Genomic DNA, 115,343 nt, shown 5'->3' on the forward strand with positions numbered 1-115,343 from the left:
AAATGATCCCACTTGCCGCACTTGTTGGGGTTATGTTTATGGTTGTGCTTGGTACATTTGAATGGGCAAGTTTTAAAATGATGAAGCGCGTTCCATTGTCAGATGCCTTTGTAATCGTGTTGGTTTCAGGTGTAACGGTGATTACCGATTTAGCGATTGCAGTGTGTGTAGGTGTCATCGTGTCTGCACTTGTTTTTGCATGGCAACATGCTAAACATATTTACACAACAAACTACATTGATGAAGAAGGCTCAAAAGTATATGAGTTACATGGGCCATTATTTTTTGGTTCAGTTAAAAACTTTTCTGAATTATTTGATGTTAAAAATGACCCAGAGAACGTTATTGTAGAGTTTAAGCATAGCCGTGTATCAGATCACAGTGCAATAGAGGCTATTGATGCATTAGCTGATAAATATACTAAAGCAGGTAAACAGCTTCATTTGCGTCATTTAAGTAAAGACTGTACTCAGTTACTGCACAAAGCGCGTGATTTAGTTGAGGTCAATGTAATAGAAGATCCTACTTATAAAGTTGCGTCAGATAAGCTAGCTTAAATACTAACTATCAACGTATCAACGTATCAACGTATGAACGAAAGCGAAAGGGTAACACCTTTCGCTTTTTTATTGCGTGTGAGTAGAGTTTGCGTTGATTGTATTAAAAACTAAGATAGGCGGTAGTGCTAAACAGCCTCGTAAATCTATATAATAGGCGATGATATGAATTAGTTTATTTATAAAATTAATTAGTTATTAATAAATACAAGCTAAAAATAGATTTTAAAGTAGTTACTATTTTGGGGACAGTGTAAATTTTGAATTGGCAATCTTTAATTGATAACCGTCAGCGCTTTTTTTGGCTTTTGCAGATTGCGGGCTGGATAGGGTATGCGCTTGTCAATTACATTGGTTCTAAAGTATTTGAAATGCGTGATATTTACGTATTCGTTATATTATTAAATGCTTATGCTGGCTGTCTTATGACAGTACCTCTTCGCTATATTTACCGTACAGTTTGGAATGCTTCACCTATAGTGCTGATGTTAGTGGTGTTTGGTTCATCTTATGTAACGGGTACATTATGGGCTGTTGTACAAAAATTTAATCTATGGGAAATATATCGCCATGGTTACAGGCCAGAAGAGTGGTTTTATTACCTGCAACAAGGATTGGATTCTGTTTACATTATTTTGTGTTGGAGTGGTTTGTACTTTGGCGTTAAATATTATCAGCTATTGCAAAGTGAACGTCAAAAAGCATTAAAAGCTACCACAATGGCCCACGAAGCCCAATTAAAAATGCTTAGGTATCAGCTTAACCCGCATTTTTTATTTAATACGCTAAATGCAATTTCAACATTAGTTTTGGTAAAAGAAAATAAAGATGCTAACTTAATGGTCTCTAAATTGAGTGACTTTTTAAGATACACATTAAATACTGATCCCATAAAAAAAGTACCACTTGAGCAAGAGTTACATGCATTAAAGCTATACCTTGATATTGAGAGAGTACGTTTTGATGAACGTTTAAAGGTAAACATAGACGTAAGTGAACAAGCAAAACAAGCGCTTGTGCCTAGTCTTATATTGCAACCTATTATTGAGAACGCAATTAAATATGCGATTGCCCACTTATCTGAAGGTGGTGTAATTGATATTAAAGCCCAAGTGTTTGCTAACGAGTTACTCCTTGAAGTGGGAGATAACGGGCCTGGCACAGAATTAGAAAATGGCAAGCTTGTTAACGCACAAGGTGTTGGCATTGCAAATACCAAAGATAGATTAAAAACGCTCTACGAAAATAATTATTCGTTTGTATTATCACATAATACGCCAAGTGGATTAAAAGTTAATCTGCGAGTGCCGTTTGAGAAGGCTGTGAAGAAATGATGAAAATCAGAACGCTTATTGTTGATGATGAACCATTAGCGCGCAAAGGTTTAGATGTAAGACTTTCAGAATTTGATGATATTGAAGTTATTAAATTATGCAGTTCAGGTGCAGATGCAATACAGACGTGTAAAAACGAAAAAATAGATTTAGTATTTTTAGATATTCAAATGCCAGGCATGAATGGTTTTGAAGTTGCTCGCGCGTTAAGTGAAAGCACTAAAGTACTACCTGCAATCGTGTTTGTTACCGCATTTGATCAATTTGCAGTAAAAGCATTTGAAATTCATGCATTGGATTACATTTTAAAACCCGTTGATGATAACAGACTAAAACAGGCGGTAGAAAAAGTGCATACCTATTTAAAAACGCAACAAGACAACGCCCATAAGAAAAAACTCGCGAGTTTTGTAGCTGGCATTACCGGAAATAACTGTGAAGAAATTCTCAAAAAGCTGGCAACCGGTGATACTTTAGCTGATAAACGTTACCCAGAGTCGTTGGCAGTAAAAGAGCAGGGCGAAATTATTCGTGTTCCAGCAGCAACCATTCAATGGGTTGATGCAGCAGGTGATTATATGTGTTTACATTGCCAAGATGGACAAACACATATATTACGTAAAACAATGAAAGAACTTGAGCAAGAGCTCGACCCTCATTTATTTGTTAGGGTTCATCGCAGCGCAATTGTAAATACAAAACAAATCAGTAAATTAGTAACACAGATTAGTGGCGAGTATTTACTTGTTTTAGAAAATGGACAAGAGTTAAAAGTAAGCCGAAGTTACCGAGATAAAGTAAAAGCAGCATTAGCGAGCTAAAATTATAGTTAGAAATAAAAAATGCGAGCTAAGCTCGCATTTTTTTTAAAGCGTTAATTACTCAACAGTAACAATTTTCATTGTATTTGTTGCGCCAACCGTTTCCATTGAATCACCATGCGTTAAAATCACAGTATCACCTGACGCTAATGATCCTTGGGCAACAAGCGTATCTAAAGCTGCTTTAACCATTGCATCTTTTTCTGTTTGTGTTGAATCAAAAAACACAGGGTAAACACCACGATAAAGTGCGGTTTGACCAAGCGTACTAGCATGACGAGATAGTGAGTAGATTGGTAAACCCGAACTAATACGTGACATTAGTTTTGCTGTGCTACCTGATTCAGTAAGCGTTACAATAGCTTTAACAGAGTCTAAATGGTTTGCTGCATACATAGCAGATAATGCAATTGATTCTGCATTATTAGAAAAACGGCTATCTAAACGGTGCTTAGATACGTGTGTTTCTTTTTGTGACTCAGCACCTAAACAAACTCGCGCCATAGTCGCTACAGTTTCTTCAGGGTAATCACCCGCTGCGGTTTCTGCAGAAAGCATTACAGCGTCGGTACCATCAAGCACTGCGTTTGCAACATCCATTACTTCAGCACGTGTTGGCATTGGATTATCGATCATCGATTCCATCATTTGCGTTGCTGTAACAACAGTACGGTTCAATGAACGAGCACGACGAATAATAAGCTTTTGCTTGCCCATTAACGCAGCATCGCCAATTTCTACACCTAAGTCACCACGCGCAACCATAACAGCATCTGAAGCAAGTACAATGTCGTCAATCGCTTCTTGCGTTTCTACAGCTTCAGCACGTTCAATTTTTGCAAGAAGTTGCGCTTTAGAGCCAGCTGCTTCTGCTAAAGAACGAACGTAACGCATATCATCACCACTACGTGGGAAAGATACCGCAATATAATCTACATCGATTTCTGCTGCTGTGATTAAATCTTCTTTGTCTTTATCAGTAAACGAAGGGGCAGTTAATCCACCGCCCAAACGGTTAATCCCTTTATTATTTGATAAAACACCTCCCACTGTAACGGTACAGTGAACTAGATGATCAACTACTTTATCAACTGTAAGTTGAATTAAACCATCATTTAAAAGAAGTAAATCGTTAGGAGATACGTCTTGCGGAAGCTCTTTATAATCGATGCCTACAGCGTTTACATCGCCTTGCCCTTTTTCCATTTTTGCATCAAGAATAAACTTAGCGCCCACTTCTAGGGTTACTTTGCCTTCTTTAAACGTTGATACACGGATTTTAGGACCTTGAAGGTCGGCAAGAATAGCAATATGTTTGTTCAATCGTTTTGCAATATCACGAACTGCTTGTGCACGGTCTTTATGATCTTGAGCCACACCGTGTGAGAAGTTTAAACGTACTACGTTTGCGCCTGCGCGAATAATTTTTTCTAAGTTGTTATCTCTATCGGTAGCGGGCCCAAGGGTAGCGACTATTTTTGTGCGTCTTAGCATCAATTTCTCCTGTGTGCTTGGTGAAAGCAGGTTGACGGTTATTTTGTTTACGATAGATATAGCTTTATAAAGCTATATCTTTAGTTGTAGGCAAAGCTAAAAGAATTGCCACTATTTTATACAAAACTATTGTGTCATCATTATGACACCGGTGTCAAAATGCGTCAATGATCATAATTTTAATTTGCTTTGCTTTTAGTCACCCTTTGCTCGATGATATTTGATATAATTGCGAGGCTTTTATACCTGTAGTGAAATATTACTTTGTATTGGCTCATTGTTAGTATTTTATTACTGTATACGTATAAAGCATGCGGTATTATTGAATGAATACATTGAATTTTCTAACCAAATAGTTGTTACCGAGGAGGACACTAAATGCAAGTTGCATTAGTCGGGTTAGGCGTTATGGGGAAAAATCTTGCCCTAAATTTGATAGAAAAGGGGATAACGCTTGTTGCTTATGACAAAAACCCACATGCGGGTGAAGAGTTAATAAGTTGTGCTAAATCTCAAGGCATGGCTGACAAACTTCACATTGTTTCTGATTTAGGAGACATGGTAAGGCGTTTAGAAGCACCTCGTTCTATTTTATTACTTGTTCCTGCGGGTGAGTTAGTAGATACCGTTTGTAATGAACTGGTAAACGCAGGCGTAGAGTGTGATGATATTATAGTTGATTGTGGTAACAGTAATTATAAAGATGGTATTACGCGTAAACTTAAATACCAAAATAAATTTGAGTTTGCCACCATGGGTATTTCAGGTGGTGCAGAAGGTGCCCGCCATGGCCCAGCAATGATGGCCAGTGGGTCAGAAGGTGGCTGGGAACGTATTGAACCATGGTTTGAAAAAGTAGCTGCAAGTTACAATGGTAGCTCTTGTTTTGCACGTGTTGGCCAATCGGCAAGTGGACACTTTGTTAAAATGGTTCACAACGGCATTGAATATGCACTTATGCAACTCATTGCAGAAATGTATCAATTACTACGCTCAGGAACTAACCGTTCTCCAAAAGAAGTAGCTGCAATATTTGATGAGTGGTCACAAGGGCAGTTAAATAGTTACTTACTTTCTATCTCTAGCCACATATTAACCCTTGAAAATGATAAAAATGAGCCACTAGTCGACCTTATTGATAATAAAGTTGGCGCTAAAGGTACAGGTTTGTGGACTGCACAAAACGCGCTAGAGTTAGGAATTGCAGTGCCATCACTTGTCGCTGCTGTTCAAGCCAGACACCTAACCAATGCCTGCGATACAACCGCTGCACAAGAAATGACGTACGCTTCAAAATCAACCAATATCGTTGATATTGACCTTGAAGAGCTTAAAGATGCATTTACACTGGCTAGTTTACTTGCGTATCGCCAAGGTTTAGCGCTAATTAAAGGCGCATCTCGTACACACCAGTGGAAAGTTGATTTGTCGAAAACATTACAAACTTGGCGTGCAGGTTGTATTATTCGAGCTGACTACCTAGATAGCGTGGCGCAAGGAGTCGAATTTATAGATTCACTCGATAAAGAGGCTAATGCACTACGTAAGATAACAGGACAAGCTGTTATGTCTGGTTTAGCGTTTCCTGTATTAAGCTCTACACAAACTTACTTAGCAACGTTAACAACACCAAGTAATGGGCACCTAGTTCAAGCCCAGCGTGATTATTTTGGTGAGCATGGCATTAAAACCCATAGTGGTGAAACCTGCCATTTGACTGACCTAGTTGAGATTGACGCTAAAGTTCGTTAATTCTTTATTAGACAAAAAGGCACGCTATAAGCGTGCCTTTTTTGATTCTGCAGATGTGTAACTCTTTATCTTGTTAATTCACCACGCATATTATCTTGCATTAAGTGGCGAATAGTCTCGATTTCTAGATTCTGGCTGAATAGGCAATGTAGTTTGGTTAGGCAGGCTTCTAAAGTCATATCATACCCACTAATAACGCCAATATTTAATAATGCGTTGCCGGTTGCATAACCGCCCATATTGACTTGGCCTTTTAGGCATTGTGTTAAATTAACAATAATCATTCCTTTATTACTTGCTTCACTTAAAACAGATAAAAACTTATCGTCTTGAGGTGCATTACCCACGCCAAAGCTTAATAACACTAAAGCCTTAATGTTATCGTTTACAAGGCTCTTCACAACCTCGGTACTTATTCCTGGGTATAAATAAAGTACGCCAATTGGCTGTGGTGTTATTGTGGTTACTTGAAGTTCGTTTTCAACATAAGGACTTAGTTGGCCTTTAATAAGTTGAATATTAATGCCTGATAATGCAAGAGGCTCTAAATTTGGTGAAGCAAAGGCATCAAAACCATCTGCATGTGCTTTAGTAGCTCTATTACCTCTAAATAACTGGTTATTAAAAAACAGACTCACTTCTGCAATTGGGTAATTAGCAGCTAAGTACATTGCATTTAACAAATTAACCTGTCCGTCAGATCGTAGTTGAGAAAGTGGAATTTGCGATCCGGTAACAATAACGGGTTTAGTTAAATTATCAAACATGAATGAAAGTGCGGATGCAGTATAGGCCATGGTGTCTGTACCATGCAGTACAACAAAGCCGTCGTATTGCTGATATTTGCTTTTTATATCATCTGCAATAAGTTGCCAGTGCGCAGGGGACATGTCAGATGAATCAATAAGTGGACAGTATTCGTGAATATCAAATAAGGGCATTTCATCACGATTAAATTCGGCATTGTTCATAACCGTTTCGGTTAAGAAACCTTCTGCGGGAATGTAACCCCGACTTGATTTTTTCATTCCTATGGTACCGCCGGTATAAGCGATATAAATGCGTTTACGTTTCATAAAAAAAGCCCAGTAAAAAAACTGGGCTTAGTATAACCTGTCGCTAGTGTAAATAAAGCAACGAGTGTGAATCACGCATCTTTATTGTGCAACTTTACACTCTAAACAACGAGCGTACACACCCTGTGGATCGTTATAATCCTTGAGGCTTTCAACTTCACTACTCAGTTGTTGAATGACGCTGTTTAAATTAGCTTGTGTTGCTAAAACAGATGGTGCTTTTGTTTGAAGACCCAACATCGATTTCACTGATGCACTTCCAAAAATGTCTTGTAGCATTTTTTCTTGCGGGCTCAAATCTTGTGTGATTGTTTTAACATCGTAGTTTTCTAACTTAGCAAGGGCGGCTGCAGCATCAATTGCATCTTGCTTATCACCTAGCTTATCAATTAATCCCAGTTCAAGTGCTTGAGAAGCAATCCAAACTCGACCTTGCGCAATTGCATCAACTTCCTCAGGCGTCATGCCTCGAGCCTGAGCTACAACATTCAAAAATCGACCGTAAGCCTCTTCAACACTCATTTGAATAACTTGAGCCATTTTTTCGTTAAGTGGGCGAGTGACAGAAAAACCTGCCATTTCGGTGGTTGCAACACCATCAGAATACACCCCAATTTTTGATAATGTATTTTCAAATGTCATAAATGTACCAAATACACCAATCGACCCTGTAATCGTACTTGGTGCAGCCCAAATTTCGTTTGCAGCAGATGCAATCCAGTAACCGCCAGATGCCGCAACAGAACTCATTGATGCGATAACAGGTTTACCGGCTGCTTTTAGAGCTAATACCTCTGCGCGAATAACTTCAGATGCGAACATACTACCGCCACCTGAATCAATACGAAGTACCACTGCTTTTACTTTATCATCAAGTCTTGCTTTACGAAGAAGGGCAGCGGTAGAGTCACCACCAATTTCGCCCGCTCTGCGCTCACCATCTACAATTGTTCCTCTCGCTACAACAACCGCTACTTTCTCAGTAATTGGGTTATCAAAAACGACAGGAGGCTTAACCAGGCTCAGGTATTGACGAAACGATACGTGTTTAAATGTTTTACCATCTTCTTGCGCACCCACTAAATCTATCAATTGTTGGCGTATTTGCTGAGTTGTTTTAAGCGAATCAACCCATTGATTATCGAGTGCATATTTACCAGCATCACCGTTAGCCGCTTGCATTTTTTCTAGGTAAACATCCATAGTTTCATCAAAGTTTGACTCATCGAATGGACGTACAGCAGAAACATCTTGCTTATATTCATTCCAAAGTGCACCTAACCATACACGGTTTGCTTCTTTAGCCGCATCAGACATATCGTTACGGATAAAGGGTTCAACAGCTGATTTAAATGTACCTACTCTAAAAATATGCTGTGTTACTTCTAGCTTTTCTAGTGCGTCTTTAAAATACAGTGGGTACATGCCGTAACCTTCAATAGCTACGCTTCCATACGGATGCATCGCTATTTCGTCAGCATGTGCAGCAATGTAATACTGCGCTTGCGTGTAGTAGTAACCTGTAGCGATTACTTTTTTACCAGCCTGTTTGAAGCCTTCAATAGCGTTGGTAATTTGTTTAAGTTTATTTAAATGCGCTTTAGGCATTTCTTGTAAATCAAGAAGTAGTACACTAATACGACTATCTTTTGCTGCTTCGTTTATGACTTCAACAACATCATCGAGTAAAATCTCACTTGGCTCGTCGTTACCTGATGTTGCGTCATTTAAAGCCGCTTCAATAGGATCTACATATAACTTTTCTTCAACCAATGGACCATTTAGGTTCAACCTAAGAACAGAGCCTTCCTCTACAATAATTTTATCATCATCGCTTGATATACCTGCAATAAATACAATAACAAGTAGCACAAACAAAAAGTTGATTATTAATCGACGAGAAAAGTTTATTCCAGCCCAAATACCTTTGAAAATTTTTGCTATCAAAATAGCTCCTTAATTTGGTACAGCTAATACATTTGTTTCATCTTATCCTAGAATAAATATAAATTTAACTGCTAAATCGTAACGAAGTGTTTATAAATACGTTCAAGCTACCGAAAACAATGGATTTATTATGCTATACACGCTCGCATTAAATAGTAATTTTGAGATGAGTACGTATTTTAAGCGTGTCTTAAGTATTAATTAAATACATGCAAATATTGCTTATTCGTTATCATTAAAGCAGAATTAGTGAATCTACACAGGTTAGACCAGTTAATGGGGCATGAGATGTTAGAACAACAACTACAATTAAAACACACACAATTACGAAACAGATTAGTTATGGGCTCAATGCATACGGGCCTCGAAGAGGGATGGCATAACAGAAAACGTTTACGTGCATTTTATGAAGCCCGTGCAAAAGGCGGCACAGCCATGCTCATTACCGGTGGCTATAGCCCGAACCTGCGAGGCAAGTTAACGCCAATATCGTCTTCTTTTAACAGTTATTATGATGTTTTTAAGCATCGCGCATACACAGACGCTGTTCATAAACATGGTGGGAAAATTTGTTTACAGTTACTGCATGCGGGTCGGTATGCTTATCATCCTTTCAATCAGGCACCTAGTGCTATTCAGGCTCCAATTAATCCCTACAAGCCTAAAGAAATGTCACTGAGCTCAATTAAAAAAACGATTAAAGACTTTGCGCACTCTGCTTATATGGCTGAAAAAGCTGGGTATGATGGCGTTGAGGTAATGGGGTCTGAAGGTTATTTGATTAATGAATTCATGGCGCCACACACAAACAAACGCGAAGACGAATTTGGTGGATGCCTTGAAAACAGAATGCGCCTAGCGCTTGAAATAGTCAAAGCGGTTAGGGCTAAAGTATCTGATAAATTTTTAATTATATTTAGACTGTCGGTTATGGATCTAATCCCTGATGGGTCCACTCCTGATGAAGTGGTTATTCAAGCCACTGAGCTTGAAAAAGCCGGGGTTGATATTTTTAATACGGGTATTGGCTGGCATGAAGCGCGCGTTCCTACGATTGCTAGTATGGTTCCACCAGGAGCCTTTAAAGAAGCGTCTAAGCGCTTAAAAAGTGTTGTTAGCGTTCCAGTCATTGCAGTAAACCGTATTAATACACCTGACATTGCAAATGACATTTTAAATGCAGGTGAAGCCGACCTCATATCAATGGCTAGACCTTTATTAGCTGATCCTGAGTTTTTTAATAAATATCAAAACGATCAAACAAAACAAATTAACATTTGTATTGGCTGTAACCAAGGCTGTTTAGATCATGTATTTAAAAATAAACGTGCAACCTGCTTGGTTAATCCTCAAGCGGCTTTTGAGCTTGATTACCCGCTCAATAAAGCGACAAACTCAAAAAATGTACTTGTTGTGGGCGCAGGCCCTGCTGGCTTATCCGCAAGTTGTTATTTGGCTCAAAAAGGTCATAAGGTCACTTTGATTGACCAAAAAGCGCAAATGGGTGGCCAATTTAATTTAGCCATGCAAATACCTGGCAAAGAAGACTTTAATCATACACTGGCATACTTTATTAATGAGCTAGAACGTTTAGATGTAGCGGTTAAACTCGAAACGTCATACAACGAGTCAATGCTGACACAGTACGACGATATTGTATTTGCAACGGGTGTTCGCCCACGTGAGGCGTCAATTAAATGTGGTGATAACAAACGCGTATTTGCATACGATGAAGTAATTCGTGGCGAAGTCGAGTTAGGCAACTCTATTGCCATTTTAGGTGCTGGCGGCATTGGTTTTGATATGGTGGCATTTTTAAGTGAACATAAATCACAAACCATTGATGAGTTTAAAACGCAGTGGGGAATTGAATGTGAACCGAAGCCACACAAAGACGAGCGTCAGTTGTACATGTTAAAAAGAAGCGCTGGCCGATTTGGTAGTGAACTTGGAAAAACAACAGGTTGGATCCATCGTCAAGTAGCTAAGCAGCATGGTGTAAAACAAATTGCAGATTGTCAGTATCAAAGCTTTGATAGCAAGGGTTTAACTATTACAGTTGGTGGTGAAACTCAGGTTTTACCGGTCGACACTGTTATTGCGTGTATTGGTCAAGTTTCAAATGATGAAGTTGTAAAGCCTCATGCTGAAAACGCTAAAGTACACGTTATTGGTGGCGCTAAACTCGCTGCTGCAATTGATGCTAAGCGCGCTATTTTTGAAGCCCTTCAAATAGCGAGAAGTATTTAACCTTTCGACAAGTTGAAATAGTTTGGTAATTCATGCGGTCTTGGTTGTTTATAGTCTATAACTAAATAAACATTAAACACAGGATACGCATGAACACACTGACTCGCTTCTATGTAGCTGCAATAGGTAAACTATCATTTTTAGATGGGTTACCTCCTTTACTTTTTAGATTAATTTTAGCCCCTGTGATGATTATCGCGGGTTATAATAAGCTCGCCATCAGCGGCGATGCTACTGGCTTTTTCAATAATTTATTAGCATCACCTGATGTTGTGCAATGGTTTGGAAATAGTGAATGGGGCTTGGGTTTACCGTTTCCCGACTTACTTGCATTTTTAGCTGGTTGGAGCGAATTTTTGGGAGGTTGGTTTTTATTATTAGGCCTATTGACTCGCCTCGTAAGTATTCCTCTAATGTTTACTATGGTTGTTGCTGCAACATCAGTGCATTGGCACAACGGCTGGTTTGCAATTGCTCCGACTAACCCTGACACGAGTGCAGCTCAGGTACTTGATTGGTTGTCTATACCCGGCGCCAAAGAAAGTCTTGAAAACTCAGTTGAAGTACAAGAGCGAATTGGCAAAATACGATCAATAGTCGATGAGCATGGGTTTGTAGATTACCTGTACGAAAAAGGTAAACCTTCAATTTTAAATAATGGGATAGAATTTGCTGCCATTTATTTCGCAATGCTCCTGAGTTTATTTTTCACCGGAGGTGGGCGTTTTGTAAGCGTTGATTATTGGCTCAGAAGAAGTGTCTTTAAAGAGTAAATTTAACGTAAGTTTATATACGCCAGCAAAAATTATTTTTTGCTGGCGTTTTTATTTCAATATTTATCAACACAGACTTAAAATGTTACCCTAGCGTTTTAAATATCGAGAAATAATTATGGACGCTATTGAGCTTTTATTAACTCGCCAATCCGACTCAAAACTAACAGAGCCTGGCCCATCAATTGAGCAGCTTAATATTATTAAACAAGCTGCACTTCGTGTCCCCGATCATGGTTGCATAGCGCCATGGCAATTTATTGTTGTTGAAGGGCAAGCGCGTGAAAAGTTAGGGTCGATTTACCACGAGAGTGCTGTGGCAGAGCAACAAGAAGATAAAGTTATAAACCGAGCTAAAGAATTACCGCTTCGTGCTCCAATGATCATCATTGCCATTGCTAAATATCAACAACATCCTAAAGTTCCTCGTATCGAGCAAGTGCAAAGCGCAGGGTGTAGCGTACTTGCAATGCAACAAGCCGCATTTGCACAAGGGTTAGGGGGTATTTGGCGCACGGGTTATTTTGCACAAAGTAATGCGGTTAAGCTAGCGCTTAATTTAAACGAGTTAGATGAAATTGTGGGTTACTTGTATATAGGTACACCTGCCGTCGATTGTAAAAAATCTCCAAGACATAAACCGGAAACTTATTTTACGGATTTATAAATAAGTGTGAACTTTTACATACATATAGGGTCACTTATAATTGAGTGTAAATTTTAACCACTGATTATTATTGTCAGTGAGAAACTGCAAGAAGGGCATGGATGCTAAATAACTTGATAATTCTTCTGCAGATTGTTTTTTAATCGGTTGTTTTTTGATAATGTATGGAGAGTCTCAAAATAATAACGATAAAGAAGACTTAAATTATGGGAAATTTATTTTTACGTGAAAAAGAAAACTGGCTCGCTTGGTCAATTTGGGGGCTTTTAGGTGCGTTTGTTACGTTATATGTAGCAATGAGTACAAATGCTGCCCCTTTTATTGCCGGTTCAGCCGTCAGTGTATTGGTACTACTTACTTGGTGGATGCAACAATCTAAACGATTTGATTTTGGACGTGCATTTAAAGTGTGTTGTTATGTACTTATGTTGAGTATTCTGCCTACTTTTATGTTTGTCATTGTGCCAAGTGACGACTTAAACCGTTTTGATTTAATTTTTCAAGGGGTTACTTTTTTCTCATTGAGCTTGTTGGTTTGCTTAGTGTGTTCTTGGATTGCGCGTAGGCCTAAACAGTATTATTAGTAACCGCTATTTTTAAAATCTTAAAATGAATAAGTGATAGTTTTTTTACGCTACTAGATTAAATTTTATTTTTTTACATTTAAAGCTTTACAAATATCTCGATAACCCATATTATTCGCGCCGTACGGAGAGATGGCAGAGTGGTCGAATGCACCGGTCTTGAAAACCGGCATAGGTTTGTAGCCTATCTAGGGTTCAAATCCCTATCTCTCCACCATTATTTAAAAAACCGCCTTATGGCGGTTTTTTGCTATCTGGGGTTTGATAAATGACAGACAAAGCAACTATTCCTATGAGTGCACAGCTTTTAAAACACATTCTTTTATGGATCGTGTTTGGTTACTGTTACCAAAGCGGCATGAGCGTACTAATTAAAATGGCAGCCGATGCACAACCAGAACACCCATTAATTACAGCGTTTGCATATGGTGTAGGTTTTAATATTTTAGTGGCCCACTTAATTACTAAGTACGATACAAAATGGCCCATAGTTGCCTCAGTTTTTATTGGTGTAGTTGGATTAGTCGCTGTACCAATTATTATTGGCGGCACCGATAGTTTATTAACTTTTTCATTGCTTGCCGGATTTTTATTCAGTTTGATACTTAGTTGCTTTATTGTTGGTCTGTTAAAGGTAAAACTCAATAAAAACTAGCACCAAACGTGCGTTATTTTGTGATAGCATACTCATGTCTTTTAACTAACAAAACGTGAAAAACACATTATGTCAGATAATTTTACTACAGATGCTGAAAAAGCAAGTTACGGTATTGGCTTACAAATGGGTGAGCAACTTAAGTCTAATCCTTTTGAAGGCTTAAACCTAAATTCAGTGTTTGAAGGCATGAAAGATGCGTACGCAGGTAGCGCTTTTCAAGTTGAGATCCCAGAGATCCAAGCTGCATTTGAAAAAGTTAACGAAGAGATTCAAGCTCGTCGTGAAGAAGAGTCAAAAGTACTTTCTGCTGAAGGTATTGCATTCTTAGAAGAAAACGCAAAACGTCCTGAAATCACTGTTACTGAGTCTGGTCTTCAATATGAAGTATTAGCAACAGGTGAAGGCGAAAAGCCAACTGCTGAGTCTACAGTACGTGTTGATTACCACGGTACATTAATTAACGGTACAGTATTTGATAGCTCTTACGAGCGCGGTCAACCAGCTGAATTCCCAGTAGGTGGCGTGATCAAAGGTTGGACTGAAGCTTTACAAATGATGCCAGTAGGCACTAAATGGCGTATTTACGTTCCTCATGAGCTAGCTTATGGTGAACGTGGTGCAGGTGCTGCAATTGCACCTTTCTCAACGCTTGTATTTGATGTTGAGCTACACGAAATCCTTTCTTAATAGTCGTTATTAAGTTAGTTAAAAAACCGCGCTTATTATTAGCGCGGTTTTTTTGTGCCTATAAAAATTACCTTTAATTATTGTCAGGCAATACGCATAGTCACTTTTAAAATGATTAACGCCAAACGCCAAACGCCAAACGCCAATTACAAAGCAAGTCATTAAAAAAAACCGCATTTAAAAATGCGGTTTCAAAAGGGAGTTATTAATTAAACACTTTAATCTCAAAGCATAGCTTTTAATGATTAAAAGTAGCCGCGAACACCCAAGCGAATATTTCTACCTGGAAGAGGGGCTTTATCTTTTATAAATGAGGTATGAACAAACCCAAGCTCATCAGTCAGGTTATCAACATTTATATAAAATTGAGCATCAACAGCACCTAACCCTAATTGGTAGTTAGCTTGAGCATCAAATAACGTATAACCATCCGTTTGGCTTTCAAACGCAGTGATATCATTTTGATCGAAGTAATGTGTGCCAGTTAACGTTAGTTGTAGGTTACCTAAATCATACTGTAACTCAGAGCCTAACTTATTTGCTGGTATACGCGGCAAGTTGCCTTCATTACTTTTAAGTTTAGCGCGGGTAGAGTCACCAAATACTTTAACCATTGTGTTTGGTGTAATTTGGTAGTGTGCATCGAACTCAAATCCATAGAGCTCTGCATCTTTACTTTTAAATTGGTAAACAGCCACTGCATCGTCGTGTGCACCAACAGCTGATTCTAAACCCTCTTCTTCATCGTAAACTAAGCCCGTATTTTCTTGTAAATAGAAATTTTTAATATCGTTATAGAAAAAGTTTACAGTGTAACCAAAATCTCCGCTAAAGCGTCTAAAGCTTAAATCAAGGTTAGTTGATTTTTCTTGTTTAATGTCCTCAGGTTCAAAGTGGGCTTCGTTATCTTCGATGTGGTAACCTAAGCCAAGTTCGTAAGTACCTGTTGCAATGTGTAGACCATTAGATAACAGCTCAGCAGAAAGCGGCGCACGCTCAGAATGAGATAGACTCAGTGCTAAACTTTGTCCTGGCGTATATTGCCAAATAGCCCCTGCAGATGCACTTACGTTAGTAAAGCTTTCACTGTAGGCAATTATCTCTTCTTCATGTTCTTCTTCATGTTCTTCTTCAACTTCTTCATCATGGTCATGATGATGCTCAGCTGAAGATATATTACTTTCAATTTTGTAATCTTCAATACGAGCTCCAAGCTCTAAAGTTACATCACCAAACACGCGTTCTTCTAACACATAAAGTGCATTTGAGGTTGTTATACTGGCTGGAGTAAATGCTTCATCACCAATTGCGTCGTAGTCAGAATCGCTGTAATGATAGCCTAACATACCATGCCAGTCCGCGAACTTATGTTCTACGTTTAAACGCGCTTCGGTAGTTTTATTAGTGAACGTGGTACCAATTTCACCATCTTCAATTTCACTGTGTGAATAGTCTGTATAACCTATACGTAGGTTGATTGTCTCTATCCAGTTATTGTGAAGCGCATAGCTGACTAAGCCTTGCCAACGGTCTTGCTCTAGCTGTGCAAAAACAGCTTCTTCGCCTTCTTTTTCATCCTCATGTTCTGCATGTTCTTCTTCAGTTTCACCTTCGTGATCATGCTCATGATGATGTTCATGTCCAGGTATTCCATAGTCAGTTTCTATACTACCGTAAGAAAATCCAACAGTAAGGTGCTCGCTAACGTAGCTAGTACCAAAATTTAGTGTTTCGCTATCAATAAACGTGTTTTTTACTGAGTTTTCAGTTTCTATGTCGCCATCTTCGTCAGTTACTGTAAATGTAGGCGTTTCATAGTCATCGCCACTGCGTTTAGTCCCATCAAAATGAAAGTTAAATCCGTCATTTCCTGTTTCTAGTTTTGCGGCCACGGTATTTGAGTTAGAAACCGTGTCATGGCTGTACTCAGCGGCACCGGTTAAATCATCTAAATTACTCGTTGGAATACGGTTATCAACCACATTTACCACACCACCAATTGCACCTGAGCCATACAAAAGTGTACTTGGTCCACGAAGTACTTCAATTTGTTCAGCTGCTAAGCTGTCGCTTGAGGTTGCATGGTCTGGTCCAATGCGCGATGCATCACTAGCATCTAATCCGTTTTGGGTGATTTTAACGCGAGGACCATCTAAACCTCGAATAATAGGGCTTGAGGATACAGGGCCAAAGTAGCTTGCATTAACACCAGGTAAACCTTTTAGTGTTTCGCCAAGTGTTGTTTTAGATTTATTTCTTAACTCATCACCCGACAGAACGCTTACCGGTGAAATCATTTCTAAGCTGCTTTTGTGTAGCGCAGATGCATAAACCACAACGGTTTCAACCGAGGTTGGTAAAAGTGAAACCGTGACATTGTTTGACGATTCAGTAACCGTTATTCTTGAATCTACGTAGTTGTCTTTACTGATATGAAGTTGGCTGTTAGCGTCAATTTCAATTGAGAATTCGCCAAGCTCATTACTTTTTATAGTTTGATTTTTTCCATGAACATGAATGGAAGCGTTTTCAATAGGTTGATTTTTATCGTTTATTACCTTACCTGTTATTGTTGCAGCTAGGGCGGATTGGGTGCATAAAACCGATAAAATGGCAGAAGAAATTAATGTTAACTTTGTCATTAGTAAATTATTTGGTGATTACATGTTGTGATATAATATAACAGTTCATAATTTTTGAATCAACAATGTTATACTATAACTTTTGCATTTGCGTTTAATCAACTAAAAATGATGATAAATCACTCAGGTTGGTATTTTATCTGCTATCAATCATTAGTACATCAAGCTTGTATTGTGCACGTTTTTGGTTTTTTAAGTCAGTAGGCTCTAGCATTTCACATTCGTCACGTAGCATTTCGGCTATTAGGCTAGGGTATTGGCGGCAATCTTCAGGTCGGTCTAGGTAAATATTACATATGAATTTATCGCGAGCACCTTCATCTTTTTTAGGTTCAATTGCTAAAAAAGGGCAGTTATTTAATTTATCACCTGTGTTCGGATCAAACCAAATTTTATTGTTTTGTACATATTGATAAATTTCGGGATTAAAGAGCGCCCACATTTCAATTTCTTCTGATGATACATCGAGGTCACCACCACCATATTTGGTACAGCACTTACCACACTGGTTACACTCTTTCATGATTTATTCATCTTTATATAATTTTTACAATTATTAGTTTAACAGCTCGTGTTAAATTGTTTGAAATTATTATTTTTTATTAACCCTAAGCATTTAAGTTTATAGCCTGAAAGAGCTTACCAAATATTATTTTTCGTTCTGATATTTACAAATCCACAATAGTTAAGTCTTTTAGAGCGCTCTACTATCTATAAAATAGGTAAACCTTATCAAAAATACATTTTTAGCTACTGCCCCTGGAGTTAAATCGTTTGCTATACACTTTAATGTTGTATGATCGGCCTAAGGGCATATTTAATGAGCCATTTAAATTTATATTTTGCTATTTTAAGCATAAATACATTAGGGGTGATAAGTAATGATGAATACAAAAGTATACAAAGCGGTACATGATTTGGCTGAAGAATTAATGAGTGCGGCGAATAAAAATGATCGCAAACGCTTTGAGTTACTTTTTTCTAAACTAAAAGCAATTTGTGAAGAAAACGAAAATACCTCTAAAGATCATCCTGTTCAGTGGGAAACACTGGCTGATTTTACAGAAGAGTTAGAAGATGCTATTACTACCTACGAGAAGGCACTAGCAAAATCTATTGCTATTAATAATAAAGACCATATGTCGTCGGTTGCTTTTTCTATGGCGACACTACAACTTGAGATGGGCCAAAAAGAAGAGGCTATAAAAAATCTTCAAAGTGCCAAAGTCAGTGCAAATAAAATAGAAGACAAAGTACTTAAAGCAGAGATTCATGACTTGTTAGAGTCACTTGTTGAAGAAGAAGGCTAATTAAAGCTTTGGCGTATAGCGTTTTTAAAAGGGTGATTATGTTTAAATACGGTTTATATTTATTTACGTTTTTACCTTTTTGTTCGTTTGCTAACTCTTTCAATCAGCAAATATCCGCAGCTCTGATTGAAAGAACAACACACAATATTACTTATGACGGCAGTTATTATTCAATGACCTATCCCGGTGGTGATGTACCAAGTAATATTGGTGTGTGTACCGATGTTATTATTCGCGCTTACAGCCAATTGGGTGTGGATTTACAACAAAGAGTACATGAAGATATTCGAGCAAATTTTGTGATGTATCCGTCTGAGCGAATTTGGGGTTTAAAAAAACCTGATAAAAATATCGACCACAGGCGTGTACCTAACCTTCAAGTATTTTTTAAGCGTCAAGGCACAGAGTTAACTATTTCAAGTAACTCACGTGATTATAAAGTTGGTGATATAGTTACTTGGATGTTACCCGGTAACTTACCCCATATAGGCATGGTTGTTACGGAAGCTTTAAGCAGCGCCGAGAATGTTCAAATTGTACATAATATAGGGCGAGGACCAGAAATAAGCGAAATGCTATTTGATTATAAGATTACTGGTCATTATCGTTTTACTAATAAACATTATAATGCCCAGTAAAGATGGGGCTGTTATAAAGCTATTAATTATTTTAGATTAATACTTATATTGCCGTTTGGCTTGCTACAGCATAAAAGTATTTCACCATCACGAACAAACGCGAGTGGCTCTTCATTATATTTAACATTGCCAGATACTAAAGTTGCTCTGCAAGCACCGCAGTAGCCTTCACGACATTGATAAGCAACGTCTATTTTTTGAGATTCTAAGCAGTGTAAAAGAGAAGGGCAGCCAGGGCTATATTCAATGCGCTGGCTGTTTTCTGCAAGTGTAACACTTGCAGTCGTTTCGTTATTCATTATAAGTCAAAGTCACCAAATTCAGCAGCATCAACTTGTGAATCTATTTGACCTACAAGGTATGAACTAATTTCTGCCTCTTGTGGTGCAACCTGAACATTATCAGACACTAACCATGAGTTGATCCATGGGATAGGGTTACTGTTGTTTTCAAATTGGGCTGGCAAACCAATAGCAGTCATACGTGCGTTAGTAATATATTCAACATACTGACATAAAATATGCTTGTTTAAGCCAATCATAGAGCCATCTTTGAATAGGTACTCTGCCCATTCTTTCTCTTGCTCGGCAGCTTGTACAAACATTTTAATTGCTTCATCGCGACATTGAGCTGCAACGATTGCCATTTCTGGATCGTCTTTGCCGTCTTGCATGATATTTAAAATATGCTGTGTACCCGAAAGATGAAGTGCTTCGTCACGTGCAATTAGTTTAATTATCTTAGCGTTACCTTCCATAAGTTCACGCTCAGCAAATGCAAATGAACAAGCAAAGCTGACATAAAAACGAATTGCTTCAAGAATGTTTACCGACATCATAGCGAGGTAAAGTTTCTTTTTCAGCTCGAATAAGTTTACAACCACTGTTTTACCGTTGATTTCATGCTTGCCTTCACCGTAAAGGTTGTAAAGTGAAACAGAGTTAATTAAATCATCGTAATAAGTTGTTACTGCATCAGCGCGCTCGCTAATTTTATCGTTGCTAACTATGTCATCAAAAATAAGCTCTGGTGATTGTGTTACGTTACGAATAATGTGCGTGTATGAACGGCTGTGAATTGTTTCACTAAATGCCCACGTTTCTATCCAGGTTTCAAGTTCTGGGATAGACACGATAGGTAGTAGCGCAACGTTAGGAGAGCGGCCTTGTACACTATCAAGCAGTGTTTGATATTTTAAGTTACTTAAAAATATGTGCTTTTCATGCTCTGGTAGCGCCTGAAAATCTAAACGGTCTTTACTCACATCTACTTCTTCTGGTCGCCAAAAGAAAGACAGTTGCTTTTCAATTAACTTTTCAAAAATAGGATATTTTTGTTGATCGTAACGCGATACGTTAACGGTCTGGCCAAAAAACATTGGCTCTTGCATTTGGTTATTATGATTACGACTAAAAGTAGTATAAGACATGTTTATCACTCAAAAAACTATCAGAACAAAGCGGGCTGCATGCCCGCTTAAGATAAAATTAACGACTATATTTTACACGCGCCGCCTGCACAATCGTCATCTTCCACTTCTGGAGTGTCGTCTTGTGCATCAGATGCGCCATCACGGGTATTATGGTAATACAACGTTTTGACCCCCAATTTGTAGGCGCTAAGTAAGTCTTTTAATAAGACTTTCATAGGTACTTTACCGCCTTCAAATTTATTTGGATCATAATTTGTGTTTGCAGAAATAGTTTGGTCAACAAATTTTTGCATGATACCGACAAGCTGTAAGTAACCATCATTAGAAGGAATGTCCCAAAGTAACTCATAGTTGTCTTTCAAACGTTCGTACTCAGGTACAACTTGTTTTAAAATACCATCTTTACTTGCTTTAACACTAATGTGACCGCGTGGCGGCTCGATACCATTTGTTGCGTTCGAGATTTGCGATGACGTTTCTGATGGCATTAATGCGCTTAGTGTTGAGTTACGCATACCGTGTTCTTGTATGCTCTTACGCAGTGCATCCCAATCAAGGTGCAGTGGCTCATCACAAATTTTATCTAAGTCTGTTTTATACGTATCTGTTGGCATAATGCCTTGAGAATACGTTGTTTCGTTAAACTTAGGACATGCACCACGTTCTTTTGCAAGTTCGTTTGACGCTTTCATCAAGTAGTATTGAATAGCTTCGAATGTTTTATGTGTTAGTGCATTTGCACTGCCGTCTGAATAACGCTTACCATTTTTAGCTAAGTAGTAGGCATAGTTGATTACACCTATTCCTAACGTACGACGTCCCATTGTTGCGTTTTTGGCAGCTGGTACTGGGTAGTCTTGGAAGTCGAGTAAGTTATCGAGTGCACGTACTGCTAGCTCCGCAAGCTCTTCTAGTTCATCTAGAGACTCAAGCGCACCTAGGTTGAAAGCAGACAATGTACATAATGCAATTTCGCCTTCTTCGTCGTTAACGTTGTTAAGTGGTTTAGTCGGTAATGCAATTTCTAAACACAAGTTAGACTGACGTATTGGCGCAACTTTCGCTATAAACGGGCTATGTGTATTACAGTGATCTACATTCTGTAAGTATATGCGGCCAGTACTTGCACGCTCTTGAGCAAACACAGAGAACAATTCAATGGCTTTAATACGCTTTTTACGAATTGACTCGTCTTGTTCGTATTTAACATATAAGGCATCAAATTCGTCTTGATCTTCAAAAAACGCATCGTAAAGACCTGGCACGTCTGATGGGCTAAATAACGTGATGTAATCGTCTTTAATCAAACGAGAATACATTAACTTATTAAACTGTACGCCGTAATCTAAATGACGAACACGGTTGTCATCAACACCACGGTTATTTTTAAGAACTAAAAGGTTCTCTACTTCTAAATGCCATAGCGGGTAGAATAGGGTTGCTGCGCCGCCGCGAACACCACCTTGCGAACAACTCTTAACAGCTGTTTGAAAGTGCTTGTAAAAAGGGATACAACCAGTGTGGTATGCTTCGCCATTACGAATATGGCTTCCTAATGCACGGATACGACCAGCATTAATACCGATACCAGCACGCTGAGAAACGTATTTTACAATAGCTGACGATGTTGCATTGATTGAATCAAGGCTGTCGCCACATTCAATAAGTACGCAAGAGCTAAATTGACGAGTAGGCGTACGTACACCAGCCATGATTGGCGTAGGCAATGAAATTTTAAATAACGATACCGCGTCGTAAAAACGTTTTATATATGAAACTCGTGTTTCTCGTGGGTAATCTGCAAATAAGCTTGCAGCCACTAAAATATATAAAAACTGTGCGCTTTCATAAATCTCACCCGTTACACGGTTTTGAACTAGGTATTTACCTTCTAATTGCTTAACTGCAGCGTAACTAAAATTAAGATCGCGTGAGTGGTCAAGGTATTCGTCTAATTCGTCAAATTCTTGCTCTGTATAATCAGCAAGTAAGTGAGCATCGTAACGTTTATCACTCACCATTTTTGTTACGTGATCAAATAAACGTGGAGGCTCGAATTGACCGTATGCTTTTTTACGTAAGTGGAATACAGCTAAACGCGCAGCAAGATACTGGTAATCAGGTGATTCTTTAGAAATCTGATCGGCAGCCGCTTTGATAATCGTTTCGTGAATATCTTTTGTACGAATACCATCATAAAATTGAATATGTGACTTTAATTCAACCTGTGAAACCGAAACGTTATTTAAACCTTCGGCGGCCCATTCTATAACGCGATGGATCTTATCAAGATCAAGAGGCTCTTTGCGCCCGTCACGTTTGCTTACAGATAACTGTTGGTTCATAGCTTTGCCTGTATTCCTTGGGGATAATGTATTTTTGACCAATGTTGTACGTCTCAAAAAGAGAAGTAGTGCTCATTTTTTATAAGTTTTACCCAATGAGGTAAATTTAATTGAATAACATTTGGCCACAATATCTGGTGTTGTTCAATTTAGAGATCACAAGATAGTGTGGTCTGAGTTGATTTGCAAGGGGCATAATTGCCCCTATTTGTGGATAACGTTGGGATAACGTATTTGTGTTAGTAGGCATTAACCTTTGATCATTCATTGAAGTTGAAATTTTTAAAAATCAACTCAGGATCGACTAAATTTACACATTTTGAAAATAAATTTCGGCTGCTTTTTTTATCATCAAGCTTTGCGTAAAAACTAACACAATCACAATATATAGTGTTTATATCTAAAATGGGCACTATATATGGTTAAATGCGTCAATAGGGCTGCGCCAGTTAAAATCAGCTTTCCAAGTAAGTGCTTCTGCATCGCTTGGACTGTACCCCCACAGAGCAGTAGCTGTAGGCATACCTGCTGCTTTACCCGCTTGAATGTCTCGTTCGGCATCACCTATATACAAACAGCGAGCTGGTATTACGTCCATTAGTTTTGCGCAATGAAGTAAAGGTAGAGGAGAGGGTTTGGCTTCTTCAAGCGTATCACCGCTAATTACAACCGCCGCATTTTTTAAAGCAGGGATCGAAGCGACAAGCGGCTCAGTTAAAAAGCCGGGCTTGTTTGTCATGATCCCCCATTTGATCTTTTTGTGATCAAGTGAGATCAGTAGTGGTTCAATACCGGCAAAGCATTGGGTGTATTTCGCAATGTTTTGGGCATAGCTATCGACCAATTGTTTTATCAACTGTGCTTGTGCAAGAGAGGGCCACAACTCTTTAAAACCCGCTTCCAATAAAGCTGCCGCACCATTAGAAGCCGCTGGGCGATATATTTCGCTTGTTACTTCGGCAATTTGATTTGCTCGTAGTACACTATTAAGTGCAGCGCCTAAATCGTCAGCTGTGTCGAGTAAGGTGCCGTCTAAATCAAACAAAAACGCATCATATTGATAAAGTTCTAATGATGAACCTGCGCTCTTCATTACACCAACTTCTCAAAATGAAGGATATAATTAACACTAACATCATTATTAAGTGTGTATTGTTTAGAGAAGGGGTTATACGAAAGTCCTGAGCTTGCACGTACTTTTAAGCCCGCTTGCTCGGCCCACGCAATTAGCTGCGCCGGTTTAATAAACTTTTTGTGATCGTGAGTTCCCTCTGGAACCATTTTTAATAGTTTTTCAGCACCTACAATTGCGTACAAGTAGGCTTTCGGTGTTTTATTGAGGGTAGAGAAAAAAACATCAGCGCCAGGTTTTGCAAGTTTGGCAACGGCGTGAATAATTGAAGCAGGGTCTGGAACGTGTTCGAGCATTTCCATACACGTAACAACGTCAAATCGTTCAGGGTGTTCTTCAGCAAACTGTTCTGCGGGTATTTTTATGTAATCTACATTAACACCCGTTTCTAGGCTGTGTAATTTAGCGACAGTCAAAGGCTCTTGTCCCATATCAATACCTGTTACCTTTGCCCCCATACGTGCCATACTTTGGCTTAAAATACCCCCACCACAGCCAACATCGAGTGTTTCTTTATCAAATAAACCTTGTGTTTTATTTGCAATAAAATCTAGGCGTAACGGATTAATTTCGTGAAGAGGTTTAAACTCACCCTCTAAATCCCACCAACGCTCTGCGATGGCTTCAAACTTTGCTATTTCTGCGTGATCTACATTTTGATGTTCGGTCATAAAATACTTCCTCGTCAATCTGAGGCCATTATATAGGCCTAAATTGATAAATCGCAAAGTTTTGCGCCTGTAAATTAAAATTAATTGTGATAGCATGTCTGTTAGTAATAATAACAATACTCTTTAAAACCTAATACTGGGTTATTAAGAGCTGCTACTGAAGGAATGTGATATCAAATGACTGATCTCGCCAATGAAATTCTGCCAGTCAATATTGAAGACGAGTTAAAAAACTCCTACTTAGATTACGCAATGAGTGTAATTGTAGGACGTGCATTACCAGACGTACGTGATGGCTTAAAGCCAGTTCACCGCCGCGTTTTGTTTGCAATGAACGAGCTTAGTAATGATTGGAACAAGCCTTACAAAAAGTCGGCACGTGTTGTCGGTGATGTAATCGGTAAATACCACCCACACGGCGATAGCGCAGTTTATGACACGATAGTTCGTATGGCACAGCCATTCTCACTTCGTTATATGCTTGTAGACGGCCAGGGTAACTTTGGTTCTGTTGATGGTGATTCAGCTGCTGCAATGCGTTACACCGAAGTACGTATGGCTAAAATGTCTCATGAGTTATTAGCGGATCTTGAGAAAGAAACGGTTGATTTCGTTCCTAACTACGATGGCACAGAGCAAATTCCTGACGTTTTACCAACGAAGGTACCTAATTTACTTGTAAATGGTTCTTCTGGTATTGCCGTAGGTATGGCGACAAACATCCCACCACATAACTTAACTGAAGTTATCAATGGTTGTTTAGCATTAATTGTTAATCCAGATTTAACCATAACTGAGTTAATGGATTACATTCCTGGCCCAGATTTCCCTACAGCCGCAATCATTAACGGTAAAAAAGGGATTGAACAAGCGTATCAAACGGGTCGTGGCAAAGTGTACATGCGTGCACGTGCTGACATCGAAACAGACGAAAAAACGGGTCGTGAAACAATTATTGTTCATGAAATCCCTTATCAAGTTAACAAAGCACGCTTAATTGAAAAAATAGCGGAGCTTGTTAAAGATAAAAAAATTGAAGGCATTAGTGCACTACGTGATGAATCAGATAAAGACGGTATGCGTATCGTTATTGAGATAAAGCGTGGTGACGTAGGTGAAGTGATTCTAAACAACCTATATGCACAAACACAGTTACAAACAGTGTTTGGTATGAACATGGTTGCACTCATCAATAACCAGCCTAAGTGTTTTAATTTAAAAGAAATGCTTGAAGAGTTTATTATTCACCGTCGTGAAGTAGTAACTCGTCGTACAGTATTTGATTTACGTAAAGCGCGCGACCGTGCACACATGCTAGAAGGTCTAGCAATTGCACTTGCCAACATTGACCCAATTATTGAACTTATTCGTAAGTCTCCAACACCAGCAGAAGCAAAAATAGCGTTAACTGCACGTTCGTGGGAATTAGGTAATGTTAAAGCAATGCTTGAAAAAGCAGGTGAGGCTAACGTTGCTCGCCCAGATTGGTTAGCTGATGATTTAGGTATACGCGACGGCCAATACTTTATTTCTGAGCAACAAGCTCAAGCGATTCTTGACTTACGATTACACAAGCTAACAGGTCTTGAGCACGAAAAAATCTTAAGTGAATACCAAACACTGCTTGATTTAATTGCTGAACTGTTACACATACTGGCAAGCCCAGAGCGCTTAATGGAAGTAATTCGTGACGAGTTAGTTGAAATTAAGGCGCAATATGGCGATGAGCGCCGCACTGAAATCAACGCAGCCGCGCATGATATCAGCCTTGAAGACCTAATAACTGAAGAAAACGTAGTTGTTACGCTTTCTCACGAAGGTTATGTTAAGTATCAGGCGTTATCTGATTACGAAGCGCAGCGTCGTGGTGGTAAAGGTAAATCTGCAACAAAAATGAAAGACGAAGATTTTATTGAACGTCTTTTAGTTGCAAACACGCATGATACTATTTTATGTTTCTCTACAGCAGGGCGTTTATATTGGCTGAAAGTATATCAATTACCACTAGCAAGCCGTGCAGCACGCGGTAAGCCAATTGTAAACTTATTACCTTTAGAAGCTGACGAACGTATTACCGCTATACTGCCAGTACGTGAGTACGAAGAAGATAAATACATCTTTATGGCAACAGCATTTGGTACAGTGAAGAAAACACCTTTAACAGCCTACAGCCGTCAACGTGCTAGCGGTATTATTGCCGTTAACCTAAATGAGGGTGATAGCTTAATTGGTGTTGATATTACTGACGGTACCAACGAAATAATGTTGTTTACCGATGCGGGTAAGGTTGTTCGCTTTAAAGAAGCTGAAGAATCTGCTGTTGTTGACGAAAATGGAAACCCAGTATTAGACGAAGAAGGTAACCCAGAAATTCGTTTCAAGGGTGTTCGTCCAATGGGCAGAACGGCAACGGGTGTACGCGGTATTAAAATGACCGACGAGCAACGTGTTGTATCGCTCATCGTGCCAAAAACTGATGGCGCAATATTGACTGTAACTGAAAATGGTTATGGTAAACGAACTCAACTTGAAGATTACCCATCTAAGAGTCGTGCAACACAAGGTGTTGTATCAATTAAGGTGAGTGAGCGTAATGGTGCTGTAGTAGGTGCTGTTCAAGTTGATGACAACGACGAAATAATGCTTATTTCAAATCGCGGAACGTTAGTGCGTACTCGTGTGAACGAAGTTTCAACAGTTGGTCGTAACACACAAGGTGTTATTTTGATCAGAACTATTGACGAAGAGCAAGTAGTTGGTTTACAACGTATAGAAGAAATTGAAGTTACAGAAAGTGACTTAATCAATACTGAAGACGTTGAAACAGTTGATACAGTTATAGATGAAGTCGTGGATGATAATCCTCCTTCAGAATAATTGAGATTGAAAAAGCGGCCTTGGCCGCTTTTTTTAATGTTGTTGAAAAAAATTAATACAGCGTGGATTTAATATTTTCATGTTGAGTGTCTAAATTACTGGAATGAGGCAAAGGTAATGAGTAAATATAATTTTTGTGCAGGGCCGGCTATGCTTCCGCAAGCGGTAATGCAAAAAGCACAAAAAGAATTCTTAGATTGGCAAGACATGGGCGTTTCTGTAATGGAAATTAGCCACCGTAGTAAAGAATTTTTGGCATTAACTGCAAAATGTGAAGCAAGCTTAAGACGCTTAATGAATATTAGTGATGAATTTGAAGTTTTATTTATGCATGGTGGTGGTCGCGGTCAGTTTAGTGCAGTGCCCCTCAATCTTCATCAAGCAGATAAAAAAGCTATCTACTGCGAAAATGGTGTGTGGTCTAAAAGCGCGACAGACGAAGCTAACAAGTTTACTTCAACAACCAGTGTTGATGTACGTAACGATGCAGATGGAAAATTCTCAATTAAAAATGTAGCTGATTGGGTTTTACCTGCAGATGCCTCATATATTCATTATTGTCCGAACGAAACCGTAGATGGCTTAGAAATTTTTGAGGTGCCAAGTCATCCAACGGCACCAATTGTTGCTGATATGTCGTCAACGATTTTATCGCGCGAAATTGATGTAGATAAATTTGATTTAATTTACGCTGGTGCGCAAAAAAATATCGGTCCATCAGGTATCGCTATCGTTATTGTGCGCAAAACATTACTTGATCGTGAAGGTTTAGCTAAGCCTGGTATTTTAGATTATGCACTCGAAGCGAAGCAGGGCAGTATGTTTAATACACCACCCACATTTGCATGGTACTTAGCTGCAGAAGTGTTTGAATGGTTAGAAGCACAAGGTGGTGTAAAAGCAATGGAAGCTCAGAATATCGCTAAGGCTGAACTTCTTTATAATTTTATTGATGAGTCTCCTTTTTATTCAAATAAAGTAGCCAAGCATTGCCGCTCACGTATGAACGTCCCATTTTGGCTTAATGACGAAAGCTTAAATGAAAAGTTTGTATCACAATCTAAAGAAGCTGGTTTATTAGCGCTTGAAGGGCACAGAATAGTAGGCGGTATGCGCGCAAGTATTTATAACGCAATGCCACTTGAAGGCGTGCAAGCGCTTGTTGATTTCATGGCAGCTTTTGCGAAGGAGAATAGCTAATGGAGCAACTTCGTTTAGAACCGATATCGCGTGTTAACGGCTCTGTGACATTGCCTGGATCAAAAAGTTTATCTAATCGTATTTTACTGCTGGCTGCTCTGGCTAGCGGAACAACCGTTGTAGAGAACTTACTCGATAGTGATGATATTCGTCACATGTTGGGAGCATTAGAGCTTTTAGGTGTAACAGTAACACTTAATGAAGACCGAACAGTTGCAACTGTTCATGGTGTTGGTGGTGAGTTCAAAAAACCTAATGAACCTTTATTTTTAGGTAATGCGGGTACAGCATATCGTCCGTTAACAGCTGTTTTAGCTGCTGTTAAAGGTGAATATGAGTTAGTCGGTGAGCCACGCATGGAAGAGCGCCCAATAGGGCACTTAGTTGATGCGCTTCAAGCCCTTGGTGGTGATATTACCTATACAAAGCACAAAGACTACCCACCGCTTAAAATTGTTGGTGGGCAAATTAATGGTGGCGAAGTTGAAATTGATGGCAGTATCTCAAGTCAATTTTTAACCGCTTTATTAATGGCAGCTCCATTATTCAGTGGTGATACGCAAATTACAATTAAAGGCACATTGGTGTCTAAGCCTTATATTGATATTACTTTAGGGGTTATGGCGCGTTTTGGTATTACCGTTGAACATTCAGACTATTCACTATTTAAAGTAAAAGGTGGCCAACAGTATCAATCACCTGAACGCATAATGGTTGAAGGTGACGCATCATCGGCTTCTTATTTTGTTGCAGCCGCAGCCATTGCTGGTGGCGAGATTGAAATTAAAGGTGTGGGTGCTAAATCGGTTCAGGGTGATATTGGCTTTGCGAAGGTGATGGAACAAGTCGGTGCACAAATCGATTGGTACGATGAACGTTTAGTTGTGAGGAAAGGCGAGTTAAAAGGGGTCGACATAGACGCCAATGCCATTCCAGATGCTGCAATGACGTTGGCTACCGTTGCTTTATTTGCTAAAGGTCCCACAGCTATTCGTAATATTTATAATTGGCGTGTAAAAGAAACAGACCGTCTTTACGCTATGAGTACAGAACTTCGTAAAGTAGGTGCAAAAGTTGTTGAGGGGGAGGATTTTATTGAAATAACTCCGCCATTAACATTTAACGATGTCGCTATTGATACTTACGATGATCACCGGATTGCTATGTGTTTTGCCATGGTTGCAGTGGGCGGAAAGCCTATAACAATCAATGACCCTAAGTGTACCTATAAAACATTTCCTACGTTTTTCAATGTATTAGCATCAGTGAGTGAATAGGCTTTTTATAACTATTTATAAAAAGTTACACACTAATAGCAGATATATTTTAATAACTGACGTATAATGTCGCGGTTTATTTAGGTGTGCATTGCAGGAGGTTTAAATGCAGGCGTTATTAATGCCCGTGATCACCGTTGATGGCCCAAGTGGTTCTGGTAAGGGAACTGTTTGTCGTTTGTTAGCCGATAAGTTGGGTTGGGATGTATTGGATAGTGGTGCAATTTACCGCGTTTTATCCCTTGCAGCACTTCATCACCAAATCGCATTAGATAACGAAGAGGCACTTGTACCACTGGCTGCAAATTTAGACGTGCAGTTTTTGGTAGATAGCCAAACTAATGCTGGAAAAGTTATTCTAGAGGGAGAGGATGTAACCACGACTATTCGTAATGAAGAAGTGGGTGCAGCTGCATCAAAAGTAGCAGCTCTTCCTCGTGTTCGTGAAGCGCTATTAAGGCGTCAACGCGCTTTTAGAACCGAAAATGGTTTAATAGCAGACGGCCGTGATATGGGTACTGTTGTATTCCCAGATGCGCCATTAAAAATCTATTTGACAGCGAGCGCACAAGAGCGTGCTCGTAGACGCTTTGTTGAGTTGAATGAGCGTGGGCTTGATGTTACACTAGGTGGTCTATTAGAAGACATTCAAGCTCGTGATGACCGTGATATGAATCGCGCCGTCGCACCGCTTGTGCCTGCAGAAGATGCAATTGAACTCGATACTAGCGAGCTCAATGCACAGCAAGTGTTTGATAAAGTTATTACTTTATTAGATGCAGCTATCTCTGAAGGTAAACTTCCTAAACGAAGTTAAACACATTTTATGCACCAGCAGGATGCCAGTGCTATTTTAACAACCCCATGCAGCATGGTTGCTTATTGGTATTAATATATGAGACGTATATTCGTATGTCAGAAAATTTTGCGCAGTTATTTGAAGAAAGCTTAAAGGGTTTTGAAGCAGAGCAAGGCTCTATTGTTAAAGGTACAGTAATCTCAATCGAGAACAACATTGTACTTGTAGATGCTGGTCTTAAATCAGAAAGTGCTATCCCTGCAGAGCAGTTCAAAAATGCTGCTGGTGAACTAGAAGTTGCTGTTGGCGACGAAGTAGATGTTGCACTAGATGCAATCGAAGACGGTTTCGGTGAAACTATCCTTTCTCGTGAGAAAGCGAAGCGTCACGAAGCGTGGATCCGTCTTGAGAAAGCATGTGAAGAGCAAGAGACTGTTACTGGTGTTATCAACGGTAAAGTTAAAGGCGGTTTCACTGTTGAAGTTGATTCAATCCGTGCTTTCCTACCTGGTTCACTTGTTGATGTTCGTCCAGTACGTGACACAACTCACCTTGAAGGCAAAGAGCTTGAATTTAAAGTAATCAAGCTTGATCAAAAACGTAACAACGTTGTTGTTTCACGTCGTGCAGTTATCGAATCAGAAAACTCACAAGAACGTGAAGAGCTTCTTGCTAACCTTGTTGAAGGTCAAGAAGTTAAAGGTATCGTTAAGAACCTTACTGACTACGGTGCGTTCGTTGACCTTGGTGGTGTTGATGGTCTACTACACATTACTGATATGGCGTGGAAGCGTGTTAAGCACCCTTCAGAAATCGTTAATGTTGGTGACGAAATCGCAGTTAAAGTTCTTAAATTCGACAAAGATAAGACTCGTGTATCTCTAGGCCTTAAACAGCTTGGTGAAGATCCATGGGCAGCTATCGCTGGTCGTTACCCAGAAGGTTCTAAACTTTCTGGTCGTGTAACTAACCTTACTGATTACGGTTGCTTCGTAGAAATCGAAGAAGGCGTTGAAGGTCTAGTACACGTTTCTGAAATGGATTGGACTAACAAGAACATCCACCCTTCAAAAGTTGTTTCACTAGGTGACACAGTTGAAGTTATGGTTCTTGAAATCGACGAAGAACGTCGTCGTATTTCTCTAGGTCTTAAGCAATGTATTGCTAATCCTTGGCAGGAATTTGCTCGTCTACAAAACAAAGGCGACCAAGTTACTGGTAAGATCAAATCAATCACTGACTTCGGTATCTTTATCGGTCTTGACGGTGGTATTGACGGTCTTGTACACCTTTCAGATATTTCTTGGAATACACCTGGCGAAGAAGCTGTACGTGAATTCAAGAAAGGCGACGAAATCACTGCTATCGTATTGCAAGTTGACCCAGAGCGTGAACGTATCTCTCTAGGTGTTAAGCAAATCGAAGCTGACCCGTTCAATAACTACCTTGATGCAAACAAAAAAGGTGCTATTGTTAAAGGTAAAGTGACTGAAGTTGATGCGAAAGGCGCAACTGTTGAACTTATCGAAGGCGTTGAAGGTTACATCCGTGTAGCTGATATCGCTCAAGAGCGCGTTGAAGATGCAACTACTGTTGTTTCTGTAGGCGACGAAGTTGAAGTTAAATACGTTGGTGTTGATCGTAAGAACCGCACTTTAAGCTTATCTGTTAAAGCTCTTTTCGAAGCAGAAGAGAAAGAAGTACTAGAGAAGCTTAAGAAAGAAGAGCCAGTGTTTGAAAACGCAATGGCAGCTGCTTTCGCAAATGCACAAAAAGACTAATAAATAATTAGTTTTTAGTTGGGAGGGCACTTTTGCCCTTCCTATATCTTTTTATTAAGGAAACGCTATGACTAAGTCAGAATTGATAGAAACACTTGCGGAACAACACGCACACGTTCCAGTGAAAGATGTTGAAAATGCTGTAAAAGAAATTCTAGAACAAATGGCCGGTTCATTATCTTCTTCAGATCGAATAGAGATCAGAGGATTTGGTAGTTTCTCTTTGCATTTCCGCGCTCCTCGCACAGGTCGTAACCCTAAAACTGGCGATACAGTAGAGTTAGATGGAAAGCACGTACCTCATTTTAAACCAGGTAAAGAATTACGCGACCGCGTCAATGCGAGCATTGCCTAGTTAATATAACGGAGTAGTTACTTGTTCAAGGTATTGAAATTTATTCTGGTAGCGCTGTGCCTAATTAGCGCATTTGTATTAGGGTCACAAAACCCGCAGTTAGTACAAGTAAATTATATTATAGCCAGTAATACTCTGCCTTTAGCTGTAATAATAAGTATCTGCTTTTTGTTAGGTGTTCTAATAGGTTGTTTTATAAGCTTTAAGCTATTCTCTCAATTAAAGTGGCAAAATTACCGTTTGAAAAAACAGTTAGCGCCTGAGAAAAATAAAAACAAGCTTGACGTTAATAAAGACACCTAATTATGATTGAGCTTTTGTTTTTACTACTACCTGTTGCAGCCGGCTACGGTTGGATTATGGGTAAAAACAGTGCTAAAAATCATGCTCACCAACTTAATCGTCAAATAACTTCTGAATACAGTAAAGGGCTTAAGTTTTTATTAGACCGTGAAGAAGATCAAGGTTTAGAACACTTAATAAATTTACTAGAGGTTGCAGCGGATTCAGTTGAACATTACTCTACACTTGCCACTATGTTTCGTCGCCGAGGCGAATTAGACCGTGCAATCAAAATTCATGAACTTCTTTTAAAACACCCAAGTTTGAGTGAGCAGCAGGCCGCTACTAGTCGCTTAGAATTAGCCGAAGATTATATAATGGCTGGATTGCTAGATGGTGCAGAAGAGCATTTGGTTTGGTTGGTCAAGGCCGGCCATGTAGAAGCTCTCGATCCTATTATTACCTTATATTCGCAAACTCGTGAGTGGGATAAAGGCATTAATATGTTTGAATCTCACAGCGAATTATTCTCTAAAGAGCAACAATTTAAGGCTATCGCGAATTTTTATTGTGAGTCTGCCCTTAGTGACAGTACTCCTCAAATTATGCGAAAAGCAATTAGCCTAAACTACAAAGCCGTTCGGCCTTTGTATGAGCTAGGTGTTATCGCTTTTTCTAAAGAAGATTATGTTAAAGCGATCTACTATTGGCGTGAACTTATTTGCCAGTTTACTTTGTTTGCCCCCTTATTCATTGATGATCTGGCGCATAGCTATAAGCAACTAAATTTAACGTATCAATTTCATGAGTTAGTAAACGATTTACTAGAGAAGGGTGGTGTTCTTATAAAAATAAAACATTGCCAAGCTCTTTTAGAGCAAGGTCATACAAAACAAGCTTTCGATTTTTTAACTGACAGTTTAAAAAGACAACCTACGATCAGGGGGTTTAGTTTTTTACTGCAGCTAATGGGTGACCAAAATAAAAATACAAAAGAAGTACTTAATGAAATTGATAGTCTTGTAACGTCATATATTGCTACTAAGCCAGATTTTCAATGCCAGCATTGTGGCTTCACAAGTTATACAATTTATTGGAATTGCCCTTCTTGTAAACATTGGGAAACCATTGTCCCAAGTCGAGGTTTAGACGGATTTTAATAACCCCTAAATACTTAATTATTGTAATGCCCTTACAAATTCGACTAGAAGTTTAACTAGCATCTATATACTAATTAAACCTCCTTACTCACTTTGTGTAAGTTTGCCTTGATAACTAAGTTGAATATATAAAAACTCTTTACTGCTATAGATTAGGATAACTATGTCTTTCGAAAATTCAAAAAAAGTGCTTATCGCTTTAGACTACGACGATCAAGAAACAGCATTAGCATTTGTAAAACAGCTTTCGCCCGATACTTGTCGATTAAAAGTAGGTAAAGAAATGTTTACTTACTTTGGCCCTGAATTTGTAAAAGAGTTAATTGAACTTGGTTTTGATGTATTTTTAGATTTAAAGTTTCATGATATTCCTAATACAGTTGCAAAGGCAGTTACAGCTGCTGCAAAAATGGGCGTTTGGATGGTAAATGTTCATGCGTCAGGCGGTTATGAAATGATGCACAAAGCAAAACTTGCTTTAGAAGAATTTGGAGATAGAGCACCAATTCTTATTGCTGTAACTGTGTTAACAAGTATGGATGAACCAGAATTAAAACGCTTAGGTATAAACAAATCACCACAGGAGCAGGTAATATACCTTGCAAAACTAGCTAAGGAAGCAGGCCTTGATGGTGTTGTTTGTTCTGCTCAAGAAGCGAATGTTTTAAAGGCTGAACTTGGTGAGCATTTTAAATTAGTTACCCCAGGTATTCGCCCTGAAGGCAGTGAAGCAGGCGATCAAAAAAGAATAATGACTCCAAAACAAGCAATTGAAGCTGGCAGTGATTATCTAGTTGTAGGCAGACCGATTACTAAAGCAGCAAATCCAGTAAAAGTACTGCAAGATGTTAATGAATCCATAAAATAATTTACAAAAAACAGCAAATAAGTACTAAACCCCTTACGTTATGTGTAATTTGTGTTACATTTATAATATCAAAATGATGTAAGGGGTTTATTTTGAAGCTATTATTTGGTTCAGTGTTGATTATCATTGCAGGCTTTTCAGTTAACAAACATGTATTTTCTAGTAAGGCTTATGATGGCGTTACAACAGTAACAGACGTTATATCAGCTTATCCTGTAGACATGTTTGATTTTAAAAAAACAATGAAGGATTATGCTCACCATCTTTGCTACAGAAATTCTGACGCTTTAAATGCTCAAGATATCACTGTCAGTGATTGTTTAACTCATCATGATGAAAAGAAATTGGAGTGTGAAATAAAGGTTTTTAGATTAGCGCCGCAAAACTTAGAATCTGAAAGGGAAGTACTTAATTACTCAAGAGAGTATACACAGTGTACATTGCCTTATAAGTATATTTTAGGGTAAGCACTCACAATATAAAGATATCATGAGCGCTATAAAATTATTTAGATTTTAAGCGGATAGATTTCGGTTCTATCTCAATCAGCTCTTGTTTAAATAATCCACCAATTGCTTTTTTATAGTTAGCTTTACTTGTTGAAAATACTTTTTTAATAAGTTCAGGATCAGATTTATCGCCAATGGCGAGTATGCCGCCTTCGTTTTTAAGCTTTTCCATTATTTTATCGCCAAGCTCGCTTACTTTACCCATGCCTGGTTTTTCGAGTACAACATCAATTTTTCCGTCTTCTCGTACTTTTTGAACAAAGCCTTTAAGCTTTTGCCCTACAAATAAGTTTTTGAATACCATATTGTAAAATACAACACCAAAGTGAGACTCTTCTATAAGCACCTTGTAGCCGATATCTGTTTTACCAGCAACAATCAAATCAACCTCTTGTAGGCGTGTGTATTCAGGCTCATCCTTTGATAAAAAGCGATTAAAGTTAGTTGAAGCACAAATGCGTTGACTCGCATTATCAAGATACAAACGAACAAGATAAGAATGCCCCTCTTGCATACGTGGCTTTTGTTCATTAAATGGGGCTAATACATCTTTTTCTAATCCCCAGTCTAAAAATGCACCAATACTATTTATTTCCTTAACACGTAAAAGGGCGTATTCACCTACTTGAGCATGTGGCTTTTTAACCGTCGCCGTTGGTAAATTAGCATTATCTAAATATATAAATACGCTAATGCTGTCACCAGCTTCAAGTTCATCTCTGATTTCGTTTTTTGGTAAAAAAACTTCACCTAAATCATGACCGTCCAAGTAAGCGCCTTCATTACTTACTTCTTTTACAAATAGGGTTTGTGTTGTTCCAAGGTAACTCATAATTATTCCTGCTCAGGCTTTTTTTTACGGCGCATTGGTGAATCGCCATCGATATTCATAGGGGCTTTAATGGGTGCCGCTGGTTTTTTAGGTTTTGCTTTACGTTTAATTTGTGGCTTTTTAACCTGCATTACTTTTTTAGCTTTAACAGTTGCAGCAGGTTTTTTCTCTTTTATCCCTTTAAATTTAGCTTTAAGCCCGTCAATAGTTGCAAATTTAAGCTCATCGTTTAAAAAAGATTTAATTGCTAAATAACTAGCCCAATCTTTAGGGCCTACTAACGAAATAGCGGTACCTTTAAAACCAGCACGTCCAGTTCTACCTATTCGGTGTACATATTCTTCAGCATGTTTTGGCAAATCAAAGTTAATTACATGCGTTACGCTTAACAAGTCTAAACCACGGGATGCGACATCAGTGGTAATTAATATTTTAAAGTTTCCTCTGCTAAACGAGTCCATAATGTCTAAGCGTTTGCTTTGTGTTAAATCTCCCGCTAGTGCGACTGATTTAAATCCTTTGTTGTTTAGTTCTTCGCTCAAACGACTTGTATCTGCTCGGGTGGCAGTAAATATTATGCATTGGCCAACTTCGTCTTGCTTTAAAAAGTGTGCTAATAACGCTTCTTTGTGATCTAGATGGTCGGCTAAGTAGAGTGTTTGCGTTATATCGCTGTGCTGTTCATTTGCAGCACTAAGCGTGATCTGTTTTGGTTTTTTTAATAAATTACGCGAAAGAGCATCTACTTGAGCGTGGTCTAGGGTTGCTGAAAACAATAATGTTTGGCGAAGACGGTGATTGGCTTCGTCGTTAATTAACTTTAGTTGTTCAGTAAAGCCCAGATCTAAAATACGGTCTGCTTCATCAAAAATTAGCAGTTCTAAACCACTTAATTGTAACGAGCGTTTGGTAACATGATCGGCCAAACGACCGGGTGTTGCCACTACAAACTGTGGGTCGTTCCTTAATGCTTTAATTTGGTCATTAAAGTTTTCACCACCTAATACTTTTACAGCTTTAATCGCCGTGCCCGCTATTAACAAACGCAACTGTGTAAATACTTGCGTAGCTAATTCGCGTGTAGGGGCAACAATAAGTACACGTGGATCGCGTTTACTGAGTGCTTTTTGTTTCATAACCCGTTGTACTGCGGGTAATAAAAACGCCAAGGTTTTGCCCGACCCAGTCTTTGACTGAGCAAAAATGTCATGCCCTGCAAGTGCGGTAGGCACTGCATGTGCTTGAATGTCTGTGGGCTGGGTGATCCCTTGATGTGCTAATTGTGTTTCAAGGCGAGTATCAATCCCAAGATCAGTAAAGTGCAATGTAATGTTCTCCAATGTGCAACTTAAATTAATTGCTGCATTATAGCGTACACATGGCTTATCCCGACAGCAAAAAGCAAAGTATGGTGCTATTTTTTGCAATTAATCTAAAAAAGCGTAAAATACGCGCCCCATATGCGCCGGATTTACGATTCGGTAAACGCCAATATTGGCTAATAAGGCAAAATAGGAAATAAAATGACAGCTGTTCATAAAGATGATCTTACCAGCGAACACTTTGTAGTGTGCGCTTTATACAAATTTGTAGGCCTACCAGAATTTGAAGCATTACGTAAACCTCTACTGGAGGTTATGGAAAAAAACGAAGTGCGAGGCACATTACTTTTAGCTGCAGAAGGAATTAATGGCACTGTTTCTGCAAAACGAGCGGGCATTGATAACCTCCTTGCATGGTTAGATGAACAGCCAAATTTAAAAAACATTGTTACTAAAGAATCCTATGATGACGAATGTCCGTTTTACCGCACAAAAGTAAAACTAAAAAAAGAAATCGTAACAATGGGCGTAGAGGGAATTGATCCTCTTAAAGTAGTGGGAAGCTATGTTAAACCTCAAGACTGGAATGCATTAATTTCTGACCCCGAGGTTGTACTTATTGATACGCGTAACGATTACGAAATTGAAATTGGCACATTTCAAAATGCCGTTGATCCAAATACAACAACGTTTCGTGAGTTCCCTCAATGGGCAAAAGAAAACCTTGATCCTGAAAAACATAAAAAAGTTGCTATGTTTTGTACTGGTGGTATTCGATGCGAAAAATCAACAGCTTACATGAAAGAGCAGGGCTTTGATGAAGTTTATCACTTAGAAGGTGGTATTCTTAAATACTTAGAAGAAGTGCCAAAAGAAGAAACCATGTGGGAAGGCGAGTGTTTTGTATTTGATAATCGCGTTGCTGTGGATCATGACCTACAAAAAGGTTCTTACGATCAATGTCATGCGTGTCGTATGCCTATAACTGAACAAGAAAAACAAAAGCCTGAATATTTAGAGGGTGTTTCATGTCATCATTGTATTGATAAGGTAACTGATGAGCAGCGTGCCCGATTTACAGAGCGCCAAAAACAAATTGAGCTCGCACAGGCTCGTGGTGAAGGGCATATAGGTAACGAAGCACAGACCGTTCTTCAACAACGCAAAGAGGCTAAAAAAGCTCAAAAAGATGCTCAACGTGGTAAGTAAGTTATCTTTAAAATGTATTTAATAAAAAAGAGCTTCACGGCTCTTTTTTTTGGCTAAAATTTGTTATTCATCTTACATAGTTGAGTGTTCAGCGTTAACACAGGCTAATTTTGATCACACTTTTGTTACACTGCGTATAGTGGTCAACAAAATGGTTTATAAGGTGGTTCTTTGAAATTGCGCATACTTCAATTAAATATCTATTTGTTATTATTCATTTTTAGCACAGCAGTATCTAGTGCAAATGTAATGGTACAAAAAGTTACAACGGAACGTACAAAAGAAGAGGTTAAAGCTGTAGGTAATGCAGAAGCAATTCACTCCGTTACATTATTTCCTGCTGTTGGCGATAGAGTAACAGCCGTACACTTTAAACCGGGTAACTTCGTAAAGGAAGGAGATATTTTAGTCGAGCTTGACTCTCGCAGACAAAAAGCAGCTCTTCAACAAGCAGAAATAACCTTAGCAGATACCCAACGAACACTTAACAGACTCAGCGAAAGTCACAAAAAGGGAGCAATTCCTAAAAGTGACTTAGATGATGCTAAAACTTTGCATGCACTCGCCGAGGTTGCTCTTATTAATGCTAAAACAGATCTGGAAGACAGAACTGTGCTTGCGCCATTTGATGGTGTGATGGGACTTACTGATGTAGAAAAAGGGGATCGCATTACAGAGCAAACTGCCATTGCAACAATTGATGATACTCGCAGTTTGTACATTAATTTTAACGCCCCCGAGTCAGCTGTCTCAATACTAAAAAATAAAGGTATTGTGGAAGTAACACCATGGCAAAGCGCAAAGCTATTAATGCTCAAGTTTCATATCTTGATTCTCGAATAAATCCACAAACCCGTACCTTACGTGTCAAAGCCAAACTGGAAAATGAAAATGATCAGTTTATGCCTGGTATGAGTTTTCGAATTAATATTACCATGCAAGGGGAATCATATGCTGTTGTGCCTGAGGCTGCACTTATGTGGGGAGCAACAGGGCCTTATGTTTGGAAAAGTATAGATAAAAAAGCAAAGCGCATAGATGTAAAAATAGAGCAACGCTTAGCTGGGCGATTGTTAGTTTCAGGCAATTTAAATGAAAACGATATATTGGTTGTTGAAGGCGTCCAACGCTTGCGCGAAAACCAAACATTAACGTTTGCTAATCCCAGTAATTTAGAGGAATAACAATGAAAAATTCCCCTATGATGCAAGACCTACCCTCAATGGCAATTCGCCGCCCAGTGCTCATTGTTGTTTTGAATCTACTAATAATAATTGCTGGTTTAGCTGCAATTGCAGGAATTGAAGTCAGAGAATTACCAGATGTTGATAGGCCACGTATAACTGTTTCGGCTTCATTTCCTGGTGGTTCTCCAGAAACGGTCGATACAGAAGTAACCAGTAAACTAGAAGGGGCAATAGCCCGTGTAAGTGGTGTTAAATCAATTCGCGCACAAAGTGAAGAAGGCAATGCGCGTATTGTTGTTGAGTTTCGCCCTGGCGTAGATTTAGACAATGCAGCTAACGAAACCCGTGAGTCTGTTGCGCGTGTACAACGAGAATTACCAGAGGAAGTTGAACGTGTTGCAATTATCAAGGCCGATAATGATGCAGAAGCTGTTGTTTCGCTCACTGTATCAAGTAATAGTCTAGCACTTGAAGCCCTTACTGAACGCGTTGAAACCGATTTAGCTCCCCAGTTTTTAACCATACCGGGTGTTGGCGATGTCAGGTTAAACGGGGACCGAAAACGTGTTTTGCGAGTCCGCTTAGATCCATTAAAGTTAAGTAGTTTTAATCTTACTATTCCTGATGTGGCAGATGTTTTACGAGAAGCGCCATTTGATGTACCAGCAGGAAGCCTTAAATCAAGTGACCAACAAGTCATAGTCAGAGCCGATGCGACTTCTATTACCCCCAATGAAGTAGCTGATATTATTGTTAGCGGTGATACGCGAGTAGGTGATATTGCATCAGTCTATTTTGGCCCTGCAGATCCGCGCTCTATGGTTCGTTTAGATGGCAAACCCGTTATTGGTATGGAGGTTATTCGTCAAGCGCAATCTAATACAATTGAAATATCGGATGAAGTTTTACAGTTACTTGAAAACATGCGTGAACGATTCCCTGAACTCGAATTTACGCTCACCTCAGACGATGCTCAATTTATAAGAAGCTCTGTTGATGAAGTCATTAACTCCTTAGTGCTTACAGTTTTGTTAGTGGTAATAACGTTATGGGTGTTTATAGGTTCGTGGCGCGCAACACTTGTGCCTGCGTTTGCCATACCTGTTGCGCTTATAGGATCTCTTGCACTTATTTGGGCCCTTGGTTTTTCTATTAATATACTCACTTTATTAGCGCTGGTTTTAGCCACAGGTTTAATAGTTGATGATGCAATTGTTGTAAGTGAAAACATACAACGTCAAAGAGGGCTAGGGCTTGGTCGGCGAGCATCAGCTGTAATAGGAACTCGAGAAGTATTTTTTGCGGTAGTTGCAACGACTGCCGTATTGGCTGCGGTTTTTATCCCTATTGCATTTTTACCTTCTACGGCAGGACGATTATTTAGAGAGTTTGGCGGGGTGCTTGCAGGTGCAGTCATTATTTCAAGTTTTGTTGCGTTATCACTTGTCCCTGCATTGACTTCAAAATTAAAACTTAAAAAACATAGCACCCACCCATTTGCCAAAGTAGGTAATAAGTTAGTAAGCCTTTATAGCATAACGATTAAAAGCGTTCTGAACCGCGCTTGGCTTGTGCTCATAGCTTGTATATTAATAGCCTTTGGTTCTGGCGCATTGTATTTAAACCTCGATAACGAACTATTACCTACAGAGGACAGGGGTAAAATTCGTATATTTGCCAGAGGCCCAGACGGTGTTGGGTTGAACTTTATGGACAGACAAGCAATGCAAATGGAAGATATTTTGTTACCTTATGTAGAAAGTGGTGAAATAGAATCTATTTACACAGTTGTTGGGCAATGGGATCCTAATATTGTTTTTATTACCGTACCGCTAAAGCATTGGGACGACCGTCAATTTAGCCAGCAAGAAATCATTAATAAAATTCGCGGACCATTAGGTGAAATCCCAGGCGCAGCTGGTCGTGCATCCGGTTCTAATAGTTTAAATCTTAGAGGTCAAGGTGGCGGTATAGAAATCGCTTTATTAGGCCAAGACTACCAACAAATTTTTGTCGCTGCACAAGATTTTGCAAAGCAAATTGAAAACGCAATCCCGGGTACTGCGCCTGTAAGAGTCTCTTATCAGCCGTCACAACCACAATTACGTGTAAATATTGATAGGCGAAGAGCCGAAGAGTTGGGTGTATCGCTCAGTGATATCTCAATTACACTTCGCGCTGCCATCAATGGGGATGATGTTGCGGATCTCAATATTGGCGACCAATCAATACCCATCATGCTGCAAGTACAAAACCAAGTTATTCAAGATCCAAGTGATTTAGCAAACCTCTATGTGGCAAGTTCGCAAGGGAGGTTAGTGCCTATTAGTAGCTTAGCTAATATTAGTGAAGAAGGAGTAGCCGCTGAGCTTGAGCGTCATGCACAGCGTCGTGCTATTGAATTAGATATGGAACTACCGGATGGTATGACGATTGCCGATATAGTCGATCAAATTCGCAATTTGTCTCAGCAATCGTTGCCTCAAGGTATTACCCTTGCGTTTAAAGGTGAAGCGCTGACCTTTGAAGAAACAGCAAACGAAGTACTTTTAACTTACGTGTTGGCTTTTCTAATTGTATTACTGGTATTAGCAGCTCAATTTGAAAGTGTAAACAGTGCGATAGTGGTAATGCTAACAGTTCCATTTGGTATTACCTCTGCTATTTTAGCGCTTTATTTAACAAATACGTCTCTTAATATTTATTCGCAAATTGGTCTAGTGATGCTCATTGGTCTAATTGCGAAAAATGCCATTTTATTAGTCGAATTTGCAGATCAACTTCGAGACCAAGGCTTATCAGTTCGCGAGGCTGTTGAAGAGGCTGCGCTGGTAAGATTACGTCCAATCACCATGACACTCGTTTCTACGTTACTTGGTGCACTGCCATTAATTTTATCAAGCGGGGCGGGTGCTGAAGCACGTAATGCAATAGGTTGGGTTGTATTTGGTGGTCTTTCACTTGCTGTTTTATTTACTTTATACTTAACACCAGTCATCTATTTAGGACTTGCACGTTTCACTAAGCCAAGAGGGGATGAAACTAAACAGCTGGCCCAAGAGCTTGAACAAACAGAATAAACCTTTAGTGGCCTAATTAATCTTTTTTCTTTAAAAAACGGTTAATTAGGCCCACAATTGCATTATTGGAAATCAGTAGGGATCTATAATGCAAAGCGAACAAATTGAAATAGCGCAATTCTTATCACAACACCCTCCTTTTGATGATCTTCCTCAAAAAGCATTAGATGAACTTGCTAAACAAGTCGAAGTCAGTTACTTCAGGGCTAATACCGATATTTTACAATACGGCCAAGACATAGCCGATTTGTACATCATAAGAAGTGGCGCTGTTGAAATGTATCGCCGTGATGGCGAGCTCTATAACCGTTTGGCCACTGCGGGAATATTTGGGCAAATGGGCTTGTTGATGAATCGCAAAGTACGTTTTCCGGCTACAGCGCTTGAAGACACGTTAGTGTATTGTATAAACGTTGACATATTTTTGCAGTATTGTGATGAATTTGAAGTCTTTGCAGATTATTTTGAAACCGATGGTAATGTGCGTTTGCATCAAGCAATTGTGGAGCAAGCCGATGGCAACGATTTAACCACTGCAAAGGTAAAATCATTACTTCACCGAGACGTTGTTACAGTCGATGCAACTGAAACAGTAAAAAATATTGCACAGCTCATGACCGATGAGTCGGTTTCGTCAGTGCTAGTGACCGACGTTAATAAGCCTATTAATAACGACCCTCAAGAAGATGACGGGCAAGTCGTTGGCATAATAACAGATAAAGATTTACGAACTAAAGTTGTTGCGCAGGGGCTTGAGTACACCACGCCTGCACACGTTATTATGTCAACTAACCTAGTGCTACTTGATCAGAATGACTATATTTTTGAAGCCGTGCTAGCCATGCTCAGAGATAATTTACATCATCTTCCTGTGGTACAAAAAAAGCGTCCAATAGGTGTTATATCACTGTCAGATATTCTACGTTATGAATCGCAAAGTAGCTTATTGTTGGTGCGTGGTATATTGGCTCAGCAGTCTGTTGAAGACTTAGCTCACTACGCAAATCAGCTTCCCCGTGTATTTGTGCGCATGGTAAATGAAGACGCAAACTCTCATATGGTTGGTACTGCAATGGCTGTCATTGGTCGTACATTTAAACAACGGTTGCTAATACTCGCAGAAGAAAAATTCGGCCCGCCGCCAGTACCCTACTGCTTTATTGCATTAGGCTCTATGGCTAGAGATGAGCAGCTTATTGTTACCGATCAAGACAATGCACTTATACTAGATAATAGCTATGACGACGAAAAACATAATGCTTATTTTCAAAATTTGAGTGACTTTGTTTGTGATGGATTAGCTCAATGTGGCTATAGCTATTGCGACGGTGAAATTATGGCGTCATTTAAGAAGTGGCGAAAAACACAGGACCAATGGTTTGAGCAATTTGCCCAATGGATTGCTGAACCAAAACCACAGGCTTTACTTAACAGTTCTATATTTTTTGATTTAGACGGCGTGTGGGGTAAAACAAAATGGGCTAATGAGTTAAAAACATATATTGCTAAACACAGTGCAAATAACAGACTGTTTCTAGCAAATATGGCAGCAAATGCTCGTAATAGAACACCTCCACTTGGTTTTTTTAAAGGGTTTGTTCTTGAACACAATGGGCAGCATCAAAAATCTATGAATTTAAAACGACGTGGCACAGCGCCATTAAGTGATGTTGTTCGCGTCCATGCACTTGCCATTGGATCTCGTAAGCAAAATTCATTTGATCGCCTAGAAGATATTATAGAAGCCAATGTTTTGCCTGCAGGCAAAGCGCAAGACTTACGTGATGCGTTAGAGTACATTTCGATGACCCGTATACGTCATCAGGCATGGCAAATTGAGCAGGGTGAAGTACCCGACAATAATCTTGATCCGCATCTACTTTCTCCATTTGAACAGCGTCATTTAAAAGATGCTTTTGCTATTCTAGATAAGGCGCAAAATTACCTTAAATTTTGTTATACCGCACACTCGAGTGTGAAATAATCTATGTTTTTCAAAGAAGTTAAAAACTGGAATACACGTTATGCTCAGCTTGCCGATGATGCGCAAAACAACTTACTAAAAGAGTTTTATTTATCTACATTTAGTGATGCTAGCGCTTCTGTAAAAGACATTCCTTTTGTTGCATTAGATTTTGAAACAACAGGGCTTAATAGTAAAACAGATGATATTGTGAGTGTAGGGTTAGTGCCATTCACATTGGCGCGAATATACTGTAAACAGAGTAAACATTGGGTGGTGCAGCCAAGACGAAACCTAAGTGAATCATCTATTGTGATCCACGGTATTACTCATAACGATGTTGATAACGCGCCTGACTTTGACAACATTATAGCCCCTTTACTTGATGCTTTGCGTTCTAAGGTAATAGTTGTTCACTATGCGGCAATCGAACGTGGCTTTTTTAATAGTGCCTTATTATTGCGATTAAAAGAGCATATTGAGTTTATGGTTGTAGATACCATGGAACTTGAGCGAAGAGCGCTCAAAGAAAAACAAGGCTTAATAGGGCAGCTATTTAACACTAAACTGGGATCGCTAAGGCTAAATGACTGTCGTAAACGTTATTCTCTACCTGCTTATGAAGGGCATCATGCGTTAACCGATGCGCTTGCAACCGCTGAGCTTTTACAAGCTCAATTGCGTCATCATTACACAGAAGAAACACCGTTGTGCACTATATGGAGCTGAACATATATAAATAAAAACGCCGCAAAAATGCGGCGTTTTTTTATTGTTGTTAATTTATTACTTAACTGGGCGAGGCTCAGTTCTTAAACCTAATAATAAGCTCACACACATAAGTAAAAGCACAAACGTAAATGGTAAACCTGTTGACACAGCACCCGCTTGTAAAGCCTCAATGGCTTGTGTTCCGCCAATCCAAAGTAGCGCAGCAGCAATGGCGCCCTCAACCGTAGCCCAAAATATTCGCTGGGGAACGGGAGCGTCAATCTTACCACCGGCTGTAATAGAATCGATTACTAACGACCCCGAGTCTGACGAGGTAATAAAAAACACAAGTACAAGAACAATCGCAATAAACGATAATATATTTGAAAGCGGCAGTTCATCCAGCATATGAAACATTGCTAAAGGGACTTCAGTTAAGCCATTAAGCCCAAGCGCGCCAACACCATTGATAATTTGATCAATTGCAATACCACCGTAGATAGACATCCACAATACCGTTACTAAAGTTGGAATAAGTAATACAGCGATTAAAAATTCACGAATAGTGCGTCCGCGTGAAACACGGGCTATAAACATACCAACAAACGGTGACCACGAAATCCACCATGCCCAGTAAAATACAGTCCAACCGTGCATCCATGTTTCGTCTTCACGGCCGTGTGGGTTACTCAAAGGGATAATGTTTTCTACATACCCCATTACTGTATTTGGAACATTCCCCATAGCTACAGCAAATCCAACTAGGCAAACAAACAACAGTAATACAAACGCTATCAGCATGTTTATATTACTTAATAGCTTTACACCGCCATCAATGCCGCGAACAACGGATATAACGGCTAATAAAGTAACCCCTACAATAACTAAAATTTGCGAGCCAATACCGCCTTCTAAACCAAATACATGGTTAATCCCCGCTGAGGCTTGCTGCGCACCTAAACCTAATGAAGTTGCTAACCCAAATAAAGTAGCCAAAACAGCCAAAATATCAATAATATGACCCGGCCATCCCCACGCTTTATCACCTAAAATCGGATAAAAAATCGAACGGATTGAAAGCGGGAGCCCCTTATTGTAAGCAAAAAAAGCCAAAGATAAACTAACCACTGCATAAATTGCCCACGGATGAAGACCCCAGTGGAACATGGTTGCGCCCATGGCTAATTTTGCAGCTTCTGGTGTGTTTGCTGCAACGTTTAATGGTGTTTCGTACCAGCCAGTATAATAAGCAACAGGTTCTGCTACACCCCAAAACATAAGGCCGATACCCATACCAGCGGCAAATAACATTGCAAGCCATGAAAGGCGAGTATGAGAGGGTTTAGCTTCACTTCCTCCCAAGCGTATATTTCCGTATGGAGATACAATAAGCGCTAAACAGAAAACGACGAAAAAGTTAGCAGCCCACATAAATAGCGCATCAAAGTTATTAATAATATCGAATTTAATAGTATCGAGTGCAGTTTTAGCTGTTTGTGGCTCGGTCACAAGTAAGGCAACTAAAAATAAAATAATAAGACCCGCACTAATCCCAAAAACAGGGTTATGAATATCAAACCCCCACTTTTGGACGTTATCCTGTCCTACAGTGTAATCTGTATTATCAATACTATATTTGTCATGATTTTCCTTCATGCAATACCTCTTTTGTAATTATAAATAACTGGTTATCCAGCCGCCCATTAAATACATTAGTCTATATACTGAGAATAAAAAATAATTTGAAGACTAACTATTTATTTTTCTATCTTACAGATGATACGAAGCTACATAAACGATAAAAGTAACAAATAGTTAAAATAGCGTGTTTTAAGGGTAATGTTAGCCATAAAAATAGCTATTTAAAAAAATAATAGTAGGTAGATAAAAACTATAAGCTTAGAACTTAAACTATAATTAAAGTAATTATTTATAGACCAAGCAGTCTAGTAAGTTGAAGAAGAAAATGAACCTAACGGGGTGGTGGAAGTTTATACACTGCATAAAACTTATGCAGTGTATACGTTAGTGCTTATTTTTTACCAGTGTAAGCGTCGTTGTGTACGCCCGCTGCACGACCAGAAGGGTCCGCATTATTTTGGAATGATTCATCCCAAGCAAGTGCTTCTGGTGTCGAGCAAGCGACTGACTTACCGTGTGGTACACACTTAGCCGAGGCGTCACCTGGGAAGTGCGACTCAAAAATAGCACGGTAGTAATAAGCTTCTTTTGAATCAGGGGTATTAATAGGGTATTTAAACTTAGCGTTAGCGAGGTCTTGATCGCTTACTTGCTCTTCAACATACTCTTTTAATGTGTCTATCCAGCTGTAGCCAACACCATCAGAAAACTGTTCTTTTTGGCGCCATAAAACTTCATCAGGTAGGTAGCCACCAAAGCCTTCACGTAAAATATGCTTTTCAATTTTGCCTTCTTTACACATTTTAGCTTCAGGATTGATGCGCATAGCAACATCAACAAATTCTTTGTCTAAGAATGGTACGCGGGCTTCAACACCCCATGCGGCCATTGACTTATTAGCGCGCAGGCAGTCAAACATATGAAGTTTAGATACTTTACGGTTTAACTCTTCATGAAACTCTTGTGCATTTGGCGCTTTATGGAAGTATAAGTAACCACCAAATAATTCATCTGCACCCTCACCAGAAAGAACCATTTTAATACCCATGGCTTTAATTTGACGAGCCATTAAATACATAGGGGTTGATGCACGAATAGTGGTTACATCATAAGTTTCTATGTGGTAAATAACTTCACGAAGCGCATCAATACCTTCCTGAATAGTAAAAATGATAGGGTGGTGCACTGTCCCAATCATGTCGGCTACCTTTTGAGCTGCCGCTAAATCGGGTGAACCCTCAAGACCCACTGAAAACGAGTGAAGCTTAGGCCACCAAGCATCACTTTCGTCGTTATCTTCAATACGTTTAGCTGCAAAACGCTGTGTGATAGCAGAAATTACCGATGAGTCTAATCCACCAGATAGTAATACACCGTAAGGTACATCACACATAAGTTGGCGTTTAACGGCTGCCTCTAGTGCGTCTTTCACATCTGAAGATTCTGCACTGTTATCTTTCACTGCGTCGAATGTTTGCCAATCGCGTTTATAATACGGCTTTAATTCACCATCTTTACTGTAAAGGTAATGACCAGGAGGAAATTCTTCAATATGTTTACAAATTGGAGAAAGTGCTTTTAGCTCAGATGCAACATAAAAGTTACCGTGCTCATCGTGGCCAGTGTATAGCGGTATAATACCAATGTGATCGCGACCAATTAAGTAGGCGTCATTTTCTTCATCGTATAAGCAAAATGCAAAAATACCGTTCAAGTCATCTAAAAACTCAGGACCTTTTTGTTTATAAAGCGCTAATATTACTTCACAGTCAGACTGTGTCTGAAAAGTAAAGTCAGTGTCTAAGTTTGCAGCTAACTCTTTGTGATTATATATTTCCCCATTTACCGCTAAAATATGCGTTTTTTCAGGGTTGTATAAAGGTTGCGCACCACTAGATACGCCAACAATTGCAAGACGTTCGTGAACTAAAATTGCTTTTTCAGACGCGTAAACACCAGACCAATCTGGGCCTCGGTGTCGTAGTAATTTTGACATTTCAATTGCTTGAGTTCGCAATTGAGCGGGATCAGATTTAATATCTAATACCCCAAAGATTGAACACATAGTAACTCCTCATTCCTATTATGTGTGCAGATCAGCCAATTTGCTGAACTGCGAACCCTTGTTTTATCAGAAATATTTACTCAAGTCACATAGCTTTTGCAATTAATTAAGAATAATTTATGCACCAATGTTTAAGTGACCGCACCTTGTTGGTGAACAAGGAGTAACTATGATTATTTTTGCATCAATTCTGTTGCTCAAACTCTGTACTATTAGTGAGTTATCCAAGTGAGCTTGCTTTACAGACAGCTCGTTTTTGTAACACAGTGGTGCAATAAGCAACTGCTAATTAGTTAATGTTCAACGTAACTAATTATTGCTTAACGTTTGCTTTTAAGTGCAATTTTTAACTGGTTTAAATGACCGTCGAGCTTTTGTTTGGCTTGTAATGCTTGTTTAAACGTCACATATTCAAATTCAATTGTATCTAGTGGTCTGTATTGCGCAAATTGATGCAAGTCTGCTTCAATTACGGTGCCTAATAACGGGTAACCCCCCGTTGTTTGCGCATCGTTTAACAAAACAATGGGTTCTCCATTTGGTGGGAGTTGAATACTTCCGGGGCTCACAGCAAGAGAAGGCAATGAGTGTGAGTGGGTTAAAGAATAATTATCACTTTGAAGCCTAACACCCATGCGGTTACTATTGTGACTCACTTTAAACGACGACTGAGTAAACCCATTAATGATCTGTTTTGAGAAGAGCTTTGCATGTGGGCTTGGGTATACGCGAACAATTTTACGTTTTGGCGGCATAAGTGCACCGCATTGAGTAAATTCTGATTGGTAAGGGGTTATTTTAATAGTGTCACCGGCTATGAGCGATTTGCCATTTAGTCCGCCAAAACCAGCATTTAAGTTAGTTGCTTTAGAGTTCATAACAACTGGGCTTTGAATCCCTCCTTTAACGGCAATATAGGCTCTTAATCCAGCTCTGCCGGTTGAAAATTTTAGCACCTGTTTTTGTTTAATATTATATGTCCAACCTGGGTAAATCGGTTTTTCATCAAGTGTTGCATTTAAATCAGCACCAAATAAGGCAATAACAGTGTTGCATTCAAACGCAAGTTCGCACAAGCCAACGGTTACCTCAAGAACAGCGGCGTTTTTATCATTACTTAAAAGGCAGTTTGCTATGGTTTGTGCGTAAGGGTCTAAGCTGCCAGACTGACTAACGCCTAAATGGCGGTATCCGTTACGTCCAAAATCTTGGATGCTCAGTAATGGGCCACTTTTAATAACTTTAATCATTATTTATTTCCCCACAGATCCAGGTATAAATTCAAGCGTGTCACCAGGCTGTATTAAGCATGGGCTTTTTTGCGTTGCATCAAATAATGGTATGTCAGTTTGGCCAATAATATGCCAACCACCAGGCGAATCTGCCGGGTAAATTGCTGTTTGGTCAGCACCAATAGCGACAGACCCTCTAGGTACTTTAAGACGAGGTTCTGAGCGTCTTGGTGTAAATAGTTGCTTGTTTAGTCCATTTAAGTATGCAAAACCAGGTTGAAACCCCAAAAATAAAACAGCGTACTGGGGCTCACTGTGAAGGTTAATGACGTCATCAATGCTTAAACTATGAAAATTTGCCACGTAGTTTAGGTCTGCGCCGTTATAATGCGTTTTGATTTTGTGGTGTTTAGCTACGAACTCATTAGGTTTAATGTTATTCCAAATAGCTGGTAATTGCTCAAGCCATTTAGCTAACTCAATATCATGCTTTAAATATAAAGTGAGTGAGTTCATACCGGGTACAATATCAATAAATGAATTATCTTTTTTACAGTGATTTGCTAAAGACCAAATTTTTTTTTGAATACTGAGTGTTCCGCTCGTGCTTAAGTGAGATGCATCAAGCAATAAGCTATTGTTTGATAAAGCGTAAACGTGAGGATTTTGCATTAGTAAAACCTAATTCGAACATCATTAAGCAAACCTATCACATATTTAATTAATTATTTATACCCTTGAGACCAACACAGAACATTTATGCAAAATTGTTAACACACTTAAATTTAAATCTTATTGTCAATTAGGTTTAAAAGTAAACTTTATATGTTTAGCCTCGTAATAAATAAAAAAGTCGTTTGAAATAATAATTAAATTTAAATGGTCTTAATTAGTACGGACTTGTTTAGAGGTACATTATGAATTATCAGCATTTATTATATTTATCGGGCGCTGCAATTATATTTAGCGCAGGCGCGTTTGCTTTATCGATGGAAAAGGTCGAACAAAGCGATGTAGCAGCCAGTATGCATGTAGAAAGCCTTGTACTAGGATCGGGGTGTTTTTGGGGCGCAGAAAAACGCTATGAAGCGCTAGATGGAGTAATTGATGCAGAATCTGGTTATGCAGATGGCAATGGGTTTGAGGCTACTTACAAAAACATTACTAAGCAATCACGCCGCTTTGACGAAAACAATTACGCTGAAGTAGTGAAAGTGACTTACAACAGCAATATTATTTCTGCGCAAGAGTTACTTAAAAATTACTTTGAAAGTCACGACCCTACTCAGTTAAACAAACAAGGTAATGACATTGGTACGCAATATCGATCTATTATATTAACGAGCAACGATGCGCAAAAAGACACAGCTTTAAAGGTTAAAGCGCAATACCAACAATTATTAACCAATGCTGGGTATGGAAATATAGTCACCGTTATCAAGCCACTTGAGGGCTTTGTAGCTGCTGAAGAATACCACCAAAATTATTTGCAAAAAAATCCTAATGGTTATTGCCCTGATCATTCTACTGGTGTGGTTTTTGAACCAGTACCAGTTAAAACGAAAGACAACACTGCATTATTAACGGGTAAACAAATAGTGATAATAGACTCTCGAGACTATTGCCCTTACTGCGAGAAGTTTAAAAAAGAGGTGGCAAATGACTACAAAGGCACCATCCCTTTGTCATTTAGATACGCAGATCAATTAGACGGGTTAACCATTAAATCAGCGACATGGGCAACACCCACAATTCTATTTTTAGAAAATGGTGAAGAAGTATATGGTCGCCAAGGCTACGCAAGCCGTGAGACGTTTTACAAAGCTTTAGGTGCATTTAAATTGGGAGATAGTGAAGCTTATAAAGTTGCATTTAATGCAAAAACAGATCGCCCATATTGTAAAGAATATAAAATATTTAAAAACACACCCGATGGCACCTTTGTCGATAAGCTCAGTGGTGAGGCTTTATTTGATACTCGAGACCGTTTTAATTCTGGTACAGGTTGGCTGTCGTTTACGCACCCTGTTAAAAACAGTGTAACCGAACACGAGGACAATAGTTGGGGCATGCAACGCATAGAATTAAGGTCTAAAAGCACAGGTATTCACCTGGGGCATTTATTTCCGGGTGAGGGGCCTAGAGGAAAAGATAGATATTGTATAAACGCAACCGTATTAGACTTTGTCCCTCGAGATAATAGCTAATACCGCATATAAACCTATCGGTCTATAATTGGTGTTTCGACTAGTAAAGTAACAAGTACAAAAAAGCCCTCATAATTGAGGGCTTTATAAACATTTACTAAGTGGTGCACTTTTGTTGAAAAATAAAACAGCCCAAACTAAGTCACCACCTAATTTGAACTGCTTTTCACACTGACAACATCTTCACACACAATAAAGATTCGTTTACTGCTAAAAGCAGATTTTTATATTATGTGTCCGTTGGAGAGAATAAAAACAGCCCAAACTAAGTCACCACCTAATTTGAACTGCTTTTCACACTGACAACATCTTCACACACAATAAAGATTCATTTACTGCCAAAAGCAGATTTTAATATTATGTGGCTGTTGGAGAGAATAAAAACAGCCCAAACTAAGTCACCACCTAATTTGAACTGCTTTTCACACTGACAACATCTTCACACACAATAAAGATTCATTTACTGCCAAAAGCAGATTTTAATATTATGTGGCTGTGGAGAGAATAAAAACAGCCCAAACTAAGTCACCACCTAACTTGAACTGTTTTTCACACTGACAACATCTTCACACACAATAAAGATTCGTTTACTGCTAAAAGCAGATTTTAATATTATGTGGCTGTGGAGAGAATAAAAACAGCCCAAACTAAGTCACCACCTAACTTGAACTGTTTTTCACACTGACAACATCTTCACACACAATATAAAGATTTTTTTTACATTTATTTGAGTCATAAAAACTAAATTGGTTTCAAACTTAGTTATTTAAATAACAACTCATCTAGTTATTAAATGTTTTCGTTAAATAGACTTTATGTTGTTTCCTAAATTCAAACAAACGATAAAAATAAAACTGATAAGTGAAAAAATTTAAACCATAAAAATTAAATAACAAAAAAGCCAACTCATTGATAATAAGTTGGCTTTTACATTAATTTAATGTGAATTTTTTATGATTTATACAGTAAATAAATTAACTAAGTGTGAACTAAAAATTATTGTTCTTGGGTTTTTCTGAAAGTATCAACTACCCATTTAGCAAACAGATCTAGAGGGTGGTTGGCTACATTTGAGTCGTGTTGAACCAAATAATATTTATCTTTAGTCGTTAATGGCTGTTCAAACAATTTATATAACCATTGCTCGTCTAACCAGCTTTGGCTTATAGGTAGAGGAATAAGTGCAATCCCCATACCTTGCTGTGCGGCACGTGCAACACCAAACATACTATCAATCTGAATAATTTGCGTAGGCGAAAAATCATCTATGCCCACTTTTTCAGCCCACTGGTGCCATGCCCAAGGGCGTGCTTTGTGTAAAATTAGTGGTACTTGGTTCAGTGCTTGTAAATCGTTGTTTTTCCACTGTTCAAGTAATTTTTTATTACATGCAGGAATGTATTCTAAATTAAATAGCTCAGTGACTGCGCCCTCAGTTGGCTTACTTGACGAAAGCACAATAGACAAATCACTATGGCGGGTAAGTTCTTTACGTGTTTTAAGCGTGTCCATTTGCAAATTAATATTAGGATGCTGAGTGGTCCATTCGCTTAATTTTGGCATCAGCAATTCACTGGCAAAAAACTCGGGTAAAGTAATCGTGATATTTGTGTTTTGTTGTAATTGACTAAACTCATTAATGGTACCTTCTAACATAGTAATGATAGGGGAGATCGCATCAAAAAAGTTTTTTCCAGCCGTAGTTAGGCTAATCGAACGTGTTTTACGATGAAACAGCTCTATACCAAGTTGTTCTTCTAGTTGTTTTATTTGGTGGCTTACCGCCGACGGTGTTAAGTACAGCTCATTGGCTGCATGCTTAAAACTTAGGCTTCTTGCTGCAAAGCAAAAAGAACGAAGACCACGAATAGGAGTTTGCATGTTTTCCAGTGTTTAAATGTTTAGATTACCTGTACAGGCAAATATCGATCCAAATGTTATTATTCAATACTATCAATAACTTAATTTTATTGATAGGGCAGCTTCACAATTTTGGTGCATCATAACAACAAATTAGTGCAATAGCTCTAGCTAAATAACACAGTATTTATGCATCTATTATAGATAATAATTTATTAAGCGTGTATTAATTAACCATAAAAATAGCATTGTAGGCAAAAAAAATCCCTCTTACGAGGGATTTTGGGTAACTCAGCGCCATTGGCACTGGGAATGAGGTCGGTACAGGGTAAAGTTAACTATATAATAAGCTTATAAAACCATTTCTGGTACTTCACCGTCAACAAGTAATTTACCTGCTGTTTTGCTAATAATTTCATCTACAGATACACCGGGTGCACGCTCTATTAGATGAAATGCGCCGTCTTTAACTTCTAAAACGGCTAAATCTGTTACTATTTTCTTTACGCAATTTACACCGGTTAGCGGTAAACTACATGCTTCAAGAAGCTTAGATTCACCATGCTTACTGGCATGGGTCATTGTAACAATTATATTTTTTGCGCCAGCAACTAAGTCCATTGCGCCGCCCATGCCTTTAATAAGCTTTTTGGGGATCATCCATGACGCGATGTTACCGTTCTGGTCAACTTCAAAAGCACCAAGAACTGTTAAGTCTACATGACCACCCCGTATCATGGCAAAACTATCTGCACTATTAAATATGGCAGCACCTGTGGCTGCTGTCACGGTTTCTTTACCCGCGTTAATCATATCAGCATCAAGCTCAGCTTTAGTTGGGTATTGCCCCATACCTAATAGGCCATTTTCTGACTGTAGCATAACTTCAATATCATCAGGTACATAGTTTGCGACGAGTGTCGGAATTCCTATGCCCAAATTAACGTAGTAACCATCTTGTAGTTCTTGCGCAACGCGCATTGCAACTTGTTCACGTGATAATGCCATTACTTTGCTCCTGCTTAATCTCGTGTTGTTACACGTTCAATGCGTTTTTCAAAGTTACCTTTAATCACGCGATTTACATAAATGCCAGGGGTGTGGATTTGGCTTGGTTCAAGTTCACCCGGCTCGACGATTTCTTCCACTTCTGCCACAGTAATTTTTCCTGCTGTTGCAGCCATTGGGTTAAAGTTCATTGCTGTGTGTCTAAATACCAGGTTTCCATACCGGTCAGCCTTCCACGCTTTCACAATGGCAAATTCACCCGTGATTGACTCTTCTAAAATGTAAGGGCGACCATCAAATTCTTTTACATCTTTACCCTCTGCAACGGGCGTACCGTAACCTGTAGCGGTATAAAATGCGGGAATACCGGCACCACCAGCGCGCATTTTTTCTGCAAGTGTTCCTTGTGGCGTAAGCTCAACATCTATTTCGCCATTTAATAATTGCTGCTCAAATAGGGCGTTTTCTCCAACATACGAGGCAATTACTTTTTTTATTTGTTTATCTTGCAATAAAATACCTAAACCAAAATCATCAACACCGCAGTTGTTAGATACAACGGTTAACTCTTTTGTGTTCATCTTTTTAATTTGCTTTATTAAACCTTCAGGTATTCCACATAAACCAAAACCACCGGCAATAATGGTATCACCGTCTTTCAACCCTTCCATTGCAGCTTCGTAACTTGAAACCACCTTATCAAAACCGGCCATGAGTCTCTCCTCATTGTGTGCTAAATTTTGTTAACTATTTACCTTCGTTTTACACTTACTTAAGTAATATATAGGCTAAAAAGTAGTTAACACGTAAGTGTGTCATTGTTGTTTTTTGTGCAGCGCTACAGAAACTTTACTGACTGGCGTTTTGCTAAGCGCATCAGTAATGGCCCAACCTGCATCAACAAGCCTTTGTAAATCAATTCCATGGTTTATGCCAAGGCCATCAAGTAAGTAAACGACATCTTCAGTGGCAACATTTCCTGACGCGCCTTTAGCATAAGGGCACCCACCAAGGCCGGCAACTGCTGCGTCAACCGTTGATATTCCTAGGCTTAGCGCTGCGTAAATATTTGTGAGCGCTTGCCCGTAGGTATCATGAAAATGCACTGCAAGCCGGTTGCTGTCTATGTGCATTAAAAGTAATTCTATGAGTTGAGTTACTTTTTTTGCAGTACCTACGCCAATCGTGTCTCCAAGGCTTACTTCGTAACAGCCTAAATCTAATAGCTTTTGTGTTACATCAAGCACAGCCTTAGCGTCTATGTCTCCTTCGTAAGGACAGCCAAGTACACAACTTACGTAACCACGAACACGAATATTATGCTCTTTTGCAAAGTTCATAACTTCACTGAATCGTATGATACTTTCGTCAACTGAGCAGTTGATGTTTTTTTTACAGAACGACTCGCTTGCGGCGGTAAAAATTGCAAACTCTTTAATACCAGCGTCATGGGCCGCGTGCGCACCTTTTAAGTTTGGTGTCAGCGCGCTTAAGTTAATATCTGGTAAGTCAAGTGCGTTAATCACATCTGCCGAATCTGCCATTTGTGGCACCCATTTAGGGGATACAAACGCACCTGCTTCTATATCTTTTAAACCGGCTTGTGCAAGGGCATTAATCAGTGAAATTTTATCCTGAGTATTTACCAAACTCTCGTTTTGTAGGCCGTCACGCGCACCCACCTCAACAATACGAACCGAATCAGGAAAGGCACTCATTAGGCACCTTCCTGTTGTGTGGTATCTTCAACAATGGCGAGTAGGGCACCGTGAGATACCAATTCACCTTCACCAAAACAATAGCTTTGTAAAATGCCATCGTGTGGCGCATTGAGGGTGTATTCCATTTTCATAGCTTCAATGATCACAACAGGATCGCCTTTGCTAATCGTACTGCCAACATTAACCAAATGTTTAACCACGGTACCATTGAGTGGTGCTGCTAGTGGCAATGCATCACTTTCATGTGAACTTATGTAATGTTTATTAATGAGTTCAAGCTTAGTTTGTAGTGCTTTATTCATAACCGTAATGGCGTCATTACAGTGTGAGACATGAGCAATATGCTTATTGCCATCAATAAATACAGTACAAACGCCTTTAATGACTGTCCCTTGAAGATTAAATACCGTGTTGTTATGGGTAATGTTGAACCCTTCAGATGTTTTAATCGCACTTAGCTGCAAATCTTTAAAAGGCACTTTAATGATGCGTGGAGAATTTAAGTTAAATCCGTTAAGTTGCTGCCATGGGCTACCATTGCTTTGCTGAGCTTGCTCATTATTCAAAGAGCATAAGTACGCAAATGCACCTATGAGCTTACTAGATTGTAAAAGTGCACCATCAACGGCAACTAAAGAGTCGCCTTGCTCTGCAATAAAGTGTGTACTTGGCGCGCCCTGGTTAAAAGTAGGGTGATGAGCTAAGTTACTTAAAAAGCCAATGTTGGTACTAAAACCCGCCAAATGAAATTCACCAAGTGCTTGGCGTAAACGCCCCAATGCTTGCTCGCGGTTATCATCATGTACTATTAGCTTTGCAATCATTGGGTCGTAATAGGGGCTGATTTCATCGCCTTGTTCAATGCCGGTATCTATGCGTACAAACTCACTATTAAGCGGAGTATTTAACGATTCAATTACGCCTGAACAAGGAATAAAGTCGTTGCTTGGATCTTCTGCGTAAATTCGCGCTTCAAAGCTGTGGCCTTGTAGTTGTATGTCAGATTGCGTTAAAGGCAAGGTATCCCCGGCTGCTATATTAATTTGCCAATTGACTAAATCTACACCTGTTACCATTTCCGTTACTGGGTGTTCTACTTGTAGGCGTGTGTTCATTTCCATAAAGAAAAACTCATCACCGCACAGTAAAAACTCAACAGTACCTGCACCACGGTAATTTATAGCCAGAGCACAACGTACTGCGGCTTCGCCCATTTCTTTTCGTAATGTGTCACTTAAACCTGGTGCTGGCGCTTCTTCAATTACTTTTTGATGACGACGTTGTAAAGAGCAGTCTCTATCACCTAAATAAACACAGTTACCGTGATTATCTGCAAACACCTGTACTTCAACATGGCGAGGCTGGTTAACATAGCGCTCTAGCAGTACTAAGTCATTACCAAAGCCTGCTATAGCTTCACGCTGTGCGCCTTCAAGAGCACTCATAAAATCTTTAGCTTGCTCAACAACGCGCATACCTTTACCACCGCCCCCAAAAGCCGCTTTAATCAGCACGGGATAGCCAATTTTTTCGGCCTCAGATTGTAAAAAGGCAGGGTCTTGATTATCACCATAATAGCCAGGCACTAACGGTACATTTGCTTCAGCCATTATTTCTTTAGCGCGGGTTTTAGATCCCATGGCTTCTATGCTGCTTGCAAGTGGGCCAATAAACGCAATGTTGTTAGCTTCACAGGCTTTAGCAAATTCGCTGTTTTCAGATAAAAAACCATACCCAGGGTGAATACAATCTGCACCACTATTTTTTGCTACTTGTAAAATTTTATCGGTTACAAGGTAAGAGTCTTTACTGGGCGCAGGCCCAATATGGTAAGCTTCATCAGCCATTTTTACATGTTGTGCGTGTTTGTCGGCGTCAGAATAAACGGCTACAGTCGTTAACCCCATTTGCTTTGCACTGCGCATAATACGGCACGCAATTTCACCTCGGTTGGCAATGAGTATCTTTTTTAAAGTGTGTGTGTTCATAATTAATCCTACAGTTGCCAAGCGGGTGGGCGTTTATCAAAAAAAGCACTAAGCCCTTCTTGGCCTTCATCAGATACACGGATCTTTGCAATACGTTCGGCCGTAATCTCAATAAGTTGTTCACTAATAGGCTTGTTTGCCACATCATTAATTAAAGCTTTAGCGGCTTTGACTGCAACAGGGCCGTTATCAATCAGTGTTTGTAGCATGTTATCAAGCGCACAGTCTAAATTACCGGTCACCTGATGAACTAATCCAAGTTGTTTGGCTGTGTGGGCATCAAACACCTCGGCAGTTAAAAAATATCTACGAGCAGCGCGCTCACCTATGGCTTTAATTACATACGGGCTAATTACCGCAGGAATAAGCCCAAGCTTCACCTCACTTAAGCAAAACTGAGCATCATCTTTACACAGTGCAATATCGCAACAAGCAATTAAGCCTAACGCGCCACCAAATGCAGCGCCTTGAACAGCACACACGGTTGGGTGGGGGCTGGTGGCTAAAACCTGCATTAATTTTGCAAGTTGCATAGAGTCAGCCAGATTATCGGCGTAGTTGTTATCGGCCATGGATTTCATCCAGGCTAAGTCTGCTCCGGCTGAAAAGTGTTTGCCTTCTGTTTTTAACACAAGCGCTTTTATATCAAGCGTATTTGCATGCTCTATGCATTGAATTAATTCGTGTATTACTTCGCTATTAAATGCGTTTCTTTTTTCAGGGCGGCTTAAAACAAGTACAGCCACATTAGATTTTGTTATTTGTAGTGTTACTGACATTTACTGCGCTCCGGTTACATTCTAAATACGCCAAATTGAGAATCTTGCGCTGGTGCATTTTTAGCAGCACTTAAGGCAAGTCCTAATACGTTACGTGTGTCGGCTGGGTCAATAATACCGTCGTCCCACAAACGTGCGCTTGCGTAATATGGGTGGCCTTGCTCTTCGTATTGCTCAATGATTGGCTTTTTAAACTCGCTAATTTGCTCATCGGTCATACTCTGGCCTTTTCGCGCTAAGCCGTCTTGCTTCACTTGGGCCATTACCCCTGCGGCTTGCTCGCCGCCCATGACTGAAATACGGGCATTAGGCCACATCCACATCATGGTTGGTTCAAATGCGCGGCCACACATACCGTAATTACCAGCGCCATAAGAGCCGCCAATAAGTACCGTAAATTTAGGCACATCGGCACACGAAACCGCCATCACCATTTTAGCGCCGTGTTTTGCAATGCCTTCGGCTTCGTATTTTTTACCTACCATAAAGCCGGTAATATTTTGTAAAAAAACCAGTGGAATATTGCGTTGTGCACACAGTTGAATAAAGTGTGCGCCTTTTTGAGCAGACTCGCTGAATAAAATGCCGTTATTAGCCACTATGCCAACAGGGTTACCGTAAATGCTTGCAAAACCGGTTACCAACGTTTCACCAAAGTAGCGTTTAAATTCATCAAACGATGAATCATCAACTGTTCGGGCAATGACTTCTCGTACGTCAAATGGCTTTTTAAGGTCGGTACCTACAATGCCGTAAAGTTCGCTTATATCGTAACGAGGCGCTTTTATATCTTTTAATAACGGTGCAGTAGGGCGTGTGTAATTAATGCGCTCAATACATTGGCGTGCGATAGACAGCGCATGCTCGTCGTTTTCAGCAAAGTGATCAGCTACCCCTGATGTTTTACAATGAACATCAGCACCACCAAGCTCTTCAGCCGTTACTTCTTCACCTGTTGCCGCTTTTACAAGCGGCGGGCCTGCTAAAAATATGGTGCCTTGTTCTTTTACTATTATGCTTTCATCTGCCATAGCCGGTACATAAGCACCACCAGCAGTACATAACCCCATTACCACTGCAATTTGAGGAATGCCTTTACCTGACATTCGAGCTTGATTGTAAAAAATACGGCCAAAATGTAATTTATCGGGAAATACATCATCTTGCTCAGGTAGGTTAGCACCGCCAGAATCAACCAAATAAATACATGGTAAATGGCATCGCTCTGCAATGTCTTGTGCTCGCAAATGTTTTTTAACAGTAAGCGGAAAGTAGGTGCCGCCTTTAACCGTGGCATCGTTTGCAATGATCATGCATTCGATGCCTTTTACACGGCCAATACCAGCTACGACACCTGCGCACGGGATAGCTTGCTCATAGACGCCAAATGCAGCGAATTGAGAAATTTCTAAAAATGGTGAACCTTCGTCAATTAGCGTACTAATACGATCGCGTACAAATAATTTACCGCGACCTTCGTGACGCTCTTTTAAAGCAGTCCCACCACCTAAACTTATTGTGGCAACTTTATCGCGTAAATCATCCACTAGCGCCGACATGTTTTTATAATTTTGCACAAAAGTAGGATCGTGTGGATTAACGCTCGATTTTAAAATCGTCATAATCTAATCCTTAGCGGCTTTCAGTGAAAAGTTCGCGACCAATTAGCATGCGGCGAATTTCAGACGTGCCGGCGCCAATTTCGTATAGTTTAGCGTCACGTAATAATCGACCCGTTGCGTATTCGTTTATGTAGCCGTTTCCACCTAGTATTTGAATCGCATCAAGTGCCATTTTGGTTGCCAATTCGGCGGCATATAAAATGGCGCCCGCTGCATCTTTACGTGTGGTTTCACCGCGGTCACAGGCTTTAGCTACCGTGTAAACGTATGAACGAGCAGCGTTCATTTGTGTGTACATATCGGCAACCTTGCCCTGAATAAGCTGAAATTGCCCAATTGGGGTATCAAATTGCTTACGCTCATGAATGTAAGGCACAACAATATCCATACATGCTTGCATAATACCAAGGGGGCCTGCTGCCAATACAACACGTTCGTAATCTAGGCCGCTCATAAGTACTTTTACGCCTTCGTTTAAGTTACCTAGAATGTTTTCTTCAGGCACTTCACAGTTTTCAAATACTAACTCACAGGTGTTTGAACCACGCATGCCAAGTTTGTCGAGCTTTTGTGCGGTTGAAAAACCAGGGAACGTCTTCTCTACTATAAATGCAGTGATCCCTTTAGCACCGGCGTTTAAATCTGTTTTAGCGTAAATAACCAGTGTGTCTGCATCTGGGCCATTGGTGATCCACATTTTATTACCGTTCAAAATGTACTTATCGCCTTTTTTCTCAGCTTTAAGTTTCATCGATACCACGTCAGAGCCCGCATTAGGCTCACTCATAGCAAGCGCACCAATGTGTTCACCGCTGATAAGTTTTGGTAGGTATTTTTCTTTTTGTGCTTGTGAACCATTACGGTTGATTTGATTAACACACAGGTTTGAATGCGCACCGTAGCTCAAGCCAATAGACGCACTTGCGCGGCTAATTTCTTCCATTGCTATAACATGCTCTAAATAGCCTAAGCCCGCACCACCAAACTCTTCAGGAACGGTCATGCCTAACACGCCCATTTCGCCCATTTGCGGCCAAAGTTGATTTGGAAATGTATTGTCAATGTCGGTTTGTTCAGCTAGTGGCGCAATTTCTTGGCTTGAAAAACTATTTACATGGTCGCGGATCATATCGGCGGTTTCGCCAAGACCAAAGTTCATCTCTTTATAAAGTGAAATAGTGCTCATGATTCATTCCTGTGTGAGTGTGTGTTATCAGTGTGTTTTTATTTTAAAAATAAACTACTCGTCTATTTTATTCAGTGTGTCTCTACAGCGTCGTTCCGCAGTAACCAGTTCCATTAGGACAACTTTAATATCGTCCATTTGCTGCGAAAGGTCGGCTTTTTTCTCTGAAATCAGATCTAGCATAGTGACTAGTTGTTTAGCGCTTGATTTATCAGCGTCATACAGTTCAAACAAACGGCCCGTTTCGGCAAGCGTAAAGCCTAGGCGTTTACCCCGTAAAATGAGCTTTAAGCGCACTTTGTCGCGCTTTGAGTAAATACGTGTTTGCCCATTACGCTCAGGTGATAAAAGCCCTTGGTCTTCATAAAAGCGTATAGAGCGAGTTGTAATGTCAAACTCTTTAGCTAAATCGCTAATGCTAAAAGTTTGTTCATTACTGGTCGGTATAGTGGCGGAACTTGCAAAGTTTGTTTGATTATCTGGTTTCATAATTGTAATTACCTCATTCGAATAACTCCAATATAAGTGAAGTTTACGTAAAGGTAAAGTGCTGGCTGGTGTGAAATAAATATAAGCGAGGTGGTTTGCAGTATTTATAATTTAAATCATTTAATTACAATGGCTTAGTTTTAACTTGGATTGTAAGAGCCAAAGGTGGCAAAGAAACCTTACAGATAAGAAAGTATAATTTTAACGGTTTTTAGTTGACGTTAGCGTAAACGTTAGTATTGTGTATGCTTATTAAATAATAATTTAAAACACAATTAATAGAGTAAATATTCTAACAACTATTTACCCTTAAATACAATGGAGTTAGCTATGTCTTTAGAATCAGTGGTAATTGTAGCAGCAAAACGTACGCCTATGGGTGGCTTTATGGGCGGGCTAAGCGATGCTCAGTCTACTGAATTAGGTGCAACGGCTATTAAAAGTGCATTAGCGCAAACTGGTTTAAAAACCGATGCAATTGACGAAGTAATTATGGGCTGTGTACTCCCTGCTGGTTTAGGTCAAGCTCCAGCTCGTCAAGCCATGTTAAAAGCAGGGCTAGCATTAAGCACCGGGGCTACCACCATTAATAAAGTATGTGGTTCAGGTTTAAAAGCCGCCATGCTTGCTAACGATTTAATTAAAGCAGGCTCTATAGAAACAGCTATTGCTGGTGGTATGGAAAGTATGACCAACGCCCCTTACTTTATTCCAAAAGCGCGTGGCGGAATGCGAATGGGCCATGGCGAAATCAAAGATCACATGATGAGTGATGGCCTTGAAGATGCATACGACAATAAAGCCATGGGTTGTTTTGCACAAGATACCGCCGACGAATATGGCATTGGCCGTGAGCAAATGGATAATTTTGCACTCAGCTCATTAAGCAAAGCGAATGCTGCAATTGCAAACGGCAGCTTTGAAAACGAAATAGCACCGCACACAATTCAAACACGAAAAGGCGATGTAACGGTATCGGTTGATGAGCAACCAGGTAATGCACGACCAGAAAAAATCCCAAGTTTACGTGCAGCCTTTAAAAAAGACGGCACTATAACAGCTGCTAACTCATCATCTATTTCGGATGGTGGCGCAGCCCTCGTTTTAATGACTGAGTCAAAAGCAAAAGCACACGGTTTAACACCCCTTTGTAAAATTGTAGCGCACAGCACACATTCTCAAAAACCGAGCGAATTTACGGTAGCACCAGTAGGTGCAATGAACAATGTGCTCGAAAAAGCCGGTTGGACAACAACGGATGTAGACCTTTGGGAAATTAACGAAGCATTTGCCATGGTAACAATGCTTGCAATAAACGAGCTTAAGCTTGATGAAAGCAAAGTAAATGTTAACGGTGGGGCATGTGCACTTGGCCACCCAATTGGTGCCAGTGGCGCACGTATTTTGGTTACGCTTATTCACGCTCTTAAAAACCGAGGCCTTAAAAAAGGCGTTGCTTCTTTATGTATTGGTGGCGGTGAAGCCGTTGCAATGGCAGTAGAAGCTTACTAAGTACCAATCACATTAAAAATACGCAGCAACATAACAATAATAAAGCTGCGTTATTTTTAAAACTAACACACTAATACAATAGGATTTAACCATGCACCAAGTTCCACTATTAATAGATGGCGAATTTATTCAATCGGCTTCAAAAGAATTAATCGATGTTATAAACCCAGCAAACCAAGAAGTATTAGCTCAGGTTCCTTGTACCACCGATGCAGAAATGGATGCGGCAATTGCTTCAGCCTCTGAAACATTTAAAACATGGAAAGATGTGCCAATTACTGAGCGTGCCCGCATTATGATAAAATATGCTGCGCTTTTAAAAGAACACCATGATGAACTAGCCACTATTATTTGCCACGAACTAGGTAAAACCTTTGAAGATGCTAAAGGTGATGTATGGCGAGGTATTGAAGTTGTCGAACAAGCAGCTAATGCACCTTCGCTGATGATGGGCGAAACAATGGAAAACGTAGCGCGCAAAATCGATACCTACTCTTACATGCAGCCATTGGGTGTGTGTGCAGGTGTTACGCCGTTTAACTTTCCGGCAATGATCCCACTTTGGATGTTTCCGCTGGCAATAGTGTGCGGTAACACATTTATATTAAAACCATCAGAGCAAGACCCACTAACGCCAATGCGTTTAGCTGAGTTATTTATTGAAGCGGGTGCACCTAAAGGAGTTCTGCAAATTGTACATGGTACAAAACCGCAGGTAGACCGGTTATTAGAAGATAAAGCCGTTCGTGCTATTTCGTTTGTAGGCTCGTGTGGTGTAGGTGCCTATATTTATTCAAAAGGCACACAAAACCTTAAGCGTGTTCAAGCCTGTGTAGGTGCAAAAAACCATATGGTAATTATGCCAGATGCGAGTAAATCGCATGTTGTAAATAACCTGGTTGGTGCATCTGTTGGTGCCGCAGGGCAGCGTTGTATGGGTATTTCGGTCGCTGTATTTGTTGGTCAAGCAAGTGAATGGGTAGATGAAATAAAAGCAGGCTTTGAAAAAGTACGCCCAGGTTTATGGGATGATAAAGACGCAGCCTACGGCCCACAAACGTCAAAAGCAGCAAAAGAGCGAATTTTATCGCTTATTGCAAGCGGTAAAAAACAAGGCGCGACCTGTTTAATAGATGGCTCTGACTTTACCGTAGAAGGTTACGAGCAAGGTAACTGGGTTGGCCCAACTTTATTTACCGACGTTACAAAAGAAATGGACTTATATAAAGAAGAGATTTTTGGTCCTGTTTTGGCTTGTATGTTTGTAGACACATTAGAAGAAGCTATCGCCTTAATTAACGAAAGCCCTTACGGTAATGGCACCTCGCTATTTACTTCAAGCGGTGCAGTTGCACGTAAATTCCAACACGAAATAGAAGTAGGCCAAGTAGGTATTAATGTTCCTATCCCTGTGCCACTGCCGTTCTTCTCATTTACGGGGTGGAAAGGCTCTTTTTATGGCGATACTCATACGTATGGTAAGCAAGGTATTCGTTTTTACACCGAAACCAAAACCATTACCTCACGTTGGTTTGAAGACGATATAGCGTCAGGCCCAAATATGAGCATTAACTTAAAATAATTAATAAACACACAAAAAATAATAACAAAGACGGGCGCGAAGGTTTTTCACACACATAAATATGCCTTCGCCGCTCTTCACTCACAATCCCAATACGGGAAAACCGACAACACACAACTAAAGAGGTCTATCATGGACTTTAACTTATCAGAAGACCAACAAGCCTTTGCACAAACTGCTCGCCAATTTGCCGAGTCAGAGCTTGCACCTCACGCGGCTAAATGGGATCGCGAACATATTTTTCCTAAAGATACGATAAAAGCAGCCGGTGAGTTAGGCTTTTGTGGTTTATACACACCAGAGGAAGCGGGTGGCCTTGGTTTATCACGTTTAGACTCAAGCATTATTTTTGAACAACTTGCGCTAGGGTGTACGGCAACCACTGCCATGCTCACTATTCATAATATGGCTACCTGGATGGTTGCAAGTTTTGGAACAGACGCAATAAAAGATCAATATGTAGACCAATTAGTTATGGGTGAGTTATTAGCATCATACTGCTTAACCGAGCCAGGTTCTGGTTCAGATGCAGCTTCACTTAAAACAAAAGCAGTACGCGATGGCGACGAATACGTTATTAACGGTTCTAAAATGTTTATATCGGGTGCAGGAGAAACCGAAGTGCTAGTGGTCATGGCGCGTACTGGTGGCGAAGGCGCTGCGGGTATTTCTGCGTTTGTTGTACCGGCCGATGCAAAAGGCGTTGAATACGGCAAAGCAGAAGAAAAAATGGGGTGGAACGCACAGCCTACACGACTAATAAGCTTTGAGGACGTTCGTATTCCTGCACATAACTTACTTGGTGCAGAAGGCGAAGGTTTTAAGTTTGCAATGCAAGGCCTAGATGGCGGGCGCATTAATATTGCCACCTGTTCAATTGGTACCGCACAAGCAGCCTTAAATACAGCACGTGAATACCTCAAAGAGCGCTCACAATTTGGTAAACCGCTGGCTGCGTTTCAGGCTTTGCAATTTAAAATTGCAGATATGAACACAGAGCTTGTAGCGGCGCGCCAAATGGTAAGGCTTGCGGCATTTAAACTTGATACTGGCGACAGCGAAAAAACCACTTATTGTGCTATGGCCAAACGCTTTGCAACCGATGTTGGTTTTACAGTGTGTAATGAAGCACTTCAAATACATGGTGGTTATGGTTACATAAAAGAATACCCACTAGAGCGCCATGTACGTGACGTGCGCGTTCATCAAATTCTTGAAGGCACAAACGAAATAATGCGTGTGATTATTGCGCGTCGAATTTTAGCTGAGTCAGCAAGCGAAATATTATAAGGAGCACGGTATGTCTGAATCAAAACCAAGCATTGAGTTAACAACCGAAGGCCATGTTGCTATTTTAACAATGTCTAACCCGCCAGCGAATACCTGGACAAAAGACACCTTAATTGATTTAAAAAATAAAGTTAACGCGCTTAATAACAATAAAAACATTTATGCCTTAGTGCTAACGGGTGAAGGCGATAAGTTTTTTAGCGCAGGCGCCGACCTTAATGTATTTGCAAGTGGTGACAAAGGTATTGCTGCAGACATGTCGCGTGTATTTGGCGAAGCGTTTGAAGCATTAACTAATTTTAGAGGCGTGTCGGTTGCTGCCATTAATGGCTATGCGATGGGCGGCGGTTTAGAGGTTGCATTAGCGTGTGATATACGCATTGCTGAACAACAAGCGCAAATGGCACTCCCTGAGGCAAAAGTCGGTTTATTACCGTGTGCAGGTGGCACGCAAAATTTAGCATGGTTAGTGGGCGAAGGCTGGGCTAAACGCATGATTTTGTGCGGCGAGCGCTTAAAAGCTGATAAAGCACTACACATTGGTTTAGTCGAGGAGGTTGTTGGCCAAGGTGAGAGTTTTGCTGCTGCGCTTAATCTTGCAAACCAAGTAAGCGAGCAAAGCCCTAGCTCGGTTGCGGCATGTAAAACATTAATTCAAAAAGGGCGCCACCAACCCATGGCGAGCGTTTTACCATTAGAGCGCGAACTATTTGTTGGTTTATTTGATACTGATGATCAAAAAGAAGGCGTAAATGCCTTTTTAGAAAAGCGCAAAGCAGAATGGGTAAATGGCTAATGAGTGATTTAACCTTATTAAATAAAGCGGATGATTCAGTACTTTTTGAGACGGCAACCGCAGCCAACGGCCGTTTAATTGGGCTTATTACACTAAACGCACCTAAATCGTTAAATGCGCTTAATTTTAACATGATCAAATTGCTTACTCCTCAACTAAAGGCATGGGCAAACGACGATGCCATCGCAATGGTTATTTTAAAAGGGGCAGGAGAAAAAGCGTTTTGTGCTGGTGGCGATGTAGTAAGTCTTCATCATGCAATGGCACAAGGTGAACCAACAAGTTTAGTTGAAGAGTTTTTTACCCAAGAATATAAGCTCGATTACCTTATACATACCTACGTTAAACCTATCCTTGTTTGGGGAAACGGGATTGTAATGGGAGGCGGTTTAGGGCTAATGGCTGGCGCAAGCCACCGTGTTGTTACCGAAACCTCACGTATTGCAATGCCAGAACAAACAATAGGTTTATACCCCGATGTAGGCGGCAGCTATTTTTTGCATAAAATGCCCAAAAGTGTTGGCTTGTTTTTAGGGTTAACGTCAGCGTCTATTAATTGCGACGATGCATGTTTTGTATCACTTGCTGATCACTTTATTGACAGCGGTAAATACAACGACATGCTAAACACTATTTTAGCTACAAGCTGGAGTAAGAGTGCAAGCGAAAACCACACGGTGCTAACTAATTTATTGAATGAGTTAAACGCGCAATCTGCCGATATGCCAATAGGGAACGTTAGCGCTAATTTAAAAACAATTCAAACACTAGGTAGTTTTGCCTCATTGCAAGAGCAAGTTGATTACCTATTAAGCTTAAGCACCGACGACAAGTGGTTACAACGTGCGCAAAAATCGTTAAAACATGGGTGCCCACTCAGCTGTGCATTGGTCAGTGATCAGCTTAAAGCAAGTGAAGGTAAAACCCTTTTAGACTGCTTTAAAATGGAACTAGGCATGTCGGTAAGAGCCGGTGAAGTAGGTGAGTTCCAAGAAGGCGTTAGAGCACTGTTAATCGATAAAGACGGCGCTCCCAATTGGCAATACCCAACACTCCATGATGTGCCAAGTAGCGTAGTTAATAGCTTTTTTGATAATCGTTACGGCACTAGTCACCCACTTGATGGCCTAGACACGGCAACACAAAAATAAAGGAAAGACGATGACTAAACTTAATATTGGTTTTATCGGATTAGGAAACATGGGCGGCCCTATGGCGGCAAATTTAGTAAAGGCGGGGCACACTGTCACTGTTTTTGATTTAAACCAGTCGGTCGTAAGTGAACTTGCTAGCCAGGGGGCTAAAGCGGGCGTTGATGCAGCGCAATGTGCCACCAATGCCGACGTTCTGATCAGCATGTTACCTGCAGGCAAGCATGTTAAATCGCTATACTTAGGTAATAACGATAACAATGGATTAATTGAGGTTTTAAGCAAAAATACCTTAGTGATTGACTGCTCTACAATTGATGCCGAATCGGCACGCGTAGTAGGAAATGCACTTGACGAGCAAGGTATACGGTTTGTTGATGCACCGGTTTCAGGTGGTGTAGCAGGGGCAACGGCAGGAACGCTTACGTTTATCGTAGGTGGTGAACAAACCGCATTCGAAAAAGCAAATACCGTATTAGTAGATATTGGTAAAAACATATTTCATGCTGGCGATATTGGTGCAGGTCAAGTTGCAAAAATATGCAACAACATGCTGCTTAGCATATTAATGGCAGGCACAAGTGAAGCCATTCAAATGGGTATTAATAACGGGTTAGATCCAAAAGTGCTGAGCGATATTATGACTGCAAGCTCAGGTCGAAATTGGACATTAGAGTTATATAATCCGTGTCCAGATGTAATGGAGACAGCACCGGCTAGTAATAATTATAAGCCAGGTTTTATGGTTGACTTAATGGCAAAAGATTTAGGTCTTGCCATGGAAGCGGCTCAGCAAAGTAATTCATCAACGCCAATGGGTTCAATGGCAAAAAACTTGTACACTATGCTTCAGCATCAAGGTGCAGGCAGCGATGACTTTAGCGCCATATTTAAATTGTTTTCGAAGTAGGAGTAAACCGTGGAAATTAAAAATAATACGGTAGTAATCACAGGTGGGGCGCAAGGTTTAGGTTTCGCTATGGCGCAAAAGTTTGCAGCTATGGGCGCAAATATTGCACTTATTGACATGGCACAAGATTTATTAAACAACGCATGCGAGCAATTAAACCAGCTTGAAGGCGTAAAAGGTATAATTAAAGGCTACGCTGCTAATGTGACGGTTGAAAGTGAAGTAGAAAACGTATTTAGTACTATTAACAATGATTTTGGCCACATTAGTGTGCTTATTAACAACGCTGGTATTTTGCGTGACGGCATGTTCATAAAAGCTAAAGACGGAAAAGTGGTTAAAAAAATGTCGCTAGAGCAATTTCAATCAGTGATTGACGTTAATCTTACCGGCGTATTTTTAGCAGGGCGCGAAGCTGCAAGCCACATGATAGAATCAGGCAAAGGCGGCGTAATAGTAAATATGTCGAGCGTAGCGCGGGCAGGTAACATAGGCCAAACTAACTATGCTGCCTCAAAAGCGGGTGTTGTGGCATTAACCACTACATGGGCTAAAGAACTTGGCCGTTTTGGTATACGCGTAGGCGCTATTGCACCAGGTGTAATAAGCACCGCCATGACCGACGCCATGAAGCCAGAAGCCAAACAACGTATGCTTGCGGTAACACCCGTAGGGCGCTTAGGTGAAAGCGACGAAATTGCCCATACCGCACAGTACATAATCGAAAACGACTTTTTCACCGGTCGCGTGGTTGAAATAGACGGCGGTATTCGTTTGTAAATTAAGTTTTTTACGTTTGAATTTAAAAAGCATGGCGCTTATAGGCTGTGCTTTTTTGTTTTAAATCGGGGAGATTTATAATCTTGAAAAAGGTCTAACAACCCCGTTGGCACCTTGTTGTAGTACATGAGTAGGATACCCGCTGTATTAAAACGTTAATCATTTTAGCGCTCTAAATAACTCATTAACTGCGTTAAAAACTTCTCATGTAGATAAACTATATAACTAAGTTTTTGCCTTGTTACTGAGCTATTTATCTGTCGCTATAATTGCTCACTAATTCAATACAGCGGGTATTATTTGTGTTGTACGCACATCGTTGTGACCTAGTTGTGTTTGTACTGTACGAATATCAGCGCCGCTTTGCAGTAGATGCGTAGCAAATGAGTGTCGCAAAGTATGTGGGGTAACGTTTTTATTAATATGTGCTTTTGTTGAAGACAGTTTAACAGCCTTTCTTACCCCTGAATGATCTAAGTGATGACGTCTTATTTCTCCTGTTTCAGGGTCCGTACTTAATTTATGTGATGGGAACAGAAACTGCCATTGTAAAGACTTATTAGCGCTTGGGTATTTTTTACTAAGTCGATGAGGCATTCATACACCCGCGAACGCATCATTTTTTAAATCTAACTGTAAATATTCATCAACTTGAATTATTTGATTTCTTAGCATTGGTATTAATTCTTCAGCAAGTGTCACAATACGATTTTTATTACCCTTGCCGTTCCAAATGCGTATATTTATAAAGTCGAAATCAATATCATGAACTCTTATTTTACTGCTTTCATCAGCCGTAAACCACTTCCATAGAGCAGGCTTGCTATCAAATAATGTCGTTTATTTATATTTCTAAAAAATAGCGATACCTCAGTCTGTGTAAGTACGACAGGCAGTTTCTGTTGGCGGTTACTTTTAACGAAATTTAAATCTAATGAAAGCTCATTCTAAATAATATGTTTATATAAAAAAGCAAGTGCATTTAAAGCGGTTGCTTGTGTTCTCGCTGCCACTTTTTTAGTGACTGTTAAGTGATTTAAAAATATTTCTACTTCATTATTCCCCATACTGGTAGGGTGCCGCTTATTATGAAAATGGATATAGGCAGTAATCCAAAATACATAAGTTTCAATAGATTTTTTAGCATAGTGATGGCTATACATATAGTTGATAATACTATTAAGAAAAGGGGATTTAGTTTTCTTTTTAAATCTCAATTAACTGTATTTACATACAGTATTGGCGTTTTTCCTCCTAAGTCAAGAAATGAGGACGTTTTCCTCTTTCCTGCATATAATTAAAAGAGTAGCCTGACTTAAAGTTTAAAGCTGGCAATGTGTTACAGGATTTGTTATTGATATGAAAAAACAATTAAGGGGACATGCATTGCTCATAAAAAGAGGAAAGTGTCCTCTGATAAAGCTGTTAGGTGTTTATAGTACCGTTCAGCTTTTCGTCGTAATACAATTAGTATGAGTAAGTCCCTAACCAAACTTTGTATAGGAAAATAAATGTATTGTGAAATTGATCAAGATCGTCTTATTAGTGCGATAGAGTCAAAAGATAAAGACGCAATAATCAATGCAATAGATTTAGGTGCTGTTTTAAAAATAGATGAAGACGATATCTGCTGGAGTAAATACCCCCTGATTGCGGCGGTACAGACCGGCGACCTTGAAATTATCTCACTATTATTAGATTTGGGTGCTGATGTTAATGCACATCCAGAGAGGTCTGATCTGACGGCGTTGTATTTTGCATCTAAAAGTCAGTGCTGCCCAGAGACCGTCAAGCTGCTAATCTCTGCCGGGTTAATTTAAACGTCAGATATCTCAACTCCACCTTAATAGCGCATTTGTGCTATTTTTATGATAATAGAGAGATCAAATGCCTCAATAATAAACAGTATGAAATACTCCAATTATTTCTAGAGCATGGGGTTGATACAAAAACAACAGGAAAAGATGATCCAAATTCGTTATTTCAAAGTGCAATTGAATCCAATGACATAAGAACGGTTAAATTATTATTAACTCATAAAGTGAAGTCTACTCAGGCGAGAACTTATGATGCTGCGTGTGAGGCTGCATCTAAAGGAAGTTATGAAGTATTGAAACTGTTGTTGGAACATAAATTTAAGCCAACTCCTAAAAAAAATAAAGGCCATATAGGTCAAGGTGTCTTGCAATCAGCTATTTATGGAGGCCACAAAAATATTGTACGACTTTTACTTGAATATGGGGCAACTATAGAAGAACCTACTCACCCTAGCGGCGATTATTACCCTGCCAATGTGTATACAGCAGCAAAGGTTAACTCGAAAGAAATTATGAAACTTCTATTGGAAGCCGGTTCAAATCCAGACGGTGGTGTTAGGCAAAAGCCACTAATAGATATACACCCTTTAACGTTAGCTGTAATGAATCATAATTCAGACATAGTCGAAATGTTAATACAGTACGGGGCAAATACATCACCTGTAGATTACTTCCTAATAGAGGGAGAGGAGATTAATTATTCTAAAAAAACTCCATTAGATATATCTATTGAGAAAGAGTTTTCCAATATAACCGAAATATTAATAGCAAATGGTGCACAAAGTGCCGAATAACATTGCAGTGCTTTCGTATAACGAGAGATATTTAATATGCACCAAATTAATATTCGGTCTAAGTTTTCTATAAAATTACGCAGGGTATTTAAAATTAGTTATTTTGTATGTAATGTTTTTACTCACGATAACACCTAATACATATGAGCCTTAACTCTGTCAATAGGCATTAGTGTTCTTTTTGACCGTTTTTATAAATTGACGGTCAATTCTAAACCAATAAACAAATTCGTTTACTTCGTCTGTTGATACGGCTGTTAAGTAAGTAGCTTACGGCAAACACATATAGAGGCTCTCTTATTGCGATCTCATCGCAGCCAGGTTTTTCCCATATCCTTTCAGGGTTGCTGGGGCACTAGACATTCATCGGTTAACCTCATCATGGCACTATTCAAGGCGGCTGGTTTCATCATTATGATCCAGTTAGTTTCAGGCTCAAGTCAGGTGTAAGCGACTTTGTTTATTGTATTAATGCACGCGTACTGAGCGTCTAATCAAGGCAAGTGGCTTAGGTCTGTAGGTATATAATCAGGTTAAACCTTGTTGGTTATTAGCTCACCCAATTGATTGATGCTCAGCCTTATATCCAGTTAGATGTTCAGCTCACTCAGTACCGTGACTAACTCTTTAAGAATTTTGCTTCATCGAATACCGTCTCTTTTTTAAGCATATAATAAACACAGCGACCAAGCTTATGCGCAAGCGCTGACAGTGCTTTGGCTTTGCTCATTCGTTTTTGTAGTTTTTCGAGGTATTTGTTGGCGTTGTGATTGTGACGCAGCAGCAATACAGCGGCTTCGGAGAACGCCCATTTTAGATGTGCATTGCCAATTTTGTTGCCTTGGGTGCCATAGGTTTTACCGGCAGACTCTGCTTTACATTTGACTAACCGACTATATGAAGCGAACTTTTGTACGCTTGAAAAGCGATTGATGTCACCAATTTCATAAATAATGGTAAGTGCGAGAATGCGGCCTATACCATTTATTGTTTGCAAGATATTAAGGTGAACAGGATTGTGTTGCTTGGCCATTTGTTCAATATAATGCTCTAAAGGCTTAAGCTCGCTGTGATAGCAATCGAGTATGGCCATATTTAAATTAATGGATCGTTGCACAACGGGGTCAGGGAAGTAGTAGCGCATCTTTTCTCTGTCGCAGACGTTCTTTAAATTCACGTTGTGGGCAGGTAAATTGTACTGGCTGGCGGTATTGGCGACATGGGCTTTTAAATCAGCTCCGTGGCGAACAATTTTAGTTCTTCTGCGTAATAAGTCGCGCGTAGCACGCATATCTTTGTCATACACATAAGCAAGTGGAAAGTTCCCCCCACGGATGAGTTTGGCAATTTTATATGAATCTATTTTATCGTTTTTGGCTTTACCGCCATGAATTGCTTTCATATACAAAGCATGACCGAGAATAAAGTCGATAGTGTGTTCTTTACAAAAGTCAGCGACCCAATACCAACAGTGCATGCATTCTACGCCAACTACAATGTCACCGATATACGGTTTTAGTAGTTTTAATAGTGCTTCTGGGTCATCTTTAATTTTCTTGTGAACAAGGATAAGTCCTGTATTATCAATGATGCAGACGTAAAGTAATCGGGCGTGTAAATCGATTCCACAATAATATGGATGCATGTTATTGTAAAAGTTCATTGAGCTTTCTCCTGTAAGGTTGGTTGCCTTTTCAGCGTAGCGAATAATCGCGATGCTGGGGAGGAGGCTCAATGAGTATCAAGTCGTTAAAGCAGGACAAATAACAGTTGGCTTTTGCTCCTGCGTCGCTTATTTTAGCCAACTAAATTTTGCCCATTAACGAGGGCGTTAGCAATACAACAAACGGGGTTTCGCAAAATGAAGAGTCTACAAAAACTAGCTGGTATCGCAGCAATTTTCCAAGGGCTTATTTACATAGCAGCCTTTGTGTATTTTGGGGCTTTTTGGTCATATCCGGTTGATGGTAGTCCAGTCGAAAAAATGACTTACATGGCAGAAAATCAACTCCTATTTTCAATGATCTATTTTCTAATGTACGTGGTGTTTGGCATTTTTCTGGCCATACTCGTTATTGGTATGTATGAGAGGCTTAAACATAAAGTTAATCCCTTAATTACTATTGGATCTCTATTCGGGGGCATTTGGGTCGGTCTGGTGATCGCAAGTGGAATGATTTCGAATATCGGGCTTGATCATGCAATCGATCTGATGGATGCAAATCCAGAAAAAGCCCTTGATATGTGGATAATAGTTTCAGTGATAACAGAAAGTATAGGTGGTGGAAATGAATTAGTTGGCGGACTTTGGGTTCTATTGATTAGCGTAGCAGCTATACAAGAGGGCAGATTACCCCGGTCACTTAACTATCTCGGATATTTTGTAGGCATAGCGGGCATTGCAACGATTTATCCTGACAAACTATTTACTGAAATATTTGGCGTATCACAAATTGTTTGGTTTATTTGGTTGGGTATATGTTTACTAACCGAGGAAAATGCCAACAAATCAATCCAGCAGACCGCTAACGCGTCGGCTGATTGAGGCGTTATGTCACAGAAGGAATTGATAAACGCGGTTAACTTTTTTACTACTCTTTTTTTCTTCTTCTGTTAGTCAATTTTGGCTGTCTTGCCTCATCTTGCATCGTCACCGATGAAATGCGCGAGAAGTTCCAAGCATGGTGAACCAAAGGGGGCAAATCTTGACTTTAGGCATCATAAGAGCCAATTCTTCAAGCTTTGGCTAGTCTAAATCACCCGTCGTTCTCGATACTCTTTGAATTGCTGCTGTTTATTATTTTTAAAACACGTTAATTGTTTAAAACGGTAACTTAAGGTTGCCGTTTTTTTATGCCTACTATTTAAGTTTATTTTAAGCTTGCTCAGTTATTGTAACTAATACTTAAATTCCAGAATCATTAAACCATTGAACTGAATTAGTAACTCATTTTATGTTTTAGATCATTAAGCCGTGAGTGATTAAAGGTTAGCCTGTAAACATGTACTTATACGCATAAGTGATCTTTTAACTTTAATGCGTTTATTAGGAGGTATTATGAATTTTAAAAATACAGATACTCATTACAATACACTCTCTATAGCCTTGCACTGGTTGATGTTTATTTTAATTGTCACTGTGTACGGCAGTATTGAACTTCGTGAATTATTTGATAAAGGCACCGAAACCCGTGATGCCTTTAAAATGTGGCACTTTATGTTGGGTTTATCGGTGCTAGCTTTAGTTAGTGTAAGGTTAGTTGCGCGTTTAGTGGGTGGTGCAGCACCTGCTATAAAACCTGAGCCTGCAAAATTGCAAAATAAGTTAGCTACATTTGTTCATATTGCGCTGTATATGTTTATGTTTGCTATGCCTATAGCTGGTTGGCTAATTTTGAGTCTAGCAGGTAAACCTATCCCATTTTTTGGTTTAGAGTTGCCTGCTTTGGCCGCTCAAAACAATGAACTTGCTAAAAGTATTAAAGAGATACATGAAACCGCAGGGGAAGTGGGGTATTACGTAATAGGTTTACATGCGGCTGCGGCTTTATTTCACCATTATGTTTTGGCTGATAATACGGTATCGCGAATGCGTTTGCCGAAATACTATAAATAATAAAATGAACGGAGCTGAGCTTTAATTTTGCCTTTAATATTTGGTGACTGATATTTAGCTGGTACATCCCTAACGTTGCGTTTTAAAATTAAACTATTTGAGTACGTTAGCAGCAAAGAACCAAATGTTGCTCTTTTAACTTTAATTAGTATTTTTATAATTATTGGGTTACTGTTTGCTAAATTCAATTTTTGAAGGCAAGGGTATGGAATTTTTATATCATATTTTAAATTGGGGTTCCCCTTTAGGTTTGGGGTTATTCTTTTTTCTTTCATGTGCTGGTACTGGCATACTATTTTGGGGTTTATCTCAATTTAAAAAAAGCTCTACCACTAATCAATAACGTGGTTTTTTAGTTGGGCCTTTGTTTGAACAACATTTACCGTTCAATTGCTCAAAGGCCTTAGTTAGAACGCTTTAAATTTATCCTGAATATTTGTTATTAGTACCGTCCTTATAAACTGTGTTGGTTTTGTGAGTGTACAATAGGTTTTTATTTGCATAATTTGTAATTGAGCCACATAAACAATTTACCAAAAACTGTCCTGCGCTCTTATTTAGTTTCTCAATATTAATAATATTATTGGGCTATCTATGTCCTGTTCACTTTTGTTTAGCTAATCTGTTATAACTAACTTCATAATAATAAAGTGCATTTGGTACTTACAAAGCGAACAAATGAACAAAATAAAATCGTTGATTACTCAATTTATTAATGCAATGCAAAAACGACCGGGCTTACTGGCTGTTTTAGCGTTTTGCTCTGGTATTGCAAGCTACGTGCTTGTTGATAGAAAGGAGTCGTTTGCGCAAGTTGTTGCTTTAGTTTTACTTATAAGCTGGTTGTGGTTAATTGTAGATAATTGGCTTCGTGATAAAGTTGAAGAACGATTTGGTGTGAGTGTTTCACCTAATGTAACACGCTTTGCTCTACAAATGATTCAGCAAGAGAGTTTGTTTTTTGCGCTGCCATTTTTTTTAGTTGTTACCCAGTGGGACCATCCTCAAGCAGTATTTACATCACTTATTATTTTGTGTGCGGTTGCATCGGTTATTGATCCCTTCTATTACAAAAAATTAGCTAAAAATAGAACGCTATTTACGGTGTTTCATAACTTTGCTTTGTTTGTAGTTTTACTTGTTACATTGCCTATTTTGTTTAGCTTAACAACCAGTCAAAGTTTAGCTGCTGCGCTAGTTATAGCCGTAGTATTAACATTACCTAGTCTTACTAATTTAATGCCTAATGCGCCGTGGTGGCGTTTACCTATTTTAGCAATAATTTTATTCATTTTGAGTGTAGGAATATGGCAATTAAGAAGCTTTGTTCCACCTGCCGCGCTGCACCTAACAAGCATTACATTAGCGCATGAGGTAAATGAGCAAAGTAAAAAACCGATAGGAAATATTAACTCGTTAAATGAACGCTCGTTACACGCAAAAGGGCTTTATACATGGACAGCAGTAAAAGCACCGCGAGGGTTAAACGAAAAGATATTTCATGTATGGACACACAATAAAAAGCAGGTAGATAAAATAGCGCTTAATATCAGCGGTGGGCGTAAAAGTGGTTATAGAGCATGGACACACAAAGTAAATTTTCCACAAAACGCGGCAGGAAAGTGGCAAGTTAAGGTTATGACTGAATCAGGCCAGTTAATTGGTTTAACTAAATTTACGGTGACTCATTAAAACAAGTTGCACAAAAATTTGATAAGGCATAAATAAATTAATAGGGACTGTACGTATTAAAAAATTATTGTTAACTATCAAAGGGCTTGATAGGCTGTATTAGTAAACTTATTACATTTATTAAGCAAGGAAGAAAGATGAACAGTGATGTTTTAATACCTCATTTACCCGAACCAACAATGTCTGCTTTGGCTACAAAAATATATGTGACTGAGGGGCAACACGTAAAAAAAGATGACACATTACTTGATGTGGAAACTGATAAAGTTGTTCTTGAAATTGTTGCCATGGCTAACGGAGTTGTCACCAAGATAAATATAAATGAAGGTGAACAGGTTAGCTCAAACCAAGTGGTGATGCAGTTTGAATATGACGAAGTAACCGAGGAGTTAATACAAACCCCTTTGAGTGATAAACCTGAATTTCAAAATAACACCAGCGACGTAGACCAAATTAACACCCATGATATTCAGAGCTCAGTCACTGAAACACCCATTCATAATGAAATAATAAATCTAGAGCCAACGATTGATGATCCCAAACAGGCTTGCTTGGATAAACATAATGATACGCCACATACAGAATCTAAAATAGACACCGGAGCACAGCTACCTCAAGAAGTAAGCCATAGTGGTGAGAGTAAAGGGGTGTTTTATATGGTTGCTGTACTAGTGGTAGGCATTATTATTGGTGTAACAGCGAGTCGCTTTATATTTAATTAGTGGAGTAAACGCCAAAAGCGTGGGCTTTTGGCGTAAAATAAAATTAGTTAGCTAATAGCCATTCGCTTAACAAGCGTACACCATAGCCTGTGCCGCCAGGTGATAGTTCACCTTTTCCTTTTTTAACTAACGCGTTACCTGCTATATCAATATGAACCCAACGTGTTTCACCCGCAAAATGCTCTAAAAACGTTGCTGCAGTGGTTGCGCCAGGTCCGCCAGACCCTACGTTTGTTATGTCGGCAATGTCTGATTTAAGCATATCTTTATAACCTAATGGTAAACGCCATAGGTTTTCGTTTACCTGCTCGCCTGCAAGTGTTAGCTGATTTACGAGGGTGTCGTCTTTTGAAAAAACAGCCGCATACTCGTTACCAACGGCACGAATTTTTGAACCAGTAAGTGTAGCTACATCAATCATTATGCTTGGGTTAAAGTGCTTACGTGCATACCACATTGCATCACTTAAAACTAAACGGCCTTCGGCGTCGGTGTTGAGTATTTCAACACTTAAGCCTTCAGCTGTTCGAACAACATCGCCAGGCGCTACTGCAAATTGCGAAACCATATTTGCCGCCATGCCCATTACAGCTACAACGTTTTTGTCGGCTTTGGCCATAGCCATTGCTTTAACCGTACCGAGTACAGCTGCAGCGCCTGCCATGTCTGATTTCATACGTGCGATAGATGCACCTGTTTTAATACTATAACCACCCGAGTCGAATGTTATACCTTTACCTACTAACGCTACAGGGTCGTCATTAGAGCCTTTATAATGGGCAACGACTAACCGAGCACCCTGATCGCTACCGCGGCCAACGGCTTCTAATGCGCCCATACCAAGCTCTTTAAGTTGTTCAGGCTTTAAAACTGTAATGGTCACGCCTAACGATTCAAGCTCTTTTGCAGCATTTGCAAAATCAACTGGCGTCATTTCAGTGGCTACTTCAGAGGTAAGGTCGCGTGCTAAAAATACACCGGCCTGAATACTTTCTAGCTGGTTATACGTCGCTTTCGTCTTTTTTGTGCTATCGACATCAAACGAGTAAGTCACTGTTTGCGTGCTAGGTGTTTGTTTGTATTTTTCAAAGCGATGGTCACGCAGGTTTGCGCCATGCGCAAAGTTTGCAGCTAGTAAATGGTTTGCATCAACACCCGTTACATCGTCAAATAATACATTGGCGGTATCTGCTTTATATTTAACTAATTGAGCGTGTACGTTTCCGCCTAATTTAGCAATGCGTGCTTTATTTAACTCGTTTTGTTTACCAGTTCCGACAACTAATATACGTTTGTAGCTACTATTAAGTGGGGCAATCAGCTGTGTTGTTTTGGCGTATTTACCTTCAAAGTTTTCAATATCAATTATACGTTGCAGCTGTCCATTAAATTGTTTGTCGAGGTTTTTAAATTGATTGTTTTTTCCATCTTGGCTATAAAACACAATTAATGTGTGTGCATCGTTGTCTACTTTTGAAGAAAACGAAAACTGTGCTGCGTGTGTATTTAAACTAGCGCTTATTGCCAGCGTTAAGAGAGAGGCTTTAATTATGTGTTTCATCGTTCACCTAAGATTAATTTAAAACTGTTTTTTACCTATTTTTGACTGCTTAGTTAAGTGCGATAAGCTGAAACGGCAATTAAGAGCGACGTATAACGGCATAAAAATACGTTATAAATTTATTTGCATGTCGGTGATACTAGGCTTAATGTAAAACAAAATATTTACATGGAGTTATATTATGAAGTTTTTATTGTTTTTAGGCACTGTGCGTGAGAGCTCCCCCCCTAAACCAGTACGTCTTGGAAGTAGAGTTAGTAAAGCGTGTTTATTGTGTTTGCAGTCACACTTTAGTGAACATGAATTTGAAATAATTGATGCGTTAGATTACCCAACCGATGCTGTATTTAAACCTCACTTTGCATATACACAGCACAATGCCCCCACTAAACTTAACAATTTGGCCGATAAAATTAAATCTGCTGATGGCTATATAATGATCAGCCCTGAATATAATCACTCTATGAGCCCTGCATTAGCTGATCTTCTCAATCATTTTGGTAGTTCACTGTTTTCGTATAAACCCAGTGCGATTGTTTCTTATTCTGCTGGGCAGTGGGGTGGGGTTCGTGCTGCAATTAGTATGCGCACTTTTTTATCAGAACTTGGGTGTTTACCAGTATCGTCGATGATTCATGTTCCAAAGGCACAGGATGTGTTTAACGAGCTTGGAGAGTTTGCTACTGATGATGATCAGACCTCGTGGTTTAACTATTTTTCTCGTACATTTAATCAATTAATATGGTGGGCTGAGGCCGCTAAAATACAGGCTGAATGTAAAAACCCTCATAATATGATTGCAAGCTTTAAAACAAGCCCCGCGCAGCGAAATGCGCCTAAAACAACTACTAATTAAGTTACTGTAATTTAAATTATATGTATTTTTACTGTTTGGGCCATCAAAAAGTAAAGAAACCGGTTAGGCGAAATGGAGCAAATAAGTACCCATTTACAGCTATACTGTATTTATATACAGTATAGCTGTTGCGTTAATAAATACTAAAACAATAAACTAAGTGTTAGGCGTGCAGTTCTGGGCTCAATAGGGTGAAAATGATTATCTTCAACGCCTTGAGCGGGCTCACCGGCTAAACGCGATGCATAATAGTAATCTATATCGTGGTCTGTACTGTTAAACAAGTTAAGTAATTCAAAGTCTACTTTCCAATGGGTTTGCTTATAGGTCACAGAGCTATTAACTACGGTTAGCGGGTTTGAGCGCTTATGACCGTCGTCTGTTAATGTGCGTTTACCAATATGGCGTACCCTGATCGATGATTGCCATTGTTTACTTAAATGCCAATTTAAACCTGTACTTGCTACAACGGGTACAGCGCCTTCTATGTAATTGTTATTGTCATTTATATCTAAGCGAGAATGTGTAAACGAGGCTTCTAAATCAATATTAAATTGGTCGTTAATCCAGTAATAGGCACTCATTTCTAAACCATAACGCTTAGACGCATCACTTGGCTCTGTATTACCTGCATCTCCTACAAACAATAGTTCTGAGTCGAGTTTTAACCACCAGAGCGCAGCTGACATATTATATTTTTTTTCATCAGCAAATCGTAATCCAATTTCAGCGCCTTCACTTTTTACTAATAGATCGACTCGTTCGGCTTGATCACCTGTTACTGGATCGATATTTATTGTGGAGCCGCGCGCATCGTTAGAGTGAAAAGATTGCCCCCAATTTGCATAGGCAGCTAGCAATTGAGTAAAGCGATAATTTAAGCTTGCTTTAAAACTGATTAAATCGTCACTTGCTTTACCTGAGTTTACGGCGGTAATACTGGTTACATTTGTATCAAAATAGTCGTACCTTACACCTGCTGTTGCTTCTAGTTTTGGGGTAAATAAAAGTTTAGACTCCCAAAAGCTTGAATAACTCGTTTGCTTGAGTGCATCTTGCCTTACAGTGCTTAGCTGCTCTCTGGCTTTAGTGTTATAAAGTCCAACGTTATCTATATCGTCGTGTTTAAGCTCAAGCCCTGCAGTGTGTTGCATGTTTATGCCTGAGGTTTTAGTTTCAAACTGATAACTTAAAGTGGTGCCATAAATATTACGGCTATCTTGCTGATTAAACTGATCGCCATTAATTGGGTCATTTAAAAAATAACTGAAATTAGAATATAGGTTTAAATCGTAATTTATTACATAAGCGCTGGCTTTCAAATGCTCCCCTTGCCAATTACCCGATAAACTATAACGGCTAGAGCTGCCGCCAAGGGTAGTGTCGAGCGAGCCTAATTGTGTTATTAAGTTTTGCGAAACAGCACGTTGTGGAATTTGATCGGCTGAGTTCCATGTGTTGTCGTATGCCATTGCGCTTATTGATAGGTCACCATTAAATGCTTTACCAACATAGCGTAGTAGGGCATTTTTTTTATTCACGTCTTCGTTTATGTCATCCCAAGGGCCGTCGTAGCCTTGCCACTCAGCAGCCGCAATAAGTTTACCTTTTTTAAGGTTAGTTGAGCCAAGTACTACCGCGCGTTTATAGTTATCTTCACCAATACTTAGTTCTATTTGCTGATGTTTAACATTATCAACCAGTTTAAACTGTGCACTACCAGCACTTGAAAAATCACCTTGGCTTGCGCTATATGACCCCTTTTGATAGTTAATGGTAGAAATAGATTCGGGAATTATAAAGTTTAGATCGGTGTAACCTTGGCCGTGTCCGTGGCTACGCATGTTGATAGGCATACCATCGATACTTGTGGCAAAGTCGGTCCCATGGTCTAAGTTAAATCCTCTAATAAAGTATTGGTTTGCTTTACCTGAGCCACTGTGTTGAGTAACCGCCATCCCCGGAATGAGCTCTAACATTTCAGCGCTTCTTAGCATTGGGCGCTGCTCAATTTCACCTTGGCCAATAATGCCGCTAGAGGCACTGATTGATTCGCCAATTAAACCATCACGGTGCCCATATACAGTGAGCTTTTCTATATTGGCATGTACATAACCGCTATATAATGTGCCGATAGTTAAAATTGCTAATGTTTTCATCCTTAAAGTCCTATCTATTATGTTTACTATTCAGTGCTGTTTAAATTAAAACGACTAAGTAAACCTTTTGGATGCAACATTGAGTGTTTTATTATTCAAATAGGGCTTAAGTTTAAAAACTATATTGGTGCTATTGTAATGTCGTTATATAAAACTAATAATCAGAGTGTTAAAACTTACCAGTAATCACATAATTAGAGAGCCTGTATTGAAAGCCAAAGAAATTCGAAATTTTTACATTAACGAAGAGCAATCCGTATATTTGCTGTCGCATCGTGATGCTAAAAAACATCGCCAGTGGCTTAATATTTGTATTAAACAACTTACTTTGCTTGGTTATAAAAATGTAGAAATGATTGGCTCAGGTGCATTTGGGTTTGTATTTGCAGGTGAAGACGACAAAGGCTTGCCTTGGGTGTTTAAGTTTTCACGGATTACGCTTGCTCAAAGTGTACGTGACCGTCTTGAAGACGAAGCGTATATGCTTTCACAAATTAATAATCCGCTTGTGCCTAAATTTTATGCGTTTGAGCGCATTAAAAAGCAGGGCATATTAATGATGGCGCGCGCCATGGGAGAAGACCTTGAAAAAGTGTCGCTTAAAGAGGGGCGATTTAGCGCAGCTAAAATAATGGCATTAGCCGTTAAATTACGTAATGTGTTACTTGATTTAAGTAACCACAAAAATGGCTTAAGTGCTCAACCAATTGTGCATGGAGATATAAAACCTTCAAATTTGGTGTGGGATGCGCAAACAGACGCTTTATCTTTAGTTGATTGGGGGAGTTCAGTATATGCCCAATTACACAGTAACGGTGAGCCCGTAGCCAGTAACTTTATGGATTTAATGTCGGGAGATTTAAGCACGACCAATGCACGTATGGGAGATGTGTACTTTATAGGCGAAGCGCAAATGTCGGGTGAGCAATCATCCCCGCGGTTTGATGAGCAAGGTGTTGCAGCAACTTTATATGCATTAGCGTCTGCACAGTCTTGCCGATTTGGTGCGCAGGCTATTCCTGCAATTTCTTTAGGGCTACCTATAGAGCTCGCTAACGTTATAGATGGCATGCTCAGTAAAAGTAAAACAGTACGTGATGCTGCAGGCGATTACTTTATACGTAATATACCAACAATGGCAAAAGCGTATTTACCCGATCTTAAATTAACACAGCAAAAAGCCGCCATCCCGTTTTGGTACGGTACCGATGAAGCGCCAGATACTGTAGTTTATAGCTCGCGTAAACAGTTTTTACGCCAAGCTGACCACAACCAACAGTTACTAGATGTAAATGATGCCCAGTTAGACCGATACTACAAAGAATTTTTATTTGATACTGGTGACACTGAAAAAGCATTTTTGGCCTCCATAAGCCGGCTTGCGAAATACCCAGCCGTAGGAGGGCTTAGTTTTCATTGGAAAGATGAATCGTTGTTTATTGAGTCGTCATTAATAATGCACGATGAGTCACTAGGCAAAGCATTTACAGATTCAATAAACAATACAGTGATGTTAGCCCAAGCAATTAACCAAAAAGGGCTATTTAAATGTTGTTTATTTGATGCACGTAAAACCATTCAATTAGAGCGAGATGGCACCGGTGCATTTAAGTTTGATAGTCTTCCTGAGCTAGATTATGAAGTTGTGAGTGTTAAAGCTAACGAAATAACCCGACCACATTCATACTTTGAAGATGGTAAAGATCCCGATGAGCAATTACAGCTTCCTAAAAAAGTTATTAAATGTGTATTTGAGCTAAACCAAATACACCATACTGGTTGTATTATTTTTGAAGCCTTGCCCGACAGAATGAAAATTCACCACTACTACAGGCTACTCGACTCGACAAAAGAGGCCGAATTTAAACGTTTGTTAAATAAACTAATGCAATATGCTGTAAACATTACCGATGTGGGCGTTGCGGGCTTTATGAAGCTACCCTATAAAAATACACGAGAGTTTGATTTGTGTGCACAACAAGCTGAGCAATTCTTTCCTAAAAACCCAAAACGCGTATAACGTGTCAGCTTTTGTAATGGGTTTATTTGGCTTGGTAAATCAGCCTAATACTTTAAAATAACTCACTATGCGGAGACAATGGCTCTAGCTCAAATTGATGAATAAGCTGTTGCTGTTTATTGGTAGCGGTAATTTTATAAGTTTGTTTACTACGGTTATTGGCAAATAAATTAATATTGAATTTTATATTGTTTGTCATTAGAGGTGTGAATCTGCCGGTAATGGTAATTTGATCAACAAATGTATTGTTACCGCTGTGCGCCATTTCTGGATGTAATAACAGCCCTTCAATCGAAAAGCGATATTGCTGATCAGACAAATACACGTGCTTTTTAACCTGTTTACTAATGTGATTACGGTATTTATTAAATTCAGTGAGTGAAAGTGTCCCATCGTTGTTTTCGTCAACGCCTAACAATGACGACGCAGGAAGCGACAGCACAACAAACACGTGCTCTTCAACAACATTAAGAGTGCCATGTTGTGCAACTATTAAGTGAGCATGTGTTTTTTGAGATATACAAAAAGCGATAATAATTACCCAAATGTTATGTATTAATTTTGAAAGGCGCATAACTTAAAGCTCTCCTTTTACACAACGCTGAAAAAACGGGTAAGTGTAAGTTGCATAGTAGTGATAAATACCATCTGGAAATTCCGGTGTTACGCCAATACGGCCATTGCATTCATCTAAATCGCCTGAACCTGCAACGTATTCCCAGTCTTGTGCAAATGTTCCTAAAGGGTATATGTCGGTAGAAGGTCTGTTTGTATTGACTGTGGTAACGTGTTGGTAACTTCCTGTCATTGCAACGAGTTCAGAAGTGGCGTCGGTTGGATCTGAGTAGCCATAACGTGCATAAATAGGAAAGCCATCTGCAGCCCAGCCGATTAGTGTCATGGTTGTTTCATTACCGCCTTGCATTGTTATAAACCCTTCGGGCATTCCATGGTAATGATACGTCCCATCTGGTTGCACATGGGCATTGTTTGCATCTGTGCCAAAACTAAATGTAGTTTGGCTTAAAGCTTCTATATTCCAGTTGCCGCTATTATCGCCTAGGTCGCAATTTTCACCTGAGTCATCACAGCTACCACCTGTGCCGGCATCAATTTTAACGCCATTTAAAACAAGCCCTGTTATACCGCGAGGGCCGCCCATCATTGTAGCGGATGACGATTGAACCGGTGTTAATGTAAAGCTTTCATTTACTGATTGTTCTGCGATGGTATTGGGGTTAGCCGGATTAGGAAAAGTGCCTACGTCGTGGTCAGGAATTCCATTAGCAATGATGTCACGCGTTGTGCCTGTGCATGTCCAGTCAGCTGAGCTTGTTGTTTGCACAGAGTCAGCGTTGTTGTATTCGTTGTAAGCGTACTCACATAAAACATTGTATGTAGAACCATTTGCATCAATATTTGAACCGTCAGCTATTGTGCTATCAGTTATTACGTCGCTTATTGAAGTGCTTTGCTCAGAACCACCGCATGCAAAAAGTGATGAGATTGCAGTAAAGCCCACAATTAGTTTAAATTGTGCAACTGAATTTTTAGAAATACTATTTACTAGGGATGTACTCATAACTTTGAACTCACTGATAAAGAGATCAAAATATTATTCTGTAATTGTGCAAGCAATGTGCAAATATAAATGAAAATTATGTAAGTAAACTTTTATATAAGACTAAACCAACGGTTTATTATAAAATTTTGGTATATAAGTAAGTACAGGTTGGATAAATGGCAAAGTTAAAACCCAGCTTTACGCTCCAGAGTTATGGTATTTATTCAACTTGGGATAGTAGTAGCAAGGCTCTTCCACAAATTGAGCAATTTACTACTGATGTGATTGCTGAAATAGACGTAGAATTTGGGCTGATAGTAAATATAAAAAAAGCCAAAGGTGAAAAACTGTATTTTTGTATTTACCATCCAGACATACCTAACGAAGAGGGGGATGTTATGCCGCCTTTTGAAGGCGTTGAATACATTAAAGATAACGATTGGCACTTTTATCTTGGCGATACATTGTGGGAGCCTATTGGCAATAAGCTAGGCCCATGGCGAATGACTTTAACGCTTAATAATAAAATAATTGCAGATAAAACATTTAATGTTGCATTAGAAGCGCAACAAACAGAAGTAGATTTTTGGAAAAAGCGCGGGTACTAGTTCCTAGGCACAACGGCAACATAGGTTTAAATAAGCTAACTTATTCGGTTTACATAGTTATTGTGCTGCAACGCTAAGAACTAGTTAAGACAAGGCATAAAAAAAGCCAATAAAAATTGGCTTTTAAACTCACTCTTAATTACCCCAAGGGTTACTTGGATTAGACCGTTGTTTGCGCTCTCGAGCACGTTGTTTAGTGGCTTTTTTAGCTTGAATGCGTTTTGCGTCACTAAAGCTTAGTTCACAAGGTTCACCTGGTTTATGATCGGCCGGTATAACACGATCACGCGGTGGTAACTCGTACTGAACATCATCTGGTTTAGGCAAGTTTTTAAGGCGGTATAGGTAAAAATTTTCTACCTTTTCTTGTGCCCATTGGGTTTTACGTAAAAATTTTACAGCAGATTTAATATCCGGATTATTTTTAAAACAATTAAGCTGCAAGTAAGCGTGCAGGAGTTCCCACCCGTATTGCTCAACCAGCTCTTCAACCACTTGTTCTAATTTTACGCCTTGCAGTGGATTATTACTGAAAAGTTCTTGGTTGCTCATAGGTGTTGCCTCGTTATTAAAATACAAAGTGTATTATAAATTTAATAACGAGGCTTTAATAGTGTAAATAGCCTAACCTTGGCAATTAACTACAACGCGGCCACGAATTTTACCTTCCATGAGTTGCTCGGCGTTTTCAATTACTTGCTCGAGTGTAATTTCTGTTGAAATTTTATCTAAATAGTCAGCTTTTATTAATGTAGATAGTCTTTCCCATGCTTCAATTCTGTCTGCTTTTGGTCGCATAACACTATCGATTCCGATAAGTGAAACACCTCGTAAAATAAAGGGCGCAACTGATGCGGGTAAATCCATGCCCTGGGCTAAACCACATGCAGTGACAACACCACCGTATTTAAGCGACGCACAAATATTTGCAAGCGTATGGCTGCCAACAGAATCTATAGCTGCAGCAAAACGTTCTTTTTGAAGCGGTTTCCCCGGGTTTGATAACTCATCTCTGTTAATTATTTGAGATGCACCAAGCTCTTTTAAGTACTCGCTTTGATCTACTCGTCCTGTGGCGGCGGTTACGTTATAGCCGAGCTGACTTAATAAATAAATAGCGAAACTGCCAACACCACCGTTTGCACCTGTAACTAAAATTTCACCATCGTTAGGTTTAACTCCTTGTTTTTCGAGTGCTATAACGCTCAACATAGCGGTATAACCGGCAGTCCCAATTTGCATTGCTTGTTTTGGACTAATAGCAGCGGGTAGGGGAATTAACCAGTCACTATTTAGCGCTGCTTTTTGTGCAAGGCCGCCCCAATGTTTTTCGCCAACACCAAAACCATTTAAAATAACATGATCGCCATTTTTAAATTCATCGCTGGTGGAGGTTGTTACAGTGCCTACTAAATCTATACCGGGCACCATCGGAAAGGTTCTCACTACCGGGCCTTTACCTGTAACGGCTAGACCGTCTTTATAGTTTAATGTGCTGTACAACACATTTATTGTGGTATTTTCGTCAGGTAAATCACTTTCTTTAAGCTGTAATAAAGAAGCGCTGTAGTTACTATCTTCTTTATTAATAACAATGGCTTTAATTGGGTTATTCATATCATATCCTTTTAGACCGATCGTCTTTTAAATGGTAAATAAAAATGCATTATGTAAGTAATGCACGTAAAAACATTTCAGTGTATAGCGTAAGCGGTGTGCTTGACTTGGTAAGTTTTGCTCGCATTACTGCGCCTTCCCAACCAATCCAAAAGTACTCGCTCATTAATTGTGTATTTACAGTTTTAGAAATAGTGCCTTGCTGTTTAGCTTGATTTAAACAGTTTTCAATTTGTATTTGCCAAGCTGTGTAGCTTTGCATTAAGCGATTTTTAAATTCATCGCTTAAGTGATTTAATTCTTGGTTTAAATTACCGACTAAGCAACCGCGTTTATAATCGTACTTACTCATGCCTTTAATGGCACTTTGTGTAAAGTTTACTATGCGTTCCAGTGGGGGGATATTTTGTTGATCGAGGTAATGGTTTAGCTTTGCAATAAAGTAACTGTCGTAGGCGTCAACCAACGCAATGCCATAGGCTTCTTTACTTTTAAAGTAATGGTAAAAGGAACCTTTAGGTACTGAGGCTTTTTTTAATATTGTATCGAGTCCTGTGGCACTAAAGCCAAACTCTGTTAACGTTTCTAAACCCGTGCGTATAAGTAACGCTTTAGTATCGGCGTTATCTCTGGCTATTTTAGGAGGACGGCCACGTCGTGGAGATACTGTATTATTTTTGTTCATACCTACATATTAGACCGATCGGCTTTTAATGTGCAAGTACTAAATTCATCTGTTTAAAATTATTTTATGCATTACATTTTTGTTTGAACTTCAGTTATTTTTATTAGTCAATAATTATGGTTGATACACAAATTGTGCGACTTAGTAATTAATGTTTTTAGATAGATACTTAAGTTGTATATTGTAGTGGTATGACCAGGTTGATTCTTTAAATGTTAATTCATTTTTGCATCAGCAGCTTAGTTAATGTCAAACAATTTAATTGTTTTTGTTATTTGAACTTTACATTTTTATTAACTATTCATTAATTGTAGATTTCACTTATGCTACAAAATATATAACTAAAAAAGGTGAGGATAATACCGATGAAGAGACAGAAAAGAGATCGTTTAGAAAGAGCTCATTCTCAAGGTTTCAAAGCAGGTTTAGCAGGTCGTTCTAAAGAGCTATGCCCTTATCAACAGATAGATCCAAAGTCAGAGTGGTTAGGTGGATGGCGAGAGGCAATTGAAAATCGAAATATGTTTAAAACCTAATTATTACCCAAATTTAAGCAAAAAGGCCTCCAAATTGGAGGCCTTTTTGTATTTATATTGTAAATCCATTAAAAAGACGTGGTGTCTTGAAATAAACCTACTTTTAAATCTTTGGCTTCATATATTACGCGGCCGTCTACTTCAACAGTGCCATCTGCAACACCCATGAAGAGTTTACGTTTAATGACGCGTTTCATTTCAAGGCGGTAGGTTACTTTTTTAGACGTTGGAAGTATTTGGCCTGTAAATTTAACTTCACCTACACCTAAAGCGCGGCCAAGACCAGGACCACCTGACCAACCAAGATAAAAACCCACTAGTTGCCACATTGCATCAAGGCCTAAACACCCTGGCATAACTGGGTCACCTTTAAAGTGACAATCAAAAAACCAAAGGGTTGGGTCAATATCAAGCTCAGCAATTATTTCACCTTTACCGTGGCTTCCACCATCAGCATTTATAGAGGTAATGCGGTCCATCATTAACATGTTATCGCTAGGTAAACGACAGTTGCCTTCACCAAACATTTCACCTTGACCACATAGGATCAATTCTTCTTTTGTATAGCTGTTTTTAGGTTCCATAACTCTTTATCTTCGCTTAGAAATTGCCCGTACTTTAGCGTACACTTGTACGCTAAACAACTCGGAGCAGTTAAATACCTACTATATTGAGTATTAAATCATCAATCAAACAATGCGTTAGGTTTTTGCTTTATAAAACCGCGCAATTACAATCAAAAATCATTATAATTAACGCTGTCTTATAACTAGTCTAAAGGAAGTTTATGATCCTTTTTGTTAACTCACTTACTGTGATAGATTTTTCTTACTTATGTAACAAACGCGGCGCCGTTGGCGAGAGCTGGATTGTTGATTTAACTTTGCACGGTAAACTTAACGACGAGTCTATGGTGTTAGACTTTGGATTAGTTAAAAAACAAATTAAAGGTATTATTGATGAATGTATTGATCACCGTTTAGCTATTCCTAATAGCATAAATGGTTCAGTGACTGAATTTGATGAGCACAAAACACTAGATTGCACTTTTGGCGACAACCACCACTTGGCAATGAGTGCACCGCATCAAGCCTATTGTATGATTGATGCCGATGAAATTAATGTGGAGTCGGTAACTGCATTTTTAGTTGATACTATTTTACCTAAGTTGCCCTCAAACATAGAAAAAATAGAGTTATCGTTAAAACCAGAACATAGCCAAAGCTTTTATTATCATTATAGTCATGGTCTTAAAAAACATGATGGTAATTGCCAGCGCATTATTCATGGTCATCGTTCTCAAATAGGTATAAGCCTAGACGGTATCTCCATGCCACGCTTACAAAAAGAATGGGCAATGCAGTGGGAAGATATATACCTAGCAACAAGTGAAGACCAAATAGAACCGCAAAACTTAAAGCATATTAGCGCAAGAGATAATGATGTTTGTTTTGCTTATACATCAGCTCAAGGCTATTTCGAAATGGCCATTAGTGAAACTCGCTGTGATATTTTACCGATAGACACAACCGTTGAATGTATTGCGGGGTATATTGCAGGTCAAGTTAAAGCCAAGCACCCTGAACAAAATGTTAAAATAACCGCGTATGAAGGGGTTGGCAAAGGAGCAATTAGTTATGCTTAAGTCACTTTTATCTGCGTTAGTTTTGGCAACATTTAGTGTAAATTCGTTAGCTGTTGAGCTAAAAGGACACCTGACTCAAGGCGGCTTAGTTACAGGAAAGCTTAGCGATGCGGAGTCTGTTAGTTTAAACGACACACCGTTAAAGCTTTCAAAAAATGGTGATTTTGTATTTGGTTTTGGTCGTGACGCAAAAGCAAATCATACTCTTAGCTGGGTTGATACGAATGGCAAAAAGCATACCCAGAATCTTATTATTACCAAGCGTGATTACAACATTGACAAAATAACGGGTGTTGCAAAAAAATACGTTTCTCCGCCTAAATCTGTAAGTGAACGTATAAGCAGAGAAGCGGTTGCGGTAAGAAATGCCCGTGCTGTTAATTCAGACCTTACTTACTTTTTAGACCCAGTATTAAAACCTGCACAAGGGCGAATTTCGGGTGTGTATGGCAGCCAGCGTTACTTTAATGGTGAACCACGTCGCGCGCATTTTGGTTTAGATATAGCTAACAAAACTGGTTCGCCAGTGTATGCGCCAATTGGTGGCACTGTTGTTTTTGCAGAACCCGATTTATATTATTCTGGCGGAACACTTATTTTAGATCATGGCCATGGTATTACCTCTACTTACATACATTTAAGTAAGTTAGATGTAAACGTGGGTGATAAAGTTAAACAAGGTAATAAAGTTGCTGAAATTGGTGCAACCGGCCGAGTTACAGGCCCGCATTTAGATTGGCGCTTTAACTGGAAAGGCGAACGCCTTGATCCAGGCTTATTAATGCAAGATACGTTAGCCAACAAAAAGTAGAGACTATGACAGACGTAAATCGCGATGCAATTATTGCTCAGCGTATAAAAGATTCAACAACATCAGTTACAAAAACGGTATTCCCAGGGCGTACCAATCATCACAATACACTATTTGGTGGCGATGCATTAGCATGGATGGACGAGGTTGCATTTATTGCTGCAACGCGTTTTTGCCGTAAGCCCTTGGTAACTATTTCGTCTGATAGAGTAGACTTTAAAGAAGCAATACCTGCAGGTACATTTGCTGAACTAATAGCTAAAGTTGTGCATGTTGGTAACACTAGCTTAAAAGTAGATGTTGATATACTACTTGAAACAATGCACAAAGATGATAAACACTCGGCTATAAGCGGTAGTTTTACATTTGTTGCTGTAGATGATAATCATAGGCCAACACCTGTTGTTTGCGCCAAAATGATTAACGGGTTTAAGTAAAATTAATATAAAAATATAAGCACCCGAATTGGTGCTTATATTTAAGGCGCATAAGAACACATCATACTATATTTATTTTAAGATTAATCTTAGCATCGAAAATATATGTCAAAGAAAGATAAACAGGGAATAAGAGCCTTATTACATAATAAGCCTCTTAAATTGAAGGTTTTAGGATACTCAAAGTACCATTGCTGCAATCCAGCCAAATAGTAATAGTGGAATATTAAAGTGTATAAAGGTTGGTACTACCGAATCCCAAATATGGTCGTGCTGACCATCCGCGTTTAAACCAGATGTTGGCCCAAGTGTTGAATCTGAAGCAGGGGAGCCCGCATCGCCCAAAGCGCCAGCAGTACCAACTAAAGCAGCTGTTGCCATCACTGAAAAACCAAGCTCTAGGCATAAAGGAACAAATAAGGTCGCAATAATTGGTACCGTTGAAAAAGAGCTTCCAATTCCCATGGTGATAAGTAAACCAACTAATAAAATTACCGCCGCTGCTATAGGCTTATTTCCATCAAACAAACTTGCACCGCTGTTGACCAAGCTTTGTATATCACCCGTCGCTTGCATAACTGATGCAAAACCTTGTGCTGATATCATGATAAAACCAATCATGGCCATCATGGGGTTCTAGGGATTTTCCCCTCTAAAGTAACATAAATCGCCATAACCCAAGCAGTTAGTGGCTTGTGGAGCTGGGTTACCTTTCATTTTAGACTTCATTTTGAACAATAGGCCTAGTTATTTCCTGTAAATCAGGTAGTTTGCGGTTACTAGCGAACTGATAAGTGCCGCTTAGATTAATATTCTGCCATGCAACGGGTGATACTTGTCGAGTTATTGCAGCTTTTTCCTCGTCACCAACGTCTTCAAAGTGCAGTAGTAGATGACTTAGGATCATCGAGTTAAAGTAAATAATTGCATTTGCCGTCAAACGGGCACACTCGTTCCAAACGACTATTTCTGATTCGTTTTTTCCGCGGAACTGGTCACGATTGACCGATGCAATGGCTCGCCTGAGGAAATGCCAGGCTTCGCCTCGGTTCAGTGCTCGTTGAACATATTGGCGCAGACTTGCATCATCAATATAATCAAGTAAATATTGGGCTTTGATGAGCCTATTATATTCCGTTAATGCTTGTAATATAGGGTGTCCAGATGGATAACCAGATAATTTGCGTACTAGCAATGCCTGTGTTGTGCGTTTTTCTTGAAGGGATAACACAATACGCTGAATATCCTGCCAGCCTTCCTCAATCACATTCATTTTTATCGGCTTTTTCAGCGCCAGATGCGTATTTCCGTCGTCGCTTTCAGTTACGTTAAATAGGTCATTGATCACACTGGTGAACTGAGCATACCTAGGCGCAAAACTATAACCGCATAAATCCAATAAGGCATAATTAACATGATTAACACCATGGGTGTCGGTTGAGAGTACGTCAGGCTTAAGATCACTAGTATTAGATTGTAGTAAGTCGTAAATATAATGGGACTCATGCTCATTAGATCCTATTATACGGGCATTTAACGCACTATGATTGGCAACTAACGTCATGGCCGTAATACCTTTGTTGGTGCCGAAGTATTTCGAGGAGTAGCGAGTTTTAAAAGTCTCAAGGTGAGTTTCAAATTTTTGCCCATCGGTACTGGCGTGTAGGACGTCTTCTTGGATGTGATAGTGACGGAAAATAGGGAGTGCCGCTACTGCGTTATTGATGATATCACTTGCCTCTTGCAAGGTTTCAGGCCTAATATAATTAGCTTGTATAGTGCTTAGATGCTCATAACTGCGATCAGATATTTGTGCCATCCCATATACGCCACGATGTGTCGCATTCGCAATGAGAATAGCCAATAAATCATCCTGATTGGCGCCTACTTGTTTTTGGATTGGCAGCACGTGTGCGAAGCATTGCATAAAGTTGGTTTCTTGTTCAACATAACGCAACACATCAGCAATACTGACGGGGATCATCTGTTTAAAGAAGGGGTTGTTGACAAATGATCGGGAGCCTTTAACTGGCAGTCGCCATCGTGCGCCACTTCGGCTCTTCATGATCACATTGCGGTTATCACCATTATCAATGTGACGAGCAACATCTTCTAGGGATGTTGCTAAGCGTATTTGTTTTACTTGCAGTAGCTTCTGAATCGGCTGCTTTAGCTTTTCCAACGTTGACGATGCCAATAGATCAGACTGTATTGACGATGCAATTAAGTCGTCTTCTAGCGCACGATATTTAGTGACGTTTGATAAGTAAATTCGACCATTAAGCCGAGAAGCCAGTTGACGGTAAAGCAACCATTCGTATCGCTGTGGATGAACAACATCGTTGTTGAGTAACCATGGACGATGTTTTTGTTGGATAAGTGTACTATCCATTGTTTGCAATGTATTACCTGCTAATAGTTCTGTTTTTGTGGTTCTGAGCTGTGTCACCAATACTTCTGAGCCTTTACCTGCTTGGCATTCAAGACATAGAAACACGGGCCTTAATAACTGTTCAAGTAAGGTGTTTTGATCATCATAATATTGCCATTGATATTCTTCTACTGTGCGTTTTTGCTTTTTTAAGTACAGGCATAGCGTTTCTATGTCTTGGTTATTCATTACACTCAATGCTTGTTGCCTAACCGTTGCAAATGGTTGATTATCGTCGATACTGTCATCAACAAACAGATGGAGTAATTCTGCAGCTTTGGTGACATTGTCCGCAGCTGACCTCCATGAATCAAACACTGCCTGTTGGGCAAACGCATGCGCAGCTTCTTGTTGTTTCCGGATATGATGAATAAAACCATCAGTCAGTCGCTCTAAGCTTTGCCGTATGCGTTGAGTCAGAAAACACAGCAACCATAGGTGTTGCTGTGGACGCTTAAAGCGTTTTAGTTTACTACCATAATAATCCACCATTTCACCGAAGTGTTGTTGGTTTTTAGACGATAAGGCTAAGTCCTTAACAGCATCATCAATCTGTCTTGTATAAGGCTGTAACTGATGATAAACAATCAGTTCTTTTTTTAGCTCTGTCACCATAACGCTTTTTGCACCTGCTCGAAGCTGGCTTAAGGAGAGCCCATCTTTGTCATCGATAATAGTATTTAGAAATTCGTGTAGTTCAGATGAAACATGAATACGAAGCTTATTATTTAACCCCTTCTTTACCTGTTGGATAACACGACTGATAAGCTTTTGTAAGACAGTATATTTAGGGATGGCAATTCTATGCGTTGCTAGAGATTCAGCGGCTGCATCGAATAGATAACGAGGCTCAAGCCAAGCTTTGCCGACCATAACAAGATGATCGTACAACGGCGCAAAGTGCAGACTTTCGTCCCATTTCTGATAGTTTAATAACCTCAGTATTCTTTGATATATACGGTCACGTTGCATCTTATTTATGCTGAAAGGCCTGATCCCTTTGCCTCCTTGAACTTGCGTTGAAATAAACTGCATATCGTCAAAGATGAGGTTAAAGCTAGGTGAAAGAATGACAGGCTTAGACTTAAAATACCCTAATAAAGCAATGAAATAACATCGGTGGTTCCTTAGGCGAATACTTTTCGACTCTGTTAACTCGATCTCGTTTGGCGTAAAATACAATCGTTGCTGTTCAAGTGATAATAGCGGCGGAGAATATAGATCAAGCTGCTCAGCTTTGGTAAGAATTGAGAGTTCGTTTTTTATAGCCATAGGAATTACGTTAAGTTTAAGGGGTAGTTAACCTCATAATTTGCCATACTTTGGAGAAGTAACCCACCTTTGTATGCCTTTAGATATCGTGAGTATGGCGATTTATGTTACTTTAGAGGGGAAAATCCCTAGAACCCCTTTATTGGTGATTTCAGTAAAGTATTCATGGTAGGCATAACGAAAGAAACTCTCTCTGGTGATATTCCTGAAAGTTTATTTATGTTATTTCAAATGACTTTTGCAGTAATAACTCCAGCGCTAATTATAGGTGGGTTCGCTGAACGCATGAAATTTTCCGCAGTACTTATTTTTAGTGGTTTATGGCTATTAGCTGTTTACACACCTGTTACTCATTGGGTATGGGGCGGTGGCTGGCTAAGTGAAATGGGCGTATATGATTTTGCAGGTGGTATTGTTGTACATATTACAGCAGGTACAGCTGCCTTAGTTGCTGCTATGGTTTTAGGTCCACGTAGAGGTTTTGGTACAGCCCCATTATTACCACATAACTTAACCATGACAGTAACAGGTGCTGGTATGTTATGGGTAGGCTGGTTTGGTTTTAACGGTGGTAGTGCACTAGCAGCTAACGGTGATGCTTCAATGGCGATGTTAGTAACTCATATCTCTGCCGCTGCAGGTACATTAACTTGGGCTTTTATTGAATGGAGAAAATTCGGTAAAGCGAGTGTTATTGGTGCTGTTACAGGTATGGTAGCGGGTTTAGGTACTATTACGCCAGCATCAGGCTTTGTTGGACCAGGTGGTGCATTAATTATAGGTATTTCAGCAGGTATTGTTTGTTATTATTCAACAGTATTTATCAAACAAAAGCTTCGTATAGATGACTCTTTAGATGTTTTCCCTGTGCATGGTGTCGGTGGTATTTTAGGTACATTTTTAGCGGGTATTTTGTCAGCAACAAGTTTAGGTGTATTCAGTGGTTTTGGTTTTGCCGATGGTATTAACACAATGGGCGAACAAGTTTATGTTCAAACTGTTGGTATCGTTTCAACACTTATTTACACAGCCGTAGTCACTTATGTATTACTTAAATTAGTTGGTTTGATGACTAACGGTTTACGTGTTGATGAGGAAGGTGAAGAGAACGGGTTAGACTTAGTTGATCATGACGAGTCTGGTTATAACCTTTAACTCTCACAAACATTAATATTATTACCCAAAAGGCATAGCGTTAACCGTTATGCCTTTTTCTTTTTATTGAATGTTATGACATTTATTAGCCTAAATAGAGGGTACTCAATTAAAAGACAAAAACGGTAGTATTCACTGCCCTATATACCCAATAACTTCACCTGTTGCTTGGCCAATGCCTTCAATCTGTTCTTTGTATACCCTAATTTACACATTAATCTAAAGCCCATATAACCAGACATAACGGCATCAACTTTTGATAGAATTTCTTCATCATTTTTATTTAAATCGCTAGTTAAGAAATGCTCAAAAAAAACTTGAGCCATAGGTGCAAATAATTCGCTAACTTTTTCAGCAACAGACTTATCTTTTCCTCCAAGCTCACTAGCTGTATCACATAAGAGGCATCCTCTAGAAATTGTATTTTCACTACCTTGTTCTATAGCTTTTTCTAAAATATTTTTGTAGCCTGTAGTAATTACTTTAGAATCAATCATCATACTAACAACCGCACTTATTTCTTTCTTACCGTAGTATTCAAGTACTTTAAAAAACAATGTTCGTTTATCTGTATATGCATTATACAAACTACCTCTACGAATTTTCGTCGCATTTTCAAGATCTTCAGTCGATGTAGCGTTGTAACCTTTCTGCCAAAAAATCGACATAGCATTATTTAGTACGGTTTCTTCATCAAACTTTCTAGGTCTTGCCATCTAAAATTCCTGTTCATAATTAGTTTTTATATGAATATACCAAAATAACTTTATAAAGTAGAGAAAAAGGTTTATATTGGTACGGTAATTCAAAAACAAATAAAGGACCACATTATGATTAGCTCTTTTTCACGCACTGCCTTATTAGGAGTAGTGCTTGCATTCACAAGTACAGTATCTACAGCTGATACACTAAATAACTTTGTTGCCTCTGATGGAACACCACTATTACCAGACAACTTTAGAAGCTGGGAGTTTTTAGGCAGTTTTACAGGTTTAGCTCCTGATAAAAATGGCTCACATGAAATGCATAGCGTTTATGCTAGCCCAGGTACAGTAGAGTATTATCAAGAAAACGCGAGCTATCCAGATGGAGCCGTATTAGTAAAAGAAGTTTTAGAAACAAATACTGAAAATTTAACAACTGGACGTATTTCTTATGCAACCAAAACTAAAGGTTGGTTTGTTTGGATTAAAGATAAAAAGAACAGATTTCCTGAAAGTAAGTTATGGGGTGATGGCTGGGGCTGGGCATTTTATGCTGCTGGTGATAAACCCGTGCTACAAACAACAGATTATAAAAATGATTGTTTAGGTTGTCATATACCAGCAAAAGACACTGATTATTCGTATATCCGAGGCTATCCAACGCTTCAAGCAGTGCTTAACGCACATGATAAAAATGTGTCTGAAAAAGAAAAAGCTAAATAACCTGAATTCAGAATAAGCAATTATACCTAATATTGTTATTTAACCGTCTAACGTCGTTGCCTGCATGGATGCAGGTACTTAGTTTTTATCGGGAATAAAAAAACTGTATTTTCACGCCCAATAACCATCTATTGTTTTATAGAAATGCCTTGATAATCACATAAATTTAATCACTGGAGAATTAAGACTTTTTATTTTTTTAATCCAGACAAAGATACATAATATGTTAATAAATCAATGAGTTATTCAATCCATCAATCCGAGTTGAGGTTAACTATATTGAATATTTAGAAAGCAAAAAGGTAGCTTTCGCTACCTTTTTTATATGAGTTCAGAGCTGCAATTATCTACCGCCGAACATTCCACCCATACCGCCACCGCCAGGAGGCATCATACCTTTCATGCTACGCATCATTTTTTGCATACCACCTTTGCCTGACATTTTTTTCATCATTTTTTGCATTTGAGTGAATTGTTTAAGTAATTTATTCACATCTTGTATCTGTGTACCAGAACCTAACGCAATACGACGCTTACGAGAGCCTTTAATAATTTCTGGACGTTGGCGTTCACCTGGTGTCATTGAATTAATCATAGCTTCCATACGAATAGTGATTTTGTCATCCATTTGACCTTTTACTTGCTCAGACATATTACCCATTCAGTTAGTGGATTGATATTAACTTGGCGATTGCCAATAGCCTGCTTTTTATTGTAGATTGGCAAGATGAGAGGGCATTAATCCTACTTATACTTCAAGATGAGAGGGCATTAATCCTACTTATACTTTGTCGCTTGGTCACATAACGCACGCACTTCATCTAACTTGTGTGAGATGAACAAAATGGCGCAGCCTTCTGCTTTTAGGCGATTGAGGGTGATGAATAGCTGTTCCACCTCTTGCGGCGTAAGGACGGATGTCGGCTCGTCTAAAATTAATAAGCGAATGTCTTGTAGTAAGCACCGTACGATTTCGACACGTTGACGTGCTCCTACTGATAGCGAATGCACGTAACGATCAGGATCAAGTGCCATGCCGTAGTGTTCCGATACTTGGCGAATACGATCACTGAGTGCGCGGCGATTACGGGTTTGGTCTTTCGGGAGGCTGAGAGCGATATTTTCTGCCACCGTTAAGGTTTCGAATAAAGAAAAGTGCTGAAACACCATGCCTATGCCCAATTCGCGGGCATGTGCAGGGCTGCGTATCTGAGTTGGCGTACCTTCCCACAGCAGAGTACCGGCGTCGGCCGCTACGATGCCGTAGATGATTTTCATTAGGGTACTTTTACCGGCCCCGTTTTCACCGAGCAGGGCATGGCATTCGCCCGCCGCTACGGCAAGGTGAATATCATCATTGGCAATGCAGCCGGGATATTGTTTGCGGATGCCCCGCAGTTCGAGTCTTGATGTCACGTTAGCTAAACCTGATGGTGCAAGAACAACAGCTTTTAAAAAGCTGACTAGATGGACAAGATGTTAGCAATTAACTTGCCAGTATCTATTCTTGAATAGAAAGAGGTTTCAAAATATAAGCTTGACCAGTTGGTCAGGAAATTGCAGGCTGGAAAATAAGGTAAACAAGACGGCTACTCGGGAAACTTCAATCAGCCCAGTCGCTATAGGTGATATCGCACGTTTAACGATCACGCTATGCGCGCTTTAAGCCCGAGTTTCTTGGTATTTTTAACAAGAGTGTAGGATAGACAGTGATACGTTTTAATTTAAATGGTGAATGGATCGAAGATGGGAATATTGACCCCATGTGCACCATTCTCAATTATTTGCGCACTCAAATGGCGCAGACAGACGTCAAGGAAGGTTGCGCAGCCGGTGACTGTGGCGCATGCACTGTTATGCTTGCCAGCCTCGATAACGGTCAACTTTCTTTCTATACGGTCAATGCCTGCATTGCCTTAATGGCGCACCTGCACAATCGCTATATTTTTACTGCGCAGGGTATTGCTCAACAGTCGTTACACCCAGCGCAACAAGCCATGATTGATTTCCATGGATCGCAATGTGGATTTTGTACCCCTGGTATTGTGATGTCGCTAGCGACTCTGTATCAGCAGCGACTGCAACAGGGTATTGATTTAAATATTGTGCCTAGTGATCACGATATTCATGCCGCGTTATCGGGTAATTTATGTCGGTGCACCGGTTATCAGCCTATCGTCTCTGCGGCTCGTCATATGGGTGATTATCCCAAGAGGGATTGTGCTGAGCAGGTACAAGCAGCCGCTGTTGTAGAGTTTGATCCCAATGCAGGCGTTAGCTGGCAAGATGAGAGGGCATTAATCCTTGGCAAGATGAGAGGGCATTAATCCTACTTATACTTTTGGCGATTGCCAATAGCAAATGCACCGCGCTATGTAAATAGCGATCTTGCGCGCTTAAAACAGAAAAACTATAACCCTCAACCGCCTCGACAGCTGAAAACAACGCCTCATCATTCAAACGAATCCGGCTGGTTGGCGGCACTAACGTATGGTGTAAGTCGAGTTCTATATGGCGAGCCGCATGCGTCAACGGCGGCACCTCATGCATCCAGTAGCGATAATAATGATCATCATAAGCCGTTAATGCCGAATCTTGATGCCAGCCCAAGGTAGATAAGCGTTGCTCCGCATCCTCTAAATAGGCCTTTGGGACTAATAAATCCAAATCAGACACTCGCCGCCCCTTGGCATGCGGTAAGTGCAAGGCTAAATAAGCGGCCCCCTTCAATAGCACTAAAGGATAGCCACTATCGGCAAAAGCCATCGATAAAGCCGAAAACTCACGCCGCAACTGCAAACTAAAAAAACCTGCCCGAATACGGGGTTCTAGGGATTTTCCCCTCTAAAGTAACATAAATCGCCATAACCCAAGCAGTTAGTGGCTTGTGGAGCTGGGTTACCTTTCATTTTAGACTTCATTTTGAACAATAGGCCTAGTTATTTCCTGTAAATCAGGTAGTTTGCGGTTACTAGCGAACTGATAAGTGCCGCTTAGATTAATATTCTGCCATGCAACGGGTGATACTTGTCGAGTTATTGCAGCTTTTTCCTCGTCACCAACGTCTTCAAAGTGCAGTAGTAGATGACTTAGGATCATCGAGTTAAAGTAAATAATTGCATTTGCCGTCAAACGGGCACACTCGTTCCAAACGACTATTTCTGATTCGTTTTTTCCGCGGAACTGGTCACGATTGACCGATGCAATGGCTCGCCTGAGGAAATGCCAGGCTTCGCCTCGGTTCAGTGCTCGTTGAACATATTGGCGCAGACTTGCATCATCAATATAATCAAGTAAATATTGGGCTTTGATGAGCCTATTATATTCCGTTAATGCTTGTAATATAGGGTGTCCAGATGGATAACCAGATAATTTGCGTACTAGCAATGCCTGTGTTGTGCGTTTTTCTTGAAGGGATAACACAATACGCTGAATATCCTGCCAGCCTTCCTCAATCACATTCATTTTTATCGGCTTTTTCAGCGCCAGATGCGTATTTCCGTCGTCGCTTTCAGTTACGTTAAATAGGTCATTGATCACACTGGTGAACTGAGCATACCTAGGCGCAAAACTATAACCGCATAAATCCAATAAGGCATAATTAACATGATTAACACCATGGGTGTCGGTTGAGAGTACGTCAGGCTTAAGATCACTAGTATTAGATTGTAGTAAGTCGTAAATATAATGGGACTCATGCTCATTAGATCCTATTATACGGGCATTTAACGCACTATGATTGGCAACTAACGTCATGGCCGTAATACCTTTGTTGGTGCCGAAGTATTTCGAGGAGTAGCGAGTTTTAAAAGTCTCAAGGTGAGTTTCAAATTTTTGCCCATCGGTACTGGCGTGTAGGACGTCTTCTTGGATGTGATAGTGACGGAAAATAGGGAGTGCCGCTACTGCGTTATTGATGATATCACTTGCCTCTTGCAAGGTTTCAGGCCTAATATAATTAGCTTGTATAGTGCTTAGATGCTCATAACTGCGATCAGATATTTGTGCCATCCCATATACGCCACGATGTGTCGCATTCGCAATGAGAATAGCCAATAAATCATCCTGATTGGCGCCTACTTGTTTTTGGATTGGCAGCACGTGTGCGAAGCATTGCATAAAGTTGGTTTCTTGTTCAACATAACGCAACACATCAGCAATACTGACGGGGATCATCTGTTTAAAGAAGGGGTTGTTGACAAATGATCGGGAGCCTTTAACTGGCAGTCGCCATCGTGCGCCACTTCGGCTCTTCATGATCACATTGCGGTTATCACCATTATCAATGTGACGAGCAACATCTTCTAGGGATGTTGCTAAGCGTATTTGTTTTACTTGCAGTAGCTTCTGAATCGGCTGCTTTAGCTTTTCCAACGTTGACGATGCCAATAGATCAGACTGTATTGACGATGCAATTAAGTCGTCTTCTAGCGCACGATATTTAGTGACGTTTGATAAGTAAATTCGACCATTAAGCCGAGAAGCCAGTTGACGGTAAAGCAACCATTCGTATCGCTGTGGATGAACAACATCGTTGTTGAGTAACCATGGACGATGTTTTTGTTGGATAAGTGTACTATCCATTGTTTGCAATGTATTACCTGCTAATAGTTCTGTTTTTGTGGTTCTGAGCTGTGTCACCAATACTTCTGAGCCTTTACCTGCTTGGCATTCAAGACATAGAAACACGGGCCTTAATAACTGTTCAAGTAAGGTGTTTTGATCATCATAATATTGCCATTGATATTCTTCTACTGTGCGTTTTTGCTTTTTTAAGTACAGGCATAGCGTTTCTATGTCTTGGTTATTCATTACACTCAATGCTTGTTGCCTAACCGTTGCAAATGGTTGATTATCGTCGATACTGTCATCAACAAACAGATGGAGTAATTCTGCAGCTTTGGTGACATTGTCCGCAGCTGACCTCCATGAATCAAACACTGCCTGTTGGGCAAACGCATGCGCAGCTTCTTGTTGTTTCCGGATATGATGAATAAAACCATCAGTCAGTCGCTCTAAGCTTTGCCGTATGCGTTGAGTCAGAAAACACAGCAACCATAGGTGTTGCTGTGGACGCTTAAAGCGTTTTAGTTTACTACCATAATAATCCACCATTTCACCGAAGTGTTGTTGGTTTTTAGACGATAAGGCTAAGTCCTTAACAGCATCATCAATCTGTCTTGTATAAGGCTGTAACTGATGATAAACAATCAGTTCTTTTTTTAGCTCTGTCACCATAACGCTTTTTGCACCTGCTCGAAGCTGGCTTAAGGAGAGCCCATCTTTGTCATCGATAATAGTATTTAGAAATTCGTGTAGTTCAGATGAAACATGAATACGAAGCTTATTATTTAACCCCTTCTTTACCTGTTGGATAACACGACTGATAAGCTTTTGTAAGACAGTATATTTAGGGATGGCAATTCTATGCGTTGCTAGAGATTCAGCGGCTGCATCGAATAGATAACGAGGCTCAAGCCAAGCTTTGCCGACCATAACAAGATGATCGTACAACGGCGCAAAGTGCAGACTTTCGTCCCATTTCTGATAGTTTAATAACCTCAGTATTCTTTGATATATACGGTCACGTTGCATCTTATTTATGCTGAAAGGCCTGATCCCTTTGCCTCCTTGAACTTGCGTTGAAATAAACTGCATATCGTCAAAGATGAGGTTAAAGCTAGGTGAAAGAATGACAGGCTTAGACTTAAAATACCCTAATAAAGCAATGAAATAACATCGGTGGTTCCTTAGGCGAATACTTTTCGACTCTGTTAACTCGATCTCGTTTGGCGTAAAATACAATCGTTGCTGTTCAAGTGATAATAGCGGCGGAGAATATAGATCAAGCTGCTCAGCTTTGGTAAGAATTGAGAGTTCGTTTTTTATAGCCATAGGAATTACGTTAAGTTTAAGGGGTAGTTAACCTCATAATTTGCCATACTTTGGAGAAGTAACCCACCTTTGTATGCCTTTAGATATCGTGAGTATGGCGATTTATGTTACTTTAGAGGGGAAAATCCCTAGAACCCCTTTATTGGTGATTTCAGTAAAGTATTCATGGTAGGCATAACGAAAGAAACTCTCTCTGGTGATATTCCTGAAAGTTTATTTATGTTATTTCAAATGACTTTTGCAGTAATAACTCCAGCGCTAATTATAGGTGGGTTCGCTGAACGCATGAAATTTTCCGCAGTACTTATTTTTAGTGGTTTATGGCTATTAGCTGTTTACACACCTGTTACTCATTGGGTATGGGGCGGTGGCTGGCTAAGTGAAATGGGCGTATATGATTTTGCAGGTGGTATTGTTGTACATATTACAGCAGGTACAGCTGCCTTAGTTGCTGCTATGGTTTTAGGTCCACGTAGAGGTTTTGGTACAGCCCCATTATTACCACATAACTTAACCATGACAGTAACAGGTGCTGGTATGTTATGGGTAGGCTGGTTTGGTTTTAACGGTGGTAGTGCACTAGCAGCTAACGGTGATGCTTCAATGGCGATGTTAGTAACTCATATCTCTGCCGCTGCAGGTACATTAACTTGGGCTTTTATTGAATGGAGAAAATTCGGTAAAGCGAGTGTTATTGGTGCTGTTACAGGTATGGTAGCGGGTTTAGGTACTATTACGCCAGCATCAGGCTTTGTTGGACCAGGTGGTGCATTAATTATAGGTATTTCAGCAGGTATTGTTTGTTATTATTCAACAGTATTTATCAAACAAAAGCTTCGTATAGATGACTCTTTAGATGTTTTCCCTGTGCATGGTGTCGGTGGTATTTTAGGTACATTTTTAGCGGGTATTTTGTCAGCAACAAGTTTAGGTGTATTCAGTGGTTTTGGTTTTGCCGATGGTATTAACACAATGGGCGAACAAGTTTATGTTCAAACTGTTGGTATCGTTTCAACACTTATTTACACAGCCGTAGTCACTTATGTATTACTTAAATTAGTTGGTTTGATGACTAACGGTTTACGTGTTGATGAGGAAGGTGAAGAGAACGGGTTAGACTTAGTTGATCATGACGAGTCTGGTTATAACCTTTAACTCTCACAAACATTAATATTATTACCCAAAAGGCATAGCGTTAACCGTTATGCCTTTTTCTTTTTATTGAATGTTATGACATTTATTAGCCTAAATAGAGGGTACTCAATTAAAAGACAAAAACGGTAGTATTCACTGCCCTATATACCCAATAACTTCACCTGTTGCTTGGCCAATGCCTTCAATCTGTTCTTTGTATACCCTAATTTACACATTAATCTAAAGCCCATATAACCAGACATAACGGCATCAACTTTTGATAGAATTTCTTCATCATTTTTATTTAAATCGCTAGTTAAGAAATGCTCAAAAAAAACTTGAGCCATAGGTGCAAATAATTCGCTAACTTTTTCAGCAACAGACTTATCTTTTCCTCCAAGCTCACTAGCTGTATCACATAAGAGGCATCCTCTAGAAATTGTATTTTCACTACCTTGTTCTATAGCTTTTTCTAAAATATTTTTGTAGCCTGTAGTAATTACTTTAGAATCAATCATCATACTAACAACCGCACTTATTTCTTTCTTACCGTAGTATTCAAGTACTTTAAAAAACAATGTTCGTTTATCTGTATATGCATTATACAAACTACCTCTACGAATTTTCGTCGCATTTTCAAGATCTTCAGTCGATGTAGCGTTGTAACCTTTCTGCCAAAAAATCGACATAGCATTATTTAGTACGGTTTCTTCATCAAACTTTCTAGGTCTTGCCATCTAAAATTCCTGTTCATAATTAGTTTTTATATGAATATACCAAAATAACTTTATAAAGTAGAGAAAAAGGTTTATATTGGTACGGTAATTCAAAAACAAATAAAGGACCACATTATGATTAGCTCTTTTTCACGCACTGCCTTATTAGGAGTAGTGCTTGCATTCACAAGTACAGTATCTACAGCTGATACACTAAATAACTTTGTTGCCTCTGATGGAACACCACTATTACCAGACAACTTTAGAAGCTGGGAGTTTTTAGGCAGTTTTACAGGTTTAGCTCCTGATAAAAATGGCTCACATGAAATGCATAGCGTTTATGCTAGCCCAGGTACAGTAGAGTATTATCAAGAAAACGCGAGCTATCCAGATGGAGCCGTATTAGTAAAAGAAGTTTTAGAAACAAATACTGAAAATTTAACAACTGGACGTATTTCTTATGCAACCAAAACTAAAGGTTGGTTTGTTTGGATTAAAGATAAAAAGAACAGATTTCCTGAAAGTAAGTTATGGGGTGATGGCTGGGGCTGGGCATTTTATGCTGCTGGTGATAAACCCGTGCTACAAACAACAGATTATAAAAATGATTGTTTAGGTTGTCATATACCAGCAAAAGACACTGATTATTCGTATATCCGAGGCTATCCAACGCTTCAAGCAGTGCTTAACGCACATGATAAAAATGTGTCTGAAAAAGAAAAAGCTAAATAACCTGAATTCAGAATAAGCAATTATACCTAATATTGTTATTTAACCGTCTAACGTCGTTGCCTGCATGGATGCAGGTACTTAGTTTTTATCGGGAATAAAAAAACTGTATTTTCACGCCCAATAACCATCTATTGTTTTATAGAAATGCCTTGATAATCACATAAATTTAATCACTGGAGAATTAAGACTTTTTATTTTTTTAATCCAGACAAAGATACATAATATGTTAATAAATCAATGAGTTATTCAATCCATCAATCCGAGTTGAGGTTAACTATATTGAATATTTAGAAAGCAAAAAGGTAGCTTTCGCTACCTTTTTTATATGAGTTCAGAGCTGCAATTATCTACCGCCGAACATTCCACCCATACCGCCACCGCCAGGAGGCATCATACCTTTCATGCTACGCATCATTTTTTGCATACCACCTTTGCCTGACATTTTTTTCATCATTTTTTGCATTTGAGTGAATTGTTTAAGTAATTTATTCACATCTTGTATCTGTGTACCAGAACCTAACGCAATACGACGCTTACGAGAGCCTTTAATAATTTCTGGACGTTGGCGTTCACCTGGTGTCATTGAATTAATCATAGCTTCCATACGAATAGTGATTTTGTCATCCATTTGACCTTTTACTTGCTCAGACATATTACCCATTCAGTTAGTGGATTGATATTAACTTGGCGATTGCCAATAGCCTGCTTTTTATTGTAGATTGGCAAGATGAGAGGGCATTAATCCTACTTATACTTCAAGATGAGAGGGCATTAATCCTACTTATACTTTGTCGCTTGGTCACATAACGCACGCACTTCATCTAACTTGTGTGAGATGAACAAAATGGCGCAGCCTTCTGCTTTTAGGCGATTGAGGGTGATGAATAGCTGTTCCACCTCTTGCGGCGTAAGGACGGATGTCGGCTCGTCTAAAATTAATAAGCGAATGTCTTGTAGTAAGCACCGTACGATTTCGACACGTTGACGTGCTCCTACTGATAGCGAATGCACGTAACGATCAGGATCAAGTGCCATGCCGTAGTGTTCCGATACTTGGCGAATACGATCACTGAGTGCGCGGCGATTACGGGTTTGGTCTTTCGGGAGGCTGAGAGCGATATTTTCTGCCACCGTTAAGGTTTCGAATAAAGAAAAGTGCTGAAACACCATGCCTATGCCCAATTCGCGGGCATGTGCAGGGCTGCGTATCTGAGTTGGCGTACCTTCCCACAGCAGAGTACCGGCGTCGGCCGCTACGATGCCGTAGATGATTTTCATTAGGGTACTTTTACCGGCCCCGTTTTCACCGAGCAGGGCATGGCATTCGCCCGCCGCTACGGCAAGGTGAATATCATCATTGGCAATGCAGCCGGGATATTGTTTGCGGATGCCCCGCAGTTCGAGTCTTGATGTCACGTTAGCTAAACCTGATGGTGCAAGAACAACAGCTTTTAAAAAGCTGACTAGATGGACAAGATGTTAGCAATTAACTTGCCAGTATCTATTCTTGAATAGAAAGAGGTTTCAAAATATAAGCTTGACCAGTTGGTCAGGAAATTGCAGGCTGGAAAATAAGGTAAACAAGACGGCTACTCGGGAAACTTCAATCAGCCCAGTCGCTATAGGTGATATCGCACGTTTAACGATCACGCTATGCGCGCTTTAAGCCCGAGTTTCTTGGTATTTTTAACAAGAGTGTAGGATAGACAGTGATACGTTTTAATTTAAATGGTGAATGGATCGAAGATGGGAATATTGACCCCATGTGCACCATTCTCAATTATTTGCGCACTCAAATGGCGCAGACAGACGTCAAGGAAGGTTGCGCAGCCGGTGACTGTGGCGCATGCACTGTTATGCTTGCCAGCCTCGATAACGGTCAACTTTCTTTCTATACGGTCAATGCCTGCATTGCCTTAATGGCGCACCTGCACAATCGCTATATTTTTACTGCGCAGGGTATTGCTCAACAGTCGTTACACCCAGCGCAACAAGCCATGATTGATTTCCATGGATCGCAATGTGGATTTTGTACCCCTGGTATTGTGATGTCGCTAGCGACTCTGTATCAGCAGCGACTGCAACAGGGTATTGATTTAAATATTGTGCCTAGTGATCACGATATTCATGCCGCGTTATCGGGTAATTTATGTCGGTGCACCGGTTATCAGCCTATCGTCTCTGCGGCTCGTCATATGGGTGATTATCCCAAGAGGGATTGTGCTGAGCAGGTACAAGCAGCCGCTGTTGTAGAGTTTGATCCCAATGCAGGCGTTAGCTGGCAAGATGAGAGGGCATTAATCCTTGGCAAGATGAGAGGGCATTAATCCTACTTATACTTTTGGCGATTGCCAATAGCAAATGCACCGCGCTATGTAAATAGCGATCTTGCGCGCTTAAAACAGAAAAACTATAACCCTCAACCGCCTCGACAGCTGAAAACAACGCCTCATCATTCAAACGAATCCGGCTGGTTGGCGGCACTAACGTATGGTGTAAGTCGAGTTCTATATGGCGAGCCGCATGCGTCAACGGCGGCACCTCATGCATCCAGTAGCGATAATAATGATCATCATAAGCCGTTAATGCCGAATCTTGATGCCAGCCCAAGGTAGATAAGCGTTGCTCCGCATCCTCTAAATAGGCCTTTGGGACTAATAAATCCAAATCAGACACTCGCCGCCCCTTGGCATGCGGTAAGTGCAAGGCTAAATAAGCGGCCCCCTTCAATAGCACTAAAGGATAGCCACTATCGGCAAAAGCCATCGATAAAGCCGAAAACTCACGCCGCAACTGCAAACTAAAAAAACCTGCCCGAATACGGGGTTCTAGGGATTTTCCCCTCTAAAGTAACATAAATCGCCATAACCCAAGCAGTTAGTGGCTTGTGGAGCTGGGTTACCTTTCATTTTAGACTTCATTTTGAACAATAGGCCTAGTTATTTCCTGTAAATCAGGTAGTTTGCGGTTACTAGCGAACTGATAAGTGCCGCTTAGATTAATATTCTGCCATGCAACGGGTGATACTTGTCGAGTTATTGCAGCTTTTTCCTCGTCACCAACGTCTTCAAAGTGCAGTAGTAGATGACTTAGGATCATCGAGTTAAAGTAAATAATTGCATTTGCCGTCAAACGGGCACACTCGTTCCAAACGACTATTTCTGATTCGTTTTTTCCGCGGAACTGGTCACGATTGACCGATGCAATGGCTCGCCTGAGGAAATGCCAGGCTTCGCCTCGGTTCAGTGCTCGTTGAACATATTGGCGCAGACTTGCATCATCAATATAATCAAGTAAATATTGGGCTTTGATGAGCCTATTATATTCCGTTAATGCTTGTAATATAGGGTGTCCAGATGGATAACCAGATAATTTGCGTACTAGCAATGCCTGTGTTGTGCGTTTTTCTTGAAGGGATAACACAATACGCTGAATATCCTGCCAGCCTTCCTCAATCACATTCATTTTTATCGGCTTTTTCAGCGCCAGATGCGTATTTCCGTCGTCGCTTTCAGTTACGTTAAATAGGTCATTGATCACACTGGTGAACTGAGCATACCTAGGCGCAAAACTATAACCGCATAAATCCAATAAGGCATAATTAACATGATTAACACCATGGGTGTCGGTTGAGAGTACGTCAGGCTTAAGATCACTAGTATTAGATTGTAGTAAGTCGTAAATATAATGGGACTCATGCTCATTAGATCCTATTATACGGGCATTTAACGCACTATGATTGGCAACTAACGTCATGGCCGTAATACCTTTGTTGGTGCCGAAGTATTTCGAGGAGTAGCGAGTTTTAAAAGTCTCAAGGTGAGTTTCAAATTTTTGCCCATCGGTACTGGCGTGTAGGACGTCTTCTTGGATGTGATAGTGACGGAAAATAGGGAGTGCCGCTACTGCGTTATTGATGATATCACTTGCCTCTTGCAAGGTTTCAGGCCTAATATAATTAGCTTGTATAGTGCTTAGATGCTCATAACTGCGATCAGATATTTGTGCCATCCCATATACGCCACGATGTGTCGCATTCGCAATGAGAATAGCCAATAAATCATCCTGATTGGCGCCTACTTGTTTTTGGATTGGCAGCACGTGTGCGAAGCATTGCATAAAGTTGGTTTCTTGTTCAACATAACGCAACACATCAGCAATACTGACGGGGATCATCTGTTTAAAGAAGGGGTTGTTGACAAATGATCGGGAGCCTTTAACTGGCAGTCGCCATCGTGCGCCACTTCGGCTCTTCATGATCACATTGCGGTTATCACCATTATCAATGTGACGAGCAACATCTTCTAGGGATGTTGCTAAGCGTATTTGTTTTACTTGCAGTAGCTTCTGAATCGGCTGCTTTAGCTTTTCCAACGTTGACGATGCCAATAGATCAGACTGTATTGACGATGCAATTAAGTCGTCTTCTAGCGCACGATATTTAGTGACGTTTGATAAGTAAATTCGACCATTAAGCCGAGAAGCCAGTTGACGGTAAAGCAACCATTCGTATCGCTGTGGATGAACAACATCGTTGTTGAGTAACCATGGACGATGTTTTTGTTGGATAAGTGTACTATCCATTGTTTGCAATGTATTACCTGCTAATAGTTCTGTTTTTGTGGTTCTGAGCTGTGTCACCAATACTTCTGAGCCTTTACCTGCTTGGCATTCAAGACATAGAAACACGGGCCTTAATAACTGTTCAAGTAAGGTGTTTTGATCATCATAATATTGCCATTGATATTCTTCTACTGTGCGTTTTTGCTTTTTTAAGTACAGGCATAGCGTTTCTATGTCTTGGTTATTCATTACACTCAATGCTTGTTGCCTAACCGTTGCAAATGGTTGATTATCGTCGATACTGTCATCAACAAACAGATGGAGTAATTCTGCAGCTTTGGTGACATTGTCCGCAGCTGACCTCCATGAATCAAACACTGCCTGTTGGGCAAACGCATGCGCAGCTTCTTGTTGTTTCCGGATATGATGAATAAAACCATCAGTCAGTCGCTCTAAGCTTTGCCGTATGCGTTGAGTCAGAAAACACAGCAACCATAGGTGTTGCTGTGGACGCTTAAAGCGTTTTAGTTTACTACCATAATAATCCACCATTTCACCGAAGTGTTGTTGGTTTTTAGACGATAAGGCTAAGTCCTTAACAGCATCATCAATCTGTCTTGTATAAGGCTGTAACTGATGATAAACAATCAGTTCTTTTTTTAGCTCTGTCACCATAACGCTTTTTGCACCTGCTCGAAGCTGGCTTAAGGAGAGCCCATCTTTGTCATCGATAATAGTATTTAGAAATTCGTGTAGTTCAGATGAAACATGAATACGAAGCTTATTATTTAACCCCTTCTTTACCTGTTGGATAACACGACTGATAAGCTTTTGTAAGACAGTATATTTAGGGATGGCAATTCTATGCGTTGCTAGA

The 115,343-nt window shown here is 39.7% G+C and carries 94 protein-coding genes, 1 tRNA gene and 7 pseudogenes (2 of these 102 cut by a window edge); 55 read left to right on the forward strand and 47 right to left on the reverse strand.

Annotation, left to right across the window (positions count from 1 at the left end; genetic code table 11):
- The 3 genes from MTP24_RS07595 to MTP24_RS07605 form a co-directional block, all read left to right on the forward strand.
- Nucleotides 1-557, forward strand: partial view of a SulP family inorganic anion transporter gene (locus tag MTP24_RS07595; RefSeq protein ID WP_006794467.1) — the final stretch only. It extends 1,000 nt beyond the left edge of the window; the window shows 557 of its 1,557 coding nt (coding positions 1,001-1,557); its start codon lies off the left edge, out of view; its stop codon occupies nucleotides 555-557.
- A 260-nt stretch (nucleotides 558-817) separates the two neighbouring features.
- Nucleotides 818-1,891: a histidine kinase gene (locus MTP24_RS07600; RefSeq protein ID WP_243533537.1), complete on the forward strand. Its 1,074-nt coding sequence runs from the start codon at nucleotides 818-820 to the stop codon at nucleotides 1,889-1,891.
- A complete protein-coding gene (locus tag MTP24_RS07605; protein WP_243533539.1) occupies nucleotides 1,888-2,712 on the forward strand; it encodes a LytTR family DNA-binding domain-containing protein in 825 nt (274 codons plus the stop codon). The genes MTP24_RS07600 and MTP24_RS07605 overlap by 4 nt, the downstream gene beginning before the upstream one ends.
- Nucleotides 2,713-2,769: 57 nt before the next feature.
- Here the strand turns inward: MTP24_RS07605 and pyk are convergent, their stop codons facing one another.
- Nucleotides 2,770-4,206: a pyruvate kinase gene (pyk, locus tag MTP24_RS07610; protein WP_243533541.1), complete on the reverse strand. Its 1,437-nt coding sequence runs from the start codon at nucleotides 4,204-4,206 to the stop codon at nucleotides 2,770-2,772.
- A gap of 378 nt (nucleotides 4,207-4,584) precedes the next feature.
- Here pyk and gndA point away from each other — a divergent pair, with 378 nt between their 5' ends.
- Entirely contained in the window at nucleotides 4,585-5,958 is a 1,374-nt protein-coding gene (gene gndA / locus MTP24_RS07615; protein WP_039036907.1) for an NADP-dependent phosphogluconate dehydrogenase, read from the forward strand.
- Nucleotides 5,959-6,023: 65 nt separating this feature from the next.
- On the opposite strand, the gene ansA is transcribed toward gndA, so the two are convergent.
- Complete coding sequence (ansA, locus tag MTP24_RS07620; protein ID WP_006794462.1) at nucleotides 6,024-7,034, reverse strand: asparaginase; 1,011 nt, start codon at nucleotides 7,032-7,034, stop codon at nucleotides 6,024-6,026.
- Nucleotides 7,035-7,115: 81 nt separating this feature from the next.
- Nucleotides 7,116-8,981 carry a signal peptide peptidase SppA gene (sppA, locus tag MTP24_RS07625; RefSeq protein ID WP_243533543.1) on the reverse strand — a complete coding sequence of 622 codons (1,866 nt, stop codon included), beginning with the start codon at nucleotides 8,979-8,981 and terminating at the stop codon, nucleotides 7,116-7,118.
- A 288-nt stretch (nucleotides 8,982-9,269) separates the two neighbouring features.
- Between sppA and MTP24_RS07630 the strand changes: the two genes are divergently transcribed.
- The 7 genes from MTP24_RS07630 to MTP24_RS07660 all read left to right on the forward strand — a co-directional run bounded on the left by MTP24_RS07630 (nucleotide 9,270) and on the right by MTP24_RS07660 (nucleotide 14,600).
- Nucleotides 9,270-11,231, forward strand: coding sequence for an NADPH-dependent 2,4-dienoyl-CoA reductase (locus tag MTP24_RS07630; RefSeq protein ID WP_243533545.1), 1,962 nt, complete (start codon nucleotides 9,270-9,272; stop codon nucleotides 11,229-11,231).
- Nucleotides 11,232-11,320: 89 nt separating this feature from the next.
- Nucleotides 11,321-12,004: a DoxX family protein gene (locus MTP24_RS07635; protein ID WP_006794459.1), complete on the forward strand. Its 684-nt coding sequence runs from the start codon at nucleotides 11,321-11,323 to the stop codon at nucleotides 12,002-12,004.
- Nucleotides 12,005-12,122: 118 nt separating this feature from the next.
- Complete coding sequence (locus MTP24_RS07640) at nucleotides 12,123-12,671, forward strand: NAD(P)H nitroreductase (protein WP_006794458.1); 549 nt, start codon at nucleotides 12,123-12,125, stop codon at nucleotides 12,669-12,671.
- Nucleotides 12,672-12,877: 206 nt separating this feature from the next.
- Nucleotides 12,878-13,255: a hypothetical protein gene (locus MTP24_RS07645; RefSeq protein ID WP_006794457.1), complete on the forward strand. Its 378-nt coding sequence runs from the start codon at nucleotides 12,878-12,880 to the stop codon at nucleotides 13,253-13,255.
- A 126-nt stretch (nucleotides 13,256-13,381) separates the two neighbouring features.
- A tRNA-Ser gene (locus tag MTP24_RS07650) sits at nucleotides 13,382-13,472 on the forward strand.
- A gap of 51 nt (nucleotides 13,473-13,523) precedes the next feature.
- On the forward strand, nucleotides 13,524-13,910 hold the full coding sequence (locus MTP24_RS07655; RefSeq protein ID WP_243533547.1) for a hypothetical protein: 387 nt from the start codon (nucleotides 13,524-13,526) through the stop codon (nucleotides 13,908-13,910).
- Nucleotides 13,911-13,979: 69 nt separating this feature from the next.
- The gene (locus MTP24_RS07660; protein ID WP_006794455.1) at nucleotides 13,980-14,600 is read left to right on the forward strand and encodes an FKBP-type peptidyl-prolyl cis-trans isomerase; all 621 of its coding nucleotides are present in this window, start codon (nucleotides 13,980-13,982) and stop codon (nucleotides 14,598-14,600) included.
- Between the two features lie 245 nt (nucleotides 14,601-14,845).
- Here the strand turns inward: MTP24_RS07660 and MTP24_RS07665 are convergent, their stop codons facing one another.
- Together MTP24_RS07665 and MTP24_RS07670 are read right to left on the reverse strand one after the other, a co-directional pair.
- Entirely contained in the window at nucleotides 14,846-17,242 is a 2,397-nt protein-coding gene (locus MTP24_RS07665) for a TonB-dependent receptor (protein WP_243533548.1), read from the reverse strand.
- A 136-nt stretch (nucleotides 17,243-17,378) separates the two neighbouring features.
- Nucleotides 17,379-17,765, reverse strand: coding sequence for a YkgJ family cysteine cluster protein (locus tag MTP24_RS07670; RefSeq protein ID WP_243533550.1), 387 nt, complete (start codon nucleotides 17,763-17,765; stop codon nucleotides 17,379-17,381).
- Between the two features lie 358 nt (nucleotides 17,766-18,123).
- Here MTP24_RS07670 and MTP24_RS07675 point away from each other — a divergent pair, with 358 nt between their 5' ends.
- The gene (locus MTP24_RS07675) at nucleotides 18,124-18,552 is read left to right on the forward strand and encodes a tetratricopeptide repeat protein (protein ID WP_243533552.1); all 429 of its coding nucleotides are present in this window, start codon (nucleotides 18,124-18,126) and stop codon (nucleotides 18,550-18,552) included.
- Nucleotides 18,553-18,590: 38 nt separating this feature from the next.
- On the forward strand, nucleotides 18,591-19,190 hold the full coding sequence (locus tag MTP24_RS07680; protein ID WP_243533554.1) for a DUF1287 domain-containing protein: 600 nt from the start codon (nucleotides 18,591-18,593) through the stop codon (nucleotides 19,188-19,190).
- Nucleotides 19,191-19,216: 26 nt separating this feature from the next.
- On the opposite strand, the gene yfaE is transcribed toward MTP24_RS07680, so the two are convergent.
- The 5 genes from yfaE to ubiG all read right to left on the reverse strand — a co-directional run bounded on the left by yfaE (nucleotide 19,217) and on the right by ubiG (nucleotide 24,770).
- Nucleotides 19,217-19,489 carry a class I ribonucleotide reductase maintenance protein YfaE gene (gene yfaE / locus MTP24_RS07685; RefSeq protein ID WP_010557418.1) on the reverse strand — a complete coding sequence of 91 codons (273 nt, stop codon included), beginning with the start codon at nucleotides 19,487-19,489 and terminating at the stop codon, nucleotides 19,217-19,219.
- Nucleotides 19,489-20,619 (reverse strand): class Ia ribonucleoside-diphosphate reductase subunit beta, encoded by a 1,131-nt coding sequence (nrdB, locus tag MTP24_RS07690; RefSeq protein ID WP_006794448.1) that lies wholly within the window; start codon nucleotides 20,617-20,619, stop codon nucleotides 19,489-19,491. The genes yfaE and nrdB overlap by 1 nt, the downstream gene beginning before the upstream one ends.
- A 65-nt stretch (nucleotides 20,620-20,684) precedes the next feature.
- Nucleotides 20,685-22,967 (reverse strand): class 1a ribonucleoside-diphosphate reductase subunit alpha, encoded by a 2,283-nt coding sequence (nrdA, locus tag MTP24_RS07695; protein WP_008132948.1) that lies wholly within the window; start codon nucleotides 22,965-22,967, stop codon nucleotides 20,685-20,687.
- Nucleotides 22,968-23,379: 412 nt separating this feature from the next.
- On the reverse strand, nucleotides 23,380-24,060 hold the full coding sequence (locus MTP24_RS07700) for an HAD-IA family hydrolase (RefSeq protein ID WP_243533556.1): 681 nt from the start codon (nucleotides 24,058-24,060) through the stop codon (nucleotides 23,380-23,382).
- Nucleotides 24,060-24,770 (reverse strand): bifunctional 2-polyprenyl-6-hydroxyphenol methylase/3-demethylubiquinol 3-O-methyltransferase UbiG, encoded by a 711-nt coding sequence (gene ubiG, locus MTP24_RS07705; RefSeq protein ID WP_010557415.1) that lies wholly within the window; start codon nucleotides 24,768-24,770, stop codon nucleotides 24,060-24,062. Before ubiG ends, MTP24_RS07700 begins: the two co-directional genes overlap by 1 nt.
- Before the next feature lie 177 nt (nucleotides 24,771-24,947).
- On the opposite strand from ubiG, the gene gyrA reads away from it, so the two are divergent.
- From gyrA to MTP24_RS07755, 10 genes are all read left to right on the forward strand, one after another.
- Nucleotides 24,948-27,647 (forward strand): DNA topoisomerase (ATP-hydrolyzing) subunit A, encoded by a 2,700-nt coding sequence (gyrA, locus tag MTP24_RS07710; protein ID WP_008132953.1) that lies wholly within the window; start codon nucleotides 24,948-24,950, stop codon nucleotides 27,645-27,647.
- Between the two features lie 117 nt (nucleotides 27,648-27,764).
- Complete coding sequence (gene serC, locus MTP24_RS07715) at nucleotides 27,765-28,847, forward strand: 3-phosphoserine/phosphohydroxythreonine transaminase (RefSeq protein ID WP_008132955.1); 1,083 nt, start codon at nucleotides 27,765-27,767, stop codon at nucleotides 28,845-28,847.
- Nucleotides 28,847-30,124: a 3-phosphoshikimate 1-carboxyvinyltransferase gene (aroA, locus tag MTP24_RS07720; protein WP_243533558.1), complete on the forward strand. Its 1,278-nt coding sequence runs from the start codon at nucleotides 28,847-28,849 to the stop codon at nucleotides 30,122-30,124. Before serC ends, aroA begins: the two co-directional genes overlap by 1 nt.
- A 106-nt stretch (nucleotides 30,125-30,230) precedes the next feature.
- Nucleotides 30,231-30,941 carry a (d)CMP kinase gene (gene cmk, locus MTP24_RS07725; protein ID WP_008132958.1) on the forward strand — a complete coding sequence of 237 codons (711 nt, stop codon included), beginning with the start codon at nucleotides 30,231-30,233 and terminating at the stop codon, nucleotides 30,939-30,941.
- 95 nt (nucleotides 30,942-31,036) lie between these two features.
- Nucleotides 31,037-32,704, forward strand: a complete 1,668-nt coding sequence (gene rpsA, locus MTP24_RS07730; protein ID WP_006794164.1) for a 30S ribosomal protein S1 — start codon at nucleotides 31,037-31,039, stop codon at nucleotides 32,702-32,704.
- A gap of 67 nt (nucleotides 32,705-32,771) precedes the next feature.
- Complete coding sequence (ihfB, locus tag MTP24_RS07735; RefSeq protein ID WP_006794165.1) at nucleotides 32,772-33,059, forward strand: integration host factor subunit beta; 288 nt, start codon at nucleotides 32,772-32,774, stop codon at nucleotides 33,057-33,059.
- A gap of 21 nt (nucleotides 33,060-33,080) precedes the next feature.
- Nucleotides 33,081-33,362 carry a LapA family protein gene (locus tag MTP24_RS07740; protein WP_008132961.1) on the forward strand — a complete coding sequence of 94 codons (282 nt, stop codon included), beginning with the start codon at nucleotides 33,081-33,083 and terminating at the stop codon, nucleotides 33,360-33,362.
- Nucleotides 33,363-33,364: 2 nt separating this feature from the next.
- Entirely contained in the window at nucleotides 33,365-34,501 is a 1,137-nt protein-coding gene (lapB, locus tag MTP24_RS07745; RefSeq protein WP_039036921.1) for a lipopolysaccharide assembly protein LapB, read from the forward strand.
- A 163-nt stretch (nucleotides 34,502-34,664) separates the two neighbouring features.
- Nucleotides 34,665-35,369, forward strand: coding sequence for an orotidine-5'-phosphate decarboxylase (pyrF, locus tag MTP24_RS07750; RefSeq protein WP_006794168.1), 705 nt, complete (start codon nucleotides 34,665-34,667; stop codon nucleotides 35,367-35,369).
- A 92-nt stretch (nucleotides 35,370-35,461) separates the two neighbouring features.
- Entirely contained in the window at nucleotides 35,462-35,836 is a 375-nt protein-coding gene (locus MTP24_RS07755) for a hypothetical protein (protein WP_006794169.1), read from the forward strand.
- A gap of 37 nt (nucleotides 35,837-35,873) precedes the next feature.
- Here MTP24_RS07755 and MTP24_RS07760 read toward each other — a convergent pair whose 3' ends face one another.
- Both MTP24_RS07760 and MTP24_RS07765 read right to left on the reverse strand, forming a co-directional pair.
- Nucleotides 35,874-36,710 carry a S1-like domain-containing RNA-binding protein gene (locus MTP24_RS07760; RefSeq protein WP_243533560.1) on the reverse strand — a complete coding sequence of 279 codons (837 nt, stop codon included), beginning with the start codon at nucleotides 36,708-36,710 and terminating at the stop codon, nucleotides 35,874-35,876.
- A gap of 2 nt (nucleotides 36,711-36,712) precedes the next feature.
- Nucleotides 36,713-38,035: a DEAD/DEAH box helicase gene (locus tag MTP24_RS07765; protein ID WP_243533562.1), complete on the reverse strand. Its 1,323-nt coding sequence runs from the start codon at nucleotides 38,033-38,035 to the stop codon at nucleotides 36,713-36,715.
- A 198-nt stretch (nucleotides 38,036-38,233) separates the two neighbouring features.
- On the opposite strand from MTP24_RS07765, the gene MTP24_RS07770 reads away from it, so the two are divergent.
- From MTP24_RS07770 to MTP24_RS07790, 5 genes and pseudogenes are all read left to right on the forward strand, one after another.
- On the forward strand, nucleotides 38,234-39,241 hold the full coding sequence (locus MTP24_RS07770; protein WP_243533564.1) for a rhodanese-related sulfurtransferase: 1,008 nt from the start codon (nucleotides 38,234-38,236) through the stop codon (nucleotides 39,239-39,241).
- Between the two features lie 171 nt (nucleotides 39,242-39,412).
- A pseudogene (locus MTP24_RS07775) lies at nucleotides 39,413-40,425 on the forward strand (efflux RND transporter periplasmic adaptor subunit).
- 2 nt (nucleotides 40,426-40,427) lie between these two features.
- Entirely contained in the window at nucleotides 40,428-43,508 is a 3,081-nt protein-coding gene (locus MTP24_RS07780) for an efflux RND transporter permease subunit (RefSeq protein WP_243533566.1), read from the forward strand.
- A gap of 88 nt (nucleotides 43,509-43,596) precedes the next feature.
- Nucleotides 43,597-45,492, forward strand: coding sequence for a DUF294 nucleotidyltransferase-like domain-containing protein (locus tag MTP24_RS07785; protein WP_243533568.1), 1,896 nt, complete (start codon nucleotides 43,597-43,599; stop codon nucleotides 45,490-45,492).
- Nucleotides 45,493-45,495: 3 nt separating this feature from the next.
- Entirely contained in the window at nucleotides 45,496-46,200 is a 705-nt protein-coding gene (locus MTP24_RS07790) for a 3'-5' exonuclease (RefSeq protein ID WP_243533570.1), read from the forward strand.
- Nucleotides 46,201-46,257: 57 nt separating this feature from the next.
- Here MTP24_RS07790 and MTP24_RS07795 read toward each other — a convergent pair whose 3' ends face one another.
- The 4 genes from MTP24_RS07795 to pxpB all read right to left on the reverse strand — a co-directional run bounded on the left by MTP24_RS07795 (nucleotide 46,258) and on the right by pxpB (nucleotide 51,792).
- Complete coding sequence (locus MTP24_RS07795) at nucleotides 46,258-47,838, reverse strand: BCCT family transporter (protein WP_058428933.1); 1,581 nt, start codon at nucleotides 47,836-47,838, stop codon at nucleotides 46,258-46,260.
- 376 nt (nucleotides 47,839-48,214) lie between these two features.
- Entirely contained in the window at nucleotides 48,215-49,888 is a 1,674-nt protein-coding gene (gene asnB, locus MTP24_RS07800) for an asparagine synthase B (protein WP_243533572.1), read from the reverse strand.
- 320 nt (nucleotides 49,889-50,208) lie between these two features.
- The gene (locus MTP24_RS07805; protein ID WP_243533574.1) at nucleotides 50,209-51,138 is read right to left on the reverse strand and encodes a biotin-dependent carboxyltransferase family protein; all 930 of its coding nucleotides are present in this window, start codon (nucleotides 51,136-51,138) and stop codon (nucleotides 50,209-50,211) included.
- A gap of 3 nt (nucleotides 51,139-51,141) precedes the next feature.
- Nucleotides 51,142-51,792, reverse strand: a complete 651-nt coding sequence (gene pxpB, locus MTP24_RS07810; RefSeq protein WP_243533577.1) for a 5-oxoprolinase subunit PxpB — start codon at nucleotides 51,790-51,792, stop codon at nucleotides 51,142-51,144.
- 245 nt (nucleotides 51,793-52,037) lie between these two features.
- Here pxpB and msrA point away from each other — a divergent pair, with 245 nt between their 5' ends.
- Nucleotides 52,038-53,327, forward strand: coding sequence for a peptide-methionine (S)-S-oxide reductase MsrA (gene msrA, locus MTP24_RS07815; protein WP_243533579.1), 1,290 nt, complete (start codon nucleotides 52,038-52,040; stop codon nucleotides 53,325-53,327).
- 996 nt (nucleotides 53,328-54,323) lie between these two features.
- Here the strand turns inward: msrA and MTP24_RS07820 are convergent.
- The 9 genes from MTP24_RS07820 to MTP24_RS07860 all read right to left on the reverse strand — a co-directional run bounded on the left by MTP24_RS07820 (nucleotide 54,324) and on the right by MTP24_RS07860 (nucleotide 63,980).
- Complete coding sequence (locus tag MTP24_RS07820) at nucleotides 54,324-55,208, reverse strand: LysR family transcriptional regulator (RefSeq protein WP_006794182.1); 885 nt, start codon at nucleotides 55,206-55,208, stop codon at nucleotides 54,324-54,326.
- A gap of 330 nt (nucleotides 55,209-55,538) precedes the next feature.
- Nucleotides 55,539-56,195, reverse strand: coding sequence for a 3-oxoacid CoA-transferase subunit B (locus MTP24_RS07825; protein WP_006794183.1), 657 nt, complete (start codon nucleotides 56,193-56,195; stop codon nucleotides 55,539-55,541).
- Between the two features lie 14 nt (nucleotides 56,196-56,209).
- Nucleotides 56,210-56,908 carry a CoA transferase subunit A gene (locus MTP24_RS07830; RefSeq protein ID WP_006794184.1) on the reverse strand — a complete coding sequence of 233 codons (699 nt, stop codon included), beginning with the start codon at nucleotides 56,906-56,908 and terminating at the stop codon, nucleotides 56,210-56,212.
- Nucleotides 56,909-57,010: 102 nt separating this feature from the next.
- Nucleotides 57,011-57,913, reverse strand: a complete 903-nt coding sequence (locus tag MTP24_RS07835; protein WP_243533581.1) for a hydroxymethylglutaryl-CoA lyase — start codon at nucleotides 57,911-57,913, stop codon at nucleotides 57,011-57,013.
- Nucleotides 57,913-59,904, reverse strand: coding sequence for an acetyl/propionyl/methylcrotonyl-CoA carboxylase subunit alpha (locus MTP24_RS07840; protein ID WP_243533583.1), 1,992 nt, complete (start codon nucleotides 59,902-59,904; stop codon nucleotides 57,913-57,915). Before MTP24_RS07840 ends, MTP24_RS07835 begins: the two co-directional genes overlap by 1 nt.
- 8 nt (nucleotides 59,905-59,912) lie before the next feature.
- A complete protein-coding gene (locus MTP24_RS07845; protein ID WP_243533585.1) occupies nucleotides 59,913-60,683 on the reverse strand; it encodes an enoyl-CoA hydratase/isomerase family protein in 771 nt (256 codons plus the stop codon).
- 14 nt (nucleotides 60,684-60,697) lie between these two features.
- On the reverse strand, nucleotides 60,698-62,305 hold the full coding sequence (locus MTP24_RS07850) for a carboxyl transferase domain-containing protein (protein ID WP_243533587.1): 1,608 nt from the start codon (nucleotides 62,303-62,305) through the stop codon (nucleotides 60,698-60,700).
- Nucleotides 62,306-62,315: 10 nt separating this feature from the next.
- A complete protein-coding gene (locus MTP24_RS07855; RefSeq protein WP_008131008.1) occupies nucleotides 62,316-63,491 on the reverse strand; it encodes an isovaleryl-CoA dehydrogenase in 1,176 nt (391 codons plus the stop codon).
- A gap of 54 nt (nucleotides 63,492-63,545) precedes the next feature.
- Nucleotides 63,546-63,980: a MerR family DNA-binding transcriptional regulator gene (locus MTP24_RS07860; RefSeq protein ID WP_006794190.1), complete on the reverse strand. Its 435-nt coding sequence runs from the start codon at nucleotides 63,978-63,980 to the stop codon at nucleotides 63,546-63,548.
- A gap of 330 nt (nucleotides 63,981-64,310) precedes the next feature.
- On the opposite strand from MTP24_RS07860, the gene MTP24_RS07865 reads away from it, so the two are divergent.
- The 7 genes from MTP24_RS07865 (at nucleotide 64,311) to MTP24_RS07895 (ending at nucleotide 72,001) form a co-directional block, all read left to right on the forward strand.
- Nucleotides 64,311-65,492 (forward strand): acetyl-CoA C-acyltransferase, encoded by a 1,182-nt coding sequence (locus tag MTP24_RS07865; protein ID WP_243533589.1) that lies wholly within the window; start codon nucleotides 64,311-64,313, stop codon nucleotides 65,490-65,492.
- A gap of 91 nt (nucleotides 65,493-65,583) precedes the next feature.
- Nucleotides 65,584-67,074, forward strand: a complete 1,491-nt coding sequence (locus MTP24_RS07870; RefSeq protein WP_243533591.1) for a CoA-acylating methylmalonate-semialdehyde dehydrogenase — start codon at nucleotides 65,584-65,586, stop codon at nucleotides 67,072-67,074.
- 132 nt (nucleotides 67,075-67,206) lie between these two features.
- A complete protein-coding gene (locus MTP24_RS07875; protein WP_243533593.1) occupies nucleotides 67,207-68,364 on the forward strand; it encodes an acyl-CoA dehydrogenase family protein in 1,158 nt (385 codons plus the stop codon).
- 10 nt (nucleotides 68,365-68,374) lie between these two features.
- Nucleotides 68,375-69,160, forward strand: a complete 786-nt coding sequence (locus MTP24_RS07880) for an enoyl-CoA hydratase (RefSeq protein ID WP_138740884.1) — start codon at nucleotides 68,375-68,377, stop codon at nucleotides 69,158-69,160.
- Nucleotides 69,160-70,311, forward strand: coding sequence for an enoyl-CoA hydratase/isomerase family protein (locus MTP24_RS07885; protein ID WP_243533596.1), 1,152 nt, complete (start codon nucleotides 69,160-69,162; stop codon nucleotides 70,309-70,311). Before MTP24_RS07880 ends, MTP24_RS07885 begins: the two co-directional genes overlap by 1 nt.
- A 10-nt stretch (nucleotides 70,312-70,321) precedes the next feature.
- Complete coding sequence (gene mmsB / locus MTP24_RS07890) at nucleotides 70,322-71,221, forward strand: 3-hydroxyisobutyrate dehydrogenase (protein WP_243533598.1); 900 nt, start codon at nucleotides 70,322-70,324, stop codon at nucleotides 71,219-71,221.
- Nucleotides 71,222-71,230: 9 nt separating this feature from the next.
- Nucleotides 71,231-72,001 carry an SDR family oxidoreductase gene (locus MTP24_RS07895; protein WP_243533600.1) on the forward strand — a complete coding sequence of 257 codons (771 nt, stop codon included), beginning with the start codon at nucleotides 71,231-71,233 and terminating at the stop codon, nucleotides 71,999-72,001.
- 276 nt (nucleotides 72,002-72,277) lie between these two features.
- Here MTP24_RS07895 and MTP24_RS07900 read toward each other — a convergent pair.
- Nucleotides 72,278-73,164, reverse strand: a pseudogene (locus tag MTP24_RS07900) (integron integrase).
- Between the two features lie 348 nt (nucleotides 73,165-73,512).
- Here MTP24_RS07900 and MTP24_RS07905 point away from each other — a divergent pair.
- Entirely contained in the window at nucleotides 73,513-73,821 is a 309-nt protein-coding gene (locus tag MTP24_RS07905; RefSeq protein ID WP_243533602.1) for an ankyrin repeat domain-containing protein, read from the forward strand.
- Nucleotides 73,773-74,612, forward strand: a complete 840-nt coding sequence (locus tag MTP24_RS07910; RefSeq protein WP_243533604.1) for an ankyrin repeat domain-containing protein — start codon at nucleotides 73,773-73,775, stop codon at nucleotides 74,610-74,612. The genes MTP24_RS07905 and MTP24_RS07910 overlap by 49 nt, the downstream gene beginning before the upstream one ends.
- 619 nt (nucleotides 74,613-75,231) lie before the next feature.
- On the opposite strand, the gene MTP24_RS07915 is transcribed toward MTP24_RS07910, so the two are convergent.
- Nucleotides 75,232-76,275, reverse strand: a complete 1,044-nt coding sequence (locus MTP24_RS07915) for an IS110 family transposase (protein ID WP_203983636.1) — start codon at nucleotides 76,273-76,275, stop codon at nucleotides 75,232-75,234.
- 198 nt (nucleotides 76,276-76,473) lie between these two features.
- Between MTP24_RS07915 and MTP24_RS07920 the strand changes: the two genes are divergently transcribed.
- From MTP24_RS07920 to MTP24_RS07935, 4 genes are all read left to right on the forward strand, one after another.
- The gene (locus tag MTP24_RS07920) at nucleotides 76,474-77,157 is read left to right on the forward strand and encodes a DUF4386 family protein (RefSeq protein ID WP_243533616.1); all 684 of its coding nucleotides are present in this window, start codon (nucleotides 76,474-76,476) and stop codon (nucleotides 77,155-77,157) included.
- 513 nt (nucleotides 77,158-77,670) lie between these two features.
- A complete protein-coding gene (locus tag MTP24_RS07925; protein WP_243533618.1) occupies nucleotides 77,671-78,228 on the forward strand; it encodes a cytochrome b in 558 nt (185 codons plus the stop codon).
- A gap of 678 nt (nucleotides 78,229-78,906) precedes the next feature.
- Complete coding sequence (locus MTP24_RS07930) at nucleotides 78,907-79,920, forward strand: DUF5924 family protein (RefSeq protein WP_243533620.1); 1,014 nt, start codon at nucleotides 78,907-78,909, stop codon at nucleotides 79,918-79,920.
- Between the two features lie 137 nt (nucleotides 79,921-80,057).
- Nucleotides 80,058-80,642 carry a lipoyl domain-containing protein gene (locus MTP24_RS07935; protein WP_243533623.1) on the forward strand — a complete coding sequence of 195 codons (585 nt, stop codon included), beginning with the start codon at nucleotides 80,058-80,060 and terminating at the stop codon, nucleotides 80,640-80,642.
- 43 nt (nucleotides 80,643-80,685) lie between these two features.
- Here the strand turns inward: MTP24_RS07935 and MTP24_RS07940 are convergent, their stop codons facing one another.
- On the reverse strand, nucleotides 80,686-82,203 hold the full coding sequence (locus tag MTP24_RS07940; RefSeq protein WP_243533625.1) for a leucyl aminopeptidase: 1,518 nt from the start codon (nucleotides 82,201-82,203) through the stop codon (nucleotides 80,686-80,688).
- Between the two features lie 181 nt (nucleotides 82,204-82,384).
- Between MTP24_RS07940 and MTP24_RS07945 the strand changes: the two genes are divergently transcribed.
- Nucleotides 82,385-83,059, forward strand: a complete 675-nt coding sequence (locus MTP24_RS07945) for an NAD(P)H-dependent oxidoreductase (protein ID WP_243533627.1) — start codon at nucleotides 82,385-82,387, stop codon at nucleotides 83,057-83,059.
- A gap of 143 nt (nucleotides 83,060-83,202) precedes the next feature.
- On the opposite strand, the gene MTP24_RS07950 is transcribed toward MTP24_RS07945, so the two are convergent.
- On the reverse strand, nucleotides 83,203-85,218 hold the full coding sequence (locus tag MTP24_RS07950) for a TonB-dependent receptor (protein ID WP_243533629.1): 2,016 nt from the start codon (nucleotides 85,216-85,218) through the stop codon (nucleotides 83,203-83,205).
- A gap of 208 nt (nucleotides 85,219-85,426) precedes the next feature.
- Between MTP24_RS07950 and MTP24_RS07955 the strand changes: the two genes are divergently transcribed.
- The gene (locus MTP24_RS07955; protein WP_203987145.1) at nucleotides 85,427-87,238 is read left to right on the forward strand and encodes a serine/threonine protein kinase; all 1,812 of its coding nucleotides are present in this window, start codon (nucleotides 85,427-85,429) and stop codon (nucleotides 87,236-87,238) included.
- A 52-nt stretch (nucleotides 87,239-87,290) separates the two neighbouring features.
- On the opposite strand, the gene MTP24_RS07960 is transcribed toward MTP24_RS07955, so the two are convergent.
- Both MTP24_RS07960 and MTP24_RS07965 read right to left on the reverse strand, forming a co-directional pair.
- Nucleotides 87,291-87,812, reverse strand: coding sequence for a hypothetical protein (locus MTP24_RS07960; protein ID WP_243533631.1), 522 nt, complete (start codon nucleotides 87,810-87,812; stop codon nucleotides 87,291-87,293).
- A 3-nt stretch (nucleotides 87,813-87,815) separates the two neighbouring features.
- Nucleotides 87,816-88,820 carry a YHYH protein gene (locus MTP24_RS07965; protein WP_243533633.1) on the reverse strand — a complete coding sequence of 335 codons (1,005 nt, stop codon included), beginning with the start codon at nucleotides 88,818-88,820 and terminating at the stop codon, nucleotides 87,816-87,818.
- Nucleotides 88,821-88,978: 158 nt separating this feature from the next.
- Between MTP24_RS07965 and MTP24_RS07970 the strand changes: the two genes are divergently transcribed.
- The gene (locus tag MTP24_RS07970; RefSeq protein WP_243533635.1) at nucleotides 88,979-89,410 is read left to right on the forward strand and encodes a DUF3859 domain-containing protein; all 432 of its coding nucleotides are present in this window, start codon (nucleotides 88,979-88,981) and stop codon (nucleotides 89,408-89,410) included.
- A 135-nt stretch (nucleotides 89,411-89,545) separates the two neighbouring features.
- Here MTP24_RS07970 and MTP24_RS07975 read toward each other — a convergent pair whose 3' ends face one another.
- The 3 genes from MTP24_RS07975 to MTP24_RS07985 form a co-directional block, all read right to left on the reverse strand.
- Complete coding sequence (locus MTP24_RS07975; protein WP_006792934.1) at nucleotides 89,546-89,962, reverse strand: VF530 family protein; 417 nt, start codon at nucleotides 89,960-89,962, stop codon at nucleotides 89,546-89,548.
- A gap of 72 nt (nucleotides 89,963-90,034) precedes the next feature.
- A complete protein-coding gene (locus MTP24_RS07980) occupies nucleotides 90,035-91,027 on the reverse strand; it encodes an MDR family oxidoreductase (RefSeq protein ID WP_243533637.1) in 993 nt (330 codons plus the stop codon).
- Between the two features lie 49 nt (nucleotides 91,028-91,076).
- Nucleotides 91,077-91,712: a TetR/AcrR family transcriptional regulator gene (locus MTP24_RS07985; RefSeq protein ID WP_243533639.1), complete on the reverse strand. Its 636-nt coding sequence runs from the start codon at nucleotides 91,710-91,712 to the stop codon at nucleotides 91,077-91,079.
- Nucleotides 91,713-92,077: 365 nt separating this feature from the next.
- Between MTP24_RS07985 and rmf the strand changes: the two genes are divergently transcribed.
- A complete protein-coding gene (gene rmf / locus MTP24_RS07990) occupies nucleotides 92,078-92,248 on the forward strand; it encodes a ribosome modulation factor (RefSeq protein ID WP_243533642.1) in 171 nt (56 codons plus the stop codon).
- 68 nt (nucleotides 92,249-92,316) lie between these two features.
- Here the strand turns inward: rmf and fabA are convergent, their stop codons facing one another.
- Nucleotides 92,317-92,832, reverse strand: a complete 516-nt coding sequence (fabA, locus tag MTP24_RS07995; protein ID WP_006792937.1) for a bifunctional 3-hydroxydecanoyl-ACP dehydratase/trans-2-decenoyl-ACP isomerase — start codon at nucleotides 92,830-92,832, stop codon at nucleotides 92,317-92,319.
- 203 nt (nucleotides 92,833-93,035) lie between these two features.
- On the opposite strand from fabA, the gene MTP24_RS08000 reads away from it, so the two are divergent.
- Genes MTP24_RS08000 through MTP24_RS08010 form a run of 3 tightly spaced genes read left to right on the forward strand, consistent with a single transcriptional unit; the run spans nucleotide 93,036 to nucleotide 95,141 of the window.
- Nucleotides 93,036-93,893, forward strand: a complete 858-nt coding sequence (locus tag MTP24_RS08000; protein WP_039036962.1) for a 6-carboxytetrahydropterin synthase — start codon at nucleotides 93,036-93,038, stop codon at nucleotides 93,891-93,893.
- The gene (locus MTP24_RS08005; RefSeq protein ID WP_243533643.1) at nucleotides 93,886-94,704 is read left to right on the forward strand and encodes a M23 family metallopeptidase; all 819 of its coding nucleotides are present in this window, start codon (nucleotides 93,886-93,888) and stop codon (nucleotides 94,702-94,704) included. The genes MTP24_RS08000 and MTP24_RS08005 overlap by 8 nt, the downstream gene beginning before the upstream one ends.
- A 5-nt stretch (nucleotides 94,705-94,709) precedes the next feature.
- On the forward strand, nucleotides 94,710-95,141 hold the full coding sequence (locus MTP24_RS08010) for an acyl-CoA thioesterase (protein WP_006792940.1): 432 nt from the start codon (nucleotides 94,710-94,712) through the stop codon (nucleotides 95,139-95,141).
- Between the two features lie 180 nt (nucleotides 95,142-95,321).
- Here MTP24_RS08010 and MTP24_RS08015 read toward each other — a convergent pair.
- Nucleotides 95,322-95,771: pseudogene (locus MTP24_RS08015) on the reverse strand (Na+/H+ antiporter NhaC family protein); the annotation flags it as partial.
- Nucleotides 95,772-95,859: 88 nt separating this feature from the next.
- Complete coding sequence (locus MTP24_RS08020; RefSeq protein WP_243530463.1) at nucleotides 95,860-98,844, reverse strand: Tn3 family transposase; 2,985 nt, start codon at nucleotides 98,842-98,844, stop codon at nucleotides 95,860-95,862.
- Between the two features lie 138 nt (nucleotides 98,845-98,982).
- On the opposite strand from MTP24_RS08020, the pseudogene MTP24_RS08025 reads away from it, so the two are divergent.
- A pseudogene (locus tag MTP24_RS08025) lies at nucleotides 98,983-99,999 on the forward strand (ammonium transporter); the annotation flags it as partial.
- A gap of 140 nt (nucleotides 100,000-100,139) precedes the next feature.
- On the opposite strand, the gene MTP24_RS08030 reads toward MTP24_RS08025, so the two are convergent.
- Nucleotides 100,140-100,715 carry a TetR/AcrR family transcriptional regulator gene (locus MTP24_RS08030; RefSeq protein ID WP_243530453.1) on the reverse strand — a complete coding sequence of 192 codons (576 nt, stop codon included), beginning with the start codon at nucleotides 100,713-100,715 and terminating at the stop codon, nucleotides 100,140-100,142.
- A gap of 114 nt (nucleotides 100,716-100,829) precedes the next feature.
- On the opposite strand from MTP24_RS08030, the gene MTP24_RS08035 reads away from it, so the two are divergent.
- Nucleotides 100,830-101,426, forward strand: coding sequence for a cytochrome P460 family protein (locus MTP24_RS08035; RefSeq protein ID WP_243530454.1), 597 nt, complete (start codon nucleotides 100,830-100,832; stop codon nucleotides 101,424-101,426).
- 343 nt (nucleotides 101,427-101,769) lie between these two features.
- On the opposite strand, the pseudogene MTP24_RS08040 reads toward MTP24_RS08035, so the two are convergent.
- Both MTP24_RS08040 and MTP24_RS08045 read right to left on the reverse strand, forming a co-directional pair.
- A pseudogene (locus tag MTP24_RS08040) lies at nucleotides 101,770-102,087 on the reverse strand (signal recognition particle protein); the annotation flags it as partial.
- 116 nt (nucleotides 102,088-102,203) lie between these two features.
- On the reverse strand, nucleotides 102,204-102,842 hold the full coding sequence (locus tag MTP24_RS08045) for an ATP-binding cassette domain-containing protein (protein ID WP_243530456.1): 639 nt from the start codon (nucleotides 102,840-102,842) through the stop codon (nucleotides 102,204-102,206).
- A gap of 293 nt (nucleotides 102,843-103,135) precedes the next feature.
- On the opposite strand from MTP24_RS08045, the gene MTP24_RS08050 reads away from it, so the two are divergent.
- Nucleotides 103,136-103,753: a 2Fe-2S iron-sulfur cluster-binding protein gene (locus MTP24_RS08050; RefSeq protein ID WP_279388981.1), complete on the forward strand. Its 618-nt coding sequence runs from the start codon at nucleotides 103,136-103,138 to the stop codon at nucleotides 103,751-103,753.
- Here the strand turns inward: MTP24_RS08050 and MTP24_RS08055 are convergent.
- Nucleotides 103,701-104,225, reverse strand: a complete 525-nt coding sequence (locus tag MTP24_RS08055; RefSeq protein ID WP_347814582.1) for a nucleotidyltransferase family protein — start codon at nucleotides 104,223-104,225, stop codon at nucleotides 103,701-103,703. The two genes, MTP24_RS08050 and MTP24_RS08055, sit on opposite strands and share 53 nt — an antisense overlap.
- Before the next feature lie 111 nt (nucleotides 104,226-104,336).
- Nucleotides 104,337-107,321, reverse strand: a complete 2,985-nt coding sequence (locus MTP24_RS08060; protein ID WP_243530463.1) for a Tn3 family transposase — start codon at nucleotides 107,319-107,321, stop codon at nucleotides 104,337-104,339.
- 138 nt (nucleotides 107,322-107,459) lie between these two features.
- Between MTP24_RS08060 and MTP24_RS08065 the strand changes: the two are divergent.
- Nucleotides 107,460-108,476: pseudogene (locus MTP24_RS08065) on the forward strand (ammonium transporter); the annotation flags it as partial.
- Between the two features lie 140 nt (nucleotides 108,477-108,616).
- On the opposite strand, the gene MTP24_RS08070 reads toward MTP24_RS08065, so the two are convergent.
- On the reverse strand, nucleotides 108,617-109,192 hold the full coding sequence (locus MTP24_RS08070) for a TetR/AcrR family transcriptional regulator (RefSeq protein ID WP_243530453.1): 576 nt from the start codon (nucleotides 109,190-109,192) through the stop codon (nucleotides 108,617-108,619).
- A gap of 114 nt (nucleotides 109,193-109,306) precedes the next feature.
- Here MTP24_RS08070 and MTP24_RS08075 point away from each other — a divergent pair, with 114 nt between their 5' ends.
- The gene (locus MTP24_RS08075; protein WP_243530454.1) at nucleotides 109,307-109,903 is read left to right on the forward strand and encodes a cytochrome P460 family protein; all 597 of its coding nucleotides are present in this window, start codon (nucleotides 109,307-109,309) and stop codon (nucleotides 109,901-109,903) included.
- Nucleotides 109,904-110,246: 343 nt separating this feature from the next.
- On the opposite strand, the pseudogene MTP24_RS08080 reads toward MTP24_RS08075, so the two are convergent.
- Together MTP24_RS08080 and MTP24_RS08085 are read right to left on the reverse strand one after the other, a co-directional pair.
- Nucleotides 110,247-110,564: pseudogene (locus MTP24_RS08080) on the reverse strand (signal recognition particle protein); the annotation flags it as partial.
- A 116-nt stretch (nucleotides 110,565-110,680) separates the two neighbouring features.
- On the reverse strand, nucleotides 110,681-111,319 hold the full coding sequence (locus MTP24_RS08085; RefSeq protein WP_243530456.1) for an ATP-binding cassette domain-containing protein: 639 nt from the start codon (nucleotides 111,317-111,319) through the stop codon (nucleotides 110,681-110,683).
- A gap of 293 nt (nucleotides 111,320-111,612) precedes the next feature.
- Between MTP24_RS08085 and MTP24_RS08090 the strand changes: the two genes are divergently transcribed.
- The gene (locus tag MTP24_RS08090; protein WP_279388981.1) at nucleotides 111,613-112,230 is read left to right on the forward strand and encodes a 2Fe-2S iron-sulfur cluster-binding protein; all 618 of its coding nucleotides are present in this window, start codon (nucleotides 111,613-111,615) and stop codon (nucleotides 112,228-112,230) included.
- Here MTP24_RS08090 and MTP24_RS08095 read toward each other — a convergent pair.
- Both MTP24_RS08095 and MTP24_RS08100 read right to left on the reverse strand, forming a co-directional pair.
- Nucleotides 112,178-112,702 carry a nucleotidyltransferase family protein gene (locus tag MTP24_RS08095; protein WP_347814582.1) on the reverse strand — a complete coding sequence of 175 codons (525 nt, stop codon included), beginning with the start codon at nucleotides 112,700-112,702 and terminating at the stop codon, nucleotides 112,178-112,180. The genes MTP24_RS08090 and MTP24_RS08095 overlap by 53 nt on opposite strands.
- Nucleotides 112,703-112,813: 111 nt before the next feature.
- Nucleotides 112,814-115,343, reverse strand: partial view of a Tn3 family transposase gene (locus tag MTP24_RS08100; RefSeq protein WP_243530463.1) — the 3' portion only. 455 nt of this gene lie beyond the right edge of the window; the window shows 2,530 of its 2,985 coding nt (coding positions 456-2,985); its start codon lies beyond the right edge, outside the window; it ends in the stop codon at nucleotides 112,814-112,816.

This window comes from Pseudoalteromonas sp. APM04, from assembly GCF_022809815.1.
GTDB lineage: Bacteria > Pseudomonadota > Gammaproteobacteria > Enterobacterales > Alteromonadaceae > Pseudoalteromonas > Pseudoalteromonas marina.

Coding starts and splice junctions, on each gene's coding strand:
- MTP24_RS07605 (WP_243533539.1), top strand. CDS start 1,888: ATGATGAAAATCAGAACGCTTATTGTTGATGATGAACCATTAGCGCGC.
- pyk (WP_243533541.1), bottom strand. CDS start 4,206: ATGCTAAGACGCACAAAAATAGTCGCTACCCTTGGGCCCGCTACCGAT.
- gndA (WP_039036907.1), top strand. CDS start 4,585: ATGCAAGTTGCATTAGTCGGGTTAGGCGTTATGGGGAAAAATCTTGCC.
- ansA (WP_006794462.1), bottom strand. CDS start 7,034: ATGAAACGTAAACGCATTTATATCGCTTATACCGGCGGTACCATAGGA.
- MTP24_RS07630 (WP_243533545.1), top strand. CDS start 9,270: ATGTTAGAACAACAACTACAATTAAAACACACACAATTACGAAACAGA.
- MTP24_RS07635 (WP_006794459.1), top strand. CDS start 11,321: ATGAACACACTGACTCGCTTCTATGTAGCTGCAATAGGTAAACTATCA.
- MTP24_RS07640 (WP_006794458.1), top strand. CDS start 12,123: ATGGACGCTATTGAGCTTTTATTAACTCGCCAATCCGACTCAAAACTA.
- MTP24_RS07645 (WP_006794457.1), top strand. CDS start 12,878: ATGGGAAATTTATTTTTACGTGAAAAAGAAAACTGGCTCGCTTGGTCA.
- MTP24_RS07655 (WP_243533547.1), top strand. CDS start 13,524: ATGACAGACAAAGCAACTATTCCTATGAGTGCACAGCTTTTAAAACAC.
- MTP24_RS07660 (WP_006794455.1), top strand. CDS start 13,980: ATGTCAGATAATTTTACTACAGATGCTGAAAAAGCAAGTTACGGTATT.
- MTP24_RS07665 (WP_243533548.1), bottom strand. CDS start 17,242: ATGACAAAGTTAACATTAATTTCTTCTGCCATTTTATCGGTTTTATGC.
- MTP24_RS07670 (WP_243533550.1), bottom strand. CDS start 17,765: ATGAAAGAGTGTAACCAGTGTGGTAAGTGCTGTACCAAATATGGTGGT.
- MTP24_RS07675 (WP_243533552.1), top strand. CDS start 18,124: ATGATGAATACAAAAGTATACAAAGCGGTACATGATTTGGCTGAAGAA.
- MTP24_RS07680 (WP_243533554.1), top strand. CDS start 18,591: ATGTTTAAATACGGTTTATATTTATTTACGTTTTTACCTTTTTGTTCG.
- yfaE (WP_010557418.1), bottom strand. CDS start 19,489: ATGAATAACGAAACGACTGCAAGTGTTACACTTGCAGAAAACAGCCAG.
- nrdB (WP_006794448.1), bottom strand. CDS start 20,619: ATGTCTTATACTACTTTTAGTCGTAATCATAATAACCAAATGCAAGAG.
- nrdA (WP_008132948.1), bottom strand. CDS start 22,967: ATGAACCAACAGTTATCTGTAAGCAAACGTGACGGGCGCAAAGAGCCT.
- MTP24_RS07700 (WP_243533556.1), bottom strand. CDS start 24,060: ATGAAGAGCGCAGGTTCATCATTAGAACTTTATCAATATGATGCGTTT.
- ubiG (WP_010557415.1), bottom strand. CDS start 24,770: ATGACCGAACATCAAAATGTAGATCACGCAGAAATAGCAAAGTTTGAA.
- gyrA (WP_008132953.1), top strand. CDS start 24,948: ATGACTGATCTCGCCAATGAAATTCTGCCAGTCAATATTGAAGACGAG.
- serC (WP_008132955.1), top strand. CDS start 27,765: ATGAGTAAATATAATTTTTGTGCAGGGCCGGCTATGCTTCCGCAAGCG.
- aroA (WP_243533558.1), top strand. CDS start 28,847: ATGGAGCAACTTCGTTTAGAACCGATATCGCGTGTTAACGGCTCTGTG.
- cmk (WP_008132958.1), top strand. CDS start 30,231: ATGCAGGCGTTATTAATGCCCGTGATCACCGTTGATGGCCCAAGTGGT.
- rpsA (WP_006794164.1), top strand. CDS start 31,037: ATGTCAGAAAATTTTGCGCAGTTATTTGAAGAAAGCTTAAAGGGTTTT.
- ihfB (WP_006794165.1), top strand. CDS start 32,772: ATGACTAAGTCAGAATTGATAGAAACACTTGCGGAACAACACGCACAC.
- lapB (WP_039036921.1), top strand. CDS start 33,365: ATGATTGAGCTTTTGTTTTTACTACTACCTGTTGCAGCCGGCTACGGT.
- pyrF (WP_006794168.1), top strand. CDS start 34,665: ATGTCTTTCGAAAATTCAAAAAAAGTGCTTATCGCTTTAGACTACGAC.
- MTP24_RS07760 (WP_243533560.1), bottom strand. CDS start 36,710: ATGAGTTACCTTGGAACAACACAAACCCTATTTGTAAAAGAAGTAAGT.
- MTP24_RS07770 (WP_243533564.1), top strand. CDS start 38,234: ATGACAGCTGTTCATAAAGATGATCTTACCAGCGAACACTTTGTAGTG.
- MTP24_RS07780 (WP_243533566.1), top strand. CDS start 40,428: ATGAAAAATTCCCCTATGATGCAAGACCTACCCTCAATGGCAATTCGC.
- MTP24_RS07785 (WP_243533568.1), top strand. CDS start 43,597: ATGCAAAGCGAACAAATTGAAATAGCGCAATTCTTATCACAACACCCT.
- MTP24_RS07790 (WP_243533570.1), top strand. CDS start 45,496: ATGTTTTTCAAAGAAGTTAAAAACTGGAATACACGTTATGCTCAGCTT.
- MTP24_RS07795 (WP_058428933.1), bottom strand. CDS start 47,838: ATGAAGGAAAATCATGACAAATATAGTATTGATAATACAGATTACACT.
- asnB (WP_243533572.1), bottom strand. CDS start 49,888: ATGTGTTCAATCTTTGGGGTATTAGATATTAAATCTGATCCCGCTCAA.
- MTP24_RS07805 (WP_243533574.1), bottom strand. CDS start 51,138: ATGATTAAAGTTATTAAAAGTGGCCCATTACTGAGCATCCAAGATTTT.
- pxpB (WP_243533577.1), bottom strand. CDS start 51,792: ATGCAAAATCCTCACGTTTACGCTTTATCAAACAATAGCTTATTGCTT.
- msrA (WP_243533579.1), top strand. CDS start 52,038: ATGAATTATCAGCATTTATTATATTTATCGGGCGCTGCAATTATATTT.
- MTP24_RS07820 (WP_006794182.1), bottom strand. CDS start 55,208: ATGCAAACTCCTATTCGTGGTCTTCGTTCTTTTTGCTTTGCAGCAAGA.
- MTP24_RS07825 (WP_006794183.1), bottom strand. CDS start 56,195: ATGGCATTATCACGTGAACAAGTTGCAATGCGCGTTGCGCAAGAACTA.
- MTP24_RS07830 (WP_006794184.1), bottom strand. CDS start 56,908: ATGGCCGGTTTTGATAAGGTGGTTTCAAGTTACGAAGCTGCAATGGAA.
- MTP24_RS07835 (WP_243533581.1), bottom strand. CDS start 57,913: ATGAGTGCCTTTCCTGATTCGGTTCGTATTGTTGAGGTGGGTGCGCGT.
- MTP24_RS07840 (WP_243533583.1), bottom strand. CDS start 59,904: ATGAACACACACACTTTAAAAAAGATACTCATTGCCAACCGAGGTGAA.
- MTP24_RS07845 (WP_243533585.1), bottom strand. CDS start 60,683: ATGTCAGTAACACTACAAATAACAAAATCTAATGTGGCTGTACTTGTT.
- MTP24_RS07850 (WP_243533587.1), bottom strand. CDS start 62,305: ATGACGATTTTAAAATCGAGCGTTAATCCACACGATCCTACTTTTGTG.
- MTP24_RS07855 (WP_008131008.1), bottom strand. CDS start 63,491: ATGAGCACTATTTCACTTTATAAAGAGATGAACTTTGGTCTTGGCGAA.
- MTP24_RS07860 (WP_006794190.1), bottom strand. CDS start 63,980: ATGAAACCAGATAATCAAACAAACTTTGCAAGTTCCGCCACTATACCG.
- MTP24_RS07865 (WP_243533589.1), top strand. CDS start 64,311: ATGTCTTTAGAATCAGTGGTAATTGTAGCAGCAAAACGTACGCCTATG.
- MTP24_RS07870 (WP_243533591.1), top strand. CDS start 65,584: ATGCACCAAGTTCCACTATTAATAGATGGCGAATTTATTCAATCGGCT.
- MTP24_RS07875 (WP_243533593.1), top strand. CDS start 67,207: ATGGACTTTAACTTATCAGAAGACCAACAAGCCTTTGCACAAACTGCT.
- MTP24_RS07880 (WP_138740884.1), top strand. CDS start 68,375: ATGTCTGAATCAAAACCAAGCATTGAGTTAACAACCGAAGGCCATGTT.
- MTP24_RS07885 (WP_243533596.1), top strand. CDS start 69,160: ATGAGTGATTTAACCTTATTAAATAAAGCGGATGATTCAGTACTTTTT.
- mmsB (WP_243533598.1), top strand. CDS start 70,322: ATGACTAAACTTAATATTGGTTTTATCGGATTAGGAAACATGGGCGGC.
- MTP24_RS07905 (WP_243533602.1), top strand. CDS start 73,513: ATGTATTGTGAAATTGATCAAGATCGTCTTATTAGTGCGATAGAGTCA.
- MTP24_RS07915 (WP_203983636.1), bottom strand. CDS start 76,275: ATGAACTTTTACAATAACATGCATCCATATTATTGTGGAATCGATTTA.
- MTP24_RS07920 (WP_243533616.1), top strand. CDS start 76,474: ATGAAGAGTCTACAAAAACTAGCTGGTATCGCAGCAATTTTCCAAGGG.
- MTP24_RS07925 (WP_243533618.1), top strand. CDS start 77,671: ATGAATTTTAAAAATACAGATACTCATTACAATACACTCTCTATAGCC.
- MTP24_RS07930 (WP_243533620.1), top strand. CDS start 78,907: ATGAACAAAATAAAATCGTTGATTACTCAATTTATTAATGCAATGCAA.
- MTP24_RS07935 (WP_243533623.1), top strand. CDS start 80,058: ATGAACAGTGATGTTTTAATACCTCATTTACCCGAACCAACAATGTCT.
- MTP24_RS07940 (WP_243533625.1), bottom strand. CDS start 82,203: ATGAAACACATAATTAAAGCCTCTCTCTTAACGCTGGCAATAAGCGCT.
- MTP24_RS07945 (WP_243533627.1), top strand. CDS start 82,385: ATGAAGTTTTTATTGTTTTTAGGCACTGTGCGTGAGAGCTCCCCCCCT.
- MTP24_RS07950 (WP_243533629.1), bottom strand. CDS start 85,218: ATGAAAACATTAGCAATTTTAACTATCGGCACATTATATAGCGGTTAT.
- MTP24_RS07960 (WP_243533631.1), bottom strand. CDS start 87,812: ATGCGCCTTTCAAAATTAATACATAACATTTGGGTAATTATTATCGCT.
- MTP24_RS07965 (WP_243533633.1), bottom strand. CDS start 88,820: ATGAGTACATCCCTAGTAAATAGTATTTCTAAAAATTCAGTTGCACAA.
- MTP24_RS07970 (WP_243533635.1), top strand. CDS start 88,979: ATGGCAAAGTTAAAACCCAGCTTTACGCTCCAGAGTTATGGTATTTAT.
- MTP24_RS07975 (WP_006792934.1), bottom strand. CDS start 89,962: ATGAGCAACCAAGAACTTTTCAGTAATAATCCACTGCAAGGCGTAAAA.
- MTP24_RS07980 (WP_243533637.1), bottom strand. CDS start 91,027: ATGAATAACCCAATTAAAGCCATTGTTATTAATAAAGAAGATAGTAAC.
- MTP24_RS07985 (WP_243533639.1), bottom strand. CDS start 91,712: ATGAACAAAAATAATACAGTATCTCCACGACGTGGCCGTCCTCCTAAA.
- rmf (WP_243533642.1), top strand. CDS start 92,078: ATGAAGAGACAGAAAAGAGATCGTTTAGAAAGAGCTCATTCTCAAGGT.
- fabA (WP_006792937.1), bottom strand. CDS start 92,832: ATGGAACCTAAAAACAGCTATACAAAAGAAGAATTGATCCTATGTGGT.
- MTP24_RS08000 (WP_039036962.1), top strand. CDS start 93,036: ATGATCCTTTTTGTTAACTCACTTACTGTGATAGATTTTTCTTACTTA.
- MTP24_RS08005 (WP_243533643.1), top strand. CDS start 93,886: ATGCTTAAGTCACTTTTATCTGCGTTAGTTTTGGCAACATTTAGTGTA.
- MTP24_RS08010 (WP_006792940.1), top strand. CDS start 94,710: ATGACAGACGTAAATCGCGATGCAATTATTGCTCAGCGTATAAAAGAT.
- MTP24_RS08020 (WP_243530463.1), bottom strand. CDS start 98,844: ATGGCTATAAAAAACGAACTCTCAATTCTTACCAAAGCTGAGCAGCTT.
- MTP24_RS08030 (WP_243530453.1), bottom strand. CDS start 100,715: ATGGCAAGACCTAGAAAGTTTGATGAAGAAACCGTACTAAATAATGCT.
- MTP24_RS08035 (WP_243530454.1), top strand. CDS start 100,830: ATGATTAGCTCTTTTTCACGCACTGCCTTATTAGGAGTAGTGCTTGCA.
- MTP24_RS08060 (WP_243530463.1), bottom strand. CDS start 107,321: ATGGCTATAAAAAACGAACTCTCAATTCTTACCAAAGCTGAGCAGCTT.
- MTP24_RS08070 (WP_243530453.1), bottom strand. CDS start 109,192: ATGGCAAGACCTAGAAAGTTTGATGAAGAAACCGTACTAAATAATGCT.
- MTP24_RS08075 (WP_243530454.1), top strand. CDS start 109,307: ATGATTAGCTCTTTTTCACGCACTGCCTTATTAGGAGTAGTGCTTGCA.